Origin of the sequence: Pseudomonas sp. G34, assembly GCF_031119625.1 — a bacterium.
Taxonomy (GTDB): Bacteria; Pseudomonadota; Gammaproteobacteria; order Pseudomonadales; family Pseudomonadaceae; genus Aquipseudomonas.
In genome coordinates this window covers 173015-285554 of record NZ_JAVHZV010000023.1, presented here as the reverse complement: position 1 = coordinate 285554, position 112540 = coordinate 173015, and the positions used below count along the sequence as shown (strand labels likewise).

Below are 112540 nucleotides of genomic sequence, written 5' to 3'. Positions count from 1 at the left end.
GCCTTGCTGACCACGACCATGGCCGGGCGCAGCAGGCGACCGTTGAGCATGTAGCCCTTCTGGAACACCTTGAGCACGCTGTTCGGCTCGACGTTGGTGCTCTCCTGCATGGCCATGGCCTGATGGTGCTCCGGGTTGAACGGCGCGCCATGGGGGTCGATGGCTTCCAGCTGGTGACGCTTGAGGGTGTCGAGCAGCAACTTGAGCGTCAGCTCCATGCCCTCACGCACCGCCTTGATCGCGTCGTCATCGGCGCTCGACAGCTCGAGCCCACGCTCCAGGCTGTCGACCACCGGCAGCAGGTCGTTGGCAAACTTCTCGAGAGCGAACTTGTGCGCCTTCTCGACATCCTGCTCAGCGCGACGGCGCACGTTCTGCAGATCGGCAGCCATGCGCAGCGACTGATCCTGCGCGGCCGCCAGTTGCTCTTCCAGCGTTTGCACGCGAGCAGCCATGTCCTCGCTCGGCGCTGCGTCGTGCTCTTGCGCGTCGGAAGTCTGCGGGTCCAGGTTCTGTTCGTCAGCCATGCATTTCTCCTCTGAATGATTCGACGAGCCTCAACTCGCACGTCTGCCGGCTATATAAGGACGATTTGTAAGGTTTCAAGGGCCATGACCACTTTCCAGCAACCAGTCGTCAGCGTATTGCCACCCCACGGCAAACCACTGTATAAATAACCAGACAAATCCTGAGAGGCCTCGCCATGCTGGTGCACCTGTCCGTTCATAATTACGCCATCGTCGAACACCTGGATCTGGAACTGGATCGAGGCATGAGCGTCATCAGCGGCGAAACGGGCGCCGGCAAGTCGATCATGCTCGACGCCCTCGGCCTGACCCTGGGTGATCGCGCCGACAGCGGCGTGGTACGCCCGGGCGCCGACAAGGCGGACATCCTCGCCAGCTTCGACCTGGGCGACATTCCCGAAGCCCACGCCTGGCTCGCCGAACGCGACCTTGGCCATAACCAGGATCAGGACGCCCCGTGCATCCTGCGCCGGGTGATTACCGCCGAAGGCCGCTCGCGCGGTTATATCAACGGCACACCCTGCCCGCTTGGCGACCTCAAGGCCCTCGGCGAACTGCTGATCGACATTCACAGCCAGCACGAACATCAGTCGCTGCTCAAGACCGACACCCACCGCCGCCTGCTCGACGAATACGCCGGCGTCCAGGAACTGGCCCGCCAGGTGCAGTTGGCCGCGCAGCGCTGGAAGCAGACCCGCAGCGAACTGGAACGCGTCACCTCCCAGGGCGACGAACAACGCGCCCGCCACCAGTTGCTCAGCTATCAGCTCGAAGAACTCGAGAACCTGGGCCTGGGCGATAACGAGCTGGAGCAGCTGGAGCAGGACCACAAGGCCCTGACCAATGCCGAAAGCCTGCTGAGCGCCTGCCGTCAGGTGATCGACCAATGCAGCGAGAGCGACGCCGGCAACGTGCTGTCGGTGCTCACTGCCAGCCTCAACCGCCTCAGCGGCCTGCAGGGTCAGCCCGGCGCACTCAACGAAGCCACCAACCTGCTGGCCAGCGCGCAGATCCAGATCGAGGAAGCGGTCGGCGAGCTCAACCGTTTTCTCGACCACTTCGATGCCGACCCGGAGCGCCAGCAGCAACTCGAAGAGCGCCTGGACACCATCTACACCCTGGCGCGCAAGCACCGTATCCACCCCAGCGAACTGCCGGCCATGCAGCAGCAGCTGTTCGACGAACTGGAAAGCCTCAATGCCGATGACCAGGCCGCCGAGCGCCTGGGCGAGGAGCTTGCCGCCTACGGCCGCCACTTCCAGGAAAAGGCCGCCGAGCTCAGCAGCAAGCGACAGAAGGCCGCCAGCAAACTGGGCAAGGCGGTCGAGAAGGAAATGCAGACCCTGGGCATGCCGGGCGGGCGCTTCAGCATTCAGCTGCAGCCCATCGAAGGGGGCGAGCCGAACGCCAATGGCCTGGAGCAGGTCGAGTTCCTGGTCAGCGCCAACCCCGGGCAGCCGATCAAGGCACTGGCCAAGGTCGCCTCGGGTGGCGAACTGTCGCGCATCAGCCTGGCCATTCAGGTCATCACCGCACAGACTTCACGCGTACCGACCCTGGTATTCGACGAAGTGGATGTGGGCATCGGTGGCCCCACCGCCGAAGTGGTCGGGCAACTGCTGCGCCGCCTTGGCGAGCGCGGCCAGGTGCTGACCGTGACCCACCTGCCCCAGGTCGCCGCACAAGGTCACCAGCACCTGTTCGTGCACAAGGTGCGTGGCAACAACGCCACCCGCACGGCAGTCAGCAAGCTGGACGACACCCGGCGCATCGAGGAAGTCGCCCGCATGCTGGGCGGCATCGACCTCACTGACGAATCCCTGGCCCACGCCCGCAAACTGGTCAGCAACGCCCAGAGCTGATCACCGGCAGAGGCCTGCGCAAAGCCTTTTCCAGCAGGCATGAAAAAGGCGACCTGAGTCGCCTTTTTCGTCAACCGATACGCTTACTTGGCGGTACGGCGGACGTAGAGCACCAGATTGTGATCCACCAGCTCGAAGCCGTGCTCACGGACGATCTCTTTCTGGCGCTTCTCGATCTCGGCATCGAAGAATTCGATCACATCGCCGGTATCCACGCACACCATATGGTCGTGGTGGCCGCCATCGGCCAATTCGAATACGGCGTGACCGCCATCGAAGTTATGGCGCACCACCAGCCCCGCTGCCTCGAATTGGGTCAGAACGCGGTAAACGGTTGCCAGGCCGACATCCTCGCCCGCATCCATCAGCGACTTGTAGACATCCTCTGCACTCATGTGACGCTGCTCGGCAGAGTCCAGCATCTGCAGGATTTTGACCCGTGGCAGGGTCACTTTCAGGCCAGCTTTGCGCAGTTCGCTATTTTCAACCATGGTCTGCTTTCTCGCGGAAGCGCTTCGCAGCTTCCCTTATTGCGGGTATGATCGGGGTTTACGTTGCCCAGCCAAGATAGTGGAAGACGCCCACCGATGCAAAAAACCAGACTCCTGCTGACCAGCCTCACCTTCATGGGGCTCATCGCACTCGCCGGCTGCTCATTCCCCGGGGTTTATAAAATCGACATCCAACAGGGCAATGTCGTCACGCAGGACATGATAGACCAGTTGCGCCCTGGAATGACCCGACGCCAAGTGCGGTTTATCATGGGCAACCCGCTGATCACGGACACCTTCCACGCCAATCGCTGGGACTACCTGTACAGCATGCAGGCCGGCGGGAGTCAGCGTCAGCAGGAGCGTGTCACGCTCAATTTCGATGGCAATGATCAACTGGTAGGCCTGTCCGGCGACTTCATGCCCGGTACCAGCCGCGATGAACAGATCCTCGGCCGCGACGGCTCCCCAGAGCAGGCGCCCACCCAGCAGCAGGACGAGCCTGCGGCCCCGGGCTCGCTGCTAGAGCAGATCCAGCGCGACGTCGACAACGTCGAAACCGTACCGGTGCCGACACCGGAGCCGCTGGAAACCTCGCCCCAGTAAGCACCTCGAAAAAAGCCCCGGCCAATGCCGGGGCTTTTTCATTACAGCCTGTAAAAACCTCTGCCTCAACGCCGACCGGCGTCTGCCCCCTGCTTCGCCCGCTGCGCGGCCTGAGCGGCGCGGCGCTTGCGTACCTCTTTGGGGTCGGCGAGCAGCGGTCGATAGATTTCCACCCGATCGCCGTCTTCGAGGGGCTGCGTAGCGGGCGACGCCACCAGCTTGCCGAACAGGCCAAGCGGCGCCTCGGCCAGATCGAGCTCCGGGAAATGGGCCTGCAGGCCAGATTGCATGGCGGCCTCGCGCACCGTGGCATTCGCAGGCAACTGCAGGGTGATCAGCATCTGTCGGTCAGGCGCGGCGAAGACCACTTCAACCGACAGCCGATCACTGGCCATGGAGTTCCTTGGCTCGTTGGCAGAAGGCATCCACCATGGTATTGGCAGCCTGATTGAACAGCGGCCCGAGGGTAGCGCGCATGATCGGGCCGGCATAATCGAAGGTCAGATCGAGGCTGATCTTGCAGGCCTTGTCGCCCAGCGCTTTGAACGTCCACTGACCATGCAGGTGCTCGAAAGGGCCATCTTCCAGGCTCAACTCGATCGACTGCCCCGGCACCAGCACATTGCGGGTGGTGAAACGCTGGCTCAACCCGGCCTTGGCCACCTCGAGGCTGGCAACCATGTGCGTATCGCTGGCCTCGATGACCGCGCTCGACGCACACCAGGGCAGGAACTCGGGGTAGCGCTCGACATCGTTGACCAGGTCATAAAGAGCCTGGGCCGGATACGGAAGCAAGGCCGAGCGCTGGATGTGAGTACTCATAACAATTGAATTTCCACGGTTGGCGACATCGCAGCAGCGCGATGTCACGGGTCGATGCCCAGTACAACTGACAGCAACCCGAAGGCGAGTATTCCAACATTGTCGGGGATTCGCCCTGGCGGCTCAAGCACACGGCTGCCAACCGGCTTTTAGCGCGTACATGCATGGCGCGCCGTCGCCGGACTCCCTATAATGCGCCGCCTATGGCTAAACAAAAGAAACATCCGCAAGGCAGCATCGCCCAGAACAAGAAGGCGATGCACGACTATTTCGTGGAGTCCCGCTTCGAGGCCGGCCTGGCGCTGGCCGGCTGGGAAGTGAAGAGCCTGCGTGCCGGCAAGGCCCAGCTGGTCGACAGCTACGTCCTGCTCAAGGACGACGAAGCCTGGCTGATGGGCTGCCACATCACGCCGCTGAAAACCGCCAGCACCCACGTCATCGCCGACCCGACGCGCACGCGCAAGCTGCTGCTCAACAAACGCGAGCTGGAAAAGCTGTTTGGTTCGGTGCAGCAGAAGGGCTATACCTGCGTGGCGCTTTCTCTGTACTGGAAGCAGCACCTGGTGAAGTGCGAGATCGCCCTGGCCAAGGGCAAGAAGGATTTCGACAAGCGCCACACCGAGAAAGAGCGCGACGCCGATCGCGAAGTGCAGCGCGCCATGCGCAGCAAGGGCAAGGACGAGTAAGCCTCGCCGGCCTGCCCCGCTGCAGGCCTTTACTTGCCATGACTCGCTGACAGCCAACCTCAGGCTTTGCCACCCGCCGTCTTGCCTCGACGCTGCGCACGCAGCTCGCGGACTTCCTGCTGCATGGCGCCGGCCAAGACCTCCTGCACATAGTCGATGTGCTGGTTGGACAGCCCTCGAGCCTCTTCGGCCCGCCCTTCGATGATGGCTTCGTAAAGCGCGCGGTGCTGCGCGTTCAGCATGCTGCGGGTTTCGCCGCGCAGGGCATACATGCCGCCGATGTTGGTCACCACATTGCGCTTGAGCAGGTCGAACAGGCCGCGAATGGTGTGCAGCAGCACCGCATTGTGGCTGGCCTCGGCAATCGCCAGGTGGAAATTGGCGTCGGCCGCGCCCTCCTCCGCGCGTGTCACTTCACCGGCGCGCCCGTAACAGTCCTGCAGTCGGTCGAAGGCTTCGCTCAAGCGCTGGCGATCTCGATCCGTCGCCCGCAGCGCAGCGTAGTACGCACAGGACCCTTCCAGGGTATGGCGGAATTCGAGGAGGTCGCGCTGCACATCGCTGTTGCTCTCCAGCAGTTGCAACAGCGGGTCACTGAACGTGGAGCCTACGCTGTCGCAAACGTAGGTGCCGCCACCCTGACGGCTGAGCAGCAGCCCCTTGGCCACCAGTTTCTGGATCGCTTCGCGCAACGAGGGGCGAGACACGCCGAACTGCTCGGCCAGAACGCGCTCGGCGGGCAGACGCTCACCGGCCTTGAGCGTGCCTTCGACAATCATGGTTTCGACCTGCCCGGCGATGTCGTCCGACAAGCGCCGCTGACGCACCTGACCCACTTCCATTGCCACAACCCCATTCGGATGAGCCCAGCCCCTGGGCGGCGCAGCGCCGCCTGGACAACAAGCGCGACATTCTACGACCAAAGTCTGGATGAAGCGATTTGACAGCCATTTAGCCAACCTTTTAACCTGTCGATCGCCACCTGTAAATTGGTCTTACCAATTTACACTACAAAAACAATAACCCATTGAGGTCACACCATGACGCCTCGCCAGGCAACGCCGCAGCTACCCGCTCTTTTCTCCACGCGCCTCGCGCGCCGCTGCGGGGAGTGAGCGCCACCATGTCTACCGGAATTCTCGCCCTACTGGCTTTTTCGCCAATCTTTCTGGCTGCACTGCTGCTCGTCGGCCTGCGCTGGCCGGCCAAGCGCGCCATGCCGCTGGTCTATCTGGTCACCGCCGCGATCGGTCTGTTTGCCTGGGACATGAGCTTCAACCGGGTGCTGGCCTCCACACTGCAGGGTTTGCTGATTACCGTGGGTGTGCTGTGGATCATCTTCGGCGCCATCCTGCTGCTCAATACGCTCAAGCATTCGGGCGGCATCCTCGCCATTCGCTCGGGATTCGCCACCATCAGCCCGGACCGCCGCATCCAGACGATCATCATCGCCTGGCTGTTCGGCTGCTTCATCGAAGGTGCCTCCGGTTTCGGCACGCCGGCAGCGGTTGCCGCACCGTTGCTGGTCGCCATCGGCTTCCCCGCCATGGCGGCGGTGCTGATGGGCATGCTGGTACAGAGCACCCCGGTTTCCTTCGGAGCGGTCGGCACACCGATCATCGTGGGTGTGAACACCGGGCTGGACACCGCCACCATCGGTGCACAGCTGCTCGAAAACGGCTCGTCCTGGGCGCAGTTCCTGCAGCTGATCACCAGCCAGGTAGCGATCATTCACGCCGTGGTGGGCCTGGCTATCCCGGTGTTCATGGTGATGATGCTGACCCGCTTCTTCGGTCAGGAAAAAAGCTGGAAGGCAGGCCTGGAAGCGCTGCCCTTCGCACTCTTCGCCGGCCTCGCTTTCGTGCTGCCCTACGCGGCTACCGGCGTGCTGCTGGGCCCGGAATTTCCTTCGTTGATCGGTGGCCTGGTCGGTTTGGCCATCGTTACCAGCGCCGCGCGCTACGGCTTTCTGGTGCCGAAAAAGACCTGGGATTTCGCCCCGGCAGACAAGTGGCCGAGCGAATGGCTGGGCAGCGTGGAAATCAAACTGGACAACCTGACGGCCAAACCCATGAGCGCGGTGCGCGCCTGGCTGCCTTACGCCCTGGTCGGCGTGCTGCTGGTCATCAGCCGGGTTTTCCCATCAGTTGGCAACGCGCTCAAGGCGGTGGTGGTGAATTTCCCCGACCTGCTCGGTGAGGCCGGCGTGAGCGCCAACTTCCAGCCGCTGTACCTGCCCGGCGGCATCCTGGTGGCGGTGGTACTGGCCACCTTCTTCCTGCACGGCATGAAAGTGCGCGAGCTGAGCGCGGCGATCAAGGAATCGTCCAGCGTCCTGCTCAGCGCCGGCTTCGTTCTGCTGTTCACCGTGCCGATGGTGCGCATCCTGATCAACTCCGGCGTCAATGGCGCCGAGCTGGCCAGCATGCCGATCCTCATGGCTCGCTGGGTAGCCGACAGCGTCGGCGGCGTATACCCGCTGCTGGCACCGAGCATCGGCGCGCTGGGTGCCTTCATCGCCGGCTCGAACACCGTCAGCAACATGATGTTCAGCCAATTCCAGTTTGGCGTAGCCAGCAGCCTGGGTATTTCCAGTGCGCTGATCGTCGCAGTGCAGGCGATAGGTGCAGCAGCCGGCAATATGGTGGCCATTCACAACGTGGTCGCCGCTTCGGCCACGGTCGGGCTGCTTGGCCGCGAAGGCAGTATCCTGCGCAAGACCATCTGGCCAACGCTGTATTACGTGATCTTTACTGGAGTGATCGCACTGATCGCCATTTACCTGCTGGGTGTCAGCGATCCATTGGTTGGCGTGTAAAGACAATCCGCTAACGCGCCTCGGCACTGCCGGGGCGCTGCCATACAAAGTCCCCTACTCCTTTCTGCAACGGGATGAGCCCATGATCATTTCTGCCTCCACCGATTACCGCGCCGCCGCCCAGCGCCGTTTGCCGCCATTTCTGTTCCACTACATCGATGGCGGCGCCTATGCCGAGTACACCCTCAAGCGCAACGTCGATGACCTGGCCAGCATCGCCCTGCGCCAGCGCGTGCTGAAGAACATGGCCGAGCTGAACCTGGAAACCCAGCTGTTCGGCGAAACCCTGTCGATGCCGGTGGCCCTGGCCCCGGTCGGCCTGACCGGCATGTTCGCGCGGCGCGGTGAGGTGCAGGCAGCCAAGGCAGCGGCGGACAAGGGCATTCCCTTCACGCTGTCGACCGTTTCGGTGTGCCCCATCGAGGAAGTCGCACCGGCGATCAGCCGTCCCATGTGGTTCCAGCTGTACGTACTCAAGGATCGCGGCTTCATGAAGAACGCCCTGGAGCGTGCCAAGGCCGCAGGCGTGACCACCCTGGTGTTCACCGTGGACATGCCCACGCCAGGCGCCCGCTACCGCGACGCCCACTCCGGCATGAGTGGCCCGAACGCCGCCATGCGCCGCATGCTGCAGGCCTTCACGCACCCGGCCTGGGCCTGGGACGTGGGCCTGATGGGCAAGCCCCATGACCTGGGCAACATCTCCACCTACCGCGGCAACCCGACCGGGTTGGCCGACTATATCGGCTGGCTGGGGGCCAACTTCGACCCGTCGATTTCCTGGCAGGACCTGGAATGGATCCGCGAATACTGGGACGGCCCGATGGTCATCAAGGGCATCCTCGATCCCGAGGACGCGCGCGACGCGGTCAGCTTCGGCGCCGACGGTATCGTGGTCTCCAACCACGGCGGCCGTCAGCTCGACGGCGTGCTGTCCAGCGCCCGCGCCCTGCCGGCCATCGCCGATGCGGTGAAAGGCGACCTGAAGATCCTCGCCGACTCCGGCGTCCGCAGTGGCCTCGACGTGGTGCGCATGATCGCCCTGGGCGCCGACACAGTGCTGCTCGGCCGCGCCTTCATCTACGCCCTGGCCGCCGCGGGCGGCGCCGGGGTGAGCAACCTGCTGAGCCTGATCGACAAGGAAATGCGCGTGGCCATGGTGCTCACCGGTGCCAAGTCGGTCGCCGAAATCAGCGCCGACTCACTGGTTCGGGAGCCCTGAGATGATCAGCCGCGACACCCTGCTCAAGCAGCTGCGCGACGCGGTCGGCCGCGACCATGTGCTCACCGACGCGCCGAGCACGCGACGGTTTCGCAAGGGCCACCGCACTGGCGAAGGCAAGGTGCTGGCCGTGGTACGCCCCGCCACCCTGCTGGAACAGTGGCGCGTGCTGGAAGCCGCCGTGGCCGCCGACCGCATCGTCATCATGCAGGCGGCCAACACCGGGCTCACCGGCGGCTCGACGCCGGACGGCAACGACTACGACCGCGAGATCGTGTTGATCAACACCCTGCGCATCACCGGCGTGCAGCTGATCAATGAGGGCGAACAGGTGGTCTGCCTGCCCGGCGCCACCCTCGATCGCCTGGAGCAGGCCCTGGCGCCCCTGGGCCGCGAACCCCATTCGGTGATCGGCTCGTCGTGCATCGGCGCCTCGGTGCTTGGCGGCGTGTGCAACAACTCCGGCGGCTCGCTGGTACGCCGCGGGCCGGCCTACACCGAGCTGGCCCTCTATGCGCAAGTGAAGGAAGACGGCTCCCTGGAGCTGGTCAATCACCTGGGTATCGACCTGGGCAACAGCCCCGAGGAAATCCTCACCCGCCTGCAACGCGGCGACTACCGCCCCCACCAGGTCAGCAACGAGGCGGCCGCCAAGGCCTCGGACCAGCGCTACGGCGAGCACGTGCGCGATGTCGACGCCGACACCCCGGCACGTTTCAATGCCGACCCGTCACGGCTGTTCGAGGCTTCCGGCTCGGCCGGCAAGCTGTGCCTGTTCGCCGTGCGCCTGGACACCTTTCCCAAGGAGCCGAGCACGGTCTTCTATATCGGCACCAATGCGGCGGACGACCTCACCGAGGTGCGCCGCCACCTGCTCAACAAGCTGCCGAGCCTGCCGATTGCCGGCGAATACATCCACCGTACCGCCTTCGACATCGGCGAGAAGTACGGCAAGGACACCTTTCTGCTGATCGACCGCTTCGGCACCGCCAGGGTGCCTGCCGCCTTTGCCCTGAAGAGTCGGGTCGACGGCTTCTTCGAACGCTTCGGGCTGCGCGGCGTCAGTGACCGCGTCATTCAACTGGCCATGAACCTGCTGCCCAGCCACCTGCCGCCGCGCATGCGCGAGTATCGCGACCGCTTCGAACATCACCTGATGATCCGCGTGGCCAATGACAGCCTGGAGGAAACCCGGCGCTTTCTGGCCGAGTACTTCGCCGTCGGCAGCCCGGGGGCCTTTTTCGAGTGCGATGCCGACGAGGGTCGCAAGGCCTTCCTGCACCGTTTCGCCATCGCCGGTGCGGCGATTCGCTACCGCGAGGCACACCCCGGCAGCGTAGAGGACATTCTCGCCCTGGATATCGCCCTGCGCCGCAACGACCGTGACTGGGTGGAAACCCTGCCGGCGGCGATGCAGGCGCAGATCATCCACAAGCTTTACTACGGGCACTTCTTCTGCCACGTGTTCCATCAGGACTACATCGTCAAGAAGGGCGTCGACCCGATCGCCATGGAACACGCCATGTGGCGGCTGCTCGACGAGCGCCGCGCCGAATACCCGGCCGAGCACAACGTGGGCCACCTGTATGTCGCCAAGCCGGCGCTGGCGGGCTTCTACCGTGAGCTGGACCCGACCAATGCCTTCAACCCGGGCATCGGCCAGACCTCGAAGAAGAAGCATTGGCAGACGTGCTGCGACGAGCATTGAGGCCCATGACGAAGAAAGGGGAGACCTCTCGGCCTCCCCTTTCGTAGATGTCCTGTGCTGGCAATTCTGTCGCCGCTTTCCTCGCCTGCCTGGTTGGGCAGTGCGGACCCGGGTGCCGTGACGACCCGGTAGGGTCGGCGGCGCCAGCTCTCCTGATTGGGCGAGCCGGGTGGACGTGTCGTCCGGGCCGTGAAACTGAGGTAAAGATTACCCCCACGGCCGCGACGAAAGATTGCTAACATTGCTAACCTGTCGATCAATTTCGCAATAATTCATCGATATCCACATACAAGCAGCAATCAAAGAGCAAAACCACCCAGACATGAACAAACTTGATCGCTACGACCTGAACATTCTCGCCGAACTGCAGCGTGATGCAACGCTGTCCAATCAGGAACTGGCCGAGCGCATTGGCCTGTCGCCCTCACCCTGCTCGCGGCGCGTCAAGCAACTGGAGGACGACGGCTACATCACCGGCCAGGTCGCGCTGCTCGACCGCCGCCAACTGGGCCTCACCCTGACCGCCTACGTGCTGATCGGCATGGACCGGCACACCCCGGAGCGCTTCGAGCATTTCCAGGAAGAGATCCGCAAATGCCCGGAGGTGCTGGAATGCTGCCTGGTCACCGGGATGGACGCCGACTACCAGCTCAAGGTGGTGGTACCCGACATGGATCATTACCAGAAGCTGCTGCTCGGCACCCTGACCCGCATCGATGGTGTGTCCAGCGTGCGCTCGAGCTTCGTGTTGCAGCAGATCCTCTCCAGCACCCAGCTTCCGCTGCAGCACCTGCGCGGCTAGGAGCCTGCTCATAATCCTCCAGCCCAGGTTCATCGATTTTGGCAGCTAAATGGCGGGAGCGGCCTTTCGTAGGGTGGACGACGCTTCATCCGTCCACCGCTCTGCGAGCGCAATGGTGGACAAAAAGAGCGTTGTCCACCCTACGCTGGGAACGTTCGCTTCTGCCTTGTAGTTGCCGCTTCAGGCGCGTAAAGATCGTGAGCAGGCTCCAAGACCATCGAGCGGCTACGCATGCAGGCCGACAAAGCGGTAATATCCACACCTTTGTTGTGCCTTGCCGCGTGCATCCTGCCTGCACCCTATGGATCGCCGCCGAGATCAGGATGGAAGCCGAGTCTTTCGAAGCGTTGATGATGCCCCTGCTGGTCGGTGGCCTGGAAGGCGCCTGAAGCCCACAACAACTATTGCGGCGCCCGCCGTATTGCCCTGTCTGCTGCCCCATGGAGAAACACATGAACGCCACCGATCGCGTCATGCAGAGTTACGGACGCTGCTGTGCCAACCCAGCCTTCTTCGATGATTTCTACCGGCACTTCCTTGCCAGCTCGCCAGCCGTGCGCGAGAAGTTCGTCAATACCGACATGGCCGCGCAAAAGCTGCTGCTGCGCCAGGGCATTCTCAACCTGGTGATGCACGCCCGCGGCATGCCGGACACCAAGCTGCGCGCCCTGGGCTGCACCCATGCGCGCAATGCCATGGACATTCGCCCCGAGCTGTATGACCTGTGGCTGGAAGCGCTGCTCAAGACCATCGTCGAGCACGACAAGCAGGCCGACGCCACCACCCTGCAAGGCTGGCGCGAAGTGCTGGTCAAAGGCATCAGCGTGATCAAGGCGGGCTACGACGCCTGAAACCCAGGGTGCGACTTGCCTAGCTGAGACTCGGCGGCAGGTCGCGCCACTCGCCCGGTAGCAGGCCATCCAGCGACCAGGGGCCGATGCGTACCCGCACCAGGCGCAGGGTCGGCAAGCCGACGGCCGCCGTCATGCGCCGCACCTGGCGGTTACGCCCTTCACGAATCACCAGCTCCAGCCAACTGGTGGGCACGCTCTTGCGAAAGCGCACCGGCGGGTTGCGCGGCCACAGCTCTGGCTCGCCCAGCAACCGCGCCTCGGCAGGCAGCGTCGGCCCATCGTTGAGCTGCACGCCGTCGCGCAATTGCTGCAACTGCTCGGCGCTGGGTTCACCCTCCACCTGCACCCAATAGGTCTTGGCCAGCTTGTGCCTGGGATCGGCGATCTTCGCCTGCAGCTGCCCATCATTGGTGAGCAACAGCAAGCCTTCACTGTCGCGATCGAGGCGCCCGGCCGGGTACACGCCGGGCACGGCGACGAAATCCTTGAGCGTGGCGCGGCCCTGGTCGTCGTTGAACTGGGTGAGCACGTCGAACGGCTTGTTGAGCACGATCAGGCGCGGCTCGGCAGGCGCAGCCTTGGCCACACGATAGGGGCGCGGGGCGGGGCGATTGGGTCGGGACATGCAGCGAACAGCCATTGCAGAACGGCTGCGCAGTTTAGCGCAAAGCCGCCGGCTCAGCGGCCGCTACGGTCGATCACCGGCGCATGCAGCGCCATCAGCTCGACGATCCACTCGATAAACACCCGCAGCTTGGTGCTGACGTGGCGGTTCGGTGGATAGGCGATGTACATGGGCATCGGCTCGAACTGCCAGTCCTCGAAGACCCTCACCAGCTCGCCGCGCTGCTGATGTTCATCGGCCATGTAGGTGGGCAGCCAGAGCACGCCGAGGCCGGCCAGCCCGGCGGCCAGGTAGGCATTGCCGTCGTCCACCGCCAGGACATAGCGGCCCTCGATGTCGAGGCTGTCGCTGCCGCGGCGCATGCGATAGGAAAACAGCTTGCCGGCCCGCGCACGCTTGAAGCCGACGATGCGGTGGTGGCTGTCGACCAGTTCCTGCGGGTGCAGCGGCGTGCCGCAACGCCGCAGATAGCCTGGCGCGGCATAGACCCCGGAGCGCAGGTCGCCGATACGCCGTGCCATCAGCGACTGATCGGTGATCTCGCCGCCGCGGATCACGCAATCGACGTTCTCGCCGAGCAGGTCGACGAGACGGTCACTGGCGCCCAGGTCGAGCTGGATATCCGGGTAGCGGGCATGAAAGGCCGGCAGCGCCGGCACCAGGATCGTCCGCGCGAACGGGCTCGGCACGTCCACACGCAGGCGCCCGCGCGGCTGACTGCTGGCATCGGAAAGGCTGGTCTCGGCGTCGTCCATGTCGGCGAGCAGGCGCACCACGCGCTCGTAATACGCCGCGCCATCGGCGGTCAGCGCGACCCTGCGGGTGGTGCGGTTGAGCAAACGCACGCGCAGGCGCGCCTCGAGCTGCTGCACCAGCTGGGTCACGCTGGTCTTGCTCATGTGCAGGGTGTCGGCGGCCTTGGTGAAGCTGCCCGTCTCCACCACCCGGGCGAAGGCGCGCATCGCATCGAATCGGTCCATCTGCTCAACCGGTGATTGTTTGGGATTCGCAAACAGTGTTGATCGAAGTGGCCGGTTTATCCAGCCCGTCAGCATTTCTAAAGTGCCTCCATCACTTGAACGGGTCCAGCGACCCAGAGGAGACAGCATGACAACGCGCGATGTGGTTTTTCCCGCTGGCCGCCAGGCCCTTTACGAGCGCAATCGCTATTCACCGGCAGTGCGCTGCAACGGCTTGCTGTTCGTATCCGGGCAGGTGGGCAGCCGGCCCGACGGCTCGCCCGAGCCGGACCTGAAAGCGCAGGTTCGCCTGGCCTTCGAGAATCTCAATACGGTGCTCAAGGCTGCCGACTGCACCTTCGATGACGTGGTCGACGTGACGGTGTTCATCGTCAACCCCGAAGAGCGCTTCGAGACCATCTGGGAAGTGGTGCCCGAGTACTGGGGCGAGGCGCCATTCCCGAACATCACTTGCGTGGGCGTGACCTGGCTGTACGGTTTCCAGTTCGAGATCAAGGTGATCGCCAAGCTGCCCACAGCCTGAGCTCGGCCAGGGGCGGACGGTCAGGTGCCGCCGCGGCGCGGTGTGATACACTTTGCGGCGGCCAAAAGCTGCCCACCCGCCACTGCAGCCCCTACCGGAGCCGAGATTTTCGATGTCCGATACTGCCCCGCCCAAACCCGTTGCCAGCGGTGAAAAATTCCGCACCGCACAGGGTATTACCGCCATCAAGGACGGCCAGAAACGCCGTGCCTCGACCGAAGCCAAGGTGTACGAGCCCAAGCCGAGCTGGTTGCGGGTCAAGGCGCCGGGCGGCAGTCGTTTCGAAGCGGTCAAGCGTAACGTCGGTGAGCACCGCCTGAGCACCGTCTGCCAGGAATCGCACTGCCCGAACATGGGTGAATGCTGGTCCAACGGCACGGCCACCATCATGCTGATGGGCTCGGTGTGCACCCGCGCCTGCCGCTTCTGCGCGGTGGACACCGGCAACCCGAACGGCTGGCTGGACAAGGACGAGCCGCAGAACACCGCCAAGTCGGTGGAGCTGATGGCGCTGCGCTATATCGTGCTGACCTCGGTGGACCGCGACGACCTGCCAGACGGCGGCGCCGCCCATTACGCCGCCTGCGTCCAGGCGATCAAGGCCAACACCCCGCAGGTGGTGGTCGAAGCGCTGACCCCGGATTTCGACGGCGACCTGGCGTGCATCGAGCGCGTGGTGGATTCCGGCCTCGAGGTGTTCGCCCAGAACGTCGAGACGGTCGATCGCCTGACCCGTGAAGTACGCGACCCGCGCGCCGGCTACCGCAAGACCCTCGATGTGCTGGCCCACGCCAAGCGCCATCGCCCCGACGTGCTCACCAAGACCAGCCTGATGCTCGGCCTGGGCGAGACCGACGACGAAGTGTTCGAGGCCATGCAGGACATGCGCGCCGTGGGCGTGGATATCCTCACCCTTGGCCAGTACCTGCAGCCGACCCGCAACCACCTGCCGGTCAAGCGCTGGGTCAGCCCGGACGAGTTCAACCGTTTCCGTGACATCGGCCTGCAGATGGGCTTCATGGAAGTGGCGGCCGGCCCGTTGGTGCGCTCCAGCTACCGCGCCGACAAGGTGTTCGAGAAGAACAACCTGGGCCTCGCTGCACCGGTGCCGGTGCCGGGCCAGCAGGTCGACAACAGCCTGATCCCCGCGCTGAACGTCAACTGATCACCTGGGTATCGCTACGCGCTCAACGCCAGGCTACAAAAGCGAGCCTGGCCCACCGTAGCCTGTGGTTGAACGCAGCGATACCCGGGAAATTGCTCTACGACAACTGCGCTAGCGCAAAGCCCGCCTGCTACTGCCCATACCCCAACCGCTGGCGTAGCGCCTGCTCGAGGCGTTTGGCGACCTCGTCGAAGCGCACCGGCGTAGCCACCTGGTCCTTCAACTGGGTCATCTGCAAACCGGCATAGCCGCACGGGTTGATGCGCCCGAAGGGCGTCATGTCCATGTCGACGTTGAGCGCCAGGCCATGGAACGAGCAACCGCGGCGCACCCGCAGGCCCAGCGAAGCGATCTTCTCGCCCTTGACGTAGACGCCTGGCGCATCGGCCTTGGGCGCAGCTTCGACGCCATAACCGGCGAGTACCTCGACCAGCGCCTGCTCCATCACGGTGACCAGCTCGCGCACGCCCAGATCGAGGCGGCGCAGATCCAGCATCAGGTAGCCGACCAACTGACCAGGGCCGTGGTAGGTCACCTGGCCGCCGCGCTCCACCTGCACCACCGGGATGTCACCCGGCGCCAGCAGGTGCTCGGGTTTGCCCGCCTGCCCCTGGGTGAACACCTGCGGATGCTGCAGCAGCCAGATCTCGTCGGGCGTGGCGTCATCGCGCTCGGCAGTCAGCGTGCGCATGGCCTCGAGGGTCGGCAGATAGTCGACCAGCCCAAGGTGGCGCACGATCAGTTCGGCTGTGGCCACTACAGCACCATGTGCACGCGGCCGGTGGCACGCAGGTCGACATGAATGGCTTCCAGCTGCTCGACGCCGGTAGCGGTGATCAGCACCTGCACGGAGAGAAAGCGGCCCTTGCTGCTGTCACGGGTTACCAGGGTACCGGCATCGAAGTCGGGCGCGTGGCGCTGCATCACCTCGATCACCATGTCAGCGAAGCCGTCGCCGGCCTCACCGATCACCTTGATCGGGTAGTTCTTGCAGGGAAATTCGATTTTCGGAGCTTGTACGTCGGTATCGGTCATGGTGTTCCTGATCCAAAATGAAACGCCCTCGGATCCAGGCCGTGTGAAAACTACTGCGCTCGGCCATGCTGCGTTAAAAACCGGCTCAAAATGCTCATTTACACCACGTAAACTGCGCTTTTTCGCCGGTTTTTGCCTTGCCTGACCTTCGCTCGCTACGTTTTCACACTGCCTGGTTCGAGGGCGTTCATCGCAACATGGGGGCAGGCTGTCAGTTAAACAACCCGTAGAAGAACAGCCGAATGCTATCCCACAGCTGGCGGAAGAAACCACCCTCCTCGACCGCCTCGAGCGCGACCAGATCGGCGCTGTGCACCACCTGATCGCCCATCTTCACTTCCACCTTGCCGATCACGTCACCCTGGGCGATCGGTGCGGTGATCTGCGGGTTGAGGGTCATGCTCGCCTGCAGCTTCTCCAGCTGGCCTTTGGGCAGCGTGAGGGTCAGGTCCTGGGCCAGGCCGGCCTTGACCTGGTTGGTCTGACCTTTCCAGACCGGCGCCTGAGCCAGCTCGGCGCCCTTCTGATAGAAGGTGCGGGTTTCGAAGAAACGGAAGCCATAGGTCAACAGCTTCTGGGTTTCTGCAGCACGGGCGCTTTCGCTATCGGTACCGAATACCGAGGTGATCATCCGCGCGCCGTCACGTACCGCCGAAGCCACCAGGCAGAAGCCGGCCTCGTTGGTGTGGCCGGTTTTCAGGCCGTCGACGGTACGGTCGCGCCACAGCAGCAGGTTGCGGTTAGGCTGCTTGATGTTGTTCCACAGGAACTCTTTCTGCGAATAGATGGCGTAGTGCTCGGCATCCTCGTTGATGATCGCACGTGCCAGGATCGCCATGTCGTGGGCGCTGGAGTAGTGATCAGGATGCGGCAGGCCGGTGGCGTTCATGAAGTGGCTGTTCTTCATGCCCAGGCGCTCGGCGGTGGCGTTCATCATGTCGGCGAAGGCATCTTCACTGCCGGCGATGTGCTCGGCGATGGCGATGCTGGCATCGTTGCCGGACTGGATGATGATGCCGTGCAGCAGTTCGTCGACGGTCGCCTGGCTGTTCACCGGCAGGAACATGGTGGAGCCGCCCGAGGCTGCGCCACCGGTACGCCAGGCGTGTTCGCTGATGGTGACCTTGTCCTGCTCGCCGATCTTGCCGTTACGGATCTCCAGGGTGGCGATGTAGGCGGTCATCAGCTTGGTCAGGCTGGCTGGCGGCAGGCGCTGGTCGGCATTGTTCTCGACCAGGACATTGCCACTGGCGCCGTCCATCAGCACATAGGACTTGGCGGCCAGTTGCGGCGGAGCCGGCAGCGGCGCCTGGTTGGCCCAGGCACTGGAGGTGCCGAGCAGCATAAGTGACAGGAAGATGCGTTGCGCGAAGCTGGTGATTTTCATCCGTCTCTCTAGATCGCTGGAGGGTGGAACAGGCCCTTGCGGGCAAATGTGAAAGGTGGGCGCCGCACCGCGGCGATCCACTGCTTAGTCAGGCGGCGAACCGTTTAGTTGCTCGCCAGAGGGCTCTGCCCTCACTCCGCCTTGACCAGGGTCGCCTGCCCGAGGTTGGCGACGCGAATGCTGTCACGCACCCGGTCAGCCTCGCCCTGGCTGTTGATCGGTCCCAGCCGTACGCGGTGCAGTATCTGCTGGTTGCGCACCACTGAGTTGATGAATACCGGAGCACTCACCGACTCGCTCAACTTGGACTTGAGAAGCTCCGCAGCGTCGGGATTGGCGAAGGCTCCCACTTGGAGATACAGGCCAGACGCTGCGGCTGAAGCGTTTTTTTTTGAGTCGATCTGCACCGGCACGGTGGCGGCGGCGTGCTGCTGTAGTGGCGGCGAATACTGTTCCACCGGTGCATTGGCCAGCTTCAGCTGCTCCAACTGCGCGGACTGCACCTTGGCCATCTGCGGCTGCTTGATCATCATCGGCACCGGGCGCCCCTGCTGGGCCCACCACTCGGTGGGATCGATGCCTTCGACGCGCACCTGGGCGGTGCCCTTCTCGGCGTAACCGAGCTTCTTGGCGGCCGCGAAGGACAGGTCGATGATGCGATCGGAATAGAACGGCCCACGGTCGTTGACGCGCAGGATCGCGCTCTTGCCGTTTTCCAGGTTGGTCACCCGCACGTAGCTGGGCAGCGGCAGGGTCTTGTGGGCGGCGGTCATGCCGTACAGGTCATAGGCCTCACCATTGGCGGTAGCCTGCCCGTGGAACTTGGTGCCGTACCAGGAAGCCGGGCCGGTGGCCACGTAGCGACGGGCATCGGCGATCGGGTAGTACTGCTTGCCGAAGACCACGTAGGGGCTGGCCTTGACCGGGCCGTAGTGCGGCATCGGAATGGCGTCCTGGATCTTCGAGACATCCACATCCCACCAGGGCGCGCCGTCCTTGTGCGGACGGTTGAAATCACTCGGGCCGGACATCGCACTGCCCGCCTGGGTTGGCGCCGAGGCGGTCGGCGCGCGGCTGGAAGAACAACTGGCCAGCAGCAGCACTGCAACGCCGCAGGCGGCCAGCTTGAACGGCAAGCGTGTCATTGATTGGCACCTCGGGCCTGAACCAGCAACTCGGACAACTGATTGACCGCCATGGCGTACATCACGCTGCGGTTATAGCGGGTAATCACGAAGAAATTCGGCTGCCCCATCCAGTACTCGGGGCCTTCGGCACCGTCCAGACGAAAGGCGGTAACCGGCAGGTCGTCGGCCAGCACGTCGTTGCTCGACCAACCCAGGGCGCGCAGTTCGCCTACGGTCTTCTCGGGATCCAGGCCGGAGCTCAGGCCCTGGTCGGCCTGCTCGCCCTTGACCGTCGCCAGGCTGGCCACCGGCTGCCCCGGCTGCCAGTTGTGGCGCTTGAAGTAGCTGGCCACGCTGCCGATGGCATCGGTCGGGTTGCTCCAGATATTGATGTGGCCGTCGCCGTCGAAATCCACGGCGTAGGCGCGGAAGCTGCTCGGCATGAACTGCGGCAAGCCCATGGCGCCGGCGTAGGAGCCCTTCAGGCTGGCCGGATCGACCTGTTCTTCGCGGGCCAGCATGAGGAACTCGCGCAGCTCCTTGCGAAAGAACGGCGCGCGCGGCGGGTAATCGAAAGCCAGGGTGGACAGTGCATCGATCACCCGGTAGTTGCCGGTATTGCCGCCGTAGGAGGTTTCCACGCCGATGATGGCAACGATGATCTCGGCCGGTACGCCGTATTCCTGCTCGGCACGCGCCAGGGCTTCGGCGTGCTCGTTCCAGAACGCCACACCCTTGCTGATGCGCGCGTCGGTGATGAAGATCGGCCGGTATTCCTTCCACGGTTTGACCCGTTCGGCGGGACGCGAAATGGCGTCGAGGATCGCCTGCTTGCGCTCCACGTCGGCGAACAAGGTGGTCAGCTGCTCGCTGGCGAAACCGTAGTCACGGGTCATTTCGGTGATGAACTCGCCGACCAGCGGCGAGTTCGCGTATTCGTTGGCAGCCATCGCCTGTGGAGCCCCGAGCAGGCCGGCAACCGCCAGCCATTGAGCATGTCGTGCGGCCCAGCCACGCAAAATCTGCATTGAATTCATAACCCCAATCAAGCCTGAGCGATCCACTTGCGGTGCGTGTGGATGGACATCAGGATTCCGAAACTCGACAACAACGTAATCAATGACGTGCCGCCATAACTGATGAACGGCAGCGGCACTCCCACTACCGGCAACAAACCGCTGACCATGCCGATATTGATGAACACATAGACGAAGAAGGTCATGGTCAAACCGCCGGCAAGCAGCTTACCGAACAGCGTCTGCGCTTGCACGGTAATCACCAGACCGCGTGCAATCAACAGAATGTACAAGAGCAGCAACAGACAGACACCAATCAGGCCGAATTCTTCGGCCAGAACGGCAATGATAAAGTCCGTGTGGCTTTCCGGCAAAAAGTCCAGGTGCGACTGGGTGCCGAGCAGCCAGCCCTTGCCGAACACCCCACCGGAGCCGATCGCCGCCTTGGACTGGATGATGTTCCAGCCGGCACCCAGCGGGTCGCTTTCCGGATTGATGAAGGTCAGCACCCGGCGCTTCTGGTAGTCGTGCAGCACGAAGAACCACATCGCCACCGCGATTGGCACGATCGCCGCCACCGCACCGGCGATCCAGCGCCACTGCAGGCCGGCCATGAACAGCACGAAGGCGCCGGAGGCGAGGATCAGCAGCGAGGTGCCCAGATCCGGCTGCAGCAGGATCAGCACGAACGGCGTGACGATCAGCCCCAGGCTCACCGACACGTGCTTGAGACTCGGCGGCAGCGTGCGCTTGGACAGGTACCAGGCTATGGTCGCCGGCATCAGGATCTTCATGAACTCCGAGGGCTGGAAGCGGATCACCCCGGGGATGTTGATCCAGCGCGTGGCGCCCATGGCGTTGTGGCCCATGACGTCCACCACCACCAGCAGGCCGACCCCGCACAGGTAGCCCAGCGGCACCCAGCGGGCCATGAAGCGCGGCTCGAACTGGGCGATGACCACCATCGCCACCAGGCCGATACCGAAGGAGCTGGCCTGCTTCATCAACAGGTCGACGTTCTTGCCGCTGGCCGAATACAGGACGAACAGGCTGCCGGTGGCGAGCAGCAGCAACAGCAGCAGCAGAATGCCGTCGATGTGCAGGCGCTGCAGCAGGCTGGAGCGCCGACGCAGGACGTCGTCGCTGGACAGCGTGCGGTCGAAGCTGCCAATCAGGCTCATGGTTGCTTCACCTCTGCATTGAGCGGCGCCGTGGCACCTGGCGTGGCGTACTCGGCCTTGAGCTGGCCATTTTCGTCGAGCAGCCAGGCATCCATCACCTGTTTGACCACCGGCGCGCCGACCCCGGAGCCGGACTCACCATTCTCGACCATCACCGAGACCACGATCTGCGGGTTGTCGGCGGGGGCAAAGCCGACGAACAGGGCATGGTCACGGTGGCGCTCCTGTACCTTGCTGCGGTCATACTTCTCGCCCTGCTTGATCGCCACCACCTGGGCCGTACCGCTCTTGCCGGCGATACGGTAGGCGGCGGCATCGCCGACCTTGCGCGCGGTGCCCCGGGCACCGTGCATCACCGCCTCCATACCCTGGCGCGCGTAATCCCAGTACTTGGGGTCGCGCAGCACGATATCCGGAATCGGGTCGGGGTCGTGGGGTTGGCTGCCGTCGATGGTTCGTGCCAGGTGCGGGCGAATCCACTTGCCCTTGGTGGCCACCAGCGCAGTGGCCTGGGCCAGTTGCAACGGGGTGGCCTGCATGTAGCCCTGGCCGATGCCGAGGATCAGCGTTTCGCCCGGGTACCAGGGCTGCCGGTAGCGGGCGCGTTTCCATTCGCGGGACGGCATCAGGCCGGCGGTTTCCTCGAACATGTCCAGGGACACCCGCTGGCCGATGCCGAAGCGGCTCATGTAGTCGTGCAGGCGATCGATGCCCATCTTGTGGGCCAGATCGTAAAAGTAGGTGTCGTTGGAGCGCATGATCGCCATGTTCAGGTCCACCCAGCCATCGCCGGTGCGGTTCCAGTTGCGGTACTTGTGGCTGTTGTTCGGCAACTGGTAGAAGCCGGGGTCGAACACCCGGGAGCTCGGCGTCACCACCCCGGCATCGAGCCCGGCGACCGCGACCATCGGCTTGATGGTCGAGCCCGGCGGGTACAGGCCGCGCAGCACGCGGTTGTAGAGCGGCCGGTCGATGGAGTCGCGCAGTTCGGCGTAAGCCTTGAAGCTGATGCCGGTGACGAAGGGGTTGGGGTCGAAGCTCGGCTGGCTGACCATCGCCAGTACCTCGCCGGTCTGCGGCTGGATCGCCACCACCGCACCACGTCGCCCACCAAGCGCCTTCTCGGCGACCTCCTGCAGGTGCACGTCGAGGGTCAGCATCACGTCACGACCGGGCAGTGGGTCGGTACGGTTGAGCACGCGCAGCACGCGGCCGCGGGCGTTGGTTTCGACTTCTTCGTAGCCGACCTTGCCGTGCAGCTCGTCCTCGTAGAAACGCTCGATACCGGTCTTGCCGATATGGTGGGTGCCGCTGTACTCGACCGGGTCGAGCTGCTTGAGCTCGCGTTCGTTGATGCGCCCCACGTAGCCGACCGAATGGGCGAAGTGCTCGCGCTGTGGGTAGTGGCGCACCAGCTGGGCGACCACCTCGACGCCGGGCAGGCGAAACTGGTTCACCGCCAGCCGGGCGATCTGCTCTTCGCTGAGTTCGAACAGCACCGGCACCGGCTCGAATGGCCGCCGCCCCTGCTTTACCCGGCGCTCGAACAGCTCGCGATCATCGGGCGTGAGCTCCAGCACCTCGACGATCACGTCGAGCACCTGTTCCCAGTCGCCGGCACGTTCGCGGGTCAGGGTCAGGCTGAAGCTGGGCCGGTTGTCGGCGATGATCACCCCGTTGCGGTCGTAGATCAGCCCGCGGTTGGGCGGAATCGGCTGCACGTGGATGCGGTTGTTTTCCGCCAGGGTGGAGTGGTACTCGTACTGGATCACCTGCAGGTAGTACATGCGGGCCATCAGCACCAGGGTCAGCACCAGGAATACCACGCCACCGACCAGCGCACGCTTGCGAATCAGGCGCGCGTCCTTCTCGTGATCTTTTAGACGGATCGGCTGGGGCATCGGGACCGCTGACTACTTGTGATAAGGGTGACCGGACAACACCGTCCAGGCACGATAAATCTGTTCTCCGACCAGTATCCGTACCAGCGGGTGGGGCAGGGTCAGCGGCGACAGCGACCAGCGCTGCTCGCTGCGTGCCTGGACTTCCGGCGCCAGCCCCTCGGGGCCGCCGACCATCAGGTTGACCGTACGCGAGTCGAGCCGCCACTTGTCCAGCTCGACCGCCAACTGCTCGGTGCTCCAGGGTCGCCCTTCGACTTCCAGGGTGACGATGCGTTCCCCAGGCTGGACTTTGCCCAGCATGGCTTCGCCCTCCTGGCGGATCATCCGCGCCACGTCGGCATTCTTGCCGCGCGTGGTCAGGGGAATTTCCACCAGTTCCAGTGCCAGCTCGGAGGGCATGCGCTTGGCATACTCCTGCCAGCCGTCCTCGACCCAGCGCGGCATGCGCGAGCCGACCGCGATCAGTTTGATGCGCACGGAACGCCCTTACTCGCCTTCGCCACCGTGCTGCGCTCGGCTCTGCTCGGCGCCCTGCCACAGACGCTCCAGGTCATAGAACTGGCGGGTGGTCGGCAGCATCACGTGAACGACGATGTCGCCCAGGTCGAGCAGGGCCCACTCGCCACTGTCCAGGCCTTCGCTACCGATCGGGCGCACGCCCTGTTCCTTGGTCTTTTCCAGCACGTTGTCGACCAGCGACTTGACGTGACGGCTGGAGGTACCACTGGCGATTACCATGTAGTCGGTGATGCTGGTCTTTTCACGCACATCGATGGTGGTGATGTCCTGGGCCTTGATTTCTTCCAGTGCTGCGATGGCCACTTTGACCAGGTCTTCACTGTGCATGGGTTTGTTCGTCATAACGTGCTCGTTTGCCTCGTGTTCGATTCACCCACGGTACAGTCCATGGGCGTTGATGTAAGCCAGAACCGCATCGGGCACCAGAAAGCGCACCGAGCGACCGTTCGCCAATAGCCAACGGATCTGGGTGGCAGACACCGCCAGGGGCGTCTGCCAGATGAAGGAAATCTGTCCTGCCGGGCCTTTCAGCGCCAGCGGGTCTGCCACGTTGCGCGCGGCCATCAGGTCGCGCAGCGGCTCGCTGGCCTCACTGCCGGCATCCGGGCGTTGCAGCACCAGAATGTGGCAGTGCTGCAGCAACTCGTCCCAGCGGTGCCAGGCCGGCAAGCCACAAAAGGCATCCCAGCCCAGAATCAAGAACAGCTGATCCTCGGCAGCCAACTCGCCGCGCAACGACTCCAGGGTGTCGATGCTGTAGGACGGCTTGTCGCGCTTGAGCTCACGGTCATCCACCGTCAGCGGCGCCAACCCCACCACGGCTTGCCTGACCATCGCCAGGCGATCCTGCGCCCCAACCTGCGGGGTCTCACGGTGTGGCGGGCGCGCACTGGGGATCAGTCGCAGCTCGTCCAGGCCCATGAACTCGGCCACCTCCAGCGCACCGCGCAGATGGCCAATGTGCACCGGGTCGAACGTACCGCCCAAGAGCCCGATGCGTTTGCGGTTTGCCATCAGCTGCGCACGTGCCCGTCGCCAAATACCACGTATTTCTCGCTGGTCAGCCCCAGCAGGCCCACCGGGCCGCGGGCGTGCAGTTTGTCGGTGGAAATGCCGATCTCCGCGCCCAGGCCATACTCGAAACCATCGGCGAAGCGCGTCGAGGCGTTGACCATCACCGAGCTGGAATCCACTTCGGTGAGAAACCGCCGCGCGTCACTGAAGTTCTCGGTGATGATCGCGTCGGTGTGTTGCGAGCCGTATGTGTTGATGTGCTCGATGGCCGCATCCAGTGAGTCGACCACGCGAATCGCCAGGATCGGCGCGTTGTACTCGGCGTACCAGTCGTCTTCGCTGGCTTCGAGCACGTCGCTACCCAGCAGCGCACGCGTCTGCCCATCGCCACGCAGCTCGACCCCCTTGTCGCGATAGATGGCGGCCAGCGGCGGCAGCACCCGTGCGGCGATATCGGCGTGCACCAGCAGGGTTTCCATGGTGTTGCACGGCGAGTAGCGCTGGGTTTTCGAGTTGTCGCAAACGCGGATGGCCTTGTCGAGATCGGCGGCGCTGTCCACATAAACGTGGCATACGCCATCCAGATGCTTGATCACCGGCACCTTGGCATCGCGGCTGATACGTTCGATCAGGCCCTTGCCGCCGCGCGGCACGATCACGTCGACGAACTCCGGCATGCTGATCAGCGCGCCGACGGCCGCGCGGTCGGTGGTTTCCACCACCTGCACGGCACTGGCCGGCAAACCGGCTTCTGCCAGGCCGGCCTGGATGCAGCGGGCGATCGCCTGGTTGGAGTGAATCGCTTCGGAGCCGCCGCGCAGGATGGTGGCGTTGCCGGACTTCAGGCACAGGCTGGCCGCATCGATGGTCACGTTGGGACGCGACTCGTAGATGATGCCGATCACGCCCAGCGGTACGCGCATCTTGCCGACCTGGATACCGGACGGCAGGTAGCGCATGCCCTGGATCTCGCCAATCGGGTCCGGCAGCGTGGCAACCTGACGCAGGCCCTCGATCATGCTGTCGATGACCTTCGGGGTCAGCGCCAGGCGGTCGAGCATGGCCGGCTCCAGGCCATTGGCGCGAGCGGCAGCCAGATCGCGCTCGTTGGCGGCGCCCAGCTCGCCACGGGCGGCATCCAGCGCAGCGGCGGCGGCGTGCAGGGCCGCATTCTTCTGGGCGGTGCTGGCCCGCGCGAGCAGGCGCGACGCCTGGCGGGCAGTGCGGCCCAGGCGGGTCATGTAGTCAAGCACGGACTCGGTCATGGCAACTCAGGTCGGCAGTTGGAAAAAGTTGCTGATTATAGCGGTCATGCCGCCCCGCGCACAGCAGCGCCTGGCAGATGGTCATCAACGGCTTGTAACCGGGGGTTTGCACGCCCTTTCAATCAGCCGGCGCGTTGCTATGATCGGCCGCTGTCGCCGTCCGACAGGGCATGCCGGACAAAGGAACCGCTTTTCAGGCCGGCAGGTCGAAGGCTCGATTTCTTCTCTATAAGGTATCCATCCATGGGCCAATGGCTCGATAGTCTGACTACCTGGCTGGCAGCCAACCCGCAATGGCTGGGAATGGCGATCTTTCTGATCGCCTGTATCGAATGCCTGGCCATCGCCGGCATCATCGTTCCCGGCACCGTGCTGCTGTTCGCCGTCGGCGTGATGGCCGGCAATGGTGCCCTGAGCCTGTGGGAAACCCTGCTGCTGGCCTACTTCGGCGGCCTGCTGGGCGATGCCATCTCTTACGCCCTGGGGCGTTATTTCCACCAGGACATCCGCCGCCTGCCGGGCCTGCGCAGCCATCCGCAGTGGCTGAGCGGTGCAGAGAGCTATTTCGAACGCTATGGCGTGGCCAGCCTGCTGCTGGGCCGCTACATCGGCCCGCTGCGCCCCATGCTGCCGATGGTCGCCGGTATGCTGAGCATGCCCCTTGGCCGCTTCATCGCCGTCAGCATGCTCGCCGCCGCCGGTTGGGCAGTCGCCTACCTGCTGCCCGGCTGGGCTGCCGGCGCCGCCTTTCGCCTGCCGTTGCCCGACGGGTTCTGGCCACAGGCGGCCGTGGTGGCCGGCGGCCTGGCGTTGCTGCTGGTGCTCACCGTTCAGAGCAGCCTGCGCGAACAGCACCAGGCCAGCCTGATCGCCGCCGGCCTGGGCACGATCCTGCTGATCGCCCTGTTCATCGGCTGGCCACATCTGATCCAGCTCGACCAGGGCCTGATGACGCTCATCCAGGAAGGCCGTAACCCACGTTTCGATCATATCGCGGTGATGATCACCCACTTTGGCGACTTCGACGTGCAACTGGCAGTTGCCGCGCTGCTATGCATCCTGCTGCTGCTCGCCCGCAAATGGCAGGCGTTGCTGTTCGCCGGCGGTGCCATGCTCAGCACCGCGGTGGCCAACGGGCTGCTCAAGAACCTGTTCGAGCGGGCGCGCCCGGATGTGCTGCTCGAGCCGCTGCATACCTACAGCTTCCCTAGCGGGCACAGCTCGGCGGCCTTTGCCTTGTTTCTCACCGTGGCCATTCTGGCCGGCCGTGGCCAACCGGCCCGCCTGCGCCTGACCTGGATCTTGCTGGCCTGCCTGCCGGCGCTGCTCATCGCCTTGTCACGCGTTTACCTGGGTGTGCACTGGCCGAGCGACATCATCGCCGGCGCGCTGCTGGCCAGCAGCCTGTGCGCGCTGAGCCTGGCGCTGATGCAGCGCTTCGCCTCGCTGCCACCCTTGCCGGCCAGGGTCTGGTGGCTGATCGTGCCAAGTTGCGCGCTGCTCCTGACGGGCATGGCGCTGCTGCGCATGTCGGAGGGTGTGGAGATCTACCGCTACTAGGTTCCGTCGCCCTGCAGTTCCTCCACCCACGCCTGCAGCATGCCCAGGCGCTGGGCGGCATCGGGCTCGGCCAGCAAGGCGACCTTCTGCTCGGCGCTGAACGGCAGCAGGTAGGCGAGCTTGTCGGCCAGCTCGCCCTGGCTGTCGGCGCCACCGGCCATGTCCAGGCTGGCGACCATCGGGTGCTCGGCCAGGGCGCCGAGCAGCGCCAGCAGATCGGCATGCTCCTCGCCCAGCGGCAGCTCGGGCTGCGCTTCCAGCCACTCGATCTGGGCCAGGGTCAGCTTGTCCGGCAGCACCTGGGCCTGTTTGACCCGAAAGCGCCGCCCGCCCTGCACGCGAATACCCAACAGCCCATTGGGGCGCTGCTGGAAGTCGGTGATCCGCGCTTCACAGCCGATCTGCACGACGCGCTCGGCGGCCTCGCCAACCTCGGCGCCTACGACGATGCACACCACGCCGAAACCTTCGCCCTGCTTCATGCAGCGGCTGATCATGTCCAGGTAGCGCGCTTCGAAAATCTGCAGATCCAGCTGGCAGCCGGGAAACAGGACGGTGTGCAGCGGAAATAGCGGTAGGGTCATAGGGCTCTCAACTCAGGAAGACGACGGCCAGGGGCAGCAGGATCGCCGTGAACACGCCCATCAGGCTCATCGCCAGGGCCGCGAAGGCGCCGCACTCCTCGCTCTCCTGCATGGCCCGGGCGGTACCGACCGCGTGGGCGGTCATGCCCAGTGCCATGCCCATGGCGGCATGATTGCGCACCCCGCACAGGCGCAGCAACGACGGCCCGACGATCGCCCCCAGCACGCCGGTGATCATCACGAACACTGCCGCCAGTGCCGCCAGCCCACCGATCTGGCTGGCCACCAGCATGGCGATTGGCGAGGTAACGGACTTGGGCGCCATGCTCATCAGCATGTTGTGCTCGGCACCGAGCAGCCAGGCCAGCGCCACCCCCAGCACGGTGGCGACCACGCCGGCGACCAGCAGCGTAAGCAGCGTAGGCCAGAAGACCTGGCGAATACGCCGCAGGTTCAGGTACAGCGGCACGGCCAGGGCGACGGTGGCCGGGCCGAGGAAAATGGTCAGCGCCTCGGCACTGGCCTGGTATTCGCCGAAGGTCAGGCCGCACAGCAGCAGAATGGCGATCACCAGCGTGGTGGATACCAGCACCGGCTGCAGGAATACCAGGCGGCTTCTTTCGTAAGCGGCCATCGCCAGCTGATAGGCGCCCAGGGTGACGCCCGCCCCGAACAGCGGATGATGGGTGACGGCCAGCCAGGCGCCGTGCCAGTCGAGCATCATGGCTGCTCCCGACGGCGTGCCTGACGCTCGATCAGCTTTTGCATCATCCAGCCGGCGAACGCCAGCGAAAGGATCAACGACAACACCAGGGCACCGATCACCGCCCAGAAGTCGGCGACGATCGCCTCGGCATACGCCATCACCCCGACTGCCGGCGGCACCAGCAGCAGTGGCAGGTATTTGAGCAGGCCACTGGCGGCCTGCTGGATCGGCTCATCGACCTGGCCCCGGCAGAGCAGAAACACCACCAGCAGCAGCATGCCGAGAATCGGCCCCGGCAGCATCGGCAGCAACAGCGCATTGATCGCAGTACCGAGCAATTGGCACAGCACCAGCCAGAACAGGCCACGAAGCAGCATGATTATCCCCCGCAAACTCGACAGGCCGACCGGCTTGCCCACCCTCAAAGACGGCCATTATAGGCCGCTAAGCCTGGCCACTTAACAGGGCCAGATCGCCTGCCATCGAGCAGTTCAGTGCAACAGCGCGCAGCCAGATGCTTTGCGGCATACTGCCAGCCTCGCTCATCCGACAGGGACGTCCTGCATGCTCCGCCTCGCGCCTCTGGCCCTGACCATCGCCCTCGCTGCCTGCGGCCAAAGTGCTTCACTGCTCCCTGCCGATGCCATCCTGCCGGACGGTTCGCGCTACCACGGCACCGTGGTCGAAGGCCTGCTGCAGGGCGAAGGCCGCCTCGAGTATCCCGATGGCAGCCGCTACGTCGGCCACTTCGTCGATGGCCAACGCCACGGCGCCGGGGAGTGGCGAGGCGCCAATGGCGAGCATTACGTCGGCGAGTTCGCCGCCGGCCGTTACGACGGCCAAGGCACCCTGAACAAGGCCGACGGCAGCCACTACAGCGGCGGCTTCCGTCAGGGCCAGTTCAGCGGCGAAGGCGTGCTGCAGGAAACCGGGCAGACCTACCGCGGGCAGTTCCGCGCGGGCCGCTTTCACGGCTTCGGCATTCTCGAGCAGGCCGACGGCAGCCGCTTCCAGGGCGTTTTCGCCAACGGCCTGCCAGACGGCCAGGGCATGCGCGAAGACGAACTGGGCAACCAGCTTTCCGGGCACTTCGTCGGCGGCCAGCTCAAGGGCGCCGGCAGCTACCGCGGCAGCGAGGGTGACAGCTACGACGGCGAACTCAGGGACAGCCTGTTCCATGGCAAGGGCCGCTACCAGAGCGCCAGCGGCGAGGCCTGGAGCGGCACCTTCGTCGAGGGCGCCCTCACCGGCAAGGGCGAATACCGTGGCACCGATGGCAGCCGCTATAGGGGGCAATTCCGCGACTGGCGCTACCAGGGCGAAGGCCATCTGCAACGAGCCGACGGCAGCCGCTATGACGGCCAGTTCGCCAATGGCCAGTTCCACGGCCAGGGCACCCTGGTCAATGCCGATGGCACGAAACAGCAGGGCACCTGGCGGCGCGGCCTGCGGGTGCGCGACGAAAACGGCCAGGCGTTGCCCGACCCGCTGGAAATCGGCCTGCTGAAACAGGGTGATCTGCTCGACCGGGCCATCGCCGCGCTACCGGCCTCCACCCCACGCAGCGAACTCTACGCCCTGACCCTGGCCGGTGACGGCAAGCAGAGCGTGTTCCTGCGCGAGGCCGACTACGTGGCCGATCTGCTCGCCGAGCGTTTTTCCGCGTACGGCCGCATCACGTTGGCCAACCACCGCGATCACCTCGCCGATCGCCCCCTGGCGACCCGCGAGAACCTGCGCCGCGCGGTGCAGGCCATCGCCGAACGCAGCGGGCCGGAAGACCTGGTGTTCATCTACCTGACCAGCCACGGCTCGCGCACCCACGAGCTGAACCTGGACCAGCCGCGCCTGCAACTCGCCGACCTGCCCGCCGACGAATTGGCCAGCCTGCTCGAGCCCCTCGCTGAGCGCCACAAGGTGGTGGTGATTTCCGCCTGCTATTCCGGCGGCTTCATACCTGCCCTCAAAGACGACAAGACCCTGCTGATGACCGCCGCCCGCGCCGACCGGGTGTCATTCGGCTGCTCCGAGGAGGCCGACTTCACCTACTTCGGCCGCGCCCTGTTCGCCGAAGCGCTGCAGCAAACCGGTGATCTGCAAAAGGCCTTCGAGCTGGCCCGCGCGGCGGTGGCCGAACGCGAGCAGGCCGATGGCTTCGAGCCGTCCGAACCGCAGATCTGGGCGCCTGCCGCGGTACTCGAGCACTGGAATGCGCTGCGCCAGGCAGACAGCGAAGCGCCTTGAACGATAAATCGGCGATTGCCCTCTAAACTTCATAACAGGCTGTTGAAAAGCGTAGGCGAGGCAGCCAGTGCAAGGCAAAAACAGCCGAAACGTAGCGCAGCGTAGTAACAGCCGAAGGCTGGCCCGCAGGTCGAACGAAGTGAGTCAAAAGCGCAGTTTACATGCTGTAAATGAGCATTTTGACTGGGCTCGCAGGCGAGGCTGTTTTTAACGCAGCAACGGCAACGCAGGTAGTTTTTCAACGGCCTGATAGTGAATAGCAGTCGAGGATCGACCATGTATCTGACTCCCCAGCACATTCTTCTGGCAGGCGCTTCGGGCATGACCGGTGAACACCTGCTCGATCGCCTGCTCAACGAACCCACCGTCGAGCGCGTGCTGGCCCCGAGTCGCAAGCCGTTGGCCGAACACCCACACCTGGAAAATCCGGTCGGCGAACTGCTCGAGCTGCTGCCCGCCCTCAACGGCCCGGTGCACACCGCATTCTGCTGCCTGGGCAGCACCATCAAGCAGGCGGGCTCGCAAGACGCCTTTCGCGCCGTCGATCACGATCTGGTGGTGGCCTTCGCTGCCCGTGTCCGGGAGCTGGGCGCGCGACACCTGCTGGTGGTCAGCGCCATCGGCGCCGACCCGGGCGCCTCGGTGTTCTACAACCGCATCAAGGGACAAACCGAAGAGGCGCTCAAGGCCCAGGGCTGGCCGCAACTGACCATTGCCCGCCCTTCCCTGCTGCTCGGCCCGCGCAACGAGTTTCGCCTCGGCGAGCGCCTGGCCGCACCCTTGCTGCGCTGGCTGCCGGGCAAGCACCGCGCCATCGACGTGACGGCCCTGGCTCGCGCCCTGTGGCGCCTGGCCCTGGAAGAAGGTGAAGGGTTGCGCATCGTCGAGTCCGACGAGCTGCGGCGCCTGGGGCGCTAGCAACAAAAAAGGCGCCGTTTTTCACGGCGCCTTTTTGGTTCAGCACAGGCGTTGTTCAGAACAGGCCGAGGGCCCAGGCAGTGGCGAACAGCGCCAGCGAGAAGCCCCACATCCACCAGAACGAATAGCGAATGTGCTTGCCCATCTCCAGCCGCGCCAGGCCGAGCGCCAGCCACAGCGCCGGCGAGAACGGGCTGATGAAGGTACCGATGATATTGCCGATCATCAGCGCGTAAACCACGCTCGGCGCGGCCACGCCATGGCCTTCGACCACTTCCATCACCACCGGCAGGAGCCCGAAGTAATAGGCGTCGGTGTTGAGCAGGAACTCCATGGGGAAGCCGAACACGCCAAGGATGATGTGCAACTGACCGACCATCCCGGCGGGCAGCACCTTGACCAGATCCTGGGCGATCGAGGTGAGCATGCCGGTGCCGGAGAGAATGCCCAGCATCGAACCGGCCGCCAGGATGATCATGCCCATTCCCAGCGCGGCGGAAGAATGCGCCGCGATGCGCTGCATCTGCAGCTTGCCGTTGGGGTAGTTGATCAGCAGTGCCAGGCTCAGGCCGATCATGAACACGTAACCGGCCGGCAGCACGCCGGTGAATAGCGCCACCAGCACCAGCACGAACAGGCCGAAGTTGATCCACATGCGCCCCGGGCGCTCGAGTGCGCGCTCTTCGTCACTGATCTCGCCAGGCGCGCCGACATGATCCACCGCACCATCGTCCACCAGGGTGCCGCCGGTTGCGGCGATGCGCCGCTGTTCGCGCCAGCCGAGAAATGCCGCCAGCAGCACCAGCAGAACGACACCGGTGCCCTGGATGACCAGCAGTGGTCGCCACAGTTCGGTGACGTCCAGGCCGGTAACGGCTGCCGAACGGCCCAACGGCCCCGCCCAAGGCACCATGTTGAGAATGCCGGCACCGGTGGCCAGCAACATCAGCATCAGGTAGGGGCTCATGCGCAGCTGCTTGTACAGCGGCAACAGGGCGGGAATGGTCAGCAGGAAGGTGGTGGCACCGGCGCCATCGAGGTGGGCCAGCATGCCGATGACCGCCGTGGCGACCGCTACGGCGATGACGTTGCCTCGGGTCAGCTTGACCAGGAAGCCGATGATCGGGCGGAACAGCCCGGTGTCCTGCAGCACGCCGAAGAAGGTGATGGCAAAGATGAACATGGTGGCGATGGCCATCACCTTACCGACGCCATCGGTGAAGAATCCGGAAATCTCCTCGGTGCCGAAGCCCGCACACAGCGCACCCAGCAGGGGCACCACGATCAGTGGCAATACAGGTGACATGCGCCCGCTGAGCAACAGCACCACCAGACAGAAAATGGTCAACAAGCCAATCAGGGTCAACAAACCGGGTTCTCCTCTTTTTCTTGTTCAAGTCGGTGCGGACACGGACACGAAGCGCGGACTCTAGACCAGAAACCTTTCACGAACCTTTATTACATGGCGTGCTAAGCCCATGATTTGTCAGTGAATATGTAGTAATGCGAGGTAACAGTTGCACCGCCTTGCTAAGCTGATGGCCTTGCCACTAGCGGAGTTTCGCCATGCCTTCGAACAAAACTGCCCTGATCATCGGTGCCTCGCGCGGTATCGGCCTGGGCCTGGTACGTCAGCTGCACAGTGACGGCTGGCAGGTCACCGCCACCGTGCGTACCCCGACCCGCGCCAGCGAGCTGCAGGCCTTGAAAGGCGTGCAGATCGAATCGCTGGATATCGACGATGCGGCTGCGCTGAATGCCCTGGTGCAGCGTCTGCAGGGCCAGGTGTTCGACCTGCTGTTCGTCAATGCCGGCATCCTGGGCCCCAGCCATCAGTCGGCCGCCAAGGCCACCATCGAGGAACTCGGTCAGCTGTTCATGACCAACGTGACGGCGCCGATTCGCCTGGCCGAACGCCTGGTCGGCCAGCTGCGTCCACAGACCGGCGTGCTGGCATTCATGAGTTCGGGGCTGGGCAGCGTGGCCAACCCGGAAGGCAACAACCTGGCGCTGTACAAGGCCAGCAAGGCGGCGCTCAACTCGCTGACCAACAGCTTCGTCTGCGAACTGCCAGAGCCGCGCCCGACGGTGCTGTCGTTGCACCCGGGCTGGGTGAAGACCGACATGGGCGGCGAGAACGCCATGGTCGAAGTGGCCGACAGCTGCCGCGGCCTGATCGCCCAGGTCGAACGCTTCGCCGGCCAGGGCGGCCACCACTTCGTCGACTACCTGGGCCAGAAGATCGATTGGTAAGAGGGATTCTGGCTGCAGCTTGATGGGCTAGCGCCTACGCAGCCCGGCCCATCCTACAGTTCTGAGAGCAAGCCGATATCCAGTGGGAGCGGGCCATGCCCGCGAATCTATTGTGCGCATGACGCGCTCCCACGGATCGGCGTGAGACCCTAGGATGGGTCGAGCCGCGCAGGCGCAGCCCATCAAGACCGCGGCAAAGACGCCAAGCCTATAACCCCAGCATCGCCAACATGATGAATGTGGCGAACAGCACGAAGTGGGTCATGCCCTCGATGGCGTTGGTCTCACCGTCGTTGAGGTTGATGGCGCAGACGATCAGGGTGATGAACACCATCACCGTCTGCACCGGGGTCATGGCCATCTGGAACGGCTGACCGCTGTACAGCGCCATGGCCTCCATCACCGGTACGGTAAGAATCACCGTCGACAGCGACGCGCCCAGGGCGATGTTGACCACCGACTGCATGCGATTGGCCAGCGCCGCCCTGAGCGCGGTCAGGATCTCCGGCGCCGCGGAAATGCCGGCGACCACGATGGCGGTGAGCACCGGTGGCGCGCCGGTCCCTTCCAGGCCGACATCCAGCGCCAGGGACATCACCTCGGCCAGCACGCCGATGACGATCACCCCGAACACCAGCACGCCAATCGACCAACCGACGTTGACCTGTTCCTCGCCACCCCCGTGCCCCTCACCGCCGCGGTTCTTCTTCTCCGGATAGGCATAACTGAAGAAGTAGCTGTGCGGGCCGACCTGCATGCGCAGGAACACCGCGTAGAGCACCAGCATGGCGCCGATGGTGAACATCGAATACGCCTTCCAGTCCGCCTCGGGAATGAACTCGGGCACCACCATGGAAATGCCCATGGCGGTCAGGATCATCACGCTGTAGCTGCGCGCCGAGTCGTCGTTGTAGGACTGCTCGCCGTGCTTGAGCCCGCCCATCAGCGCGGCCAGGCCGAGGATGCCGTTGATGTCGAGCATCACCGCCGAATAGATGGTGTCGCGCACCAGGGTCGGCGACGCCTGGTTGCTCATCATGATCGCCAGGATCACCACCTCGACGAGCACCGCCGAGAGGGTGAGGATCATGGTGCCGTAGGGGTCGCCGACCCGCTCGGCCAGTTGCTCGGCATGGTGGGCGACGCGCAACGAGGCACAGACGATGGCGGCGATCAGCGCCACGGCACCGATCAGCGCGACGCCCTGGCCATGGCCGAGCAGCGCGTGTTCCATGGGCAGGGCGATCAGGGCGGCGAGCACGGCCAGCAGCAGCCAGTATTCCTGCTTGATGGCATTCAACATGGGTGATTCCTTTCCAAGAAGAGCAGAACGATCCTGCTCCGACTGCAACATCCTGTAAATAATTCCAGTCACTTACCGTTGGTGCCGTTCAATGCCGCAGGCTTGAGCGCATGCAGGTAAACTTGCCGACCGTGTTTTAGCTGACCGAGATTGTTCCCATGTACGACTGGCTCAACGCCCTGCCCAAGGCCGAACTGCACCTGCACCTCGAAGGCTCCCTCGAGCCCGAACTGCTGTTCGCCCTGGCCGAGCGCAACCGCATCGCCCTGCCCTGGAACGATGTCGAGGCGCTACGCGCGGCTTACGCCTTCAACAACCTGCAGGAATTCCTCGACCTGTATTACCGCGGCGCCGACGTGCTGCGCACCGAGCAGGACTTCTACGACCTGACCTGGGCCTACCTGCTCAAGTGCAAGGCGCAGAACGTGGTGCACGTCGAGCCGTTCTTCGACCCGCAGACCCACACCGACCGCGGCATTCCCTTCGAAGTGGTGATGCGCGGCATCAAGGCGGCATTGGTCGATGGCGAAAAGCGGCTGGGCATCAGCCATGGCCTGATCCTCGCGTTCCTGCGTCACCTGCCGGAAGAGCAGGCCTTCCAGACCCTGGAGCAGGCCATGCCGTTTCGCGATGCCTTTATCGGCGTCGGCCTGGACAGCTCGGAGCAAGGCTTTCCGCCGCGGCTGTTCGAGCGGGTGTTTGCCAAGGCCCGCAGCGAAGGCCTGCATGCGGTGGCGCATGCCGGTGAGGAAGGCCCACCCGAATACATCTGGGAGGCGCTGGATCTGCTGAAGATCGTGCGCATCGACCATGGCGTACGCGCCAGCGAAGACAAGCGCCTGATGCAACGGATCATCGACGAGCAGATTCCGCTGACCGTCTGCCCGCTGTCCAACACCAAGCTCTGCGTGTTCGAGCACATGGGCCAGCACAACATTCTCGACATGCTCGAGCGCGGCGTGAAGGTCACGGTCAACTCCGACGACCCGGCCTATTTCGGCGGCTACGTCACCGAGAACTTCATGGCCCTGCACGAAGGCCTGGGCATGAGCGAAGAGCAGGCCAAGCGCCTGGCCCAGAACAGCCTGGATGCCCGACTGGCGTGAGTAGCCCGGTGTTGAGCGCAGCGATACCCGGGGCAGGTAATTCCTGGGTATCGCTGCGCTCAACCCAGGCTACGGGCTAGAACCTTTAGGCAAGTTGCCAAGCACTGGCAATCAATGCCCCTTATGCTCATGCCCACCCTCAGCCGCCGGCTCGTCCTTCTGCACCGCCACCTCGACCGTCACCGGCCCGGCCTTTTCGAAGGTCAGGGTCATGGGGAAGCGGTCGCCGGCCTGGGCCTGCTGCTTCAGGTTGAAGAGCATCACGTGGTAGCCCATGGGCGCGAACTTCACCTCGCCGCCGGCGGGAATCACCACGTTGTGCACCTGCTGCATCTTCATTAGGCCGTTCACATGGGCGTGCTCGTGAATCTCTGCCTTGCCGGCCACCGGCGTGTCGACGCCGAGCAGGCGGTCATCGGCATCGCCCTTGTTGTGCACCACGAAGTAGGCGGCGGCAGTCGGCGCCACCGGCGGCATTTCCCGCGACCAGGGGTGGTCGATATGCAGTTGGCCAACCTCGTATTCGTGCGCGTTGGCCAGCAGGCTGGTGGCGAGCAGTGCGGCGGTCAGAACCAGTTTCTTCAGTGTCATGGTGCATCTCCTTCAATCGAATTCGGTTGTGTCGGCCGCCATGGGGGCGACCGGTTACGTCAGGCCAGGCGCCGGGTGGCGAGGCGCGACAGGAGCAGGAAATCCAGCGCCCAGATCGCCAGCAGCGAGGCGCCGACCAGGGGGAACAGCACGCCCAGGCCGATCATGATCGCCACGCCGACCTTCCAGCGCGGCAGGTCATGGCGCAGCGGCGGCACGCCGAGGCTGCCACTGGGCCGGCGCTTCCACCACATGACCAGGCCGCTGACCGAGCTGAGCAGAATCATCAGGCACACGGCGAGGATGAACAGCTGGTGCGGCAGGCCGTAGAGCTTGCCCTGGTGCAGCATCACGCCGCTCTCCACCGCCCGCGCCGCCAGGCCATAGTCGGCCCAGCGCACGTCCGCAAGCACCGCACCGCTGTACTGGTCGACATGCAGGGTGGCGTCGTTGCGCGGATCGTCGGCGAACACCGAAATGGTATAGACGCCGCTCGGGGTGGCCGGGAAGCTGATGCTGTAACCCGGGTGCACGCCACGCTCGCTGGCGATATCCACCACCTGCTGCAGGCCCACGGTCGGGTTGGCGGTAGACGCTGGCGCCGCACCGCCATTGTGCGCCGCATGCGGATCGGATTCGGGCAGCGGGCTGTTCTCCAGCGCCCAGGGCACGGTCTGCTTGTGGCTCAGGTTGAGCTCGCCAGCCTGGCGATCAGAGGTCGGTACCTGATCCCACATGGCCGCCGGAAACTGATTCCAGGCGCCGGCGAACTGCTTGCCCCAGAAGCCCGTCCAGGTCATGCCGGTGAGCAGCATGAACAGCAGCAGCAAGGCGCCCCAGAAGCCGGTGACGGCATGCAGGTCGCGCCAGAGCAACCGGCCACGGGCTGACAGGCGCGGCCACAGGACGCCAGCACCCGCGCCGCGCCCGCGCGGCCACCACAGGTACAGCCCGGAAACCACCAGCACCACGCCCCAACCGGCGGCCAGCTCGATCAACCGATCGCCCGGGGTGCCGATCAACAGATCGGCGTGCAGCGCACGGGCCAGGGCCTGCAGGTTGTTGCGCGTGTCCTGAGTACCGAGGATGGCGCCCTGGTAGGGGTCGACGAATACCGTGCGGGTGCGCTCGCCGACCTTCACCACGAACTGGGCGCTATGGCTGGCATCTACCGGCGGCAGGTACTTGCCGATGCTGCCCTGGGGATAAACCGCCTGGACCCGGCCGAGCAGCTCGTCGGCGCTCAGTGGCTGCCCCGAAGTCTCGACCTGCAGCAGGTCGGCGTACATCAGCTGGTCGAGCTGCGGCTTGAACAGGTAGATGATGCCGGTCAGCGACAGCATGATCATGAAGGGAATGACGAACAGGCCGGCATAGAAGTGCCAGCGCCAGGCCAGGTTATAGAACGAGGGTGTCGAGTTTTTCATGTGAAGCCTGATCTTGTGCAGAAGCGAATTGCCGGCAGCGCCCAACGCGCGGCAGACAACGACAAGGAAGCGAATCAGGCGATAAAGGGTGAGGCGCGGGGGTTGGCAGATGGCCACAGATAGCGAACGGCGCCACCGGGTTCGGCGTTAGGCCGCGCACGTGCCGGGCGTAGCCGTGGCAACAGCCCGAGCAGGCCGAAGAAGGCCGCCAGCGCAAGGGCGACGAAGGTGGAGCACAGCGGGCAGCCGGATCCCATGAAGGGCATCGGCATGCTTGAGCCCGTGCCGCCCATGTCCATCGCGGCACTGCCGCTGGCGCTGGCATCCAGGCCGCAATAGCCGCCATCCATGCCGCTGAGCTGCAGGCCGGTCATCTGCCCATGGCTGAACGCACAGGCGAGCGCGCTGAACAGGACGCTGAAATACAGCACCCAGGCGAGCAACGAGCGATCAGAGCGGGACAGGTTCATGGCTGGCGATTTTAGGGGCAGTGGCGGCAAACGGGCTGTGGTGGATTGCCGCAGCAGCTTAACGGTGCCACGGCGCCTGCGCCAGCAACTCGGCACAGCGTGCCTGCACGAACTCGCGCAGCAGGTGCACCGGCTTGCTCAATTGCTCGCGGTGGGTGCAGAGCAGGTTGAGCGGTGTCGGCTCGCCGAGTACTTCCGGCAACAGGATGCGCAGGCGCCCGGCGTGCACATCGCCGGCCACATCGAGCCAGGATTTGTACACCACGCCCGCGCCTGCCACCGCCCAGCGGCGCACCACGTCGGCATCGTCACTGAGCCGGTCACCGGCGACCTGCAGGCTCTGCTCACCCTCGGCCTCATGAAAGCGCCAACGCTCGTAGGCGCGGCCACCGAGCATGTAGATCAGGCAGTTGTGCTGGCGCAGGTCACTGACCTGCCGCGGCTCGCCATGGCGCTGCAGATAGGCCGGCGCAGCGCACAATACCCGGCGATTGCCGGGCGCCACCGGCAGCGCCACCAGGCTCGAATCCTCCGGCTCGCCATAGCGCAGGGCGATATCCACGCGCTCGCGAAACAGATCGGTAACCCGGTCGCCGAGCAGCAGGCGCAACTGCACCTGCGGGTGCGTTTGCATAAAGGTGTCGAGCCAGGGCAGCAAGGTGTTGCGGCCAAAATCCGACGGCACCGAGAGCTGCAGCGGCCCGCTGATCGCGGACTTGCTGCCGGCCAATTGCTGACGGCCGATGTCCAGGCTCTGCAGCGCCTGCCGGGCATGCACCAGGAAGGCTTCCCCCTCACCCGTCAACCGCAAGCTGCGGGTCGAGCGTACGAACAGGCGCGCCTGCAGCTGCTGCTCCAGGCGTTTGAGGCCGGCACTGGCCACCGCAGGCGAGATGCCCAGCAACCGCGCGGCGGCTGACAGGCTGCCTTCACTGGCGATGCGCACGAACAGTTGCAGGTCATCGAAACGCAGCATGGGCATCGATCTTCAAAAAAATATTGAAAGAGACTCTACCTTTATCCGGTTTTTCCTAGCAATGGATTGGCGCAAGCTGCGTCCATCCTTTACTTACCCACCAGGATTTCGCCATGAAAGCTGTCGCCTACCATCAGTCGTTGCCCATCGATAATCCGCAAGCGCTGCAGGATCTGCAGCTCGAAGCGCCAACACCCGGCCCACGGGATCTGCTGGTCGAAGTGAAGGCCATTTCGGTAAACCCGGTGGACACCAAGATTCGCCGCAACGTGGCGCCAGAAGGCGGCCAGCCCAAGGTGCTGGGCTGGGATGCGGCAGGCGTGGTCAAGGCGGTCGGCAGTGCGGTGACGCTGTTCAAGGTCGGCGACGAGGTGTCCTACGCCGGTGCCATCAACCGCGCTGGCGCCAACAGCGAGCTGCATATGGTCGACGAGCGCATCGTCGGTCGCAAACCGGCCAGTCTGCCGTTCGCCGAAGCCGCCGCCATGCCGCTGACCGCCATCACCGCCTGGGAGCTGTTGTTCGACCGTTTGCAGGTCGCCGACGGCAGCGCGGATCAGGGCCAGAGCCTGCTGGTGATTGGCGCGGCCGGTGGTGTGGGTTCGATCCTCGTGCAACTGGCCCGCCAGCTCACCGGGCTGACCGTGATCGGCAGCGCCTCCCGCCCGGAAACCGAGGCCTGGGTACGCGAGCTGGGCGCTCACCACGTGATCGACCACAGCAAACCACTGAACGAAGAACTGACGCGCATCGGCATCCCCCACGTCACCCACGTGGCCAGCCTGACCCAGACCGACCAGCATTACGACGCCATCGTCGAAGCCCTGGCGCCGCAAGGCCGCCTGGCCCTGATCGATGACCCGCTGCAGCCGCTGGACGTGATGAAACTCAAGCGCAAGAGCATCTCGCTGCACTGGGAGCTGATGTTCACCCGCTCGCTGTTCGAAACCGCCGACATGATCGAGCAGCATCGCCTGCTTAACCGGGTGGCCGACCTGGTCGACGCTGGCACCCTGAAAACCACCCTGGGCGAGCATTTCGGCGTCATCAATGCCGACAATCTGCGCCGCGCCCATGCCCTGCTGGAAAGCGGCAAGGCCAAGGGCAAGATCGTGCTGGAAGGGTTTTGAGCGGGGCACGATCGTAGGATGGGTGAAATGACGCGTGGAAGATTTCTGTAGGCCTCCGCTACTGGCGCGTCATGTAACCCATCAGCCGATAGCAGCCATGACGCTCATGGTGGGTTACGGCGCATCGCCTTACGCACGATCCTGAACATCTCCAACAGGCGCCTCACCCACCCTACGAAATCGAGGCAAACCCGCAGACGTAGGGTGGGTGGAGCGCCGCGTGGCACGATTTCCAAAATCCCACCTAACCAAGACGCGTCGCGTAACCCACCAATCGGTATCGACCGCCGGAAGCGTCGCCCTAGCGAAACTGCGCGCAATGATCCTCGGGCGGCAGCGCGGCGGTGTACCACACATAGTCCGCCTGCGCGGCGGTCACCGGCTTGCCGACCTCGGACAGGATCAGCACCTGAGCACTGCCCGGCGCGCCCAGATCAGCCAGGTGCGGCGGCACGCCCAGGTCACGGCGCACATGGTAGGCGCCAGCCAGCAGCAGCGCCGGCACCGGCGCTTTCAACAGTTGCTCGGCCATGCGCCGATCACGCTGTTGTTGCACTGCCAGCATCGCTGGCAACTGGCTGATCGGCAGCGTGTCGCAGTGCGACTCACGAATCTGCGCCAGCAGCGCTTTTTGCACCGCCTCGGCAGTCGAGGCCTGGCCCTGCAGAACAGGCCGCTCGCGGTAGATGGTCAGGATCTCGGCGCGGTCGAGATTGGCCGCTCGCAACCCGTAATCCTGCGCCAGGCCGTGGCGCACGATGGGCCCGTACAGCGCCCACGGCCAGCCGTTGCTCCACTCCAGCGCCTTGGGCAGATCGCTGATCTGCCGCCCTTCTCTCATCTGCTGCGCCACCTCATCGGCCAAGTGCTGCTGGCCTGAAGCGAGCATTTCCAGCAGCAGGCTGCCCTGCTCGCGGCGCTGCTCGAGGGCACGCAACAGCCATAGCTCAAGCGCGTGGTGATCCGGGTTGTCGTGTTGCTCGCCAACCAGCACCCGCGGCGCCTTTGCCAGCCGTGTGACAAGCTGCTCGGCCGTCAGGTGCGCGCCGCTACGCAGGTCGATGATCTGCCCCAGCTCGGTCTGCTCACGCCCAAGCGGGCTTTGCCACTCGGGCAGTGGCGCCAGGGCCGGCTGGCTCTGGCAGGCGGCGAGCAACAGCAGTACAGACAACAACAGGATACGCATCGGCTCTCCTTTAGAACCTATTCACGATCTCGCGAGCTAGAGCCATACAAGGCAAAAACAGGCGAGGAAGCGGAGTTTACGAGTTGTAAATGAGCATTCCGAGCCTGTTTTTAACGCAGTAGGGCCGACGCGCAGCAGATCGTGAACAGGTTCTTAGCGGGCAACGATCAACGGATGCCCCCGCTCGGGATGCTGCTGCACCAGCACCTCGAGGCCGAACACCGCCTGTAGCGGTTCGGCACGCAACACCTCGGCGGGCAGGCCGACGGCGTGCATACGGCCATCGTTGAGTAACAGCAGGCGATCGCAGTAGCGCGCCGCCAGATTCAGGTCATGGAGAATGACCAGCACCGCGGCGCCCTGTTCGGCGAAACGGTGCACCGCCTGCAAGGTGGTGTGCTGGTGCAGCGGGTCGAGCATGGAGGTGGGTTCGTCGAGCAACAGCGTCTGTTCAGCGCCGCCCGGCCATAACTGCGCCAGCACCCGCGCCAGGTGCACGCGCTGACGCTCGCCACCGGACAGCTCCAGGTAGCTGCGCTCAGCCAGGTGCTTGGCATCGGCGGCCTGCAGCGCCTCGCCGACGATCTGCGCATCACGCTCGCGGCCGGTGCCATGGGGCATGCGGCCCATCATCACCACATCGCCGACCGCGAAACCGAAGCTCAGCGACGAACTCTGCGGCAGCACCGCCAGGCGACGTGCGCGCTCCGTGCCCTGCCAATCCTGCAGCGGCCGGCCGCCCAGGGTAACCTCGCCGGCGGCCGGGCTCAGCTCGCCGCACAGCGCGCCGAGCAAGGTGCTCTTGCCGGCGCCATTGGGCCCAAGCACACCGAGCACCTGGCCGGGCTGCAGACCGAGGTCGATATCGACCAGCACCCTATTGTCGCCACGCAGGATCGACAGCTTGTGTGCGCAGAGCATCAGGTGCGCCCCCGCAGCAGCAGATACAGAAAGAACGGCGCGCCGATCAAGGCGGTGACGATGCCGATGGGCAGCTCGGCCGGCGCCAGAATCAGCCGAGCGAACAGGTCGGCCAACAGCAACAGGCTGGCGCCGGCCAGCGCCGAAGCGGGCAGCAGCACGCGATGATCGGGCCCCACCAGCAGGCGCACCAGGTGGGGAACCACCAGGCCGATAAAGCCGATCATCCCGGCGGCCGCCACCGCCGCGCCGACACCCAGGGCGGTGCAGAACACCAGCTCGCGCTTGAGCCGCTCCACCGCCACGCCCAGGTGGCGCGCCTCGGACTCGCCGAGCAGCAGTGCATTCAGCGCCTGGGCGCGGCGCGGCAGCCACAGCGCCACTGCCAGGGTCACCAGCAGCAGTGGCCACAGCCGCGCATAGCTGGCGCCATTGAGGCTGCCGAGGTTCCAGAAGGTCAGGGTGCGCAGGGTCGCGTCGTCGGCCAGGTAGGTGAACAGGCCGATGCAGGCGAACGCCAGCGCGTTGAGGGCGATACCGGCGAGCAGCATGGTGGTCACGCTGGTCTGCCCGTTGTGGCGGCCGAGGCGATAGACCAGTGCCGTCACCACCAGCCCACCGAGAAAGGCGCACAGCGACAATAGATAAGGCGCAAACACCTCCGGCATTCCGCCCATGGCCGCGCCACCGACGATGGCGACTGCCGCGCCAAGCGCCGCGCCACTGGACACGCCGATCAGCCCGGGGTCGGCCAGCGGGTTGCGAAACAGGCCCTGCATCGCCACACCGCACAAGGCCAGCACCGCGCCGACCGCCAGGCCCAGCAGGGTGCGCGGCATACGAATCTGGCCGACGATCAGCTCCGCTTGCTGCAGGCCATCGGCCGCCAACGGCACCCCCGCCAAGCGCAATACGGCCTGCAGGGTATCGCCCAGGGGCAGGCTGACGGGGCCAAGCGCCAGCGACAGCCACAAGGCGAACGCCAGCAGCAGGCCCAGTGCGACAAACAGTGAGCGCGGGCTGATGGCTGCCTTCATGGTGTGGCAGGGTTGAGCGGCGTGCGGCCGGGGTAGAAGGCGGCGGACAGCTCGGCAAGCCCAGCGGGAATACGCGGGCCAAGGCCGCCGACCAACAGGGTCGGGTCGATGGCCACCAGGCGCCCTGCCTTGCCGGCCCTGGTCGAGGCCAGCGCCGGGTTCTGCTCCAGCAGCGCCTGCCTGGCTTCATCACCGCCGAGGCGGCGGTCGGCAAAAATCACCACCTCGGGATCCAGCGCCAAAAGCGCCTCGCTGGACAGCGCCTTGTAGCCATCATGAGTGGTCAGGTTGTTGCCACCCGCCCGCTCGATCACCCAGGCAGCGGCAGTGTCCTTGCCGCCCGCCATGGGGCTGCTGCCGGCATGGCCGAGCAACAGCAGAACGGTCGGCGCCCGCGTTTCAGCCTGGGCCTTTGCCACCCAGGCGGCCTGTTCATTCAGGCGGGCCTGATAGGCCGCGAACAGACTCTCGGCACGCGCCTCGTCGCCGAGCAGCGCACCGATACGCTTGAGGTTGCCATGCAGCACCTGCAGGTCGGCATCGGCGGGCAAGGTTTCGACCTTCACGCCCGCTGCCGCCAGTTGTGCCAGCACCGGTGGCGGGCCCATTTCCTCGGTTCCCAGCAGCACCTGCGGGCGCAAGGCGAGGATGCCCTCGGCAGCCAGCTGGCGCTGGTAACCCACGCTCGGCAATTTCTGCAGCGAGGCGGGGTGCTGGCTGGTGCTGTCAACGCCCACCAGCTTGTCTTCACCACCGAGTTCGACCACCCATTCGCTCAACGAGCCACCGGTGCTGACCCAGCGCTGTGGCAGGTTGTCGGCGTTCACCGCCAACGGCGACAACAGGCTGGCGAACAGGGCGAATACGGCAAGTGGGCGGATCATGGAGCAACTCCGGAATCAGGATTCGTATCTGGCCTCCTGGACACGGAAGCGGCCAGGGCAGGCAGTGTAGCGTCAGGCCGGCAAGGCTGGGGTCTGCTCGGCCAGGCGCCGCCAGTCGTCGCGTTCCGGCACGCCCGGCTTGCGCGCGCCGAACAGCTGGACGATCAACTCGCCCTTGGCGTCGAACGCTTCCCAGCTGGTGATCACCCCGTCGCTGCTCGGCTTGCGCACGCGCCACAGCGCATGAACGTCATTGGCCTTGAGGTGCAGGTTGAACTGCGGATCCAGCACGTTGAACCAGGTATCCATCCACTTCAGGTTGCTGACCGGCCCGGTGTGGATCTGGATGCAATGGCGGTTGCCGACGAACACCATGATCGGCACCTCGGCCGCCGCCGCGCGCTCGAACAGGCCAGGCAAGGCGTCGGGCGCCAGCGGCTCGGCCCATTCGCGACCGGCCAGGCGCAGCGCCTGGGTGCGCGCCGCACCGTGAGTTTTCAGCAGGGCGAAGAAATGATGGGTGTCCTGCAGCGCGGCCCAGCCGGCGCGCAGCGCTTCGCCGTCGATGGCGTCGTCAGGCCGCACGGCTGCGGGCTCCGGCATGGGCTTGAGCGCCAGCTCGGCGCTTTGCTGCTCATCGCGAAAACGCGCGACCAGCGGCTCCCAGGCGGCCAGCTCACTGTGTTCGGTGAGGTAGACCTTGTGCACGGCGGCGCCCTGCTGGTCGAACACCTGGACGCTGCGCAGCACGCCGCGTGGCGTCTGTTCGGCCACGGCGAACGCGCTGGCCCAGCCGCCGAGGAACAGCCGCAGGTCGATATCCGCTGACACCACCAGGCCCATCTGGCCATTACCGGCAATCGTCACCTCGCGGTAGACGCCCTTGCGCTCATGCACGCAGGACTCGTTGCGGGTCAGCGCCATCACCTGGCCAAGCTCGCCGAGTGCCGGCAGTAGCGCCGCCCAGTCAGGGCGCAGGCGCACTGCATCCACAGCCAGGCGACTGGCCGTCAGCTCGCCCTCGCTGACCCCCAGCTGCGCTGCCGCATCCCGAGCCCGCAGGTGCGGCTGCTCGGCGCGCAGGTTCTGCCAGGCGGCATACAGGCCGTCACCGGCGACGGATAGATCACTCATCACACCAACTCCTTGTGGGCCCATCGACAGGCGGGGCGCCGTGAATTGAAAAGGGTAAACGCCTTGCACGGGGAGCGATACCGCTAACAGTCGGCGAATCCTAATCGACAAATAATCTCTTTTACAAATAAGAATCATTAATATTTAATCCGCAGCCACGTCCCCCCCCTTCGACATGACAAGGAGAATCGCATGTCGCCCCTCCCGCTTCGCTCCTGCCTGAGCCTGTTGCTGCTTGGCCCAGCATTCGCCAGCGCACAAACGCTGCAGCTGGAAAGAACCACGATCAGCGCGACCCGCACGGAACAGCCTGTGGATGCCGTCCCCAGTACCGTGACGGTGCTCACCGAGCAGGACATCGACCGCAAGACTGTGAAGAACATCAGGGATCTGGTGCGCTACGAGCCTGGCGTATCGGTCAGTGGCACGGGCAGCCGCTTCGGGCTGGCGGGTTTCACCATTCGCGGCATCGGCGGCAATCGCATCCTCACCCAGGTGGATGGCGTGCCGATGCCGGACGCCTTCGCCTTCGGGCCCTTCCTCGACGCGCGGCGCAACTATGTCGACCCGGATACCCTCAAGCGCGTGGAGATCATCCGCGGCCCGGCCAGCTCGCTATACGGCAGTGATGCGATCGGTGGCGCAGTCAGCTTCATGACCAAGGATGCCGCCGACTACCTGGACGCCGGTGATGACGCCTATGCCCGCCTGAAAACCGGTTACGACGGCGCCGATGACAGCTGGTCACGCAGCGCCACGCTTGCCGCCCGCCAGGGCCAGGTCGACGGCCTGCTGCACCTGGGGCGCCGCGATGGCCAGGCGCTGGATACCTTTGGCGGCCGCAGCGGAATCGGCGCGGCGCGCGAGGAGGCCAACCATCAGGACTACAACGCCAACAACCTGCTCGCCAAGCTCGGCTGGGATTACCGCGACGACGATCGCCTGCAACTGACCTACGAGCGCTACGAGGACGATGCCGATACCCGTGTGCTCAGCGAGTACAGCAACACGGCCACCGTACGCACCTCCGACGCCACCGATAACACCGATCGCCAGCGGCTCAGCCTGCAACACAGCTTCGCCCTGGATACCGCGCTCGCCGACAGGGCCGACTGGCAACTGAGTTATCAGCAAAGTCAGATCCGCCAGCGCACCTACCAGCAGCGCTTCAGCGCTGGCCGCCTGCGCGAACGCAGCCGTGACTCGACCTATCAGGAAGACCTGTGGGCGTTCAATACCAAGCTCGACAAGGCCTTCGATACAGGGCCGGCCAGCCACCAGCTGATCTACGGCGTCGACCTCAAGCGCCTGGAAAGCAGCGACCTGCGCAAGGGCCGCGAAGTATTCGCCAGTAGCGGTCTGCCGGTTCCGGCAATTCCCGGCGATGAAACCTTCCCGCTCAGCGACTTCCCGGACCCGACGTCGACCGAATATGCGCTCTTCGTGCAGGACAGCATCGATATCGGCCGCTGGACCCTGCTGCCCGGCTTGCGCTACGACCACTACGAGATGAAACCCGAGGTCACCCAGCACTATCTGAACAGCCAGCCGATCAACCGCAACCCGGCCGATTACCGCGACGAGGCCATTTCACCGAAGCTCGCCATCACCTACCGGATCGACGACGCCCATAGCATCTATGGCCAATATGCCGCGGGCTTCCGCGCGCCGAACCCGGTGGATATCTTTGGCGAGTTCATCAACTTCGCGCGCAATTACCAGACCATCGCCAACCCGAGCCTCAAGCCGGAAACCAGTGACAGTTACGAAATCGGTTTGCGTGGGCAGTACCAAACCGGGGCCTTTGGCGTGGCGCTGTTCTACAACCGCTACGACGACTTCATCGAGCAGGTGACCCTGGCCAACGACCCGACCGGTGCCGGGCGCATGACCTTCCAGTACCAGAACCTCGATCGGGTCACCATTCGCGGCGCGGAAGCCCGCGGCGAACTGCTGCTGGACAGCCTTGGCATGCCGGCTGGCAGCCATTTGCGCAGCGCCATCGCCTATGCCCGCGGCAAGGACGAAGCGAGCGGGCAGCCAATCAACAGCATCGACCCGCTCAAAGCCGTACTGGGCCTTGGCTACGACGCGCCAAGCGGAAGCTTTGGCGGCGAACTGACCTGGACGCTGGCAGCCGCCAAGAAACGCGTCGATCAAACCCAGGTCGCCAACCAGTTCGAACCCTCGGGCTACGGCACGCTGGACCTCAGCGCCTACTGGAATATCGGCTCTGGCGTCTCGGTCAATGCCGGCCTGTTCAACCTGACGGACAAGCAATACTGGCAATGGGGCGATGTCCGCAGCCTCAGCGAAAACAGCCAGAGCCTTGGCCGTTACTCCCAGCCTGGTCGCCATGCGGCGTTCAACGTGGCCTGGGAAATCTGAGCAGCAGCTACTGGCGCAAGGACGCGCGCCCTCTTCCATCGCCAGGCCGATGGGCGATAATCCCCGCTCAGGCCTGGAGACACCGATGATTCGTCTATGCGCCCCCCATGAGCTGCCAGAAGCTCAAAGCCGGGGCTTTTGCGTTGAAGACATGCAACTGTTCGCCGTGCGCAAGGCCGGTGCGGTGTTCGTGTACCGCAACCGCTGCCCGCACCGGGGCGTGCCGCTGGAGTGGCAGGCCGACCAGTTTCTCGACCCCAGCGCCAGCCTGATCCAGTGCGCCCGACATGGCGCATTGTTTCTGATCGAGTCCGGTGAGTGCGTAGCGGGGCCTTGCGAAGGCGAAGCACTGCGTGCAATCGAGAGCCGAGAGGATAGCGAGGGGATCTGGATCGATCTGTAGAGCAAAACCTGGGTATCGCTTCGCTCAACGCCAGGCTACAGAAGCATGTGGGCGGAGACGCGGCCCCGTCGCCCAGGTCGAGCGCTGCGATATCCGGGAACCCGCTCAGCCAAGCAGCACCTCCAGACGCCTTACTACCTCGATCCCCTGCGGCGAGATATCCACGCCGTAGGCCAGCACCTCGACGCCCGCGCTCAGCGCGTCAACCAGAGCCGCCGCGTAGGCCGGGTCGATCTCATGGGCTGGGCGCACCGCCTCGATACCCGACAGGTTCACGCAGTACAGCTGCACGGCACGAATACCGCTGCGCGCCAGGGCTGCCAGCTCGCGCAGGTGCTTGGCGCCGCGCTCGGTGCGGGCGTCGGGAAAGGCCGCTACGGTGCTGTCGGCAAAACCCAGGGTCACGCTCTTCACCTCGACGAAGGCCACCGCGCTGGCGTATTCGAGGCAAAAATCCACCCGGCTGCGCTCCACCCCATAAGGCACTTCGCGGCGCAAGGCGTTGAAGCCGGCGAGTTCGGGAATCAGCCCGGCCCGCAGGGCTTCTTCCACCAGGCCGTTGGCCCGCGCTGTGTTGATGCAGGCCAGGCGGCCGTGAGGCGTCTCGCCGACTTCCCAGGTGCCGGGCAGCTTGCGCTTGGGGTCATTGGAGCGGCTGAACCAGACCCGGCAGCCCTCGCTCAGGCAGTTGAGCATCGAACCGGTGTTCGGGCAGTGAATGGTCAGCAACTCACCGCTCGCCGTTTCGATATCGGCGAGAAAACGCTTGTAACGGCGCAGCAGACGGGCTTCTTCGAGGGGCGGATCAAACTGCATGGGGCTGCCAGCTCTTCAGACCACGGGCGATCCGCGCGACCGCTTCTTCGAGGCGCGGCAGGCTTTGGGTATAGGCGAAGCGCACATGGTGGCCGGCCTGGTGACGACCGAAGTCCAGGCCTGGGGTGAACGCAACGTGCTGGGTTTCCAGAAAGTGCTGGCAGAAGGCATAGGCATCGCCGCCAAAGGCACCCACATCGGCATACAGATAGAACGCCCCTTCAGGCTCGACGGCGATGCCGAAACCGAGCTCACGCAGGGCGGGCAACAGAAAGTCGCGGCGCTCGGCGAAGGCGCCGCGGCGCTCTTCGAGAATCGCGATGGTCGCCGGTTCGAAACAGGCCAGCGCCGCATGCTGGGCCATGCTCGGCGCACTGATGTAGAGGTTCTGCGCCAGCTTTTCCAGGTCGCCCACTGCCTCTTCGGGGGCCACCAGCCAGCCCAGGCGCCAGCCGGTCATGCCGAAATACTTGGAGAAGCTGTTGAGCACGAAGGCGTCGTTATCCACCTCGAGCACACTGCTGGCGTCCACGCCATAGGTCAGGCCGTGGTAGATCTCGTCGACCACCATATGCCCACCACGGTCTTTCAGCGCGGCGGACAGTGCAGCCAGCTCGGCGGCGCTCAATAGCGTGCCGGTCGGGTTGGCCGGCGAGGCGAGCAAGGCGCCGACGCTGTCGGCATTCCAGTGCTCGGCCACGCTCTCGGGAGTGAGCTGATAACGCTGCGCGGGGCCGACCGGCACCAGCTGCGCCGCGCCCTCGACCAAACGCAGAAAATGCCGGTTGCAGGGGTAGCCCGGGTCGGCCAGCAGCCAGTGCTTGCCAGGGTCGACCAAGAGGCTGGCCGCCAGCAGCAGCGCACCGGAGCCGCCGGGGGTGATGAGAATGCGTTGGGGGTCTATGCTCAGCCGGTAGCGCTGGGCATAGAACGCAGCAATCGCCTCACGCAAGGCGGGCAGCCCACGGGCCGCGGTATAGCGTGTGTGGCCGGCAGCCAAAGCGGCCTGGCCGGCCGCGACGATGGGCGCGGCGGTGGTGAAATCCGGCTCGCCGATCTCCAGATGGATGACGTCATGGCCCTCGGCCTGCAACTGGTTGGCCCGCGCCAGTAGCGCCATCACGTGGAACGGTTCGATCGCGCGGCTGCGGGCGCTGTAAGGCTGTGCCATGGGTCTGCCCCGGGAAACGATAAAAGGTGGAATTGTATCAGTGGTGCCCTGTCATACCGTGCCAACGCACCACTGAAATACGTGTTTACATTGCGATTGCAGGCACCCGGCGCCAGTTATGGGGTGGCTCATCAGGCCCACCAGGAAGCCCTGGCGCGGCCGGCTCGAAACCAGACGCACAACCGCGACATCCGGGAGTGGCGCGGCTTGAGTCGATCTGGTAAGTTCGCCGGCTTGCAGTCGCAGGGCCGTTATTGTAAACGGCAACGGACACATTCCCTGCGCAGTGGATTAGAGAGAGTGAGAGGCGGTCATCCATGCCCACCAAAGCAAAAGCAACAAACGGCCAATTGATTCGTGGCTTCGAACCCTACAAGGAAACCAAGGGCGAGGAGTACATGAGCGAGGCGATGCGCGCCCACTTCACCAGTATCCTGAACAAATGGAAGCTGGAGCTGATGCAGGAAGTCGATCGTACCGTGCACCACATGCAGGACGAAGCGGCCAACTTCCCGGATCCAGCCGACCGCGCCAGTCAGGAAGAAGAGTTCAGCCTGGAACTGCGTGCCCGTGATCGCGAGCGCAAGCTGATCAAGAAGATCGACGAAACCCTGCAACTTATCGAAGACGAGGAATACGGCTGGTGCGATTCCTGTGGTGTCGAGATCGGCATCCGTCGCCTGGAAGCACGCCCCACCGCCACCCTGTGCATCGATTGCAAGACCCTGGCGGAGATCAAGGAAAAACAGGTCGGCTCCTGAGTCGATCGACAGACGGGGCGCTTAGGCGCCCCGTTTCGTTTCCCCTCGCACAAACGCCGGCCATGCAGAACTCCAGCTATATCGGTCGCTTTGCCCCCACGCCCAGTGGCTATCTGCACTTCGGCTCACTGGTCGCGGCCCTCGCCTCCTACCTCGATGCCCGTTCCGTCGGCGGCCGCTGGCTGCTGCGCATGGAAGATCTCGACCCGCCCCGAGAAGCCCCCGGCGCCCAGAGCGCCATCCTGCAGACCCTGGAACGCTACGGCCTGCACTGGGACGGCGAACTGGTGCGCCAGAGCGACCGTCATGGCGAATACGAAGCGCTGCTGCAGCGCCTGTTCGACCAGGGCCTGGCCTACGCCTGCACCTGCTCGCGCAAGCAGCTCGAAGGCAGCGGCGGTATCTACCCCGGCCATTGCCGCAATGCCGGGCACGCGCGCCACGACGCCGCCATCCGCCTGCGTGTGCCCGAACTGATCTACCGCTTCAGCGACCGCGTGCAGGGTGAGTACAGCCAGCACCTGGGCCGCGAGGTCGGCGACTTCGTCATCCGCCGCCGCGATGGCCTGTACGCCTACCAGCTCGCCGTGGTGCTGGACGATGCCTGGCAGGGCATCAACAACGTGGTACGCGGCGCCGACCTGCTCGACTCCACACCGCGCCAGCTCTACCTGCAGGAGCTGCTCGGGTTTTCGCAGCCACGCTACCTGCACGTGCCGCTGATCATCCAGCCCGACGGCCACAAGCTGGGCAAGTCCTATCGCTCGCCGCCACTGCCCGGTGACCAGGCCACGGCGCTGCTGATCCGCGCTCTGCGCGCCCTCGGCCAGAGCGCGCCGGATGAACTGGCCGACGCCAGCGCCGAAGAGTTGCTGGCATGGAGCGCCAGGCAGTGGAACGCCGCGCTCATTCCGCGCACGCGCAACCTGGCGGAAAGTCAGTTGCGCTGAGCGCTGCTAACGTGCAGCCTTGCGCACCCACCGTCACCATCAGGAATCCGCCATGCGCGCCCAGCTCGAAGAACTCATCGGCAAAATCAGCTCGGGCTGCCTGCCGCAGGACGAAATCAGCCGCATCGCCAACGAAGCGGCCCAGGCCTATGCCGACCCCGCCGCCTTTCTGGCCGCCAACCCGGACATCAATTACGACGACAGCTTTCCCATTCCCCTGGGCGAGTGGATGGTGGTCGGCAACCTGCCGGATACCGTGCTGTTCCAGGCCGATAGCCATGAGGAGTTGTTCGCCCAGATCACCGCGTCGTTCGGCGCCGAAGTGAGCTTCGTGCTCACCGCCAAGCAGCTGAAGAAGGTCGAGCCGCTCAAGGCCCTGAACCGTATCCAGGTACAGCTCGGCAGCCTCTCCAAGGACACCCAGGGCTATACGCTGGTCGACTTCAGCGAACCGCTGGATGACGAGCTGCAGGCCGTGCTGGTGTACACCACCGACCTGCCGCGGGTGCTGGAGCTGGCGGTCGAGATCGGCATCTACGCGGCACCGGCGTATGAAGCCCTCAAGGCGGCCCAAGGCGAGTAACGCCTTGCCAACCTGGGTATCGCTTCGCTCAACCCAGGCTACGGGCTTGCAGCGCGATTACAGGCCGGCTTCGTGCAGGCGGCGCAGGTGCTCGATATACAGGCTGACCGGATCGACACCCGCGCCGACCCGGCCGAAGTGCTGGTTGACGATGTCCAGGTGGTCGAGTGGATAGTCGTCGCGGATCACCTTGCCCAGGTGCGAACTGACCCGCCCGACCATGCCGTCGCACTGCCCGGCCTCGCGCACGAAGGTGCGCGCAAAGCGCCGGCAGAACCAGTTCGACGGATCACGACGGTTACCACCCTGATCGGTGATGCCCGGCTGCAGGGTGCCGGACCAGGAGTAATAGCGTACGCCGTTGACCTCCTCCGGCCCGTCTTCGCCCCGGGTCGAGGGCAGGCCCTGGGGGTACTGATGGTTGAAGATGCCCACGCCCTCGGTGGTCAGGGAGCGGTGGGCCGCGACGGCATCGATCGGCAGGGAGGCGCCGCGTAATCCACCATCGAGCAGGGTGAACAACCGCGCCAGCATATGGGTGCCCATGCGCATCAGCAGGCTGCGCAGGCTTTTCGAGGCGTATTTGCGCTCCAGGTGATCGGCCAGTTCCGAGCCCAGGTTGGGCCCGGCCACGGAGGTGACCGAGGCGACCCATTCCGGGCGATGGGCAGCGGCGTAGCGGCATACCAGCGCGCCCTGGCTGTGACCGATCAGGTGCACCTTTTGCGCACCATTACGCCGCCGCACATCAGCAATCTGCAGCAGCAGTTGCTCACCGCGCAGCTCGGTGGCGTGAACCGGCGACAGACGCGCCGGGTACACGTCCACACCCTGATTACGCAACGCGCTGGTAATGCCGTACCAATACTCGAAGCCGAGCAGGCTGACGAAGCCCAGCATGCCGGGAACCAACACCAGTGGATACTGGGGAACTGCACGATGACCCATTTCAGTCTCCATTGGGGCGCTACCTTGCCCTGCCAGTGTTCAAGCGCAACGCGCATCATGATCGTCGATGGCCACTATCGAGCCATTCGACTTCATCCCTGACTGCCTCGCCCCTAGCATGGTTCCGTGAAACACCGAATGCCCCGGGTCTGTTGACGTTTCAACGCGAGCCGTGCGTGAAAGGTCAACAGACCCTAAAGACGAGGTACACCATGAAAGCCCTGACCCTTGCCCTGCTCCTGAGCCTGCTCAGCGCACCGGTACTGGCCCTGCCCAGCCGCCACCCCGCGCCCATTCTCGGCGAAGCCGTCGACAGCAGCCAGCTGCAGCCCAGCACTGCGCAGTGATCCCATCGGCCAGCAAGCCTCTGGCGCAATGCGCACATGCCCAGTTGATTTAAGCCGAACTTAATTCCCTGGCCCAGGCTCAGAAAAATGGTCTGGTTCATCACAAGGGAAATTAACCATGTTCAAGCAAAGCCTGGGTGCCGCCTGTGTACTAGCCGTTCTGACCGGTTGTGCCGGCAAGCCCGAAAATCCGGTCGACCACATCACTTTCCGTAACGAGCCGCTGGTCAAGCAGGTGGAAAAGGACATGACCAAGTCCACCGTGCTGGAACTGGGCGGCCCACCCTCCTCGGAAATCAACCGTACCGTGGTACCGGGCACCTGCAACAACTACGTCCTCAACAAGGATGGCAAGGAGCAGCCCTACTACGTCGCGTTCAACTCCGCTGACCGGGTGGAAAGCAAAGGCTTCCTGACCTGCGAGCAGATGGAAATCAACCAGCGCGAACGCGCCCGGGGCAACGGCATCTGATTGCCGACCGCCTGAAATGAAAAATGCCCGCCTCCGAGGAGAGCGGGCATTTTTATGGCTGGCCGTTGCCGGCCGCCAAGCAGCGCTTAAATGGCGCCGCGAGTGCGCAGGACGGCCAGCACCTGCTTGACGCCTTCCTCTACCGACACGCTCTGGGTATCGATGACCAGGTCGGCATTGAGCGGCACGTCGTACGGGAAGGACTCGCCCGGGATGTTGTCACCAGCGGCCGCGTACAGCCCTTGCGGGTCACGCTCGGCGCATACCTGCGGCGAGGCCTGCACGTACACGGTGATCAAGCGCTCGGCACCGATCAGCGCCTTGGCCTGCTCACGACCTTCAGCGTCGGGTGCCACGAAGGCGGCCAGGGTCAGCAGACCCGCCTCGTTGAACTGACGCGCCACGTGGGCAGCACGGCGCCAGTTCTCGGTACGCCCGGCACGATCCTGCGGCAAGCCCTTGTTCAGGTCATGACGCAGGTTCTGGCCATCGAGCACGTAGACCGCCCGGCCCATGTCGAACAGCTTGCGCTCCACGGCGTAAGCCAGGGTGCTCTTGCCGGCGCCGGACAGGCCGCTGAACAGCACGGTGGCCGGCTGCTGGCCGAAGCGCGCCGCACGCTCTTCGGTCGACACGTGGCCGCTTTCACGGTGATGACCGCCACCGGCGCCCAGCGCGTCGGCGATGATCATGCCGGCGCCGACGGTGCCATTGGTCAGGCGGTCGATGATGATGAACGCGCCGGTGGTGCGATTGTGCTCGTAGCCGTCGAGTGCGATCGGCGCATCGAGGGCCACCTTGACCTTGCCGATCTCGTTGAGCTGCAGGCTGCTGGCCGCCCCCTGCTCCAGGGTGTTCACATCGACCCGGTGAGTGATGCTGGCAATCGAGCCCGGCACGTAACTGGTGGCGCGTTTGATGTCGTATTTCTTGCCCGGCAGCATCGGCTCTTCGGCCATCCACACCAGCATGGCGTCGAAGCTGTCGACCACCTGAGGGCGGTTGTCGGCGTGCACCAGCATGTCGCCGCGCGACACGTCGATCTCGTCTTCCAGGGTCAGGGTGATCGCCTGGCCCGGGCCGGCCTGCTCCAGTTCACCTTCATAGGTGACGATGGACTTGACCCGGCTGCCCTTGCCCGACGGCAACGCGATGACTTCATCACCCTTGCGCACGATGCCGCTGGCCAGGGTGCCGGCGAAACCGCGGAAGTTGAGGTTCGGGCGGTTGACGTACTGCACCGGGAAGCGCAGGTCGTCGAAGTTGCGGTCGCCCGCCACTTCCACGCTCTCGAGAATTTCCATCAGCGACTGGCCGCTGTACCACGGCGAACGCTCGGACTTGTTGACCACGTTGTCGCCCTTGAGGGCGGACATGGGCACGAACTCCAGGGTGGTCGGGCGCAGGTCGATCTTCTCGGCGAACGCCAGGTAATCGGCCTTGATCTGCTCGAACACGCCCTGGTCGAAGTCCTTGAGGTCCATCTTGTTGATGGCCACGACGATATGCTTGATGCCCAGCAACGAGGCGATGAAGCTGTGCCGGCGGGTCTGGGTCTGCACACCGTAACGGGCGTCGATGAGGATGATCGCCAGGTCGCAGGTCGAGGCGCCGGTGGCCATGTTGCGCGTGTACTGCTCATGGCCGGGGGTATCGGCGATGATGAACTTGCGCTTGGCGGTGGAGAAATAACGGTAGGCGACATCGATGGTGATGCCCTGCTCGCGCTCGGCCTGCAAGCCGTCGACCAGCAGCGCCAGGTCGACTTCCTCGCCGGTGGTGCCGCTCTTCTTCGAGTCGCGGGTGATGGCTTCCAGATGGTCTTCGTAGATCATCTTGGAGTCGTGCAGCAGGCGCCCGATCAGGGTGCTCTTGCCGTCATCGACGTTGCCACAGGTGAGGAAACGCAGCAGTTCCTTGCGCTCGTGTTGCGCCAGGTAGGCGTGGATGTCTTCGCTGATCAGTTCGGATTGGTGCGACATATCAAAAGTACCCCTGACGTTTTTTCTCTTCCATAGAGCCTGCACCATCGTGATCGATCACGCGGCCCTGGCGCTCGGAAGTTCGGGTCAGGAGCATTTCCTGGATGATATCGGTCAGGCTGGTCGCCTCGGACTCCACCGCGCCGGTCAGCGGGTAGCAGCCGAGGGTACGGAAGCGCACCATCTTCTTGGTGATGCGCGCTTTCTCTTCATCGGAGAGGTGCTCGAGGATGCGCTCGTCGTCGATCATGATCAGCGTGCCGTTCTTCTCGATCACTTCACGCTCGGCGGCGAAGTACAGCGGCACGATGGGGATCTGCTCCAGATAGATGTACTGCCAGATGTCCAGCTCGGTCCAGTTGGAGAGCGGGAACACGCGGATCGATTCGCCCTTCTTGACGTTGCCGTTATAGACGTTCCACAGCTCGGGGCGCTGGTTCTTCGGATCCCAGCGGTGCTTGCTGTCACGGAACGAGTACACGCGCTCTTTGGCCCGGGACTTCTCTTCGTCACGGCGCGCACCACCGAAAGCGGCGTCGAAGCCGTACTTGTCCAGTGCCTGCTTGAGGCCCTCGGTCTTCATCACGTCGGTGTGCTTGGCACTGCCGTAGGTGAAGGGATTCATGTCCTGCGCCACACCATCGGGATTGATGTGGGTGATCAGGTCCAGGCCCATCTCGCTGACCATCTTGTCGCGAAAGCGGTACATCTCCTGGAATTTCCAGCGCGTGTCGACGTGCATCACCGGGAACGGCAGCTTGCCCGGAAAGAATGCCTTGCGCGCCAGATGCAGCATCACGGCGGAATCCTTGCCGATGGAATAGAGCATCACCGGGTTATCGAATTCGGCGGCCACTTCACGAATGATGTGGATGCTTTCCGCCTCGAGCTGTTTCAAGTGCGTCAGTTTGTCGAGCATGGCTACTCACGGGGGTCACGGTGTTTTATTCAGGCCAGAACGGGCCTTGGACGAGAACGCACTCTAGCACAGCACCTGCTTCTAATCAGGGCGCCGCTTAGATCGAAACGATCTAGCTTTATACCTACCGGAATTAGTCGCAAATTCGCTTAAAACTACCCTCCCGGAGCTTGCCACCTTCATCAAGGTTTTTGCCAAAGAGGTCACAGCACGCTTCGCGAGGCCTTGATCAGATGAAGGCCAAATGCCAGCATTCAACTGCATTACTTCCGTCCTGGTCAGAACGAATTGCTATCTACGCGATTTCAGGGTGCTTCACGCTGCAGTGCTCAAGGAGAGCCATATGTCTTCCAAAGTGTTACCCCTTTCTCTACTTGCCCTCGCTATCAACGCTGCCAGCCTTTCGGCCAGAGCAGAAACCTACCAAATCGATAACGGCCCCAAGACTTGGGAGAATGTCGTCATTGCAGGTGGTCTGACCATCGGCGGTGAGCTGACCACGCCAGCCAATGCGCTGACCCTGAAGCCGGGAACCCATGTGCAGGGTGACCTGGTCATCGACGCCTCGATCAATACCACTGGATCAGAAAGCTCAGAGGAGCGTTACAGTCGTCCGTTGACGCTAGGGGAAGGGTTGATCGCTTTCTCCGATGAAGTGCGTATTGATGGCGGCCTCATCAATAAGGGTAACTTGATCGCCAACGGTCTCAGCGCCGTCGGCATTCAGGGACGTAACCTCTCCATCGATGGCCCCCTCAGCAACACTGGCCTGATCAGTGTCCGGGACACCTACATACTGAACGCCCAGGGCCACCTCCTGGGCGACGCGATGCCTGCAGGCATAAGCCTGAGCGAAACCCGCCTGGGTAGCCTGAGCAACAGCGGACGCATCGAAGTGATCAGTGCGGATATCGGCAGGGGTATCGGGCTGGAGCGCGCCCCATTGGCCGGCGCCCTTGAAAACACCAGCAGCGGCAGTGTCGAGGTGACCGGCGATGAAGTGCACGCCATCGCCGTCAACTTCAAAAGTAATCTGGCCGAACTGATCAACGCAGGAACGGTACGCGCAACAGGAATCAAGTCGCGTGGTGACTCCCGTAATCTGAGCGAAGCCAACGGCATCACGGTCGGCGACAGCACCGTTCGCGGCCGGCTGCTCAACAGCGGCAGCATTACCGTCAGCGGCTACGAGGCCAGCGGTATTCACCTTATCGCCTACGGCAACGACGACGATCAGGCGCGCATCGACGGGGATCTCATCAACAGCGGCAGCATCGATGTGACCGCCGTGGCCGAGAACGGTGCCACTGCCCGAGCCATCGAGATTTCCAATGCGACCATCGGCGGTAGGCTGAATAACAGCGGTGGCATTACGGCGAGCGGTGCAGACTCGATAGGTATCTATGTCGAGGGAAGTCGCATTGCGGGTGACATCGTCAACAGCGGCACGATCAAAGGTGATCGCGCAGGTATCTACCTGTCGAGTATCGAGTCCAACAGCAACCTGCCCGGCTATGCTCCGTTCAGCATCATTTATCAGAATGGTGGGCTAATCGAGGGCGGTGAGTACGCTATCTATTCCGATACGCAAAACAACGGCTCAAGACTGATCTGGGGAGGCGGAACGATCAAGGGCGACATTCACGGTATGTCTTATATAGATATTGTCGGGGATGCCACTTTTGACGGTGAGCGCCTTAGTGGCTTTGTTTACGAAGGTGGTGATTTCGGCGGTGTGGATGTTTTCAATGCCGATGACAGCCCCTTGGGCCGACCGGGAAAACTGACACTGCTTAAACCTCATGTGACGCTGGATGGTCACCTTGAGATGAACCGCGGCACGGTGTTGCAACTTAACCTCAGTGATGCAACCGACCCTGACAAAGCCATTCTCAAAGTAAGAGACGAGGCCTACTTTTCGGAAGAAAGCAGCATCGCCCTTCGTCCTACCTCGGAAGCCTTCCGTGCGGCGGGCAAAGAGTACAAGCTGGTACAGGCTGATGGAGGTGTTGAGTACGACGGTGACCGGAGCCTGGTCGTCAGTAGCTCACCTCTGCTAGCCGTCAATTCGTCTCGAATCACCAGTAACGAGGTATTGGCCACCGTCAGCAGCGTTTCGGGTCAGCAGGCCGGCGAAATAATCGACCAGGCCGGCAGCAGCCCCAACGCCCGCCGTGCCTTCCAACCCTTCTACGCAAGCGTGTTGGGCCAACTGGACAGCAACGACCCGGTATTCCAGGCGTTCGCCAATGCCGATGAGGCACAGCTTGCCGCCCTGAGCGAACAGCTCACGCCCCAGGTTGATGGCGCCGTGCAAGCTGCTGCCAATGCAGTGCAAAACTTGGTCGGCGGGGCGGTGAGCTCGCGTACATCGTCGCTGCGTGGTGCCTCGTCCGGCTCGGCATTCAGCGAGACCGGCTTCTGGGTCCAAGGGCACGACAGCGATCTGCGCCAGGGCCGTCGCAGCGGCATCGCGGGCTATGACGCCGACAGCCGCGGCCTGAGCCTCGGCATTGATGGCAAGCTCGACGAGCAGTGGACGCTGGGTGTGGCCTACAGCAACCTGGACACCAAGGTCAGTGGCCGCACCGGCAACAAGAGCGAGATCGATAGCCAGGTGCTGACCCTGTATTCGGGTTTCGAGCAGGGCCCGGTATTCGTCGATACCAGCCTCAGCTATGGCTTCAACGACAACGCCAGCAAACGCAATATCGCCGGCACCCGTGCCAAGGGCGACTTCGACAGCCAGTCCCTGGCCCTGAACCTGGAAGCGGGCTATGGCCTGCATACCGGCAGCGTCACCCTGGAGCCTCGCGTCGCCACACGCTACAGCCGCCTGGACATCGACAGTTATCGTGAAAAGGGCTCTTCGGCCGCACTGGCAGTCAGCAGCCAGCGCTACGAAGCCATCGAACTCGGCGCGGGCGCACGTCTGGCCAGCCAGTTCTCCGTCGGCCAGGGCACCCTGGAGCCGGAACTGAAGCTGATGGCCTACCACGACTTCGCCGCTGACCGTGCCAGCAGCACATCAAGCTTCGTGCTCGGCGGCTCGTCGTTCGTGACCCATGGCGCCAGCCCGGCACGCGACAGCTACGAGGCCAGCCTGGGCGTCAACTACCGGCTCGGCGCGTTGAGCCTCGGCGCAGGCTACGAGCATGTCGGCCGCTCGGGCTTCGATGCCGATACCCTGCGCGCCAAGGTTCGTTACGACTTCTGACCGTGACTGCGTGGCGCTCGGGGTCAAACCTGGGCGCCACGGTCTCTACTCCTCCCTCTCTCTCAAATCGGATTCGGGCAGTCGATGAACAGGTGCTCGATGGCGAAGCGTCGGCTCAGGTATTCACCCAGTGCCTGCACGCCGTAACGCTCGGTGGCGTGGTGGCCGGCGGCGATAAAGCTGACGCCGTTTTCCCGGGCGCTGTGATAGGTCTGCTCGGACGCCTCACCGGTCAGGTACAGATCGACGCCGGCCGCGATGGCCTGGTCGATATAGCCCTGCCCACCGCCCGTACACCAGCCGATGCGGCTGACCAGTCTGTCTTCCTCCACCAGCAACGGCTCACGGCCCAGCACTTCATGCACGCGGCGGGCGAAGTCGCGGGCGCTCAGCGGTTGTGCGAGCGAGCCGACCAGGCCGACGGTGCGCGGGTTGTCCGGCTCGAGCGGGCCTTCGACGGTGATATCCAGCTGGCGCGCCAGCTGCACGTTATTGCCCACCTCCGGGTGCAGGTCCAGCGGCAGGTGGTAGGCCAGCAAGCTGATGTCGTTGGCCAGCAGGGCTTTCAGGCGGCGCTGCTTCATGCCGGTGAGGCAAGGGTTCTCGCCCTTCCAGAAATAGCCGTGGTGCACCAGCAAGACGTCGGCGCGGGCCTCGACGGCGGCCTCGATCATCGCCAGGCTGGCGGTCACGCCACTGACGATGCGCTGCACCTGCGGCCGCCCCTCGACCTGCAGGCCATTGGGGCAGTAATCGCTGATACGCGAGGCGCCAAGATAGCGCTCGGCGTCCTCCACCAGGGTGGTCAGGGCAATGGCCATACAGAATTCCTCACGAAGGGTTGCGAACCGCTGCTTTCTTGGCACGGTTCTCTATAATGGCGCACCTTAAGGGCCCGCTAGGGGCCTCGCAACCCTCAGGATTGGATCGATGCTCAAGGCCCTGCGTTTCTTCGGCTGGCCACTACTGGTTGGCATTCTGGTGTCGCTGCTGATCATGCAGCAGTACCCGCAGCTGGTCGGTCTGCCCATGCATGACGTGCAGCTGCGTCAGGCGCCGATCTACGCGCGCTCCCAGGAGGGCCCTGCCTCCTACGCCACGGCCGTCAGCGTCGCCTCGCCGGCGGTGGCCAACCTGTACACCACCAAGTACGTGGGCAAATCCAACCACCCGCTGCTCGACGACCCGCAGTTCCGCAAGTTCTATGGCGAGAACCTGCCCGGCCAGCGGCGCATGGAATCGAGCCTCGGCTCGGCGGTGATCATGAGCCCGGAAGGCTACCTGCTGACCAACAACCACGTGACCGCCAATGCCGACCAGATCGTGGTGGCCCTCAAGGATGGCCGCGAGACCCTGGCGCGGGTGATCGGCAGCGACCCGGAGACCGACCTGGCCGTGCTGAAGATCGACCTCAAGGATCTGCCGGCGATGACCCTCGGGCGCTCCGACAACATCCGCATCGGCGACGTGACCCTGGCCATCGGCAACCCGTTCGGCGTCGGCCAGACCGTGACCATGGGCATCATCAGCGCCACCGGCCGTAACCAGCTGGGCCTCAACACCTACGAAGACTTCATCCAGACCGATGCGGCGATCAACCCCGGCAACTCCGGTGGTGCGCTGGTCGATGCCTACGGCAACCTGGTCGGCATCAACACGGCGATCTTCTCCAAATCCGGCGGTTCCCAGGGCATCGGCTTCGCCATTCCGGTGAAGCTGGCGATGGAAGTGATGCAGGCGATCATCGAGCACGGCAAGGTGATCCGCGGCTGGCTGGGCCTCGAAGTGCAGCCGTTGACCCCGGAACTGGCCGAATCCTTCGGCCTGGAGGGCCGCCAAGGCATCATCGTCGCCGGCATCTACCGTAACGGCCCGGCGCAGAAAGCCGGCCTGCAACCCAACGACCTGATCCTCAAGATCGATGGCGAACCGGCCGGTGATGCGCGCCGCTCGATGAACCAGGTCGCCCGTGCCAAGCCGGGCGAGACCATTCGCATCGAAGTGATGCGCAACGGCAAACCGATGGAATTGAAAGCCGAGATCGGCATCCGCCCGCCGGTGGCCACCAGCAACTAACAGCCTCAGCGGTAGCCAATACGAAAAAGCCAGGGCACATGCCCTGGCTTTCTTTTAACCGCCGGCGGTCAGAGCGCGGCGAGTGCGTCGAGCAACGCCTGGTTCTGCTCCGGCGAGCCGATGCTGATGCGCAGGAACTGGGCGATGCGTTCCTGCTTGAAGTGGCGCACGATCACCCCCTGCTCACGCAGCGCGGCGGCGATGCCAGCCGCGTCACGCTGCGGATGGCGAGCGAAGATGAAGTTGGCGGCCGACGGCAGCACCTCGAAGCCCAGCGCCTGCAGCCCGGCAACCACCGTTTCGCGGCTGTCGATCACCGCGGCGCAGGTCTGCTCGAAGTAGGCGCGATCCTCGAACGCAGCTGCAGCGCCGGCGATGGCGATACGATCCAGCGGGTAGGAGTTGAAGCTGTTCTTGATCCGCTCCAGCGCTTCGATCAAGTCCTCGTGGCCCACCGCCAGGCCCACGCGCAGACCGGCCAGCGAGCGCGACTTGGACAGCGTCTGGGTCACCAGCAGGTTCGGGTATTTGCCCACCAGGCTGATCGCCGACTCGCCGCCAAAATCGATATAGGCCTCGTCCACCAGCACCACGCTGTCCGGGTTGGCCTGCAGCAGACGCTCTATCGCGTCCAGCGCCAGCAGGCAGCCGGTTGGCGCGTTCGGGTTGGGGAAAATGATCCCGCCATTGGGCCGCGCATAATCCTCGACACGAATCTGGAACTGCTCGTCGAGGGCGATCGGCTCGGCCTGGATGCCGTACAGCCCGCAGTAGACCGGATAGAAGCTGTAGCTGATATCGGGAAACAGCAGCGGCTTGCCGTGCTGGAACAGGCCGTGAAAAGCGTGGGCCAGGACTTCGTCCGAGCCGTTGCCGACGAATACCTGGCTGGTTGGTACACCGTAATAAGCGGCCACGGCCTGCTTGAGGCGATCACCATTGGGATCGGGGTACAGGCGCAGGTCGTCGTTGAGCTCCGCCTGCATGGCAGCGATGGCCTTCGGTGAGGGGCCGTAGGGGTTTTCGTTGGTATTGAGTTTTACCAGCTTGCTCAGCTTCGGCTGTTCACCCGGCACATAGGGCACCAGGCTCTTGACGAAGGGGCTCCAGAATTTGCTCATCTGCCCTTCTCTCCTAGAAATTGTTCAGAACAAACGGTGGACGAGAAAAGCGTCGTCCACCCTACGATCGGCTATCACTTTTTGATGCGGTACTCGGCGCTGCGCGCGTGGGCGGTCAGCGACTCGCCGCGGGCCAGCACCGAGGCGACCTTGCCGAGCTCGGAAGCACCGGCGGCCGAGCAATGGATGATCGACGAACGCTTCTGGAAGTCGTACACACCCAGCGGAGAAGAGAAGCGTGCGGTGCCCGAGGTCGGCAACACGTGGTTCGGCCCCGCGCAATAGTCGCCCAGCGCCTCGGCGGTGTAGCGGCCCATGAAGATCGCGCCGGCATGGCGAATCTCGGGCAGGTACTGCTCGGGGTTCTCGACCGACAGCTCCAGGTGCTCGGGGGCGATGCGGTTGGCCACGTCGATGGCCTGGGCCATGTCCGCAACCTGAATCAGTGCACCACGGCCCTCGATGGACGTACGGGCGATGGCCTCGCGCTCCAGGCTCGGCAGCAGCCTGGCAATGCTCTCGGCGACCTTGTCGAGGAAGGCTGCATCCGGGCTGACCAGGATCGACTGAGCATCTTCGTCGTGCTCGGCCTGGGAGAACAGGTCCATGGCGATCCAGTCCGGGTCGGTCTGGCCATCACAGACCACGAGGATTTCCGACGGCCCGGCGATCATGTCGATACCGACCTTGCCGAATACGTGGCGCTTGGCGGTGGCCACATAGATGTTGCCCGGCCCGACGATCTTGTCCACCGGCGGCACGCTTTCGGTGCCGTAGGCCAGTGCCGCCACGGCCTGGGCACCGCCGATGGTGAACACCCGGTCGACACCGGCGATAGCCGCTGCAGCCAGCACGATTTCATTGATCTCACCGCGCGGCGTCGGTACCACCATGACCACTTCGGCCACGCCAGCGACCTTGGCCGGGATGGCGTTCATCAGCACCGAAGAGGGGTACGAGGCCTTGCCGCCGGGCACGTACAGGCCGGCGCGATCGAGCGGCGTGACCTTCTGCCCCAGCACGGTGCCGTCGGCCTCGGTGTAGCTCCAGGAATCCTGCTTCTGTTTTTCGTGGTAGCTGCGCACCCGCTCGGCGGCAATTTCCAATGCCTGACGCTGCTCGGCGGTAATCCGGGTCAGCGCCAGCTGCAGACGCTCACGCGGCAAGATCAGATCGGCCATGGAGGCGACTTCCAGTGCATCGAAACGCTGGGTGAACTCGACCACCGCGGCGTCACCGCGCTCGCGCACGGCCTTGATGATGTCCAGCACGCGCTGATTGACGCCGTCGTCGGAGACGCTTTCCCAGCTCAGCAGATGATCCAGATGCTGGGCGAAATCCGCGTCGGCAGCGTTGAGTCGGCGAATGGCAACTGGAGCGGTCATGGCTGAAGCCTCATCTGGAGTTTTTCAGGCGCCACATTAGCAGGCCTCTCCGTGCGGGCACCTGAAAAATTGGCTATGACACGGATAGGCAGTACGTGGCGGCGACGCCACGCGGGAGAGGATCAATGCGGATGGTGGCTCTCGACCGCTTCACGCAGGGTGTCGATCAGCGCCTGAAGGCGGCCATGCTGCATCTTCATGGAGGCCTTGTTGACGATCAGCCGCGAGCTGATGTGAGCGATCAGCTCCTGGGCTTCCAGGCCGTTGGCCTTGAGCGTGTTGCCGGTGTCGACCACATCGATGATCTTGTCGGCCAGGCCCACCAGCGGCGCCAGCTCCATGGAGCCGTACAGCTTGATGATATCGACCTGACGGCCCTGCTCGGCATAGTAGCGCTTGGCGACATTGACGAACTTGGTGGCCACCCGCAGGCGGCCCTTCGGCTCGGGCGCGCCAACGGCACCGGCGGTCATCAGTTTGCAGCGGGCGATTCGCAGGTCCAGCGGCTCGTAGAGCCCCTGGCCGCCGTATTCGAGCAGCACGTCCTTGCCGGCCACGCCGAGGTCGGCGGCGCCGTGCTCGACATAGGTCGGCACATCGGTGGCGCGCACGATCAGCAGGCGCACATCGTCCTGGGTGGTGGGGATGATCAGCTTGCGGCTCTTGTCCGGATTCTCGGTCGGCACGATACCTGCCGCCGCCAGCAGCGGCAGGGTGTCGTCGAGAATACGGCCTTTGGACAGGGCAATGGTCAGCATGTGGTCAGCCCGGCACGCGGCGAATCTTCGCCCCCAGCAGTTGCAGTTTTTCCTCGATGCATTCGTAGCCACGGTCGATGTGGTAGATGCGATCGATCAGCGTATCGCCCTCGGCTACCAGTGCGGCGATCACCAGGCTCGCCGAAGCGCGCAGGTCGGTGGCCATCACGGGCGCGCCTTTGAGCTGCGCGGTACCCGTAACGATGGCAGTGTTGCCCTCGACCTGGATCTGCGCGCCCATGCGGCTCATTTCGTAGACGTGCATGAAGCGGTTTTCGAAGATCGTTTCGATGACCGTGCCAGTGCCTTCGGCAATGGCGTTGAGGGCGATGAACTGCGCCTGCATGTCGGTCGGGAATGCCGGGTACGGCGCGGTACGCAGGCTCACTGCCTTCGGGCGCTTACCCTTCATGTCCAGCTCGATCCAGTCGGGGCCGGTGGTGATTTCGGCGCCCGCTTCCTGCAGCTTGGCCAGTACCGCTTCAAGGGTGCTCGGGTCGGCGTCCTTGACCTTGACGCGGCCCCCGGTCGCGGCAGCGGCAACCAGGTAGGTACCGGTTTCGATACGATCGGGCATCACGTTGAAACGCGCACCGTGCAGGCGCTCGACGCCGTCGATGGTGATGGTGTCGGTACCGGCGCCCTGAATCTTCGCGCCCATGGCGATCAGGCAGTTGGCCAGGTCCACCACTTCGGGTTCGCGTGCGGCGTTTTCCAGAACCGTACGGCCCTTGGCCAGGGTAGCGGCCATCAGGATGTTTTCGGTGCCGGTCACGCTGACCATATCGAAGAAGAAGTGCGCGCCGCGCAAGCCGCCTTCCGGCGCCTTGGCCTTGATGTAGCCGCCTTCGACATCGATGATCGCGCCCATGGCTTCGAGGCCACGGATATGCAGGTCGACCGGACGCGAACCGATGGCGCAACCGCCGGGCAGCGCCACTTCGGCCTCACCGAAACGGGCGACCATGGGGCCGAGCACCAGGATCGAGGCGCGCATGGTCTTCACCAGCTCGTAGGGTGCGACCAGGGTCTTCATGGTGCGCGCGTCGACTTCGACGCTGAGCTTCTCGTCGATGATCGGCTCGATGCCCATACGGCCGAACAGCTCGATCATCGTGGTGATGTCGTGCAGGTGCGGCAGGTTGCAGATGGTCACTGGCGCGTCACCCAGCAGGGTGGCGGCGAGGATCGGCAGCGCGGAGTTTTTCGCACCGGAAATGCGGATTTCGCCGTCGAGACGCACGCCGCCGGTAATGCTCAATTTATCCATAGCTAATTCGTCGTCTCAGGAACGCGCGGCCCAATCGGCACGGCTGAAGAATTTCATGCTCACGGCGTGGATGCTGCCATCGGCGATCCAGGGGTTGAGGTGAGCGTAGATTTGTTGCTGACGTTTGACCGGGCTGAGGCCGGCCAACTCGTCGCTGATCAGGTTGAGCTGGAAGTTGCAGCCTTCACCGTCGACCTCTACCTGGACATCCGGCAGTTTGGTCTCCAAGAAACTTTTTACCTCAAGGGCCTGCATGCTCAACCTCGATCAACGTATTCAATATGCGTGAACGTCGCCTGGCGACGCCTATGTAAAGCCGACCATGCCCGGGCAGCGATAATGCTGCGCAACGCCCATCGGCAACGGCCGGCAGACATGGGGCCGGCATCATACCAAAAAATCGCCTACGGCGATTTTCCGCTTCAGCCAGGGGCACGGCAGACCGTAAGCGCTCAAGCCGGTAACGGCAACACATGCTGCAGCTCGCACACCTTGGCGATGCCAGCCATGTCGCGAGGCAGCCCACGTACGCTCAGCTGCTTGCCGGCGGCACGCGCATCACGCATGTAGCACAGCAGCAGCGACAGGCCGACGCTGCTGGACTTCTCGACGGCCGAGCAGTCGATCACGCACGCAGCGGCCTGGGTGCCGCGAATCAGCCGCCCGCCCTGCTCGCGCAAGGCCGGGCCGCTCTGGTAGTCGAGCACGCCGGTGAGTGCGAGCACACCCGGCGCCTGCTCGACGATGGCCGCCGGACTCACGACGTCCCCCGCGCCTGACGCGCCCTGGCCACGGTGTCGGCCCAGCTGTCGATGACCTTGTCGAGGTCGTTGCGGTTGTTCTGCATCGACTGGGCGAACTGGTCACGGAACAGCTTGCCGACGTTGATGCCGTTGATCACCACGTTGCGCAGCTTCCAGGTTCCGTCCATGGCCACCATGGTGTACGACAGCGGGTACACCACACCCTTGCCGTCGCGGATTTCCATGTTCACCGAGGTGCGCTCGGCGTTCTGCTTGCCGGAGGCGGGAATCACCCGGATGTCCTGGTTGTTGTATTCCAGCAATGCGTTGCCATAGAACTGCATCAGGCTACGCTTGAAGTTCTCCTGGAAGCGCGTCATCTGCTCGGGCGTGGCCTGGCGCGAATAACGCACGGTCATCACACTGCGCGCAACGCCGTCGACATCCACCACCGGGCCGAGAATCTCGTTGAGCGAGTTATAGAAGGCGTCCGGATTGTTGCGGTACTCATCCTTGTTGGCCTTGAGGTCGGCCAGCAGGGTATCGGTGGTTTTCTGCACCACTTCGTGGGCGGCGGGCGCCGCCACGGCCAGCAGGGGCAGAGCGGCCAGCAGAGCGACGAGGCTGTTGCGCAGGGTCTTGATCATCATCGGGTACCTCATTGGCTTTCCTGGTCTCTGTTCACCGAATTGAGCAAGAACTTGCCAATCAGGTCTTCGAGCACCAGAGAAGATTGGGTGTCGTGGATGGTTCCGCCATCGGCCAGCAACTCTTCGTCGCCGCCCACGCTGATACCCACATACTTTTCACCGAGCAGACCAGCGGTCAGGATCGATGCGGTGGAGTCCACCGGAAGATTGTCGACAGCGCTGTCGAGTTCCATCGTTACCCGTCCGGTGTAGCTGTCGCGATCCAGATCGATGGCCGTGACGCGGCCGATATTGACCCCGGCCATGGTTACCTTGGCGCGTACGGTGAGGCCGGCAATATTGTCGAAATGGGCGTACACCTTGTAGGTATCGACGCTGTTAGCCGGCGCCAGGCCACTGACGCGCAGAGCCAGCAGCAACAGGGCCAGCAAGCCGGCCAGCAGGAACAGGCCGACACCGATTTCCATCGTGCGGTTTTGCATCAGAAATCTCCAAACATCAAAGCGGTCAGAATGAAGTCCAGCCCGAGTACGGCCAGCGAGGCATACACCACCGTGCGGGTGGTCGCCCGGCTGATGCCTTCGGAAGTGGGTTCGCAGTCATAGCCCTGGAACACGGCGATCCAGGTCACCACGAAGGCGAAGACCAGGCTCTTGATCACGCCGTTGAGCACGTCTTCGCGGAACGAAACACTGTTTTGCATGTTGGCCCAGAACGAGCCCTCGTAGACGCCCAGCCAATCGACGGCGACCATCGCGCCGCCCCAGATGCCGACCACGCTGAAGATCATCGCCAGCAGCGGCATGGAAATGAAGCCGGCCCACAGGCGCGGCGCGACAATGTGCTTGAGCGGGTCGACACCGATCATCGCCAGGCTGGACAGCTGCTCGGTGGATTTCATGTTGCCGATCTCGGCGGTCAGCGCCGACCCGGCACGCCCGGCAAACAGCAGCGCGGTGACCACCGGCCCCAGCTCACGCAGCAGGGTCAGGGCGACCATCTGCCCCACCGCCTGCTCGGAGCCGTACTTGGCCAGGATGCTGAAGCCCTGCAACGACAGCACCATGCCGATGAACACCCCCGACACCACGATGATCGCCAGGGACAGCACACCCACCGAATACAGCTGTTTGATCAGCAACTGCAGGCCATTGCCCGAGGTGCCGCGGCCGAACAGCGCGCGCAGCAGAAAGATCGTCGAACGCCCCAGCGCGGCGACCACATCGATACCCGCCCGCCCGAACAGGCGAACGCGTTCGAGTGAAGATGTCCTGCGCATCAGCGCCCTCCCAGTAGATCGTCGTGGTAATTCGGCGCTTGGAAATGGAAGGGAACCGGGCCGTCTGGCGTTCCCTGCATGAATTGACGCACCCGCGGATTATCCGAGTCACGCAGCTCGGCCGGCGTTCCCTGGCCCAGCACCTGGCTGTCACCCACTACATAAATGTAGTCGGCGATGCTGGCGGTCTCGGCCAGGTCATGGGAAACCACGATACTGGTGATGCCCAGCGCATCGTTGAGCAGCCGGATCAGGCGCACCAGCACGCCCATGGCGATCGGGTCCTGACCGACGAACGGCTCGTCATACATGAGAATCTGCGGATCCAGCGCGATCGCCCGCGCCAAGGCCACGCGGCGCTTCATGCCACCGGAGAGCTCATCAGGCATCAGCTCGATGGCCCCGCGCAAGCCGACGGCCTGCAGCTTCATCAGCACAATGTCACGAATCATTTCTTCAGGCAGTTGGGTGTGCACACGCAGCGGAAAGGCCACGTTCTCGAACACGTCGAGATCGGTGAACAGCGCGCCACTCTGAAACAGCACGCCCATCTGCTTGCGCATGTCGAACAGTTCGCTGCGCGACAGGTCGGGCAGGTTGAGGCCGTTGACCCGGATCTCGCCGCCGCTCGGGCGCAGTTCGGCAGCGATCAGCCGCAGCAGCGTGGTCTTGCCACAGCCGGAAGGCCCCATGATCCCGGTAACCTTGCCACGCGGGATGCAGATGTCGACGTTCTTGAAGATAGCTCGCTCGCCGCGCTTAAAACTTACGTTCTTAAGCTCGACCGCGTACTGATTTTCCGCGTTCATTGGAACTCCATTGCGTACTGCCTTCCTAATCAGACGCCCGGGATCGGGACAAGGGCACTCCGTTTGCCCCTCGAAAAGGCTGCGGACTATAGCATTTGCCCATTTGCTCGCCAAAACCCGGCAGCACCGGTGTTCAGGGTTGTGACAGCTTTGCCATTTATGGAGTACCGCATGGATGATGAGTCCAGAGGGCTTTCCCGCTATAATCCCGTCTTTTTCGTCGAGCAGTCCAAGCCGAGCATGAACCAGACCCGTGACCTGATTGATTCCGCACAGCGCACCATTCGCCTCGAGATCGAGGCGGTGCAGGAGCTGCTGCCTCGTATCGACGCCAATTTCGTCAAGGCCTGCGAGCTGATTCTGGCCAGCAAGGGCCGCGTGGTGGTGGTGGGCATGGGCAAGTCCGGGCATATCGGCAACAAGATCGCCGCGACCCTGGCCAGCACCGGCACCACCGCTTTTTTCGTGCATCCGGCCGAGGCCAGCCACGGCGACATGGGCATGATCACCCGCGATGACGTGGTACTGGCGCTGTCCAACTCGGGCTCCACCGCGGAAATCGTCACCCTGCTGCCGCTGATCAAGCGCCTCGGCATTACCCTGATCAGCATGACCGGCAACCCCGAGTCGCCGCTGTCCAAGGCCGCCGAAGTCAACCTCGACACCCGCGTGGCCAAGGAAGCCTGCCCGCTGAACCTGGCCCCCACCTCCTCGACCACCGCCTCGCTGGTGCTGGGTGATGCGCTGGCCATCGCCCTGCTCGAAGCCCGCGGCTTCACCGCCGAAGATTTTGCCTTCTCGCACCCCGGCGGCGCCCTGGGTCGCCGCTTGCTGCTCAAGGTCGAGAACGTCATGCACGCCGGTGACAGCCTGCCCCAGGTCAAGCGCGGCACCGGGCTGCGCGATGCGCTGCTGGAAATGACCCAGAAAGGCCTGGGCATGACCGCCGTGCTCGAAGACGACGGCCGCCTCGCCGGGGTATTCACCGATGGCGACCTGCGCCGCGCCCTGGACAAGGGCATCGACGTGCGGGACGCGCGCATCGACGAGGTCATGACCCCGCGCGGCAAGACCGCCCGGGCCGACATGCTTGCCGCCGAGGCCCTGAAGATCATGGAAGACAACAAGATCAGCGCCCTGGTAGTGGTCGACGCGAATGGCTTTCCGGTGGGCGCCTTCAACCTTGGCGACCTGCTGCGCGCGGGGGTCATGTGATGGACGACCTGCTGCAGCGTACCCAGGCGATCAAACTGGCGATCTTCGATGTCGATGGCGTGCTCACCGACGGCAAGCTTTACTTTCTGGTCGACGGCAGCGAATTCAAGACCTTCAACACGCTCGACGGCCAGGGCATCAAGATGCTGATCAATTCAGGCGTGCGCACCGCGATCATCAGCGGGCGCAAGACTCCGGTGGTCGAGCGCCGTGCGCAGAACCTCGGCATCCAGCACCTGTACCAGGGCCGCGAAGACAAACTCGACGTGCTCGACGAGCTGCTCGCCGAACTGGGCCTGAGCTACGAACAGGTCGCCTACCTGGGTGATGACCTGCCGGATCTGCCGGTAATCCGCCGGGTCGGCCTGGGCATGGCGGTGGCCAGCGCCAACCAGTTCGTCCGCGAGCATGCCCATGGCGTGACCCAGGCGCGCGGCGGCGAAGGCGCCGCCCGTGAATTCTGTGAACTGATCATGCGCGGACAGGGCACGCTCGATGCCGCCCAATCCGCCTACCTCTAGGGCCTGCCGATGCTGCGCAAATACCTCACTCCCGCCCTGCTGACCTTCGGCGCACTGCTGATAGTGGCGGCCGGCTACTGGAACATCAATCCGGACAGCTTCTCCAGCACGCCGCAACACAGCGGGCCGGAAAACCCGATCGACTTCTACGCGATCAATGCGCGCAGCGTTCAGTACCTGCCTGACGGCAGGGTGCAGAACGACATGACCAGCGAACGACTCGAGCATGTGCAGAGCACCGACACCACGCTTTTGACCGAACCACGCATGAACCTGTTCCGCGGCACCGAGCTGCCCTGGAAGGTCCGCAGCGCCCGTGGCGAAGTCGGCCCCGACGGCAACGAGGTCGAACTGATCGACCAAGTGCGCGTCGAGCGCACCGACGAAAAGGGCCGCCCCACTATACTCACCACCAGCCGTCTGACCGTATTCCCGCAGAAGGATTATGCGCAGACCCAGCAAGCCGTTAGAATCGACGCGGCCAATGGGGTGACCACGGCACAAGGAATGAAAGCGTACTTGAATGACGGCAGGATGATCCTGCAGTCCAATGTAAGAGGCCAGCATGAGGTTCGTTAAAACCCTCCCCCTACTTCTCAGCCTCGGCGCCACGCTCGGAAGCGTAAGCGCCTGGGCTCTGCCGAGTGACCGCGATCAACCGATCCGCGTGCAGGCCGACAGTGCTGAACTGGACGACAAGCAAGGCGTAGCCGTGTACCGCGGCGACGTCGTCATCACCCAGGGCACCATGAAGATCACCGGCGACACCGTCACCATCACCCAGAACGCCCAGGGCGAAGTCGACGTGTTCACCTCGGTGGGCAAGCCGGCCTACTACGAGCAGAAGCCGGCAGCCGACAAGCAGATCGTCAAGGCGTACGGCCTGACCATCCAGTACTTTGCCGCCAACGAGCGCATCGTGCTGATCGACCAGGCCAAGGTCGTGCAGGAAGGCAACACCTTCGAAGGCGAGAAGATCGTCTACGACACGCGCCGCCAGATCGTCAACGCCGGCCGCGCCACTGGCACCAACGTGTCGACCCCGCGCCCGCGGATCGACATGGTGATCCAGCCGCAGAAGAAGGCAGCCCCGGCTGCCGAGCAGGGCCAATAACCATGGCGACTTTGAAAGCCCAGCACCTGGCCAAGAGCTACAAGGGACGCCAGGTCGTGCGCGACGTCAGCCTGAGCATCGAGAGCGGGCAGATCGTCGGCCTGCTCGGCCCCAACGGCGCCGGCAAGACCACCTGCTTCTACATGATCGTCGGCCTGGTGCAGGCCGACCAGGGCCGCGTGCTGATCGATGACCTGGACGTCAGCCACCAGCCGATGCACGGCCGTGCCCGTGCCGGGATTGGCTACCTGCCCCAGGAAGCCTCGATCTTTCGCAAGCTCAGTGTCGCCGACAACATCATGGCGATCCTGGAAACCCGCAAGGATCTCAGCCGCGAACAGCGACTGCAGGAGCTCGAGAGCCTGCTGCAGGAATTCCACATCACCCACATCCGCGACAACCTGGGCATGAGCCTGTCCGGCGGCGAACGTCGTCGTGTGGAAATCGCTCGCGCCCTGGCCACCTCGCCGAAATTCATCCTGCTCGATGAACCCTTCGCCGGCGTCGACCCCATCTCGGTGGGCGACATCAAGCAGATCATTCATCACCTCAAGGCCAAGGGCATTGGCGTGCTGATCACCGATCACAACGTCCGTGAAACCCTGGACATCTGCGAAACCGCCTACATCGTCAGCGATGGCCAGCTGATTGCCGAAGGTGATTCGGCGGCGATCCTGGCCAACCAGATGGTCAAGGAAGTCTATCTGGGCCACGAATTCCGCCTGTAGCGGATTCCTCTCCCCATGAATCTTTGCAAGCGCCTGTTACCGTTCCAGCCCTATCGCAACGAAATGGTAACAGGCCCTAGGCAAAGGGCTCGAATTCAGGCATATAATTTGCTTCCTAGTGGCGCTTCGTCGCCCTGTCGTGGATTACGCACAGACGCCGGATAAGGTCTGCAATGAAACCATCGCTAGTCCTGAAAATGGGCCAGCAGCTGACGATGACACCGCAGCTGCAACAAGCCATTCGCCTGCTCCAACTGTCGACCCTGGACCTGCAACAGGAAATCCAGGAGGCATTGGAATCCAACCCGATGCTGGAGCGCCAGGAAGAAGGCGAAGACTTCGACAATTCCGACCCGATGGCCGATGGCGCGGAAAGCGCGACCGCGACCGTGGCGCAGGAAGAAACCTTTCAGGAATCGAGCTTCCAGGAAAATACCCAGACCGTCGACAACCTGGAAGAAGGCGAATGGGGCGAGCGTATTCCCAACGAGTTGCCGGTCGATACCGCCTGGGAAGACATCTACCAGACCAGCGCCAGCAGCCTGCCCAGCAACGACGATGACGAGTGGGATTTCACCACCCGCACCTCCTCGGGCGAAAGCCTGCAGAGCCACATGCTCTGGCAACTCAACCTGGCGCCTATGTCCGACAAGGACCGGCTGATCGCGGTCACGCTGATCGACTGCATCAACGACCAGGGTTACCTGGAAGAGACCCTCGATGAAATCGTCGCCTCCTTCGACCCCGAACTGGACGTCGAACTCGATGAAGTCGAAGCGGTTCTGCACCGTATCCAGCAGTTCGAGCCATCCGGCATTGGCGCGCGTGACCTGCGTGAGTGCCTGCTCCTGCAACTGCGCCAGCTGCCCGCCTCCACGCCGTGGCTCAAGGAAGCCCAGCGCCTGACGGGCGACTATCTGGACCTGCTCGGCAACCGTGACTACAGCCAGCTGATGCGCCGCATGAAGCTCAAGGAAGACGAGCTGCGCCCGATCATCGAGCTGATCCAGAGCCTCAACCCGCGCCCTGGCTCGCAGATCGAATCCAGCGAGCCGGAATACGTGGTGCCGGACGTGATCGTGCGCAAGCACAATGAGCGCTGGCTGGTCGAGCTCAACCAGGAAGCCATGCCGCGCCTGCGCGTCAACGCGCAATATGCCGGCTTCGTGAAGCGCGCCGACTCCAGTGCCGACAATACCTTCATGCGCAATCAGCTGCAGGAAGCGCGCTGGTTCATCAAGAGCCTGCAGAGCCGTAACGAAACCCTGATGAAGGTCGCCACCCAGATCGTCGAACACCAGCGCGGCTTCCTCGACTACGGCGACGAAGCGATGAAACCGCTGGTATTGCACGACATCGCCGAGGCGGTGGGCATGCACGAGTCGACCATTTCCCGGGTTACCACCCAGAAATACATGCATACCCCACGGGGTATTTACGAGCTGAAATACTTCTTCTCCAGCCACGTCAGCACCTCCGAAGGCGGCGAATGTTCGTCGACCGCGATCCGCGCGATCATCAAGAAACTGGTCGCGGCGGAAAATGCAAAAAAGCCATTGAGCGACAGCAAGATCGCTGGTTTACTGGAAGCACAGGGCATTCAAGTGGCGCGCCGCACAGTCGCCAAGTACCGTGAATCGCTCGGTATAGCGCCTTCGAGCGAACGCAAGCGACTGATGTAAGGGAGCCCTTGTAGTAAAGCCTCAGTGTTCCTGCGGTAGGTGTGAAAACCTGCCACTCACACACGGCAACAAGGAGAAGCGGTATGCAAGTCAACATCAGTGGGCACCAGCTGGATGTGACAGACGCACTACGCAGCTACATCGAAGAGAAGCTCGAGCGCCTCGAGCGGCACTTCGACAAGATCACCAATGTGCAGGTTATCCTGGAGGTCGAGAAGCTCAAGCAGAAAGTCGAAGCCACCCTGCACATCGCCGGAGGCGAAGTGGTGGCCAATGCCGAACACGACGACATGTACGCAGCCATCGATCTACTCACCGACAAACTCGATCGCCAACTTATCAAGCACAAGGAAAAACAGCTCGATCGCCAGCAGGGCGCAATGGCCCGCTGAGTTCGTCCTTCTCCTATGATCCGACTTGAAACCATCCTGACCCCCGGCCGTTCCCTGGTGAACGTGCCGGGCGGCAGCAAGAAGCGTGTCCTCGAACAGATAGCCAGCGTGATCGCGCGTGACCTGCCCGATCTCGATGGCCAGACCATCTATGAAAGCCTGATCGCCCGCGAGAAGCTCGGCTCGACCGGCTTCGGCAACGGCATCGCCATTCCCCATTGTCGGCTGCCCGGCTGCAGCACGCCGATCAGCGCCCTGCTCAAGCTGAGCAATGCCGTCGACTTCGACGCCATCGACGGTGCCCCGGTCGACCTGCTCTTCGTGCTGCTGGTGCCCGAAGCGGCGACCGACGAGCACCTCGAGCTACTGCGCCAGATCGCCAGCATGTTCGACCGTGAGGAAGTCCGCGAACGGCTTCGCCAGGCCCAGGACAGTGATGCCCTGTATCAGACCGTCGTGAACGTCCAGAACGGCCAATAGCCTACGGGGTTGACCCATGCGCCTGATCATCGTCAGCGGTCGTTCTGGTTCGGGCAAGAGCACGGCGCTCGACGTGCTCGAAGATAACGGGTTCTATTGCATCGACAACCTGCCGGCGGGGCTGCTGCCCGAGCTGGCGGAGCGCGCACTGCCCAATACCGAACTGCTGCATCCGCAGGTGGCGGTATCCATCGATGCGCGCAACCTGCCCAGCCAGCTCAAGCGCTTCTCCGAACTGCTCGACGAAGTACGCTCGCGCAACATTCGTTGCGACGTGCTGTACCTGGATGCCAGTGAAGAAACCCTGCTCAAACGCTTTTCGGAGACCCGCCGGCGTCACCCGCTGACCAATGACCAGCGCTCCCTGGCCGAGGCCATGGTCGCCGAGGTCAAGCTGCTGAGCCCGATCATCGATCGCGCCGACCTGAAGATCGACACCACCCACCTCAATCTCTACCAGCTGCGCGACACCCTCAAGTTGCGCCTGCTCAACCAGTCGGAGCCGGGTACCGCGTACCTGATCGAGTCATTCGGTTTCAAGCGCGGCATGCCGGTGGATGCCGACCTGGTATTCGACGTGCGCTGCCTGCCCAACCCCTACTGGAAACCCGAGCTGCGTGATTTCACCGGCCTCGAACAACCGGTGGAGGAGTACCTGGCGGCGCAGGCGGATGTCGAGGAGATGTATCAGGACATCCATACCTACCTGCACAAATGGCTGCCGCGCTTCGCGGCCAGCAACCGCTCCTACGTGACCGTGGCCATCGGCTGCACAGGCGGTCACCACCGCTCCGTCTACCTGGCCAATCGCCTGGGCCAGGCGCTCAAGCCACTGCTGAAGAACGTCCAGATTCGCCACCGCGACCTCAGTTAAGGAATTGCCGCGATGCCCGCCCGTGAAATCACCATCATCAACAAGCTCGGCCTGCATGCCCGGGCGGCTGCCAAGTTCGTTGGCGTCGCGGGGCGCTTTCCGTGTCAGGTGAGGATTGGTCGGAGCGCCGAAGCACTGGTCGATGGCAAGAGCATCATGGCGGTGATGATGCTGGCAGCCGGCAAAGGCACCAACGTCCACCTGCTGACCGAGGGTGAGCGCGAGGACGAGGCGCTGCAGGCCCTGGTCGATCTGATCAACGACTACTTCGACGAAGGCGAGTAGCCCGTTCGGCTAGGGCAGCGGCGCGCAGGACGCGCCGCCCAACCGGGTTGCTCAAAACCAGCCCGGGGCGCCATTCAGGAGCTTGCCGACGAGAATCAACCCGCCGGCAAAAACCACCATGAAACCCAGTGCATGACGCAGTGAGCGGCGGTTGGCCACGATCAGCTCATGCAGTGGGTTCATGGCGGCTCCTGAAACCGTCGATCACGCCATCGCGGCTTGGTAGCGACGGGCAACCTCCGCCCAGTCCACGACGTTGTAGAACGCGCCGATGTATTCCGGACGACGGTTCTGGTAACGCAGGTAGTAGGCATGTTCCCAGACGTCCAGACCGAGGATCGGCGTGTTGCCATTCATCAACGGGCTGTCCTGGTTACCGGTGCTCTCGACCACCAATTTCTTCTCCGGCGTCACGCTGAGCCACGCCCAGCCGCTGCCGAAACGGGTCAGCGCCGCCTTGGTGAAGGCTTCCTTGAAGGCTTCGAAGCCACCCAACTGGCTGTCGATAGCGGCTTTCAAGTCGCCCTGGGGCTCGCCACCGCCATTGGTGCTCATCACCGTCCAGAACAGCGAGTGGTTGGCGTGGCCGCCACCGTTATTGATCACGGCGCCGCGCTTGTCTTCCGGCACCTCCTTGAGGCGGGTCAGCAGCTCCTCGACCGGCAGCTCGCCCAGCGGGTTGCCTTCCAGGGCGGCATTGAGGTTGTTGACATAGGTCTGGTGGTGCTTGCTGTGGTGGATCTCCATGGTCTGCGCATCGATGTGCGGTTCCAGGGCATCGTAGGCATAAGGCAGAGCAGGCAGGCTATACGGCATGGTTTCACTCCTCTAATGGTACTGACGGGGGGCAGGCACAAGGCGTGCTGCCGTTGATGCATCGCCGGACGCCTGGGCATCCAGCAATCGATCTGTACGGGGGTAGGCCACGTGCTCGGCGACAAAGTTCAATACACTGGCATAGGTGCGCCGGCTGTGGTTCATGGCGGCCTGGCGCAATGCGGGGGCCAGATGCTCGGCCGCCATGCAGCGCAACAGGTGCTCGTGACAGGCACACAGGTGCTCGGCAGCGCCCTCGGGGTGACCGATCGCCAACTGCAGATCGGCCAGGTTGTGCTGCGAAACAACCAGCGCCGCCACGGCTGCATCGGCATCGCGCCAGCGCTCGAACAGCACCTGCGCCAGGGCAAGTGCCTGCAGATACTGTTCGCGTGCCTCGACCCAGCGGCCTGCGGCGAAGTAGCGATTAGCGGCGGCGATGAGTCGTTGCCACTGTTCCATGATCGGCCTCCTCGCCTGGGCTCGGCACACCGCTGCGCGAACGCTGCAGCGCTTAGAGACCGCCCTTGGTAAGGCGCTCGGGGTTGAGCAATTGCTCCAGTTCGGCACGCCCCAGCTCGGTCATTTCCTCGGCCACGTCGATGATCGGCCGGCCTTCGCGGTAGGCCTGCTTGGCGATTTCCGCAGCCTTCTGGTAACCGATCAGGGGATTGAGCGCGGTAACCAGGATCGGGTTGCGCCCCAGCGCTTCCTTGAGCTTGGGCTCGTTGACCTTGAAGCTGGCGATGGCGCGGTCGGCCAGCAGACGGCTGGCGTTGCTCAGCAGCTCGATGCTGCCGAGCAGGTTGTGGGCGATCACCGGCAGCATCACGTTCAGCTCGAAGTTGCCGGACTGCCCGGCAATGGCGATGGCGGCGTCATTGCCGATCACCTGCGCGGCGACCATGGCGGTGGCCTCCGGGATCACCGGATTGACCTTGCCGGGCATGATCGAGGAGCCGGGCTGCAGGGCCTCGAGTTCGATCTCGCTCAACCCGGCCAGGGGCCCGGAGTTCATCCAGCGCAGATCGTTGGCGATCTTCATCAGCGAGACGGCGGTCGTCTTCAGCTGCCCGGACAGTGCGACTGCGGTGTCCTGGGAGCCGATCAAGGCGAAGAAGTTGCTGCCCGGGGTGAACTGCCGAGCGGTCAAGGCGTTGAGCTCCTGGCAGAACAGTTCGGCAAAGCGTGGATGGGCGTTGATGCCGGTACCGACCGCCGTGCCGCCCTGGGCCAGGGCCTGCAGCGCCGGCAGTAGCCCGGTGAGCAACTGGATGTTGGCCTGTATCTGATGGGCCCAGCCATCCAGCACCTGGCTCATGCGCACCGGCATGGCATCCATCAGGTGGGTGCGACCGGTTTTCACGTAGGGCTGCACCTCCAGGGACTTGTTGCACAGCACTTCGAGCAGATGCCCCAGCGCCGGCAGCAGCCTTTCGCTGACCTCGATGGCGGCGCTGACATGAATGGTGGTGGGAATGATGTCGTTGCTGCTCTGCCCGCAGTTGACGTGATCGTTGGGGTTGATCGGCTCGCCCAGGATGCGTGTGGCCAGGGTGGCGATCACCTCGTTGGCGTTCATGTTTGAGCTGGTGCCGGAGCCGGTCTGGAAAACGTCCACCGGGAAATGTTGCATGAAGTCCTCGGCCAGCAATTGCTGGCACGCCGCAACGATGGCATCGCCCTGGGCGGGCAGAATCTGCTCCAGATCGACGTTGGCGCGAGCGGCGGCTGCCTTGGCCAGCACCAGGGCGCGAATGAACGCCTCGGGCATGGCCAGCCCGGACACCGGGAAGTTGTCTACCGCACGCTGGGTCTGGGCGCCATACAGCGCCTCGGCGGGCACAGCCAGCTCACCCATGCTGTCGCGTTCGATACGGGTGTCGCCGTGGTGGTTACTCATAGGGGTTTCCTTCTGCCAGTTCGGAGATCGAAAGCGAGGGCTGCATGCGCAACGTCGCCAGGCGATTGCGCACGCGGATCAGGCTGCACTGCTGCTCGCGGTCGACCGCCAGGTGCTGCAGGGCATAGAGCGAGCGATAGGCATGATCCAGGCAGACACTGCGCCAGTGCCAGGGCAGTGCCGTGTCGCAGGCGGTGTCCATGAGCAGGGTCAGGGTGGTCAGCGACATCCGCCAGGGGCACAGGCGCCCGTGTTCGACCAACTGCCGCCCCTGGGCCCAGTGCAGCTCCAGCAGCCGCGGCTCGTCCGGCAGCAGCGCGCAGCGGATCCTCAATCCCAGCCAGTGCCAGCAGTCCAGGCAAGGTGTGGTGCGGGTGCGAAATCTCATGGCAATCCCTCAAAAGATAATGATATTAATTCCTAAATAGGAAAAATAATCAATCCCTTGCGGCGAATGCAACCGCAGGTGGCGATTCAGGGTGATGGCCGATTTACGCTCAGACAGGCCCCGCGGGCCGTTTGGAAAAAGCAGGTGGATGAGCGAAACCGTCGCCTTGCGCGACGGCTTGCGAGACAGCGGGCGCCAAAGGCGCCCCTGGGGATTCAGCTACCGGCGACGGTCATCTTCTCGATCAGCACCGAGCCCGTGCGGATATTGCTGCGCAGCTCCAGATCGCTGCCCACGGCAACGATCTGCCGGAACATGTCGCGCATGTTGCCGGCAATGGTCACTTCCTGCACGGCGAACTTGATCTCGCCATTCTCCACCCAGTAGCCACCGGCACCGCGGGAATAATCACCGGTCACCATGTTCAGGCCGTGGCCCATCAGCTCGGTGACCAGCAGGCCACGGCCCATGCGCTTGATCAGCGCCTGCTGATCCTCCTCGCCATGACTGACGAACAGGTTGTGCACGCCCCCGGCGTTGGCGGTACTGGGCATGCCCAGCTTGCGGCCGGAATAGGTGCTCAGGATGTAGGAGACCAGCCGACCACCTTCGACGAACGGCTTGGCATAGGTGGCCAGGCCGTCGCCGTCGAACGCGGCGCTGCCCATGGCGCGCGGAATGTGCGGGCGCTCGTCGAGGTTCAGCCAGGACGGGAACAACTGCTCGCCCAGGGTACCTTCGAGGAACGACGACTTGCGGTACAGCGCACCGCCGGAAATCGCCCCGAGAAAGCTGCCGAACAGGCCGGTGGCCAACTCGGCGGAAAACAGCACGGGTACCTCGCAGGTCGGCACCGGGCGAGCGCCCAGGCGGCTGACCGCCCGCTGCGCGGCGCGCCGGCCGATGCTGGCAGCGTCGGCGAGCAGATGGCCCTGGCGGTTCACGTCGTACCAGTAATCGCGCTGCATCTGCCCTTCGCTCTCGGCGATCATCACGCAGCTGAGGCTGTGGCGGGTGCTGGCATACCCCCCGACGAAGCCGTGGCTGTTGCCATACACGCGACAGCTCTGATGGCTACCCAGGCTGGTGCCATCGGCATTGCGGATGCGCGGGTCGGCATCGAAGGCCGCCGCCTCGCAGAGCAGCGCACGCTCGATCGCCTGCTCCGGGGTGATGTCCCAGGCGTGGTAGAGGTCCAGCTCCGGCAGCTCGCGCGCCATCAACGCGGCATCGGCCAGGCCGGCGCTCTCATCCTCCGAGGCGTGCTTGGCAATGGCCAGGGCAGCGGCCACGGTTTCGCGAATGGCCGCCTCGCCGGTGGCCGAGGTGCTGGCCGAGCCCTTGCGCTGGCCGACGTAGAGGGTGATGCCAAAGCCCTGATCGCGATTGAATTCGACGGTTTCCACCTCGCGCTGACGCACCGTGGTGGACAACCCCTGCTCCACCGACACGGCGACCTCGCAGGCCGTGGCCCCCTGCTTGCTGGCCTCGGCGAGAATCTGCTCGACCTGCGCCTGCAAACCTGGCAACGCGGCGGGTCCGACTACTTCCACTTCACTCATAACGACTCCTGAACGGGGGCCACAGCGGCAACGACGCGGGTCGCGCATGCGGCAAGAAACTTGCTGCTATCATGGCGGCGTTTCCCATTGGATCACCGCACAATGTCTGATTACTCCGATGACTTCTCCGGCGAGAAGAGCAAAACCCAGGTCAAGCGCGAGCTGCATGCCCTGCAGGACCTTGGCCAGCGCCTGGTCGGCCTCAAGCCCGACCTGCAGCGCAAGCTACCGCTGACCGACGCCCTGCGCCGGGCACTGGAAGAGGCACCGAAGCACACCGCCAATTCGGCCAAGAAACGCCATGTCCAGTTCATCGGCAAGCTGATGCGCGAACAGGACATCGAGGCCATTCTCACCCTGCTCGACCAGGTCGACGCCTCCACGCGCCAGTACAACGAACGCTTCCACAATCTCGAACGCTGGCGCGACCGGCTGATCGAGGGCAACGACGAAGTGCTGGAAAAATTCCTCACCGACTACCCCGCTGCCGACCGCCAGCACCTGCGTGGGCTGATTCGCCACGCCCAGCACGAAGCCGCGCAGAACAAGGCACCGGCGTCGTCACGCAAGATCTTCAAGTACATCCGCGAGCTCGACGAAGCCCAGCGCGGCCTGCGCTAGGTTTCGCCGGGCCGCGTGGCTGGCAGCGGCGCGGCTCAAGCGCCGGTACCGCCGACCGTGATCGCATCGATCTTCAGGGTCGGCTGGCCAACGCCGACCGGCACCGACTGGCCGTCCTTGCCACAGGTGCCGACACCGCTATCCAGCGCCAGGTCGTTGCCAACCATCGAGACCTTGCTCATCGCCTCCGGCCCGTTGCCGATCAGGGTCGCGCCCTTGACCGGCGCGGTGATCCTGCCGTCTTCGATCAGGTAGGCCTCGCTGGTGGAGAACACGAACTTGCCGCTGGTGATGTCGACCTGGCCACCGCCGAGGTTGGCGCAGTAGATGCCCTTCTTCACCGAACGGATGATTTCCTCGGGGTCGCTTTCACCGGCCAGCATGTAGGTGTTGGTCATGCGCGGCATGGGCAGGTGCGAGTAGGACTCGCGGCGGCCGTTGCCGGTGCGTGCCACGCCCATCAGGCGGGCATTGAGCTTGTCCTGCATGTAGCCCTTGAGCACGCCGTTCTCGATCAGCGTGGTGCACTGGGTAGGCGTACCCTCGTCGTCCATGCTCAGCGAGCCGCGGCGCTCGGCCAGGGTGCCGTCGTCGACGATGGTGCACAGCTTGGACGCTACCTGCTGGCCGATCTTGCCGCTGTAGTTGGAGCTGCCCTTGCGGTTGAAGTCGCCTTCCAGGCCATGGCCGACCGCCTCGTGCAGCAGCACACCGGACCAACCGGCGCCCATCACCACCGGCAGGGTGCCGGCCGGCGCAGCGATCGCTTCGAGGTTGACCAGCGCCTGGCGCAGCGCCTCGCGGGCGTAGCCCATGGCGCGATCCTCGTTGAGGAAGTAGCGGTAGTCGGTACGCCCGCCGCCGCCGTGGCCGCCACGCTCGCGGCGCCCGTTCTGCTCGACGATCACGCTGACGTTGAAGCGCACCAGGGGGCGGATATCGGCGCCCAGGCTGCCGTCGGTGGCGGCGACCAGCACGCGATCCCAGACCCCGGCCAGGCTCACCGTCACCTGTTTGATGCGTGGGTCCAGGCCGCGGGTCGCGACATCGATACGCTTGAGCAGCTCGACCTTCTGGGCGCGGTCGATCACGTCCAGCGGGTTGTCGGCGGCGTACAGCGGCATCACCTGGGTGGCCTTGAAGGCCTGCACACGGCCCTGCTGGCCGGCGCGGGCAATCGAACGCGCGGCGCGAGCCGCCTGGCTCAGCGCCTCGGCGGTGATCGCATTGCTGTAGGCGAAGCCGGTTTTCTCACCGGACTGGGCGCGCACGCCCACGCCCTGATCGAGGTTGAAGCTGCCTTCCTTGACGATGCCGTCCTCGAGCACCCAGGTCTCCGAGACCTGGGTCTGGAAGTACAGGTCGGCGGCATCGATTCCCGGGCCGGCCAGCTCGCCGAGCACGCCCGGCAGGTGCTCCAGGGTCAGGCCGCCGGGGCTCAGCAGTTGCTCGCTGACGGTCGATAACAGGTCGCTCATAAGGTCTCCACATCAGGCTGCCGCGGTTCGGCCGCAGCGAAAAATCGTTTGTGCCGCAGCACCGGCATACGCTCGCGGATCGCGGCCTGTGCGCCGGCATCGCGAGCGGCCAGCAAAGCCGCCTCGCCCTCGGGCTGTTCGGCCAGCTTACACCCCCAGGGGTCGACGATCAGACTGTGGCCGTAGGTTTCCCGGCCGCCAGGGTGAATGCCGCCCTGGGCGGCCGCCAGCAGATAGCACTGGGTCTCGATGGCACGGGCACGGATCAGCACCTCCCAGTGCGCCGCGCCGGTAACCCGGGTAAAGGCCGAGGGCGCGCTGATCAGCTCGGCGCCTGCCTCCCGCAAGGCGCCATACAACTCAGGAAAGCGCAGGTCGTAGCAGACGGTCAAACCCAGACGCCCGACTGGCGTATCGGCCACCACCACCTGCTCGCCATGAGCGTAGTCATCCGACTCGCGATAACGGCCACGGCTGTCGCTGACATCCACATCGAACAGGTGCAGCTTGTCGTAGCGGGCGACGCACTCGCCGTGGGCGTCGACCAACAGCGAACAGGCCCGAGGCTTGCCAGCGGGCTGGCCTTGCGGCGGCAGCGGCAGGGTTCCGGCCACTATCCACAAACCGAGATCACGGGCAGTACACCGCAACCACGGCAACACCGGCCCCTGGCCACTGGCCTCCAGATGCCCCAGCGCGGCGGCATCGCGGCGCCCTAGGGCCGAGAAATTCTCCGGCAACACCGCCAACCGCGCGCCACCCGCTGCGGCCTGCTCGAGCAGGCGCCGAGCCTGGACCAGGTTGGCGGCGATATCGTCCTGGCTGGCCATCTGGATCACGGCGAATGACATCAAGGCCTCCAGGCTCAGTTGGGTTTCTCGAACGGCTTGTCGAAGGTCAGTTGCGGATCGTGCAAGGTACCCTTGACGTCGTACTGCACGCTGGCGAAGCGCGCCACGCGGTCGCCGAGCAGCTTGTCGGCAATGAACAGCGCACCGCCGATGGCCGGCGCACCGACGATCAAGGCGGCGATCGGCAGGTTGTTGGTGACCGGCAGGGTCACCAGCAGCTTGGCATCGATGCCCTCGTTGACCATGTTCAGGGTGCCGTCGAGCTCCAGGTTACTCGACGGCCCGGTCATGGTGATCGGCCCCTGGGTGACGAACACGCCGTCGGTGGCCAGCATGTTGCCCTTCACCCGGTCGTAGCTCAGGCCCTTGTCGAGCAGGTCGGAGAAGTCCAGGCGCAGGCGGCGGCCGATGGAATTGAAGTTCAGCAGCCCGAATACCCGCAGCGCCGAGGCCGAGCCCTGCACCTCGACGAACTGGCCCTTGCGCAGCGCCGCATCGAGGCTGCCGGAATAGCGCTTGAGGTTGAACCAGGCAGGTGAGCCCGGCCAATGCCCGTCGGCATCCAGGCGGAAGCTCTCGCTGGTCGCCGACGGCGCGTAGCCCCAGGCCTTGAGCACTTCGGAGAGTTTTTCACCCTGCATACGCCCCTTGTACCAGCTGCGCGTCTGCCCCGGCACGCCCTGCCAGCCAATCGCGCCGCCCAAATGCAGGCCCTTGAGGTTGATATCCAGGTCGCTGAACTGCACGCCCTGGCCATCCGGGCGCGCCTTGAGCGACCAGGTGCCCATGTCGTCATTGCCTTGGAACACGTGGGCGATACGCAGGTTCAGCGCCGGAATCTGCCGCGGGTCGAAGTTGGCCAACGGGTCGGGGCCTTCCGGCTCCGGCGCGCCCTCGGTCTTTGCCTTGGCGGCCGGCAGGCGCACGTATTCCATGTCGGCGACGATGGGCCGATCCGCTGCCTCGAACAGATCGATACGCCCCTTGGCCAGGGCGCTGTCCAGATTCAACGACCAACCGCCCTCGAGTGGGCGCAGGCCGACATCGAGCTCATCGAGCTGCTGGCCAAGCCCCTCGAAACGCCCGATGCGCAGCTCGGCATCGCTGAACAGCTGCTGGGCGTCCTGACGCGACGACTGCTGATAGGGCTCGATTGCCTTCTGCCACTCGGCCAGGTTGACCCGGGCGACACGCCCGCGTACGCGCACACCGCGGTTGGGCGGCAGAATCGCCGGGCCATCGCCGAGGCGCAGCTCGCCGCGGCTCTGCTCGAACTGGCCAGGCGGTGCGGCCAGGGTGAAGCTGGCGACGTCCGCGTAGTCGAGCCAGTAGCGCTGCTCGGCGCCGCCGAAATTCATCCGCCAGTCGGCATAGCGCTCCTCGTTGGCCGCCTTGCCGAAGGGTGCCGGCAGGGCAATGCTCAGGCCCTTGAGGTTGGAATCGACGCGCAGCTGGCTTTGCGTGCCTTCGAGGCTCAAACGCAGGCGATACGGCAGGCTGCCTTCGGCGGGCAGCTTCTGCTTGACGCCCAGCCATTGCGTCAGCTGGTTCAGGGCCACCACGCCATTGGCTTCGATATGGCTACGCGCCTGCCCGGGCCGGCCATCGGCCACTGCCTTGCCGCGAATGGCGTGGCCGAGCGCTCGCGCGCTGATCGACGGTGCGCTCAGGCCCTTACCCGTGTCATAGCGGAAATCGCCGGTCACGTCAGTCAGTTGCAGCTCGGGCTTGCTGATGGTCAGCGCAGCCTTGTCGGCGCTGAAGTCGACGATCACCTTGGCCTGCTCGCCCTTTTGCAACGGGATATCCAGATCCAGCGCGCCATCCAGGGCGCCCTCGCCCTTCCAGCCGGCGAAGGTATCGGCGACGCCCAGCGGGGTTTCCTGGAGGATCTTCAAGCCATCGCCGACGCTGCTGTGCAGCTTGCCCTTGAGTTTCAGGTGCGGGGGCTGGCCTGGGTCGACATGGGGGATATCGGCGAACACCTCACGCACGCGACTATCCAGAATGCGGCCTTCGGACACCCGTACACGCACGCCACTGTCTTCGATCAGCACCTGCCCGCTGGCATCGCGCAGCACAGGCCAGCCGGGCTGGAAGGCCAGCTCGGCATCCTGTACATCGAAGAACAGGCTGATGCTGCGAACCGCCGGATCGGGGTTGCGATTGATCGAACCCTGGTACTGGAAATAGCCCTCGTTGACCTTGCCGCCGTGAATCGCGGTTTTCAGCCACTCATCCAGCGCCGGGCTGAGTGCCCGGCTGGGCAGGTATTTCTCGGTGAAGCGCGCGTCGCCATCGCGGATGCCGACGCGCAGGTCCATGTAGTCCTCGCGCTCGGGATCCTTGAGCATGCGGATCAGGAAATCGCCAGCCACCTTGCCCTCCTCGCCCACCACCTGCAGGTAGGGCGCGCGCAGGGTGAAACCTTCATCATCGAGGGTCCAGGTCAAGCGGCCCTTGGCCTGCTGATAGACCCAGGCCTTGGGAAACAGGGTGGTGAGGTGCAGGGAGAAATCTTCGCTGTCGACCTTCAGTTCACCCTCGCCGAGATTGCCGCTGATGCTGCCGCTGCCATTTTCCACGGCGGGCGACGCGTGCCAGGCGGAAAAGCCCACACGCTCCAGATTGGCCGAGAACTGCAGCCGCTCGGGGCCTTCGAGCTCCGGTTGGAAGCTGGCGTTGAGGTTGCGCAGGCCGCCATGGGGCTTGAGGGTCTGCAGCAGCTCCAGGGCGGTGTCCGGCAGCGGTGCCAGGCTTTCGACCAGCGGCACCAGGGGGCCGACATCGAGGCGATCGGCGCTCAGTTTCCAGCGCTGCGATTGGTCATTACCGGCCGCCTGGTGGCCCAGGGTGATGCGCGCCTCGCCCCAGCGGTTGTCGCCACGGCTGAAGGCGAAATCGTCGAGCAGCAGGTCGAAATCATCGCCCTTGCGCTCGAAGTAGGCATTCAGGGTCAGGTCCTTGAGCGCGACGGCCTTGCGCTCGCCAAGTTGGCCTTCCATGGCGGGGGCATGCAGGCGGGTCACCGCACGCTGCAGCTGACGCCTGTCCCATACGCCCCACAGCTCACCGCCCAGTTGCAGCTGCTCCAGGTGCCAGTCGCGGGTCAGTTTGGCCGGCAACCAGGCGGCCCAGTCGCTCTGCGGCGCGCTGAGGTACAGCTCGGCGCGGGCGTCCTGCCAGTGCTCGGGCTGGATACGCGTGCGCAGCTGCAGGGCCAGGGGCTGGCCATCCGGCAGGTGCAGGCGCGCATTCAGGCGCTGCCGGCTGCTGCCGTTATCGACGCTGAGATTGATATCGGTGAGCTGCAGCGGCTTTTGTTCGTGGGGCTGGATGCTCACTCGGCTGCCCAGCAAGGAAAGATGACCGAGCACCTGGGACTGGCGCAGCGCCTTGGCGATATCCAGCGGCGGCTGGTCCTCGCGCTGCGGCAAGCCCTCCACGTGCCAGGCGCCCTGCTCGTCCTCGCGCAGGGTCAGGCTCAGGCCGTCGAGCTGCAGGTCGGCGAGGCGTGGCTGCCAGGCCAGCAGGCTGCCGAGCAGGTCAGGGACGACCTTCACCTGGTCAAGGGCCAGCGCCTGCTCGCCGTCGCCAACGCGCAGATCACGCACCGTGAGCAGCGGCGCGAAACCGCTCCAGTGGCCTTCCAACGCGCCGATACTGACCGGCATGCCCAGGGCCTCGCTGGCGCGGGCTTCAGCTTCCTGGCGATACTCGGCCACCAGCGGCACCAACTGGCGGCCCAGGCTCACGTAGAAGGCGGCCAGTACCAGGCCCAGCGCGCACAGCCCCAGGCTCCAGCGCAACAGCGTGGCGAACGCCAGCCCCAAACGCGCCATTCAGTTCATGCCCCGGCCCGGCCGGGCTCCGTCAAAGCAGCACCACATCGTATTGTTCCTGGGAGTACATGGTTTCGACCTGGAACTTGATGGTTCGGCCAATGAATGCCTCGAGGTCGGCGACGTTGCCCGACTCTTCGTCGAGCAGGCGATCAACCACCTTCTGGTTGGCCAGCACGCGATAACCCTCGGGTTGATAGGCACGCGCTTCGCGGAGAATCTCCCTGAAAATCTCGTAACAGGTGGTTTCCGCAGTCTTCAACTTGCCGCGGCCCTGGCAGTGGCTGCACGGCTCGCACAGCACCTGCTCGAGGCTTTCGCGGGTGCGCTTGCGGGTCATCTGCACCAGGCCGAGCTCGGTGATGCCGATGATGTTGGTCTTGGCGTGGTCGCGCTCCAGCTGTTTTTCCAGGGTGCGCAGCACCTGGCGCTGGTGCTCCTCGTCTTCCATGTCGATGAAATCGATGATGATGATGCCGCCCAGGTTGCGCAGGCGCAGCTGCCGGGCAATCGCGGTGGCCGCCTCGAGGTTGGTCTTGAAGATGGTTTCCTCGAGCGTGCGATGACCGACGAAGGCGCCGGTATTGACGTCGATGGTGCTCATCGCCTCGGCCGGATCGATGATCAGGTAGCCGCCGGATTTCAGCGGCACCTTGCGCTCCAGGGCCTTCTGGATCTCGTCCTCGATGCCGTGCAGGTCGAAAATCGGCCGCTCGCCCGGGTAGTGCTCCAGGCGGTCGGAAATTTCCGGCATCAGTTCGGCGACGAAGCTGGTGATCTTGCCGAAGGTCTCCCGCGAGTCGACGCGGATCTTCTCGGAACGTGGGCTGACCAGGTCGCGCAGGGTGCGCAGGGCCAGGCTCAAATCTTCGTAGATCACCGAGGGCGTCGGCGCGCTTTTCATCTGTTCGGCGATCTGCGTCCACAACCGGCGCAGGTAGCGGATATCGACGAGGATCTCCTCGGCCCGGGCGCCATCGGCGGCGGTACGCAGGATGAAACCGCCGGCCTCGGCAATACCCTCGGCGGCCACGCAGTCGGCGACCACCTGCTTGAGGCGCTCGCGCTCGGCTTCGTCCTCGATCTTCAGGGAAATGCCGACATGACTGGCGCGCGGCATGTACACCAGGTAGCGCGACGGGATCGACAGCTGGGTGGTCAGCCGGGCGCCCTTGCTGCCGATGGGGTCCTTGGTGACCTGCACGGTCAGGCTCTGGCCTTCGTGCACCAGGGCACTGATGCTCTCCACGGCACTGCCTTCACGGCTGGAGATTTCCGAGGCATGGATGAACGCCGCACGCTCCAGGCCGATATCGACGAACGCCGCCTGCATGCCAGGCAGCACGCGCACCACCTTGCCCTTGTAGATGTTGCCGACGATGCCGCGGCGCTGGGTGCGCTCGACGTGCACTTCCTGCAGGACACCGTTTTCCACCACCGCCACGCGCGACTCCATCGGCGTGATGTTGATCAGAATCTCTTCACTCATGCGCCCATCTCTTGGCTGAGATGAAGCTGAAAGCTGCGCCGGGCTCATCATGCTCGGGTCTTCGCGGCCTGCAACCTCTGGGTTATGCGCTGGCGGTCGTTTGCCAGCACGGAATCGCGAATTGCGCGAGCAGTTCGGCAGTCTCGCACAACGGCAGGCCGACCACCGCTGAATAACTGCCCTGCATCTGGCTGACGAATACCGCAGCCAGGCCCTGAATACCATAACTGCCGGCCTTGTCGCATGGCTCGCCCGTGGCCCAGTACGCTTCGAGCTGGGCCTGGGTCAGTGGCTTGAAGCGCACCGTGCTGCTCACCACGCGCGCCTCGGCGCGGGTAGCGCTGACCAGCGCGACGGCAGTCAGCACCTGGTGCTCGCGGCCGGCCAGCGCGGCCAGGGTGGCCAAGCCATCCTCACGGTCGACGGGTTTGCCAAGAATGCGCCCATCGAGCACCACGGCGGTATCGGAGCCGAGCACCACGGCGGCGTGGCGATCATCCAGCGTGGCGAGCACCGCCTGTGCCTTGGCCAGCGCCAGGCGCTCGACATAGGCGGCAGGCGCCTCGGCGGGCTGCGGAGTTTCGTCGATGGGCTGCACGCGGGTGACGAAGGCAACGCCGATTTGCGTGAGCAGTTCGCGCCGGCGCGGCGAGGCGGAGGCCAGGTACAGCGTGGTCATGCGCAGGTCTCGTAATCAGGCGCCGCAGCGCGGTTCAGTTGACTCGCATGCGCCGGTGCACCGCGCGCAGCAGGGTGCACACCCAGGGCCAGAGCAGTGCACTGACCAGTGCCGGCAGCACGAAGGTCAGGGTCGGCGGGCGGTTGCCGGTCAGGGCGTTGAGCCACAACTGCACCAGCTGCGCGACGCCGAATACCACCAGCAGCACCATGCTCTGCTGCCACATGGGAAACATGCGCAGGCGCTGGTGCAGGCTCAGCACCAGAAAGGTGATCAGGGTGAGGATCAGCGCGTTCTGCCCCAGCAGCGTGCCGTTGAGCACGTCGGCCAGCAGGCCGATGCAGAAGGCACTGGTCATGCCGATGCGGTGCGGCACGGCCAACACCCAGTAGGTGAGAAACAGCGCCAGCCACAATGGCCGGCCGATCTCCATGAAGCGCGGCAGCGTGGACACACTGAGCAGCAGCGCCAGCACCAGGCTGGCCCAGATTACCCAGAGATTGCTCGAACGGGTGGCGATCATTGGCGCGGCTCCTCGGCACTGGCAGGTGCTGCCGGCGGGACTTCTTGCGGCGCCTCGCCCGGCGGCGCGTCCTCGATCGGCGCCTCGGCATCGGGATGCTCGAGGGCGCGACGGTCGACCTCCTCCTGGGCCTCGGCCGACTCGGCGGCGCGCTGCTCCGGCGTCCGCGGGTCGGTGAACACCAGCAGCATGTAGCGGGTACGGTTGAGATTGGCGGTCGGCACGGCGCGCACGATGGCGAACGGCTGGCCGGAGTCGTGCACCACCTCGGTTACCGTGGCCACCGGATAACCGGCCGGGAAACGCTGGCCAAGGCCGGAGCTGACCAGCAGATCGCCTTCCTTGATATCGGCGGTGTCGGCCACGTGGCGCAGCTCGAGGCGCTCCGGGTTGCCGGTGCCGGTGGCGATGGCGCGCAGGCCGTTGCGATTGACCTGCACCGGAATGCTGTGGGTGGTATCGGTAAGCAACAGCACCCGCGAGGTGTAGGGCATCACCTCGACCACCTGGCCCATCAGGCCGCGGGCATCGAGCACCGGCTGGCCGAGCACCACGCCGTCCTTCTCGCCCTTGTCGATGAGAATGCGGTGGGTGAAGGGGTTGGGGTCGATGCCGATCAGCTCGGTGGCCAATACCTCGTCGTCGACCAGAGCCGAGGAGTTGAGCAGCTCGCGCAGGCGCACGTTCTGCTCGGTCAGCGCGGCCAGCTTCTGCAGGCGGCGCTGCATCATCAGCTGTTCGGCCTTGAGCTTCTCGTTCTCGGCGGTCAGCTCGTTACGCGAGCTGAGCTCCTGGGTGGCGCTTTCCCACAGGGTGACCGGCAGGCGGCCGAGCCAGTAGACGGGCTCGACGATCAGGCCGAGCTGGCTACGAACCGAATGCAGGACGGTAAGGCGGGCGTCGACGACCATCAGGGCAGCCGACAGCACGGCGAACACCAGCAGGCGTACACCGAGCGAAGGACCTTTGGCGAATAGCGGCTTTATGGCGATTACCTCGTAGCCAGCCCGGAAGCTGCATGCGGCGCGATGGTAGCTTCCGAGCTGCTGCAGCGTGAGGCGTGCGGCTTATTCGGTGGACAGCAGATCCATGGTGTGGCGATCCATCATTTCCAGCGCCTTGCCGCCACCGCGAGCCACGCAGGTCAGCGGGTCTTCGGCGACGATCACCGGCAGGCCGGTTTCCTGGCTCAGCAGCTTGTCCAGGTCACGCAGCAGTGCGCCGCCACCGGTCAGCACCAGGCCGCGCTCGGCGATGTCCGAGGCCAGCTCGGGCGGCGATTGCTCCAGGGCGCTCTTCACCGCCTGGACGATGGTCGCCAGGGACTCCTGCAGCGCTTCGAGCACTTCGTTGGAGTTGAGGGTGAAGCTGCGCGGAACGCCTTCGGCCAGGTTGCGGCCACGTACGTCGACTTCACGGATTTCGCCGCCTGGGTAGGCAGTACCGATTTCCTGCTTGATGCGCTCGGCGGTGGACTCGCCGATCAGCGAACCGTAGTTACGGCGCACGTAGGTGATGATCGCTTCGTCGAAACGGTCGCCACCAACCCGTACGGATTCGGCGTAGACCACGCCGTTCAGGGAGATCAGCGCGATCTCGGTGGTACCACCACCGATGTCGACGACCATCGAGCCACGGGCCTCTTCGACCGGCAGGCCGGCACCGATGGCCGCGGCCATCGGTTCTTCGATCAGGAACACTTCGCGGGCACCGGCGCCCAGGGCGGATTCACGAATGGCGCGGCGCTCGACCTGGGTCGATTTGCACGGCACGCAGATCAGTACCCGCGGCGACGGCTGCAGGAAGCTGTTCTCGTGAACCTTGTTGATGAAGTATTGCAGCATCTTTTCGCAGACGCTGAAGTCGGCGATCACGCCATCCTTCATCGGGCGAATGGCCGCGATGTTGCCTGGGGTACGACCGAGCATGCGCTTGGCGTCGGTGCCGACGGCGACGACGCTCTTCTGATTGCCATGGGTACGGATGGCGACGACCGACGGCTCGTTCAGGACGATGCCGCGCTCGCGTACATAAATAAGGGTATTGGCAGTGCCCAGGTCAATCGACAGATCGCTGGAAAACATGCCACGCAGTTTTTTGAACATGGGATAGGGACCCTAGGCAACGCGTGGTAAAGATCGGCGCAAGAAAACACGCAGGTAAAAAAGTGCGGCAAACTCTAACAACGGCAGGGATTTTGAGCAAGGCACCAATATGTTAGATTGCCTGTTTTTCCGCGGCATTTGAGGCATCTTCGCCGTTGCTGCCGACATGGCAAAAGCCGGCGACCGACGATCAAGCTGTGCCTGAACCGCTTAACGCCGCCTTTGACGCCGGGCAAACGCATCCGTTCCCTGCCCCCTGTGCATGGCACCTGCTCATATTTTCACTGGCAGCCCAAAAGGCTGCCTTTATAGGAGAACCCGATGGCGCTTGAACGCACCGAGGTGGAAAAGATCGCACACCTGGCTCGACTGGGCCTGAGTGAGGGCGAACTGCCACACACCACCGCTACCCTGAACAGCATCCTCGGCCTGATCGACAGCATGCAAGCCGTCGATACCGATGGCATCGAGCCGTTGGCACATCCGCTGGAAACCACCCAGCGCCTGCGCGCCGACGCCGTTACCGAAGCGAACCAGCGCGAGGCCTATCAGGCCATCGCCCCGGCCGTGGAAAGCGGCCTGTACCTGGTTCCCAAAGTCATCGAGTAAGGAAAGCGCACTGCCATGCATCAATTGACTCTGGCCGAGATCGCCCGCGCCCTCGCCGACAAGCAATTCTCCTCTGCCGAACTGACCCAGAGCCTGCTGAGCCGCATCGAGCAGCTCGATCCGCAGCTCAACAGCTTCATCACCGTGACCGCCGAGCAGGCCCTCGAGCAGGCCAAGGCCGCCGACGCGCGCCGCGCCGCTGGCGAAACCGGCGCGCTGCTCGGCGCACCGATCGCCCACAAGGACCTGTTCTGCACCCAGGGCGTGCTGACCAGCTGTGGCTCGAAGATCCTCACCGGCTTCAAGGCGCCCTATGACGCCACCGTGGTCGAGAAACTGAATGCCGCCGGCACCGTGACCCTCGGCAAGCTGAACATGGACGAATTCGCCATGGGCTCGGCCAACGAATCCAGCCACTACGGTCCGGTCAAGAACCCCTGGGACACCAGCCGCGTACCTGGCGGCTCGTCGGGCGGTTCGGCTGCTGCCGTGGCCGCGCGCCTGCTGCCGGCCGCTACCGGCACCGACACCGGCGGCTCGATCCGCCAGCCGGCGGCGCTGACCAACCTCACCGGCATCAAGCCGACCTATGGCCGCGTGTCGCGCTGGGGCATGATCGCCTACGCCTCGAGCCTCGATCAGGGTGGCCCGCTGGCCCGTACCGCCGAAGACTGCGCGCTGCTGCTGCAAGCCATGGCCGGCTTCGACAGCAAGGACAGCACCAGTGTCGATCAGCCGGTGGATGACTACCTGGCTGCCCTCACCCAACCGCTGGCCGGCCTGCGCATCGGCCTGCCGCAGGAATACTTCGGCGCCGGCCTCGATGCACGCATCGGCGAGAAGGTCATGGCCGTGGTCGAGGCGCTGAAAAAGCTCGGTGCCACGGTCAAGGACATCAGCCTGCCGAACATGCAGCACGCCATCCCGGCCTACTACGTGATCGCCCCGGCGGAAGCCAGCTCCAACCTGTCGCGCTTCGACGGCGTGCGTTTCGGCTATCGCTGCGAGAACCCGAAGGACCTGCAGGATCTCTACAAGCGCTCCCGTGAGGAAGGCTTCGGCGCCGAAGTGAAGCGCCGCATCATGGTCGGCACCTACGCGCTGTCCGCCGGTTACTACGACGCCTACTACCTCAAGGCGCAGAAGATTCGCCGGCTGATCAAGAACGACTTCGTCGCCGCCTTCAAGGACGTCGACGTGATCCTCGGCCCGACCACGCCGAACCTGGCCTGGAAGCTCGGCGAGAAGAACGCCGATCCGGTTTCCGCCTACCTGGAAGACATCTACACCATCACCGCCAACCTGGCCGGCATTCCCGGCCTGTCGATGCCAGCCGGCTTCGTCGATGGCCTGCCGGTGGGCGTGCAGTTGCTCGGCAACTACTTCCAGGAAGGTCGTCTGCTCAACGTCGCGCACCAGTACCAACAGGTCAGCGACTGGCACAAACAAGCACCGAGCGGCTTCTGAGGAAGGATTAAGACATGCAGTGGGAAACCGTCATCGGGCTCGAGATTCACGCTCAGCTCAGCACCCAATCGAAGATTTTCTCGGCCAGCGCCACCACCTTCGGCGCCGAGCCGAACACCCAGGCCAGCCTGGTCGACCTCGGCATGCCCGGCACCCTGCCGGTGCTCAACGCCGAAGCGGTGCGCATGGCCTGCCAATTCGGCCTGGCCATCGACGCCGAGATCGCCGAGCGCAATATCTTCGCGCGCAAGAACTACTTCTACCCGGACCTGCCGAAGGGCTACCAGACCAGCCAGATGGATCACCCCATCGTCGGCAAGGGCTTCCTCGACATCACCCTGGAAGACGGCACCGTCAAGCGCATCGGCATCACCCGTGCGCACCTCGAAGAAGACGCCGGCAAGAGCCTGCACGAAGACTTCCAGGGCATGAGCGGCATCGACCTGAACCGCGCTGGCACGCCGCTGCTGGAAATCGTTTCCGAGCCGGACATCCGTTCGGCCAAGGAAGCGGTGGCCTACGTGAAAGCCATCCATGCACTCGTCCGTTACCTGGGCATCTGCGACGGCAACATGGCCGAAGGCTCGCTGCGTTGCGACTGCAACGTATCGGTGCGCCCCAAGGGCCAGGCCGAGTTCGGCACCCGCGCCGAGATCAAGAACGTCAACTCGTTCCGCTTCATCGAGAAAGCCATCAACCATGAAGTGCAGCGCCAGATCGAGCTGATCGAAGACGGCGGCAAGGTGGTGCAGGAAACCCGCCTGTACGATCCCAACAAGGATCAGACCCGCTCCATGCGCAGCAAGGAAGAAGCCAACGACTACCGTTACTTCCCCTGCCCGGACCTGTTGCCGGTGGTGATCGAGCAAAGCTTCCTCGATGACCTGCGCGCCAAGCTGCCCGAACTGCCGCCGCAGAAACGCGAGCGTTTCGAGAGCCAGTACGCGCTGTCGACCTACGACGCCAGCGTGCTCAGCGCCAGCCGCGAGCTGGCCGACTACTTCGAAGTGGTCGCCAAGACCTGTGGCGACGCCAAGCTGGCCGCCAACTGGGTGATGGGCGAGCTGTCCAGCCTGCTCAACAAGGACAACCTGGAGATCGACCAGTCGCCGGTATCCGCCGAGCAACTGGGCGGCATGATCCTGCGCATCAAGGACAACACCATCAGCGGCAAGATCGCCAAGATGGTCTTCGAAGCCCTGGCGGCCGGTGAAGGCGCAACGGCCGATGAAGTGATCGACAAGAAGGGCCTCAAGCAGGTCACCGACTCCGGCGCCATCGAAGCGATGCTCGACGAGGTGCTGGCGGCCAACGCCGAGCAGGTCGAACAGTACCGCGCCAGCGACGAAGCCAAGCGCGGCAAGATGTTCGGTTTCTTCGTCGGCCAGGCCATGAAAGCCTCCAAGGGCAAGGCCAACCCGGGGCAAGTGAACGAACTGCTGAAGAAAAAGCTCGAAGGCTGAGCGATTTGAAGACGCCGGGGTTACCCGGCGTTTTCACATCTGAAGTTCGGGATGGAGAAAAACAATGCGTCGATTATCGATTCTGCTGGGTCTGCTCAGCCTGCTGCTCGCCGGCTGTAGCAGCGTTGGCGGTGGTGTACCCGGCGATTACCGCGCCGACGGCAAGGCCTCCTATTACGGCAAGGCCCACCACGGCAACAGGACCGCCAGCGGTGAGCGCTTCAACCAGAATGCCCTGACCGCCGCCCACCGCACCCTGCCCTTCGGCACCATGGTCAGGGTCACCAACCTCAACAACGACCGCAGCGTGGTGGTGCGCATCAACGACCGCGGCCCCTTCGCCCGCGGGCGGATCATCGACGTGTCACGCAAGGCGGCGGAGTCGCTGGACATGATCCGTTCCGGCGTGGTGCCGGTGCGCGTGGAAAGCCTGAAGTAAGACGGAGGGCTGTTCACGATCTCTAGGCGACATGACTGCTAAAAGGCAGAGGCGGACGGTGAGCAGAGCTTATTTTGTAGGAGGGGCTTTAGCCCCGAGCTTTTTGGGGGTGCAAAGAGCTCGGGGCTAAAGCCCCTCCCACGAGATTGCGAACGGCTGCTCTCCCCTTTTGCAGGCAAAGAGCCGAAAGATCGTGAACAGATGCTTACAGCGCCGGATCCCAGCGCTGTGACCAGTCGGTGTCCTGGGCGGTGATCTCGCGCAGCAGCGCGAAGCTCTGCTGCAGGGCTGCCGAATCCCGTTCGCGGGAATACACCAGATAGGTCGGGTAGCTGAATTCCGGCGCCCGCGGCACCCGCTCCAGCACTCTTTTGTCCAGATAGCTCTGTACCACCCGGGTGCGGAAATAACCGGAGCCGCCGTGCTCCAGGATGTACTGCAGGGCCAGCGGCCCAAGGTTGAAGGACACCGGCGCCCGCGCCTTGTCCGGCAGGGCGCGGTCGTGCTGGGCGCGGAAGCTGTCGCTCCAGTCGATGTACACGTAGGGCTCCGGGTTCGCCGCGCGGACCAGAATCAGCTTCTCCTCGAGCACCTGCTCGACTTGCATGCCGGCCCAGTAAGTGGGCTGGTAGACCAGTGCCGCATCCATCACGCCCATTTCCACCTGGCGCAGCAAACTGGCGCACTCGGCGACCTGGGCGCGCACCGCATAACCTTCGATGCCCTGGCGGATCGCGCTGACCCAGCGCAGCATCAGCGGGTTGCACAGGCTCACCTCGCCGCCGATATGCAGCACGTTGTGATAACCATCCGGCAACGGCAGGTCGCGCTGCGCGGCCTCCCAGGTCTGCTGGATCTGGTTGGCGTAGGTGACGAACGCCTCGCCATCGGGCGTCAGCCGCGCGCCGGCACGATTGCGCACGAACAGCGTGCTGCCCAGGTGGCTTTCCAGCTTCTGGATGCGCGCGGTGATCGCCGTCTGGGTCACGTGCATGCGCTCGGCGGCGGCGATAAAGCTGCCACTGCGGACGATTTCCAGAAAGGTGCGGGTAAGGTCGATATCCATGGTCACTCTGCCGGCGCGCGGTGCCAGCCATTCCTCAAGCCTGATCCGGCGCCCAGTGTACGGGCGTGCGACGGATCATTCGATGCTTCAGTCGAGATGCCTGAGCAGGTCGCGGTGCAGCGCGGCGACCAGGTCGGTCTGGGTGATCACCCCGACCAGCACGCCGTCGTCGAGCACCGGCAGGCAGTGCAGGCCTTCGTCGCAGAGCAGTGCGATCAGGTCGACGACATGGGTGTCGGCACTCACGGTGCGCACCGGCGTGGTCATCACCTCGCCCAACACCTGCTGCTTCTGCAGGCCGAGGATGGCGCGCAGGTTGAAGCTATTGGCCCGCGTGACACTGACCAGATCGACCAGGCTGACGATACCGACCAGCCTTCCGCCATCGAGGATCGGCAGCGCCTTCAGGCCGTGCTGGGTGAGCAGGTACAGGCCCTTGGCAACCGCGGTTTGCGGCGTGGCGTGGATCAGATCGCGAGACATCATCTGCCCGGCACGGATCTCGCCCATGCTGCGGCGCAGTGCGTGCTTCTCGGTACTGCGCACGATCAGTTCGAGGTCTTCGCGGGTGATGTCGACGAAGGAGCCCAGCTCATCGAGGGCATGGTCCAGGTCGTCGGCGTTGATGCCGACGCGCTCGCTGGGCAGCGGGTCCTGGGTGTGATGAACCACCTGGGTAGCGGGATGCGGGCGCGGATAGGGCACGCGGGTCAGGTTGTTATAGAGCAGCGCGCAGGCCAGCAGGCCGACACCGGCGGTCATCGCCACCAGCGCCGGCTGCCAGAACGGCTCGCCCGCCAAGGGCGTGGCGAACACCATGCAGAAGGCGATGGCACCGCCCGGCGGATGCAGGCAGCGCAGCGGGCACATCAACAGCAGGCTAAGGCCCAATGCCAGCGCCGCACCCAGCAGGCTGTGGTCGACGAAACGGCTGATCGTCAGCGCAACGACGCTGGCGCACAGATAACTGCCAAGAATCGACCAGGGCTGGGCCAGGGCGCCCGATGACACGGCGAACAGCAGCACGGCTGACGCCGCCAGCGGGCCGGAGAAATGCACCGCCATAGGCAGGCCGAACAATTGGCTGCACACCCAGGTGCTGAACAGAAAACCGGCGGCGGCACCAAAGGCGGCACGGCTCCACTCTCGCGGGCGGGTATGCAGGGCATCAGGCAGGAAGGCAGCGAGCCATTGAGGGAAATGCGCGTGGGGCTTCATCGCTATCGTCGAAAAGATCGAGCCTCTCAAATGAGAGGCTCGCTGGGTACCGCTGGAAGCGGCTGACAGGAGCATCCGTCCCTGGATGATGTACTCGTCTGTTTGCAACCTTGCCCGCCCTGGCAGAGAAACCGTGGCAGGCAATGGAGCAGAGTGTGACGAAGGGCGATAGCGCGATCAAACGAATAATAATGAAGGATTGATAAGCTTTTTTTGATACTAAACAGCATGCATCACGCCCGTAGCCTGGGTATCGCTGCGCTCAACCGCAGGCTACGTATGATCGGCTGTGCCTTTACGGATAGCTGAAGCTCTTTACCAGGGTCAGCTCGCCCGGTGTACGCATCGGCACCAGAAAGCTCTCCTGCTTCTCGTTGACCGTGCCCTCTTCGCTGATCAGGGTGATCTGCCCGGTGGTGAGAATCTGCCCGGCGTTGCTCTCGCCTTCATCGTCATAGCTGTAACCGCCGCCGTAGTAGTTCACGTAGATCAGGTACTGGCCCTTCATCGGGGTAGGCGAGGCGATCATTTCCGGGCCGTAGCCGGTGGTCACGTCGACATCCAGGGCTGCGCCGTTGGCCAGCGAACGATTGCCGTACCAGACATGCTCGCCATCGGGGGTGACCAGGTGCAGGTCGAGGTCGGTGTTGTCGCTGTCCCACGACAGCACCACGCGCAGACGCGCCGGGGTTTCACCGCTGCCGTTGTTGTAGAACTGTACGCGGCGGCGCTGGCTGCCATCCGGGCTGCGCACCTCGACGTTGTTGCTGCCGGCCGGGAACACGAACGGGCGGTCGAAGCCGCCGTCCTCGCCGATCTTCAGCGGCATGCTGGTGCCGTTGACCACCAGGCGGCCCGGCGCCCTGCTTGCATCCTTGTCGAGCTTGCTGATCGCGCCCTTGATCCGCGCGGTATCGGCCTGGTTGGCCGCGCTGTTGACCGAGGACGCCGGGTAGTTGACCTGTTGCATGAACTGCGCGCCGTCGCCACCGCCAACGCGCCAGCCGCTGCGGGGGGTGTCGAGCTTTACCTCGGCCAGCGCGCAAAGCGGCAGCAGGGTCAGGCAGAGGGCGATACGAGGGGTGATCAGAGCCATGATGTCATTCCAGTAACAGGGTGCGGGCAAGGCCTTCGACGTAGGCCTCGTCCTGTCCGTTGGGGTGGGCGACGAACGCCAGATGTAAATACTCATGCGTCAGGTCGAGGCGGTCCTGCAGGGAGAAGAAGCCGCGCACGAAGATGCGTTGCCGCTGGCGATCCACATAGGGCCGGCCAGACGCCAACTGGCAAACGGTGAACTGTTGGATTTCTTCGTAGCCCGGCTCCATGTCCAGGCGCTGACGCCAATCGCGGCGCTGCTTGCGCAGCCACTGCTCGGCGGCGGCGATTGGCTGGCAGGCAGCCACCGGCTTGTCCCAGCGGCTCAGCGTGGCGCGTGGGAAGGCGCGGGCCAGAATGGCGTCATAACGCAGGCCGCTGCCCGCCTGCTCGACCGCCTGGGCCCAGGCCAGGCGATCGGTGCCGGGCTGGGTGCTGTGATAGGTGACCGGCGTGCCGGCCAGCACCAGGTCGGCGGTCCACGCGGCGATAGCGCGGGCGCCCTGGCTGGCCGGGCGCGGTGCCACGCGCTGGTTGCTGCTGCTGTCATCGATACGCAGGCACTCGCCGCGGCGCCCGGCGCTCTGCAGCAGGTAAGTGCGCGCGGTGATGGCCAATGCCTTGGCGGCCTCGGCAGGCTGCGCCGAGGCTTCGCGGTCCAGCACGCGGGCCACGTAATCCTCACGATCCAGATGGGCAGTGAGCTGCAACCCTTCGCTGCTTCGCTCGAGAAACAGCTCACCGTGGCTTTCGATGGGCAGGCGGTTGCCGTTGGTGAACTCGACTTCGTAACGACCATTGAGCGCACCCGGCTCCACGACCGCGTTACTGCCCTCACGCCTGAGCTGGCGCAGCGGGTAGCGGGCGAACAGGCGCACCTCGACGCAACTGCCGGCCTCGCGCGGCCAGGGGGTTGGCAGCTCCCGGCCGAGCGACTCGGCATAGCGCTTGAGCACCATCACGCTGGTGCCCGAGCCACCGGCCCAGATTGGCGTGCCGTCAGCCAACCAGCCGGCGAAGCCACCCTGGCGCGCCTGGGGATCGTTATCGGCCAGCCAGCTCCAGGTCTTCACCCGCAGGCGACTGCCCAGAGCGCTGACGGTCGAACCGTCGCCGTTCAACACCACCTCCAGCAGCACCTTGCGCGCATCGGCCTGGGCCGGCAGTCGCGCGAGTTGGCCGAGCAACTGCCGAACCGAGACCCGAGTGCCTGGCGCCAGGCGTTGCCGCTCGCTGATCCAGGCCGGCGCCTGGCGGGCCTGCCAGTAGCGCGACCAGTCGCCTTCGTTCAGCTGCAGATTCTCCTGCTCGAAATACAAGCCACAGGATTTGACCAGCGCCTGCTCGCGGTCGATACGCTCGCCCGGGTTGCAGCAATACACCTCTTCCTTGTTGCCGCCACGGCACTGGTAGCCGTTGTCCGGCTGGCCGGTGTCGACCAGGTAGGCATACACGAACAACTTCCACAGGCTGCCCAACGGCGCCTGCAGGTTCGCGGGCAAGGGTTCGCGGCTGATCAGCCGCTGCTCGTCGAGGCGCAGCAGTTCGCTGCCGCCAGCCGTTTGCCAGGCCAGCGACAGCGACAGCGGCGCCTCGCTGGCCATTGCCGAACCGCCTAGGGCGGTCAGCAGGGTCAGCGAAGCGAGCAGGCAGTGCTTAGCAGGCCGTTGAAAAACGTGATCGAGGCAGCCAGCGCAAGGCAAAAGCAGGCGAAAAAGCGGAGTGTACGAGTAGTACATGAGCATTTTGAGCCTGTTTTTAACGCCGCGATGGCAACGTAGATAGTTTTTCAACTGCCTGCTACTCAATGGTGACCTTCTGCAGCGCTGGCTCGGCCTCCAGCGCCTGCTGGCCCGGTGCGTAGAGGCGCACGTAACGGGCCGGCGGCAGCACGAACTCGCCCTTCTGCGAGAAGCGCACCAGGTGACGCAGCACCAGTTCGCCCTGCAGGCTGTCCACCGGCACCGCGTAGCTGAGCTCGCCCGGCTCGTTGCGGGCCTTCTCCAGCGCCGAGGCTTCATCGCCACCCAGGCCGCTGACCTGGATGCCCCAGGTGGTGCGTTCCACATCGGCGCCCGGCGGCAGCGGCACTTCCAGCATGCCGTAGCGCAGGGGCTGTTCGGTTTCGCTGCTCAGGGTCACTTCGTCCAGGTACAGGTCGGCGCTGGAGATCTCGTCCTTGCCGACTTCCTCGGCGCGGAACTCGAACGCCTTGTCGCCCGGCACCAGCCGCAGCAGACGGCGCTTCAACGTTACCGGCACATTGCTCGGCGCGGCCTGGGCACTCTGGTAGTCGAGGCGTACATCGCTCGGCTGATCCAGATCACCAGCCACCAGCAGTGCCTGGGGCGGTTGCGCCCCGTTCCACTGCCAATAGTTCTCGCCGCTGGTGCCCTCCACCGCCTGCCAGTCACCTTCCAATGCCAGTGCCGGCTGGGCACTGCGCAGATCCAGCGACGGCTGCAGCCAGGTCAGCGCCAGGGCGCGCTCCAGGCCGGCCTGGGCCGGTGCCAGTTCGCCGAGCAGGCGCTGGGCACGCTGGCGATCCGGGCCATTGAGGTACAGGGAAACAGCCGCCACGAACGGCGACTGGCTCTCGGCCAGGCGGCGACGGGCACCATCGAGCTGCCCCTGCAGCGCCTCGGCCACCGGCACATTGTTCTGCTGCGCCAGGCGCACGCCCAGCTCGCGGGCAATCGCCAGGCCCAGGGCCGAATCCGGCGCCGCCATCACCAGGCTGTCGCCCTCACCGAGCACCACTTCCTCGCCTTCGCCCGCGGCGGCCAGGTCATACACCAGGCCGTCGAGCAAGGTTTTCACCGGCAGGCCCATGTCGCGGGCGAAAGCCAGGATCAGCGCACGCTGCAGCAGCGGCGTGTCCGGGGCGCGCTTGGCATAGAGTTCCAGCACACGCTGCCAGTGCTCCGGCGGCAACTGAATGGCCAGGGCGCGGCTGGCGTGCCAGTCGGCGTAATAGGCGTAGGTGGTCAGGAAGGCGTCGCCATCGGCATCACCACCCCACCAGGTGAAGGTCGCTTCGGGGCCGGCCATCTGCACCAGGCGCAGGCGGCTGTTCTGCATGATCAGGCGCAGGCGATCCTTGATCCGCGGCTCGCCGGCGGCCAGCGCCGGGTAGGCCAGGCTCAGCGGCAGCAGGCGGCTGGCGGTCTGCTCGACGCCGCCGTAGGGGTAGTCGAGCAGGTCATCCAGCGCAGCGTTGAACAGGCCGGCGCCGCTGTCGGCGACGTGCAACTGCACCTGGCTGGCATCAGCCGGCAATTGCAATGGCGTGCTGCCCGGGAATACCGACAGCTGCTCGCTGCGCACCTGCTGCCAGCCAGGCGCCACAGTGCTCAGCTTGACGGCCAAGGCGTCGGCGACCTTGTCCGCCTGACGCAGCTCGGCGCTGAAGTCGCCGGCGGCGATCACCGCCTCCTCGACCGGCAGGTAGTTGATGCCCTTGGCCAGCGTCACTTCACGGCGTTGCTCCTGCTCGCCATGACGGATCAGCAGTTCGGCCTTGGCGCCCTCCTCGCCCTGGTTGAAGGCGAACAGGCCCAGCGCCGGCTTGTCGCCGACCCGGAAGCGGCTCGGGCCACTCCATTTCAGGTACAGCGGCTTTTCCGAACGCACGAACTGGCGCTTCTGGCCCACTTCGCCGTCGGCGCTCACCGCCCGGGCGGTGATGCGCCAGCGGGTCAGCGAATCGGGCATGCGGAAGCTGAAGCTGGCCTTGCCGTTGGCATCGGTGACCAGGTCCGGCTGCCAGGAAGCGGTGTCGACTTCCTCGCGGCGCGGCCGCTCCAGCACCTTGACGCCGCGTTCGCTGCGGTTGGCGCGGCCCGGTGCACTGGGCATGCCGGGCAGCGCCAGGTCATAGCTGATGAACGACAGGCTGGCACTGGTGCGCACGTTGTTGCGCCGCGGGTGGTAGAAGAACTGGTCGATACCGGGGGCGATTTCCGGCTGCAGGGCGTAGATCATCTCGTCCACCACGCTGACCGTCAGGCGCGTCGGCACCGGCTTGCCTGCGAACAGGGTGCTCAGCTCGACGGTGACCAGCTCGCCCGGTTGCACCACCTCCTTGTCGGCCTTGATGGCGATGTCGATCTGCGGCGTGGCGACCTTGATGCCGGCGTTCTGGAAGCTGTAATCACCGCCGCGGGTGTACAGCGCCGAGAAGGTGATGTTCGGCGAGAAGGTCTTGCCGACCGGAATGCGCGCACGGTACTGGGTGTCGGACAGGCGCTCGAGCTTGAGCCAGTCGCCGCCCTTGGAGAGCAGCGCGGTGGCTTCGACCTTGTCGCGTTCCAGGGTCAGCAGCGCATCGCTGACCGGCTCGGGAAAAGTGATCAGCGCCAGGGCTTCGTCGCCGGCCTGGTACTCGGCCTTGTCGAGCACGATCTCGATGGTGCCGGCGACCGACTTGACGCCCTCGCCGCTGACCGAATGGCCGGTGGCGCCGAGAATCAGGCCGCTGCTGTCCTTGAGGGTGATGCTGTAGGTACCGGGGCGTTCGAAATTCAACTCGAAGCCCTTGGCATCCGCCGCCAGCTCGCCGTTGCCGGTGCTCTGGTCTTCCAGGCGCACCCACTCGTAGCGGGCCGGTTTGCGTTCACTGGCGCCTTCGCTCTGATAGGCGAAGGTCACTGCCTGGCCGGCGGCACTGAAGCGCTGCGGCGCGCTCAGGCGATAGCGGGCGGCGCCACGCTCGATGAGGATTTCCTTGCTGGTCTTGACCCGGTAGGCGGCGCCATCGCTGGCGAACACGCTGAGCAGGTAGCGGCTCGGTTTGTCGGCGGCCGGCAGGTCGACCACCGCGCGGCCCTGGCTGTCGGTGCTGACTTCGCTGCTGGCCAGTTCGACCGGGAACTGGCCGAGGTACTGCAGTTCGTTGTCGACCATCGAAAGTTGCTGGGCGCGCAGGCTCAGCTGCACCTTGGCATTGACCACCGGTTTGCCGTCCGGATAGAGCAACACCAGGGCGCCCTTGACCGGCTCGCCGGTACGGAAGTCCGGCTTGTCGAGATCCAGCGACACTTCGAAGTGCGGCTTGATGTACTCGGCCACGCGGAAGGCGCTGCTATACAGCCCGTCGCGGTAGGCGAAGCGCAGCTCATAGCCGCCGGCCACGGCGTTGTCCGGCAGCTGGAAGCGGCCCTGGCCGCCACGGGCGCTGTCGAAGTCGAGCTTCTGGGTCTGCAGCACGGTGCCGTTGGCATCCAGCACGCTGAGGCTGATCGGCGCGGTGCCGGCCGCCACCGAGTCACGGGCGTTCTTGAATTCGCGACCGACGATCTTCACCTCCACCCAGTCGCCGGGGCGATACAGCGGGCGGTCGGTGAAGGCATACAGCTTGGTGTCGTAGATTTCGCTGTCGTAATAGAAGTTCTCGGAGACGAACACGCCGCCGTCGGCGTCCTCGCCGATCACGTAGGAGCGCTCAGGGCTGGCATGACCGAGGCGCAGCAGGCCCTGGGCATCGGTGGTGCCGCTGGTCATCACGCCCAGGCCATCGCTCCACAGCAGCTTGGCGTCAGCCACCGGCGTGCCCTGGTGTTTGTCGGCCGTCCACACCAAGAGCTCGCCACCGGCAATCTTGCTGACCGCCACGGTGTTGGAAACGAACACCACGGTGGTGGCGCGGTACTTGCCGATTATCGCCTCGGCCAGGTACAGGCCGGGCTCGAGCTTGCCGAGCGGCACGTAGACGTTGCCGGAGGCGACGCTGACGAAGTTGCTCGACGAGCCGGACAGGTCGACGCCTTGCGGCGGCTCGATGGGTTTGGCTTGCCACAGCGGGTAGCGGAACTCGGCCACCAGCGGCAGGCCTTTCATGGGCGCGAACTGCACCTGCGGGGTGTACTCGGTAGGCGCGGCGATGGCGCTGCCCATCTTCAGCTCCGGCGCCTCTTCGGTAACCTGCTTGCGCGACTCGTAGGAGAAGGCGCGCTGCATCACCCGGCGGGATTTGCGGTACCAGTTGTCCCACAGGTACGCCAGGGTATTGGACAGCCCCTCGCCCTTGAACTGGCCCTCGGCGACCACCCGGTGCAGGTTCTTCTGGCGCTTGAGGAACTCCAGCGGCTGGTCGATGCGGTACAGGCGCATGTCCACGCCGCCGTAGCCTTCCATGCGATAGCGGCGGTAATCGCGGCCTGGCGCCTCGAGGCGCACGGTGGCCACTTCATCGGCGGCGAAGCTCGAGTCGGCAAGCAGGAAGAACGACTCGCCGGACAGCGGCGTGTAGCCACTGGCCGGCACTTCATCTTCAGCGTGAGCGGCCAGGGGCATGAGCGCCAGCAGCGTGACGGCAAGCAGACGGTTCATCGCGCGAGGAAATTCAGCCGATAGATGCCGATAAAGTTGGGGTTGGCGTCGTCGGGTATCCATCGGGTGTCCTTCCATGTCATGAGTTGTTGCAGGCTGACGGCACGCATGCCGTTATCCGTGGGAGTGGTGGTGCCGGTGTGGTAAACGATGTCGCGGCCCATCCAGATCATCAGGTGCTGGTCATCGCCCTGGTCGAAGAACATCAGGTCGCCGGGGCGCGCCTGGTTCAGGTCGCGGCCGACCAGCTGGCTGTTGAACTGGATCATCTTGATCGCATTGACGTAGGGGCCCTGCTTGCCGCCGCCCTGCTCCCAGCTCTGCGCCAGCGCGCGCTGGGCGTCGCTCAGTTGCAGCTCCGGCGGCAGGTAGCGATTGGACAGGCCATTGGCGTGCAGCCACTTGGCGTCATGCACCTTGAGCGCTTCGTTGGCGGCGAAACGCACCAGGCCCACGCAATCCTGCTGATACCAGCGCGGGCTCGGCCCCTGGCGCAGCTGCTCCTGGGCGATACGCACGAACCAGGCGCGGAATATCTGCGACTGCTCGGGGTTCAGGCCGGGCGCCTGCTCGGCGCGCGCGGCCAGGGTCAACGCGAGCAGCGCCGCAGCTAGCAGCACGCGCCAAGCGGGCATGGCGGTGATCAAAGCGAACGCCATTCCAAGGGAACCCACTTCCAGTCATCGTCGGCCTCGGTGCCTTTCGGCAGTGTCAGCGCGAATTGGCCGTAACCGCCCATGGCGCGCAGCTTGGGCAGCAGGTGGGTGTCGGCGGCGTTGCGGAACACCGGCTCGTAGTTGGCTGGCAGGCTGTCCAGGGTTTCCTGCTCGAGCAGCCGCGACAAGCCCTCGGGCGCCAGGTAGCCAGGCACCAGGCCGTCGGCGGGCAACACTTCGGCCAGCGGCGGGTAGCGCTTGTTGAGGGTGTCGAGGGCCTTGATCACCAGGGTGTCATCCAGCGAAAACAGCAGGGTCTGGCCCTGGCGCGCCAGGCTGACGTTGAAGAATGCGCGGGACGCCAGGGCGTCGGGAGTATTGCTGGCTTCGGCCGGGTACTGACCGAAGTTGGAGCCCACCTGGCGGTGCCAGATATGGCCGTCGGCGATGCTCTGGCTTTCTACCGGGAAGCGGCCATTTTCCACATTGGGCTCGAAGGCGCCGATCATGCCGTCGAACAATCCGCCGATGGCCTGATCCAGCTCCGGCGTGGCGGCCTCGTCGAGGTGCGTGACCAGCAGCGGCGAGTGCAGCCGCGAGTCGGCGTACCAGCAGAGGCCGGCGGTGCTGCCCAGGCGTTTCTGCAGATCCTCGCTGACCGCCTTGCTGGCGCCGACACGCTCGAGCAGCTTCTCGGCACTACCTGGCGCAACGGGCACGGCGACGCAGGCGCTGGCGCCCATCGGCATGGCTTTCCAGATCGGGGTGAAATCCATAGCCGGTTGGTCGTCGACTTCGTTGAGCGCCAGGAAGCTGCTCCAGGCGCCCTCGCCCTTCTCGAAACGCACGCCGGCAAACGCCGGGAAGAAGCGCTGGTAACCCAGCGCGACGTATTCGCCACTCAGGGAAATGCGCTGTTGCTCTGTCTCGCGCGCCTTGAGGCCAAAGCGTTTGGCGAACGGGTTGTCACCGTCGAGCAGCGCTTCGACGGACTCGGTGGCCGCACGGCCGGGCTTGTCGTCCTCGCCGAACAGCATGCCCGGCGACGACAGCACCAAGAGCTTGTCACCATGGCTGGCCAGCAGCAGGGCGCGATCGCCCAGGTAGTTGAGGCGGTACAACGGCACGCTGCTGCCATCGACGTGGAGCTCGCCGGCCTTGCTGAGCTGGGTGTCGTCCAGGGCGACATGGGCCAGCGGCTCCAGGACCTTGGCCAGGCCACCACGCTGCATGACCATCACGAAGTGCTTGAGCTTGCCATCGGCGCCCTTCCACAGCGCCACGTCGGCGGGCTGGTCGAGCAATTCGTCGAGCAGCTCGTCGCGCAGTTGCAGGTCGCGCTCGTAGATGATCCGCCGCAGGCTGCCGACCAAACCGAGGCGGTCGGCGTTGTGCTCGTAATAGAACACGAAGTCTTCGGTGAGGGTGTCGCGCAACAGCGGCACCGCCAGCAGATCCCTGGGCAGGCGGCTGAGCGAGGCACTCTCGATCAGCGCATCGGGGCGCTGCAGATCCAGGCCCAGGGTGCTGCGCTCACCCAGGTCGCGCGAGTCCTGGCCACAGGCGGCAAGCAGGCCGGCTGTCAGCAAAACGGCGACGTGGCGCAGGTGGGCAGTGGTATTCCGGTTCATCCGAGCCTCGGGATATCAGTAATTGAAGGATTTCACGAACAGCAGCTCGCCAATGGCGCGCAAGGGCACCAGAAAGGTCTCGCGCTTCTCGTTGACGGTGTTCTCGTTGAAGATCAGGTTGATCTGCGCGGTGATGATCTCGTTCTGGTTGCTGCCGGCCTCGAAGTTGTAGCCCTCGCTGCCCAGGTTGCCCCAGTAGTTCACGTAGATCAGGTAAGTGCCTTGCAGCGGCGCGGTCATGGTGAACATTTCCGGGCCGGGGCCGTCGACGCTGTCCACATCCAGGCCGCCGCCGTTGGTCAGCACCGGGCGGCTCCAGAACGCGTGCTGGCCATCCGGGGTGACCACATGCAGGTCGAGCTCGGCCTTGGGGTCATCCCAGCCGAGCACCATGCGAATGCGCGCCGGCGTGCGCAGGTTGTTGGCCTCGTAGAACTGAATGCGCTTGAGCGATTTGCCTTCGCCGGCCACCAGCTCGACGCTGTTGGAGCCGGCGCCAAAGGCGTAGGGCCGGGCGAAGCGGCCCTGCTCGTCGGTGTACAGCGGCAGCGGGTTGCCGTTGACCACCAGGCGGTGCGGCGGGCGCACCTCACCGATGTTCTGCAACGTGCCCTCGATCAGGCTGCGCCCGCGCTGGGCGCCACGGTCGATGGGTGGCGTCGGGTAGGCCACGCGGGCGTCGTTATCGCCGTCATTGAGGCCGTGATAGCGCCAGCCGCCGGTGGGGCCTTGCAGGGACACGGAAGGTTCGGCCCGGCCAGGTTCGGCCCAGCTCATCGGAGCGACCATGGCAGCGCAGATCAGCAGCACGCTACGCACCCGCCAGGCAACGGCGAGAGCGAACCGAATCGCTCGGCGCTGCGAAAGAAAGCGAACCACCGCACTGCACTCCTTGTGCTGGTCGGGCATGAAAGCCTGACACCCGCACTCACACTGGGCTCTGGGAAGGAAGTTGCGCCTTGAGTGCGGCGTCATCGAGACGGCGGCGTCACATCAAGTTACACGCTGGGCGAGGATGCTAGCGAGTTGCCTTGACGCTGACAATCGTGGCACTTGCGAATCGCTACTGGATCACAACGATCACGCGCCGAATCACAACAGGCCGGCGCGCTGGCAGCGAGCGTTGCCACGCTTCGGCTCAGGAAAGGCGCTGACGCAGCCTGGCCGAGGCCCATTCGGAAAAGATCACGGTGGCGAAGATCAGCAGGAAGATCACGCTGACCCGATCCCAGGCGAGGTTGTTGATCGCCGCATCGAGCTGCAGGCCGATGCCACCGGCGCCGACCAGCCCCAGCACGGTCGCCTCGCGGATATTGATATCCCAGCGATACAGCGAGGTGCCGACGAACGCCGGCATGATCTGCGGCACCACGCCGAACTGCAGCACCTGCAGGCGCC

110 protein-coding genes and 1 pseudogene (2 of these 111 cut by a window edge) are annotated in these 112540 nt (G+C 64.5%); 40 read left to right on the top strand and 71 right to left on the bottom strand.

Annotated features, from left to right (window positions below; genetic code table 11):
- Positions 1–530: pseudogene (gene grpE / locus QYS36_RS15815) on the bottom strand (nucleotide exchange factor GrpE); its annotated part reaches 40 nt to the left of the window's first position; the annotation flags it as partial.
- Between the two features lie 173 nt (positions 531–703).
- On the opposite strand from grpE, the gene recN reads away from it, so the two are divergent.
- The gene (recN, locus tag QYS36_RS15810; protein ID WP_308840380.1) at positions 704–2389 is read left to right on the top strand and encodes a DNA repair protein RecN; all 1686 of its coding nucleotides are present in this window, start codon (positions 704–706) and stop codon (positions 2387–2389) included.
- Positions 2390–2472: 83 nt separating this feature from the next.
- Here the strand turns inward: recN and fur are convergent, their stop codons facing one another.
- Complete coding sequence (gene fur / locus QYS36_RS15805; protein ID WP_013792689.1) at positions 2473–2880, bottom strand: ferric iron uptake transcriptional regulator; 408 nt, start codon at positions 2878–2880, stop codon at positions 2473–2475.
- A 96-nt stretch (positions 2881–2976) separates the two neighbouring features.
- On the opposite strand from fur, the gene QYS36_RS15800 reads away from it, so the two are divergent.
- On the top strand, positions 2977–3486 hold the full coding sequence (locus QYS36_RS15800) for an outer membrane protein assembly factor BamE (protein WP_308840379.1): 510 nt from the start codon (positions 2977–2979) through the stop codon (positions 3484–3486).
- A gap of 65 nt (positions 3487–3551) precedes the next feature.
- Here QYS36_RS15800 and QYS36_RS15795 read toward each other — a convergent pair whose 3' ends face one another.
- Together QYS36_RS15795 and QYS36_RS15790 are read right to left on the bottom strand one after the other, a co-directional pair.
- On the bottom strand, positions 3552–3881 hold the full coding sequence (locus tag QYS36_RS15795) for an RnfH family protein (RefSeq protein WP_308840378.1): 330 nt from the start codon (positions 3879–3881) through the stop codon (positions 3552–3554).
- Entirely contained in the window at positions 3871–4308 is a 438-nt protein-coding gene (locus tag QYS36_RS15790; protein WP_308840377.1) for a type II toxin-antitoxin system RatA family toxin, read from the bottom strand. The genes QYS36_RS15795 and QYS36_RS15790 overlap by 11 nt, the downstream gene beginning before the upstream one ends.
- A 203-nt stretch (positions 4309–4511) precedes the next feature.
- Here QYS36_RS15790 and smpB point away from each other — a divergent pair, with 203 nt between their 5' ends.
- Positions 4512–4994 (top strand): SsrA-binding protein SmpB, encoded by a 483-nt coding sequence (gene smpB / locus QYS36_RS15785; RefSeq protein WP_192422942.1) that lies wholly within the window; start codon positions 4512–4514, stop codon positions 4992–4994.
- Between the two features lie 59 nt (positions 4995–5053).
- Here the strand turns inward: smpB and QYS36_RS15780 are convergent, their stop codons facing one another.
- Positions 5054–5836 (bottom strand): FCD domain-containing protein, encoded by a 783-nt coding sequence (locus QYS36_RS15780; RefSeq protein WP_308840376.1) that lies wholly within the window; start codon positions 5834–5836, stop codon positions 5054–5056.
- Positions 5837–6117: 281 nt separating this feature from the next.
- On the opposite strand from QYS36_RS15780, the gene QYS36_RS15775 reads away from it, so the two are divergent.
- From QYS36_RS15775 to QYS36_RS15755, 5 genes are all read left to right on the top strand, one after another.
- On the top strand, positions 6118–7812 hold the full coding sequence (locus QYS36_RS15775; RefSeq protein ID WP_308840375.1) for an L-lactate permease: 1695 nt from the start codon (positions 6118–6120) through the stop codon (positions 7810–7812).
- A gap of 82 nt (positions 7813–7894) precedes the next feature.
- A complete protein-coding gene (gene lldD, locus QYS36_RS15770; protein WP_308840374.1) occupies positions 7895–9034 on the top strand; it encodes an FMN-dependent L-lactate dehydrogenase LldD in 1140 nt (379 codons plus the stop codon).
- A gap of 1 nt (position 9035) precedes the next feature.
- A complete protein-coding gene (dld, locus tag QYS36_RS15765; RefSeq protein WP_308840373.1) occupies positions 9036–10742 on the top strand; it encodes a D-lactate dehydrogenase in 1707 nt (568 codons plus the stop codon).
- Positions 10743–11064: 322 nt separating this feature from the next.
- Positions 11065–11544 carry an Lrp/AsnC family transcriptional regulator gene (locus tag QYS36_RS15760; protein ID WP_073262028.1) on the top strand — a complete coding sequence of 160 codons (480 nt, stop codon included), beginning with the start codon at positions 11065–11067 and terminating at the stop codon, positions 11542–11544.
- A gap of 452 nt (positions 11545–11996) precedes the next feature.
- Positions 11997–12395 (top strand): globin, encoded by a 399-nt coding sequence (locus tag QYS36_RS15755; protein WP_308840372.1) that lies wholly within the window; start codon positions 11997–11999, stop codon positions 12393–12395.
- A gap of 19 nt (positions 12396–12414) precedes the next feature.
- On the opposite strand, the gene QYS36_RS15750 is transcribed toward QYS36_RS15755, so the two are convergent.
- Positions 12415–12984 carry a pseudouridine synthase gene (locus QYS36_RS15750; protein ID WP_308840436.1) on the bottom strand — a complete coding sequence of 190 codons (570 nt, stop codon included), beginning with the start codon at positions 12982–12984 and terminating at the stop codon, positions 12415–12417.
- A 92-nt stretch (positions 12985–13076) separates the two neighbouring features.
- A complete protein-coding gene (locus QYS36_RS15745) occupies positions 13077–14003 on the bottom strand; it encodes a LysR substrate-binding domain-containing protein (RefSeq protein WP_308840371.1) in 927 nt (308 codons plus the stop codon).
- Positions 14004–14130: 127 nt separating this feature from the next.
- Between QYS36_RS15745 and QYS36_RS15740 the strand changes: the two genes are divergently transcribed.
- Entirely contained in the window at positions 14131–14526 is a 396-nt protein-coding gene (locus QYS36_RS15740; RefSeq protein ID WP_308840370.1) for a RidA family protein, read from the top strand.
- 112 nt (positions 14527–14638) lie between these two features.
- The gene (gene lipA / locus QYS36_RS15735) at positions 14639–15691 is read left to right on the top strand and encodes a lipoyl synthase (protein WP_308840369.1); all 1053 of its coding nucleotides are present in this window, start codon (positions 14639–14641) and stop codon (positions 15689–15691) included.
- 130 nt (positions 15692–15821) lie between these two features.
- On the opposite strand, the gene lipB is transcribed toward lipA, so the two are convergent.
- The 11 genes from lipB to QYS36_RS15680 all read right to left on the bottom strand — a co-directional run bounded on the left by lipB (position 15822) and on the right by QYS36_RS15680 (position 26139).
- Entirely contained in the window at positions 15822–16448 is a 627-nt protein-coding gene (lipB, locus tag QYS36_RS15730) for a lipoyl(octanoyl) transferase LipB (RefSeq protein WP_308840368.1), read from the bottom strand.
- Positions 16448–16726, bottom strand: a complete 279-nt coding sequence (locus tag QYS36_RS15725; RefSeq protein ID WP_308840367.1) for a DUF493 domain-containing protein — start codon at positions 16724–16726, stop codon at positions 16448–16450. Before QYS36_RS15725 ends, lipB begins: the two co-directional genes overlap by 1 nt.
- Before the next feature lie 211 nt (positions 16727–16937).
- Positions 16938–18113 carry a D-alanyl-D-alanine carboxypeptidase family protein gene (locus QYS36_RS15720; protein ID WP_308840366.1) on the bottom strand — a complete coding sequence of 392 codons (1176 nt, stop codon included), beginning with the start codon at positions 18111–18113 and terminating at the stop codon, positions 16938–16940.
- Between the two features lie 131 nt (positions 18114–18244).
- Positions 18245–19258 (bottom strand): septal ring lytic transglycosylase RlpA family protein, encoded by a 1014-nt coding sequence (locus QYS36_RS15715; protein ID WP_308840365.1) that lies wholly within the window; start codon positions 19256–19258, stop codon positions 18245–18247.
- Positions 19255–20268 (bottom strand): lytic murein transglycosylase B, encoded by a 1014-nt coding sequence (mltB, locus tag QYS36_RS15710; RefSeq protein WP_308840364.1) that lies wholly within the window; start codon positions 20266–20268, stop codon positions 19255–19257. Before mltB ends, QYS36_RS15715 begins: the two co-directional genes overlap by 4 nt.
- A gap of 17 nt (positions 20269–20285) precedes the next feature.
- A complete protein-coding gene (gene rodA / locus QYS36_RS15705; RefSeq protein ID WP_308840435.1) occupies positions 20286–21389 on the bottom strand; it encodes a rod shape-determining protein RodA in 1104 nt (367 codons plus the stop codon).
- 44 nt (positions 21390–21433) lie between these two features.
- Complete coding sequence (gene mrdA / locus QYS36_RS15700) at positions 21434–23338, bottom strand: penicillin-binding protein 2 (protein WP_308840363.1); 1905 nt, start codon at positions 23336–23338, stop codon at positions 21434–21436.
- 12 nt (positions 23339–23350) lie between these two features.
- A complete protein-coding gene (gene rlmH / locus QYS36_RS15695; protein WP_308840362.1) occupies positions 23351–23818 on the bottom strand; it encodes a 23S rRNA (pseudouridine(1915)-N(3))-methyltransferase RlmH in 468 nt (155 codons plus the stop codon).
- 9 nt (positions 23819–23827) lie between these two features.
- A complete protein-coding gene (gene rsfS / locus QYS36_RS15690; RefSeq protein ID WP_308840434.1) occupies positions 23828–24187 on the bottom strand; it encodes a ribosome silencing factor in 360 nt (119 codons plus the stop codon).
- A 42-nt stretch (positions 24188–24229) separates the two neighbouring features.
- Positions 24230–24874 carry a nicotinate-nucleotide adenylyltransferase gene (gene nadD, locus QYS36_RS15685; RefSeq protein WP_308840361.1) on the bottom strand — a complete coding sequence of 215 codons (645 nt, stop codon included), beginning with the start codon at positions 24872–24874 and terminating at the stop codon, positions 24230–24232.
- Positions 24874–26139: a glutamate-5-semialdehyde dehydrogenase gene (locus QYS36_RS15680; protein ID WP_308840360.1), complete on the bottom strand. Its 1266-nt coding sequence runs from the start codon at positions 26137–26139 to the stop codon at positions 24874–24876. The genes nadD and QYS36_RS15680 overlap by 1 nt, the downstream gene beginning before the upstream one ends.
- Before the next feature lie 243 nt (positions 26140–26382).
- On the opposite strand from QYS36_RS15680, the gene QYS36_RS15675 reads away from it, so the two are divergent.
- Complete coding sequence (locus QYS36_RS15675) at positions 26383–27699, top strand: bifunctional DedA family/phosphatase PAP2 family protein (protein WP_308840359.1); 1317 nt, start codon at positions 26383–26385, stop codon at positions 27697–27699.
- Here QYS36_RS15675 and QYS36_RS15670 read toward each other — a convergent pair.
- From QYS36_RS15670 to QYS36_RS15660, 3 genes are read right to left on the bottom strand one after another with little or no spacing between them, the layout of a single operon-like run.
- Positions 27696–28283 (bottom strand): LON peptidase substrate-binding domain-containing protein, encoded by a 588-nt coding sequence (locus QYS36_RS15670; protein WP_308840358.1) that lies wholly within the window; start codon positions 28281–28283, stop codon positions 27696–27698. The genes QYS36_RS15675 and QYS36_RS15670 overlap by 4 nt on opposite strands.
- 7 nt (positions 28284–28290) lie before the next feature.
- On the bottom strand, positions 28291–29007 hold the full coding sequence (locus QYS36_RS15665) for an LrgB family protein (RefSeq protein ID WP_308840357.1): 717 nt from the start codon (positions 29005–29007) through the stop codon (positions 28291–28293).
- A complete protein-coding gene (locus QYS36_RS15660) occupies positions 29004–29366 on the bottom strand; it encodes a CidA/LrgA family protein (RefSeq protein ID WP_308840356.1) in 363 nt (120 codons plus the stop codon). The genes QYS36_RS15665 and QYS36_RS15660 overlap by 4 nt, the downstream gene beginning before the upstream one ends.
- A gap of 187 nt (positions 29367–29553) precedes the next feature.
- On the opposite strand from QYS36_RS15660, the gene QYS36_RS15655 reads away from it, so the two are divergent.
- Together QYS36_RS15655 and QYS36_RS15650 are read left to right on the top strand one after the other, a co-directional pair.
- A complete protein-coding gene (locus QYS36_RS15655) occupies positions 29554–31233 on the top strand; it encodes a C13 family peptidase (RefSeq protein WP_308840355.1) in 1680 nt (559 codons plus the stop codon).
- 276 nt (positions 31234–31509) lie between these two features.
- Positions 31510–32151: an NAD(P)H-binding protein gene (locus QYS36_RS15650; protein ID WP_308840354.1), complete on the top strand. Its 642-nt coding sequence runs from the start codon at positions 31510–31512 to the stop codon at positions 32149–32151.
- Positions 32152–32206: 55 nt separating this feature from the next.
- On the opposite strand, the gene QYS36_RS15645 is transcribed toward QYS36_RS15650, so the two are convergent.
- On the bottom strand, positions 32207–33520 hold the full coding sequence (locus tag QYS36_RS15645; protein ID WP_308840353.1) for a citrate:proton symporter: 1314 nt from the start codon (positions 33518–33520) through the stop codon (positions 32207–32209).
- A 197-nt stretch (positions 33521–33717) separates the two neighbouring features.
- Between QYS36_RS15645 and QYS36_RS15640 the strand changes: the two genes are divergently transcribed.
- Positions 33718–34404 carry an SDR family oxidoreductase gene (locus tag QYS36_RS15640; protein WP_308840352.1) on the top strand — a complete coding sequence of 229 codons (687 nt, stop codon included), beginning with the start codon at positions 33718–33720 and terminating at the stop codon, positions 34402–34404.
- A 208-nt stretch (positions 34405–34612) separates the two neighbouring features.
- On the opposite strand, the gene QYS36_RS15635 is transcribed toward QYS36_RS15640, so the two are convergent.
- A complete protein-coding gene (locus QYS36_RS15635; protein ID WP_308840351.1) occupies positions 34613–35707 on the bottom strand; it encodes a calcium:proton antiporter in 1095 nt (364 codons plus the stop codon).
- 158 nt (positions 35708–35865) lie between these two features.
- Between QYS36_RS15635 and QYS36_RS15630 the strand changes: the two genes are divergently transcribed.
- Positions 35866–36813 (top strand): adenosine deaminase, encoded by a 948-nt coding sequence (locus tag QYS36_RS15630; RefSeq protein WP_308840350.1) that lies wholly within the window; start codon positions 35866–35868, stop codon positions 36811–36813.
- A 111-nt stretch (positions 36814–36924) separates the two neighbouring features.
- Here QYS36_RS15630 and QYS36_RS15625 read toward each other — a convergent pair whose 3' ends face one another.
- The 4 genes from QYS36_RS15625 to QYS36_RS15610 all read right to left on the bottom strand — a co-directional run bounded on the left by QYS36_RS15625 (position 36925) and on the right by QYS36_RS15610 (position 40277).
- On the bottom strand, positions 36925–37404 hold the full coding sequence (locus QYS36_RS15625) for a copper chaperone PCu(A)C (protein WP_308840349.1): 480 nt from the start codon (positions 37402–37404) through the stop codon (positions 36925–36927).
- Between the two features lie 59 nt (positions 37405–37463).
- A complete protein-coding gene (locus QYS36_RS15620; RefSeq protein WP_308840348.1) occupies positions 37464–38831 on the bottom strand; it encodes a PepSY domain-containing protein in 1368 nt (455 codons plus the stop codon).
- 74 nt (positions 38832–38905) lie between these two features.
- Positions 38906–39301: a DUF2946 domain-containing protein gene (locus QYS36_RS15615; RefSeq protein ID WP_308840347.1), complete on the bottom strand. Its 396-nt coding sequence runs from the start codon at positions 39299–39301 to the stop codon at positions 38906–38908.
- 58 nt (positions 39302–39359) lie between these two features.
- Positions 39360–40277: a LysR family transcriptional regulator gene (locus QYS36_RS15610; protein WP_308840346.1), complete on the bottom strand. Its 918-nt coding sequence runs from the start codon at positions 40275–40277 to the stop codon at positions 39360–39362.
- Positions 40278–40390: 113 nt separating this feature from the next.
- Between QYS36_RS15610 and QYS36_RS15605 the strand changes: the two genes are divergently transcribed.
- A complete protein-coding gene (locus tag QYS36_RS15605) occupies positions 40391–41407 on the top strand; it encodes a zinc-binding alcohol dehydrogenase family protein (protein ID WP_308840345.1) in 1017 nt (338 codons plus the stop codon).
- 301 nt (positions 41408–41708) lie between these two features.
- Here the strand turns inward: QYS36_RS15605 and QYS36_RS15600 are convergent, their stop codons facing one another.
- The 5 genes from QYS36_RS15600 to QYS36_RS15580 form a co-directional block, all read right to left on the bottom strand.
- Positions 41709–42593 carry a ChaN family lipoprotein gene (locus QYS36_RS15600; RefSeq protein WP_308840344.1) on the bottom strand — a complete coding sequence of 295 codons (885 nt, stop codon included), beginning with the start codon at positions 42591–42593 and terminating at the stop codon, positions 41709–41711.
- A gap of 153 nt (positions 42594–42746) precedes the next feature.
- Positions 42747–43514, bottom strand: a complete 768-nt coding sequence (locus QYS36_RS15595; RefSeq protein WP_308840343.1) for a heme ABC transporter ATP-binding protein — start codon at positions 43512–43514, stop codon at positions 42747–42749.
- Complete coding sequence (locus QYS36_RS15590) at positions 43514–44551, bottom strand: iron ABC transporter permease (RefSeq protein ID WP_308840342.1); 1038 nt, start codon at positions 44549–44551, stop codon at positions 43514–43516. The genes QYS36_RS15595 and QYS36_RS15590 overlap by 1 nt, the downstream gene beginning before the upstream one ends.
- On the bottom strand, positions 44548–45435 hold the full coding sequence (locus QYS36_RS15585) for an ABC transporter substrate-binding protein (protein ID WP_308840341.1): 888 nt from the start codon (positions 45433–45435) through the stop codon (positions 44548–44550). Before QYS36_RS15585 ends, QYS36_RS15590 begins: the two co-directional genes overlap by 4 nt.
- 72 nt (positions 45436–45507) lie before the next feature.
- Complete coding sequence (locus tag QYS36_RS15580; protein ID WP_308840340.1) at positions 45508–46569, bottom strand: ChuX/HutX family heme-like substrate-binding protein; 1062 nt, start codon at positions 46567–46569, stop codon at positions 45508–45510.
- A 192-nt stretch (positions 46570–46761) separates the two neighbouring features.
- Between QYS36_RS15580 and QYS36_RS15575 the strand changes: the two genes are divergently transcribed.
- Together QYS36_RS15575 and QYS36_RS15570 are read left to right on the top strand one after the other, a co-directional pair.
- Positions 46762–48957, top strand: a complete 2196-nt coding sequence (locus QYS36_RS15575) for a TonB-dependent hemoglobin/transferrin/lactoferrin family receptor (protein WP_308840339.1) — start codon at positions 46762–46764, stop codon at positions 48955–48957.
- 85 nt (positions 48958–49042) lie between these two features.
- Entirely contained in the window at positions 49043–49360 is a 318-nt protein-coding gene (locus tag QYS36_RS15570; protein WP_308840338.1) for a Rieske (2Fe-2S) protein, read from the top strand.
- A gap of 105 nt (positions 49361–49465) precedes the next feature.
- On the opposite strand, the gene sfsA is transcribed toward QYS36_RS15570, so the two are convergent.
- The gene (sfsA, locus tag QYS36_RS15565; protein ID WP_308840337.1) at positions 49466–50176 is read right to left on the bottom strand and encodes a DNA/RNA nuclease SfsA; all 711 of its coding nucleotides are present in this window, start codon (positions 50174–50176) and stop codon (positions 49466–49468) included.
- The gene (locus QYS36_RS15560) at positions 50166–51347 is read right to left on the bottom strand and encodes a pyridoxal phosphate-dependent aminotransferase (RefSeq protein WP_308840336.1); all 1182 of its coding nucleotides are present in this window, start codon (positions 51345–51347) and stop codon (positions 50166–50168) included. The genes sfsA and QYS36_RS15560 overlap by 11 nt, the downstream gene beginning before the upstream one ends.
- Positions 51348–51664: 317 nt before the next feature.
- Between QYS36_RS15560 and dksA the strand changes: the two genes are divergently transcribed.
- The 3 genes from dksA to QYS36_RS15545 all read left to right on the top strand — a co-directional run bounded on the left by dksA (position 51665) and on the right by QYS36_RS15545 (position 53641).
- A complete protein-coding gene (gene dksA / locus QYS36_RS15555; protein WP_070884315.1) occupies positions 51665–52108 on the top strand; it encodes an RNA polymerase-binding protein DksA in 444 nt (147 codons plus the stop codon).
- Positions 52109–52170: 62 nt separating this feature from the next.
- Positions 52171–53058 (top strand): tRNA glutamyl-Q(34) synthetase GluQRS, encoded by an 888-nt coding sequence (gluQRS, locus tag QYS36_RS15550; RefSeq protein ID WP_308840335.1) that lies wholly within the window; start codon positions 52171–52173, stop codon positions 53056–53058.
- A 52-nt stretch (positions 53059–53110) separates the two neighbouring features.
- The gene (locus tag QYS36_RS15545) at positions 53111–53641 is read left to right on the top strand and encodes a hypothetical protein (RefSeq protein WP_308840334.1); all 531 of its coding nucleotides are present in this window, start codon (positions 53111–53113) and stop codon (positions 53639–53641) included.
- A 57-nt stretch (positions 53642–53698) separates the two neighbouring features.
- On the opposite strand, the gene QYS36_RS15540 is transcribed toward QYS36_RS15545, so the two are convergent.
- Positions 53699–54589: a triacylglycerol lipase gene (locus QYS36_RS15540; RefSeq protein ID WP_308840333.1), complete on the bottom strand. Its 891-nt coding sequence runs from the start codon at positions 54587–54589 to the stop codon at positions 53699–53701.
- Between the two features lie 212 nt (positions 54590–54801).
- Between QYS36_RS15540 and QYS36_RS15535 the strand changes: the two genes are divergently transcribed.
- Positions 54802–54936 (top strand): hypothetical protein, encoded by a 135-nt coding sequence (locus tag QYS36_RS15535; RefSeq protein WP_308840332.1) that lies wholly within the window; start codon positions 54802–54804, stop codon positions 54934–54936.
- 118 nt (positions 54937–55054) lie between these two features.
- Positions 55055–55408: an osmotically-inducible lipoprotein OsmE gene (gene osmE, locus QYS36_RS15530; protein ID WP_308840331.1), complete on the top strand. Its 354-nt coding sequence runs from the start codon at positions 55055–55057 to the stop codon at positions 55406–55408.
- Between the two features lie 86 nt (positions 55409–55494).
- Here the strand turns inward: osmE and cysN are convergent, their stop codons facing one another.
- Positions 55495–57390, bottom strand: a complete 1896-nt coding sequence (gene cysN, locus QYS36_RS15525) for a sulfate adenylyltransferase subunit CysN (protein WP_308840330.1) — start codon at positions 57388–57390, stop codon at positions 55495–55497.
- Position 57391: 1 nt separating this feature from the next.
- On the bottom strand, positions 57392–58309 hold the full coding sequence (gene cysD, locus QYS36_RS15520; protein ID WP_308840329.1) for a sulfate adenylyltransferase subunit CysD: 918 nt from the start codon (positions 58307–58309) through the stop codon (positions 57392–57394).
- Positions 58310–58652: 343 nt separating this feature from the next.
- On the opposite strand from cysD, the gene QYS36_RS15515 reads away from it, so the two are divergent.
- Positions 58653–61526 (top strand): autotransporter outer membrane beta-barrel domain-containing protein, encoded by a 2874-nt coding sequence (locus QYS36_RS15515; protein WP_308840328.1) that lies wholly within the window; start codon positions 58653–58655, stop codon positions 61524–61526.
- A gap of 62 nt (positions 61527–61588) precedes the next feature.
- Here QYS36_RS15515 and QYS36_RS15510 read toward each other — a convergent pair whose 3' ends face one another.
- On the bottom strand, positions 61589–62347 hold the full coding sequence (locus QYS36_RS15510; RefSeq protein ID WP_308840327.1) for a Nif3-like dinuclear metal center hexameric protein: 759 nt from the start codon (positions 62345–62347) through the stop codon (positions 61589–61591).
- 109 nt (positions 62348–62456) lie between these two features.
- On the opposite strand from QYS36_RS15510, the gene algW reads away from it, so the two are divergent.
- Positions 62457–63602, top strand: coding sequence for a Do family serine endopeptidase AlgW (gene algW / locus QYS36_RS15505; RefSeq protein ID WP_308840326.1), 1146 nt, complete (start codon positions 62457–62459; stop codon positions 63600–63602).
- A gap of 68 nt (positions 63603–63670) precedes the next feature.
- Here the strand turns inward: algW and hisC are convergent, their stop codons facing one another.
- From hisC to QYS36_RS15455, 10 genes are all read right to left on the bottom strand, one after another.
- Positions 63671–64723, bottom strand: coding sequence for a histidinol-phosphate transaminase (hisC, locus tag QYS36_RS15500; protein ID WP_308840325.1), 1053 nt, complete (start codon positions 64721–64723; stop codon positions 63671–63673).
- 74 nt (positions 64724–64797) lie between these two features.
- Positions 64798–66108: a histidinol dehydrogenase gene (gene hisD, locus QYS36_RS15495; protein WP_308840324.1), complete on the bottom strand. Its 1311-nt coding sequence runs from the start codon at positions 66106–66108 to the stop codon at positions 64798–64800.
- A 122-nt stretch (positions 66109–66230) separates the two neighbouring features.
- Positions 66231–66866, bottom strand: coding sequence for an ATP phosphoribosyltransferase (gene hisG / locus QYS36_RS15490; RefSeq protein ID WP_013792746.1), 636 nt, complete (start codon positions 66864–66866; stop codon positions 66231–66233).
- Positions 66867–66870: 4 nt separating this feature from the next.
- Positions 66871–68136, bottom strand: coding sequence for a UDP-N-acetylglucosamine 1-carboxyvinyltransferase (murA, locus tag QYS36_RS15485; RefSeq protein ID WP_308840323.1), 1266 nt, complete (start codon positions 68134–68136; stop codon positions 66871–66873).
- A 15-nt stretch (positions 68137–68151) separates the two neighbouring features.
- Positions 68152–68391, bottom strand: a complete 240-nt coding sequence (locus QYS36_RS15480) for a BolA family protein (protein ID WP_027909990.1) — start codon at positions 68389–68391, stop codon at positions 68152–68154.
- Between the two features lie 197 nt (positions 68392–68588).
- Positions 68589–68897, bottom strand: a complete 309-nt coding sequence (locus tag QYS36_RS15475; RefSeq protein WP_308840322.1) for an STAS domain-containing protein — start codon at positions 68895–68897, stop codon at positions 68589–68591.
- Positions 68894–69526, bottom strand: coding sequence for an ABC transporter substrate-binding protein (locus QYS36_RS15470; protein WP_308840433.1), 633 nt, complete (start codon positions 69524–69526; stop codon positions 68894–68896). Before QYS36_RS15470 ends, QYS36_RS15475 begins: the two co-directional genes overlap by 4 nt.
- 11 nt (positions 69527–69537) lie before the next feature.
- Positions 69538–70011, bottom strand: coding sequence for an outer membrane lipid asymmetry maintenance protein MlaD (mlaD, locus tag QYS36_RS15465; protein WP_308840321.1), 474 nt, complete (start codon positions 70009–70011; stop codon positions 69538–69540).
- Positions 70011–70808, bottom strand: a complete 798-nt coding sequence (gene mlaE, locus QYS36_RS15460; RefSeq protein ID WP_074881392.1) for a lipid asymmetry maintenance ABC transporter permease subunit MlaE — start codon at positions 70806–70808, stop codon at positions 70011–70013. The genes mlaD and mlaE overlap by 1 nt, the downstream gene beginning before the upstream one ends.
- Positions 70808–71617, bottom strand: a complete 810-nt coding sequence (locus QYS36_RS15455; RefSeq protein ID WP_308840320.1) for an ATP-binding cassette domain-containing protein — start codon at positions 71615–71617, stop codon at positions 70808–70810. Before QYS36_RS15455 ends, mlaE begins: the two co-directional genes overlap by 1 nt.
- A 240-nt stretch (positions 71618–71857) precedes the next feature.
- Between QYS36_RS15455 and QYS36_RS15450 the strand changes: the two genes are divergently transcribed.
- From QYS36_RS15450 to QYS36_RS15405, 10 genes are all read left to right on the top strand, one after another.
- Complete coding sequence (locus QYS36_RS15450) at positions 71858–72832, top strand: KpsF/GutQ family sugar-phosphate isomerase (RefSeq protein ID WP_308840432.1); 975 nt, start codon at positions 71858–71860, stop codon at positions 72830–72832.
- A complete protein-coding gene (locus QYS36_RS15445; protein ID WP_308840319.1) occupies positions 72832–73353 on the top strand; it encodes an HAD family hydrolase in 522 nt (173 codons plus the stop codon). The genes QYS36_RS15450 and QYS36_RS15445 overlap by 1 nt, the downstream gene beginning before the upstream one ends.
- A gap of 9 nt (positions 73354–73362) precedes the next feature.
- Entirely contained in the window at positions 73363–73932 is a 570-nt protein-coding gene (gene lptC, locus QYS36_RS15440) for an LPS export ABC transporter periplasmic protein LptC (RefSeq protein WP_308840318.1), read from the top strand.
- Complete coding sequence (gene lptA, locus QYS36_RS15435) at positions 73919–74467, top strand: lipopolysaccharide transport periplasmic protein LptA (RefSeq protein WP_308840317.1); 549 nt, start codon at positions 73919–73921, stop codon at positions 74465–74467. The genes lptC and lptA overlap by 14 nt, the downstream gene beginning before the upstream one ends.
- Positions 74468–74469: 2 nt before the next feature.
- Complete coding sequence (gene lptB, locus QYS36_RS15430; RefSeq protein ID WP_308840316.1) at positions 74470–75195, top strand: LPS export ABC transporter ATP-binding protein; 726 nt, start codon at positions 74470–74472, stop codon at positions 75193–75195.
- Between the two features lie 173 nt (positions 75196–75368).
- Positions 75369–76877: an RNA polymerase factor sigma-54 gene (locus tag QYS36_RS15425; protein ID WP_308840315.1), complete on the top strand. Its 1509-nt coding sequence runs from the start codon at positions 75369–75371 to the stop codon at positions 76875–76877.
- Between the two features lie 83 nt (positions 76878–76960).
- Positions 76961–77269, top strand: a complete 309-nt coding sequence (hpf, locus tag QYS36_RS15420) for a ribosome hibernation-promoting factor, HPF/YfiA family (RefSeq protein WP_013792760.1) — start codon at positions 76961–76963, stop codon at positions 77267–77269.
- Between the two features lie 15 nt (positions 77270–77284).
- Positions 77285–77749: a PTS IIA-like nitrogen regulatory protein PtsN gene (ptsN, locus tag QYS36_RS15415; protein WP_308840314.1), complete on the top strand. Its 465-nt coding sequence runs from the start codon at positions 77285–77287 to the stop codon at positions 77747–77749.
- A 16-nt stretch (positions 77750–77765) separates the two neighbouring features.
- Entirely contained in the window at positions 77766–78623 is an 858-nt protein-coding gene (gene rapZ / locus QYS36_RS15410; RefSeq protein WP_308840313.1) for an RNase adapter RapZ, read from the top strand.
- Positions 78624–78635: 12 nt separating this feature from the next.
- Positions 78636–78908 carry an HPr family phosphocarrier protein gene (locus tag QYS36_RS15405; protein ID WP_308840312.1) on the top strand — a complete coding sequence of 91 codons (273 nt, stop codon included), beginning with the start codon at positions 78636–78638 and terminating at the stop codon, positions 78906–78908.
- Between the two features lie 51 nt (positions 78909–78959).
- On the opposite strand, the gene QYS36_RS15400 is transcribed toward QYS36_RS15405, so the two are convergent.
- From QYS36_RS15400 to pmbA, 6 genes are all read right to left on the bottom strand, one after another.
- Positions 78960–79091, bottom strand: coding sequence for a hypothetical protein (locus QYS36_RS15400; protein ID WP_308840311.1), 132 nt, complete (start codon positions 79089–79091; stop codon positions 78960–78962).
- Positions 79092–79112: 21 nt separating this feature from the next.
- Complete coding sequence (locus QYS36_RS15395) at positions 79113–79724, bottom strand: superoxide dismutase (RefSeq protein ID WP_308840310.1); 612 nt, start codon at positions 79722–79724, stop codon at positions 79113–79115.
- Between the two features lie 12 nt (positions 79725–79736).
- Positions 79737–80186 (bottom strand): hypothetical protein, encoded by a 450-nt coding sequence (locus QYS36_RS15390; protein WP_308840309.1) that lies wholly within the window; start codon positions 80184–80186, stop codon positions 79737–79739.
- A 52-nt stretch (positions 80187–80238) separates the two neighbouring features.
- Complete coding sequence (locus tag QYS36_RS15385) at positions 80239–81627, bottom strand: class II fumarate hydratase (RefSeq protein ID WP_308840308.1); 1389 nt, start codon at positions 81625–81627, stop codon at positions 80239–80241.
- Positions 81620–82015 (bottom strand): FagA protein, encoded by a 396-nt coding sequence (locus QYS36_RS15380; protein ID WP_308840307.1) that lies wholly within the window; start codon positions 82013–82015, stop codon positions 81620–81622. Before QYS36_RS15380 ends, QYS36_RS15385 begins: the two co-directional genes overlap by 8 nt.
- A 215-nt stretch (positions 82016–82230) precedes the next feature.
- Complete coding sequence (gene pmbA / locus QYS36_RS15375) at positions 82231–83577, bottom strand: metalloprotease PmbA (protein WP_308840306.1); 1347 nt, start codon at positions 83575–83577, stop codon at positions 82231–82233.
- A gap of 102 nt (positions 83578–83679) precedes the next feature.
- Here pmbA and yjgA point away from each other — a divergent pair, with 102 nt between their 5' ends.
- On the top strand, positions 83680–84198 hold the full coding sequence (yjgA, locus tag QYS36_RS15370; RefSeq protein ID WP_308840305.1) for a ribosome biogenesis factor YjgA: 519 nt from the start codon (positions 83680–83682) through the stop codon (positions 84196–84198).
- A gap of 35 nt (positions 84199–84233) precedes the next feature.
- Here the strand turns inward: yjgA and tldD are convergent, their stop codons facing one another.
- The 8 genes from tldD to mreB all read right to left on the bottom strand — a co-directional run bounded on the left by tldD (position 84234) and on the right by mreB (position 95165).
- Complete coding sequence (gene tldD / locus QYS36_RS15365) at positions 84234–85676, bottom strand: metalloprotease TldD (protein WP_308840304.1); 1443 nt, start codon at positions 85674–85676, stop codon at positions 84234–84236.
- Positions 85673–86527, bottom strand: a complete 855-nt coding sequence (locus QYS36_RS15360; RefSeq protein ID WP_308840303.1) for a carbon-nitrogen hydrolase family protein — start codon at positions 86525–86527, stop codon at positions 85673–85675. Before QYS36_RS15360 ends, tldD begins: the two co-directional genes overlap by 4 nt.
- A 14-nt stretch (positions 86528–86541) precedes the next feature.
- Positions 86542–90369 carry a YhdP family protein gene (locus tag QYS36_RS15355; RefSeq protein WP_308840302.1) on the bottom strand — a complete coding sequence of 1276 codons (3828 nt, stop codon included), beginning with the start codon at positions 90367–90369 and terminating at the stop codon, positions 86542–86544.
- Positions 90370–90400: 31 nt separating this feature from the next.
- Entirely contained in the window at positions 90401–91858 is a 1458-nt protein-coding gene (rng, locus tag QYS36_RS15350; protein WP_308840301.1) for a ribonuclease G, read from the bottom strand.
- An 82-nt stretch (positions 91859–91940) separates the two neighbouring features.
- Positions 91941–92537, bottom strand: coding sequence for a Maf family protein (locus tag QYS36_RS15345; RefSeq protein WP_308840300.1), 597 nt, complete (start codon positions 92535–92537; stop codon positions 91941–91943).
- A gap of 34 nt (positions 92538–92571) precedes the next feature.
- On the bottom strand, positions 92572–93060 hold the full coding sequence (gene mreD, locus QYS36_RS15340; RefSeq protein WP_308840299.1) for a rod shape-determining protein MreD: 489 nt from the start codon (positions 93058–93060) through the stop codon (positions 92572–92574).
- Positions 93057–94001, bottom strand: coding sequence for a rod shape-determining protein MreC (mreC, locus tag QYS36_RS15335; protein WP_374990465.1), 945 nt, complete (start codon positions 93999–94001; stop codon positions 93057–93059). The genes mreD and mreC overlap by 4 nt, the downstream gene beginning before the upstream one ends.
- Before the next feature lie 126 nt (positions 94002–94127).
- Positions 94128–95165 (bottom strand): rod shape-determining protein MreB, encoded by a 1038-nt coding sequence (mreB, locus tag QYS36_RS15330; protein ID WP_070884352.1) that lies wholly within the window; start codon positions 95163–95165, stop codon positions 94128–94130.
- Between the two features lie 321 nt (positions 95166–95486).
- On the opposite strand from mreB, the gene gatC reads away from it, so the two are divergent.
- The 4 genes from gatC to QYS36_RS15310 all read left to right on the top strand — a co-directional run bounded on the left by gatC (position 95487) and on the right by QYS36_RS15310 (position 99143).
- Positions 95487–95774: an Asp-tRNA(Asn)/Glu-tRNA(Gln) amidotransferase subunit GatC gene (gene gatC / locus QYS36_RS15325; RefSeq protein ID WP_073262177.1), complete on the top strand. Its 288-nt coding sequence runs from the start codon at positions 95487–95489 to the stop codon at positions 95772–95774.
- 15 nt (positions 95775–95789) lie between these two features.
- Complete coding sequence (gene gatA / locus QYS36_RS15320; RefSeq protein WP_308840298.1) at positions 95790–97241, top strand: Asp-tRNA(Asn)/Glu-tRNA(Gln) amidotransferase subunit GatA; 1452 nt, start codon at positions 95790–95792, stop codon at positions 97239–97241.
- A gap of 14 nt (positions 97242–97255) precedes the next feature.
- Positions 97256–98704, top strand: a complete 1449-nt coding sequence (gene gatB / locus QYS36_RS15315; protein ID WP_308840297.1) for an Asp-tRNA(Asn)/Glu-tRNA(Gln) amidotransferase subunit GatB — start codon at positions 97256–97258, stop codon at positions 98702–98704.
- Positions 98705–98768: 64 nt separating this feature from the next.
- Positions 98769–99143, top strand: coding sequence for a septal ring lytic transglycosylase RlpA family protein (locus tag QYS36_RS15310; RefSeq protein WP_308840296.1), 375 nt, complete (start codon positions 98769–98771; stop codon positions 99141–99143).
- Positions 99144–99348: 205 nt separating this feature from the next.
- Here the strand turns inward: QYS36_RS15310 and QYS36_RS15305 are convergent, their stop codons facing one another.
- The 9 genes from QYS36_RS15305 to phnE form a co-directional block, all read right to left on the bottom strand.
- Positions 99349–100209, bottom strand: a complete 861-nt coding sequence (locus QYS36_RS15305; protein WP_308840295.1) for a LysR family transcriptional regulator — start codon at positions 100207–100209, stop codon at positions 99349–99351.
- A gap of 87 nt (positions 100210–100296) precedes the next feature.
- Positions 100297–101427: an HPP family protein gene (locus tag QYS36_RS15300; RefSeq protein ID WP_308840294.1), complete on the bottom strand. Its 1131-nt coding sequence runs from the start codon at positions 101425–101427 to the stop codon at positions 100297–100299.
- A gap of 295 nt (positions 101428–101722) precedes the next feature.
- On the bottom strand, positions 101723–102523 hold the full coding sequence (locus QYS36_RS15295) for a DUF2135 domain-containing protein (protein WP_308840293.1): 801 nt from the start codon (positions 102521–102523) through the stop codon (positions 101723–101725).
- A gap of 4 nt (positions 102524–102527) precedes the next feature.
- Complete coding sequence (locus tag QYS36_RS15290; protein ID WP_308840292.1) at positions 102528–104129, bottom strand: DUF2300 domain-containing protein; 1602 nt, start codon at positions 104127–104129, stop codon at positions 102528–102530.
- 196 nt (positions 104130–104325) lie between these two features.
- On the bottom strand, positions 104326–108855 hold the full coding sequence (locus QYS36_RS15285) for an alpha-2-macroglobulin (protein WP_308840291.1): 4530 nt from the start codon (positions 108853–108855) through the stop codon (positions 104326–104328).
- Complete coding sequence (locus tag QYS36_RS15280) at positions 108852–109490, bottom strand: DUF1175 family protein (protein WP_308840290.1); 639 nt, start codon at positions 109488–109490, stop codon at positions 108852–108854. Before QYS36_RS15280 ends, QYS36_RS15285 begins: the two co-directional genes overlap by 4 nt.
- An 8-nt stretch (positions 109491–109498) precedes the next feature.
- Positions 109499–111142, bottom strand: a complete 1644-nt coding sequence (locus QYS36_RS15275; protein WP_308840289.1) for a DUF2138 domain-containing protein — start codon at positions 111140–111142, stop codon at positions 109499–109501.
- A gap of 15 nt (positions 111143–111157) precedes the next feature.
- Positions 111158–111961, bottom strand: coding sequence for a YfaP family protein (locus QYS36_RS15270; RefSeq protein ID WP_374990464.1), 804 nt, complete (start codon positions 111959–111961; stop codon positions 111158–111160).
- A 319-nt stretch (positions 111962–112280) separates the two neighbouring features.
- Positions 112281–112540 carry the final stretch of a phosphonate ABC transporter, permease protein PhnE gene (phnE, locus tag QYS36_RS15265; protein ID WP_308840288.1) on the bottom strand. 556 nt of this gene lie beyond the right edge of the window, so 260 of the gene's 816 nt are visible here — the last part of the coding sequence; its start codon lies beyond the right edge, outside the window — the gene reads right to left on this strand; the stop codon is at positions 112281–112283.

Excerpts from the sequence above, each read along its gene's own strand:
- lldD (WP_308840374.1), top strand. The coding sequence starts at position 7,895 with ATGATCATTTCTGCCTCCACCGATTACCGCGCCGCCGCCCAGCGCCGT.
- QYS36_RS15295 (WP_308840293.1), bottom strand. The coding sequence starts at position 102,523 with ATGGCTCTGATCACCCCTCGTATCGCCCTCTGCCTGACCCTGCTGCCG.
- hisD (WP_308840324.1), bottom strand. The coding sequence starts at position 66,108 with ATGACCGCTCCAGTTGCCATTCGCCGACTCAACGCTGCCGACGCGGAT.
- QYS36_RS15285 (WP_308840291.1), bottom strand. The coding sequence starts at position 108,855 with ATGAACCGTCTGCTTGCCGTCACGCTGCTGGCGCTCATGCCCCTGGCC.
- gluQRS (WP_308840335.1), top strand. The coding sequence starts at position 52,171 with ATGCAGAACTCCAGCTATATCGGTCGCTTTGCCCCCACGCCCAGTGGC.
- QYS36_RS15600 (WP_308840344.1), bottom strand. The coding sequence starts at position 42,593 with ATGCGTATCCTGTTGTTGTCTGTACTGCTGTTGCTCGCCGCCTGCCAG.
- pmbA (WP_308840306.1), bottom strand. The coding sequence starts at position 83,577 with ATGAGTGAAGTGGAAGTAGTCGGACCCGCCGCGTTGCCAGGTTTGCAG.
- QYS36_RS15305 (WP_308840295.1), bottom strand. The coding sequence starts at position 100,209 with ATGGATATCGACCTTACCCGCACCTTTCTGGAAATCGTCCGCAGTGGC.
- murA (WP_308840323.1), bottom strand. The coding sequence starts at position 68,136 with ATGGATAAATTGAGCATTACCGGCGGCGTGCGTCTCGACGGCGAAATC.
- cysD (WP_308840329.1), bottom strand. The coding sequence starts at position 58,309 with ATGCTCGACAAACTGACGCACTTGAAACAGCTCGAGGCGGAAAGCATC.
- mlaE (WP_074881392.1), bottom strand. The coding sequence starts at position 70,808 with ATGCGCAGGACATCTTCACTCGAACGCGTTCGCCTGTTCGGGCGGGCG.
- QYS36_RS15515 (WP_308840328.1), top strand. The coding sequence starts at position 58,653 with ATGTCTTCCAAAGTGTTACCCCTTTCTCTACTTGCCCTCGCTATCAAC.
- QYS36_RS15650 (WP_308840354.1), top strand. The coding sequence starts at position 31,510 with ATGTATCTGACTCCCCAGCACATTCTTCTGGCAGGCGCTTCGGGCATG.
- QYS36_RS15540 (WP_308840333.1), bottom strand. The coding sequence starts at position 54,589 with ATGGGTCATCGTGCAGTTCCCCAGTATCCACTGGTGTTGGTTCCCGGC.
- QYS36_RS15655 (WP_308840355.1), top strand. The coding sequence starts at position 29,554 with ATGCTCCGCCTCGCGCCTCTGGCCCTGACCATCGCCCTCGCTGCCTGC.
- QYS36_RS15425 (WP_308840315.1), top strand. The coding sequence starts at position 75,369 with ATGAAACCATCGCTAGTCCTGAAAATGGGCCAGCAGCTGACGATGACA.
- smpB (WP_192422942.1), top strand. The coding sequence starts at position 4,512 with ATGGCTAAACAAAAGAAACATCCGCAAGGCAGCATCGCCCAGAACAAG.
- QYS36_RS15445 (WP_308840319.1), top strand. The coding sequence starts at position 72,832 with ATGGACGACCTGCTGCAGCGTACCCAGGCGATCAAACTGGCGATCTTC.
- QYS36_RS15640 (WP_308840352.1), top strand. The coding sequence starts at position 33,718 with ATGCCTTCGAACAAAACTGCCCTGATCATCGGTGCCTCGCGCGGTATC.
- QYS36_RS15665 (WP_308840357.1), bottom strand. The coding sequence starts at position 29,007 with ATGATGCTCGACTGGCACGGCGCCTGGCTGGCCGTCACCCATCATCCG.
- QYS36_RS15380 (WP_308840307.1), bottom strand. The coding sequence starts at position 82,015 with ATGAGATTTCGCACCCGCACCACACCTTGCCTGGACTGCTGGCACTGG.
- QYS36_RS15355 (WP_308840302.1), bottom strand. The coding sequence starts at position 90,369 with ATGGCGCGTTTGGGGCTGGCGTTCGCCACGCTGTTGCGCTGGAGCCTG.
- QYS36_RS15345 (WP_308840300.1), bottom strand. The coding sequence starts at position 92,537 with ATGACCACGCTGTACCTGGCCTCCGCCTCGCCGCGCCGGCGCGAACTG.
- QYS36_RS15570 (WP_308840338.1), top strand. The coding sequence starts at position 49,043 with ATGATTCGTCTATGCGCCCCCCATGAGCTGCCAGAAGCTCAAAGCCGG.
- QYS36_RS15510 (WP_308840327.1), bottom strand. The coding sequence starts at position 62,347 with ATGGCCATTGCCCTGACCACCCTGGTGGAGGACGCCGAGCGCTATCTT.
- QYS36_RS15715 (WP_308840365.1), bottom strand. The coding sequence starts at position 19,258 with ATGACACGCTTGCCGTTCAAGCTGGCCGCCTGCGGCGTTGCAGTGCTG.
- QYS36_RS15615 (WP_308840347.1), bottom strand. The coding sequence starts at position 39,301 with ATGAACCTGTCCCGCTCTGATCGCTCGTTGCTCGCCTGGGTGCTGTAT.
- QYS36_RS15610 (WP_308840346.1), bottom strand. The coding sequence starts at position 40,277 with ATGCTGCGTTTCGATGACCTGCAACTGTTCGTGCGCATCGCCAGTGAA.
- QYS36_RS15595 (WP_308840343.1), bottom strand. The coding sequence starts at position 43,514 with ATGCTCTGCGCACACAAGCTGTCGATCCTGCGTGGCGACAATAGGGTG.
- QYS36_RS15635 (WP_308840351.1), bottom strand. The coding sequence starts at position 35,707 with ATGTTGAATGCCATCAAGCAGGAATACTGGCTGCTGCTGGCCGTGCTC.
- nadD (WP_308840361.1), bottom strand. The coding sequence starts at position 24,874 with ATGGCAAACCGCAAACGCATCGGGCTCTTGGGCGGTACGTTCGACCCG.
- lptB (WP_308840316.1), top strand. The coding sequence starts at position 74,470 with ATGGCGACTTTGAAAGCCCAGCACCTGGCCAAGAGCTACAAGGGACGC.
- QYS36_RS15740 (WP_308840370.1), top strand. The coding sequence starts at position 14,131 with ATGACAACGCGCGATGTGGTTTTTCCCGCTGGCCGCCAGGCCCTTTAC.
- fur (WP_013792689.1), bottom strand. The coding sequence starts at position 2,880 with ATGGTTGAAAATAGCGAACTGCGCAAAGCTGGCCTGAAAGTGACCCTG.
- QYS36_RS15725 (WP_308840367.1), bottom strand. The coding sequence starts at position 16,726 with ATGACCGATACCGACGTACAAGCTCCGAAAATCGAATTTCCCTGCAAG.
- lptA (WP_308840317.1), top strand. The coding sequence starts at position 73,919 with ATGAGGTTCGTTAAAACCCTCCCCCTACTTCTCAGCCTCGGCGCCACG.
- QYS36_RS15620 (WP_308840348.1), bottom strand. The coding sequence starts at position 38,831 with ATGAAAAACTCGACACCCTCGTTCTATAACCTGGCCTGGCGCTGGCAC.
- QYS36_RS15300 (WP_308840294.1), bottom strand. The coding sequence starts at position 101,427 with ATGAAGCCCCACGCGCATTTCCCTCAATGGCTCGCTGCCTTCCTGCCT.
- mltB (WP_308840364.1), bottom strand. The coding sequence starts at position 20,268 with ATGCAGATTTTGCGTGGCTGGGCCGCACGACATGCTCAATGGCTGGCG.
- rapZ (WP_308840313.1), top strand. The coding sequence starts at position 77,766 with ATGCGCCTGATCATCGTCAGCGGTCGTTCTGGTTCGGGCAAGAGCACG.
- QYS36_RS15580 (WP_308840340.1), bottom strand. The coding sequence starts at position 46,569 with ATGAGTGATCTATCCGTCGCCGGTGACGGCCTGTATGCCGCCTGGCAG.
- QYS36_RS15755 (WP_308840372.1), top strand. The coding sequence starts at position 11,997 with ATGAACGCCACCGATCGCGTCATGCAGAGTTACGGACGCTGCTGTGCC.
- recN (WP_308840380.1), top strand. The coding sequence starts at position 704 with ATGCTGGTGCACCTGTCCGTTCATAATTACGCCATCGTCGAACACCTG.
- mrdA (WP_308840363.1), bottom strand. The coding sequence starts at position 23,338 with ATGCCCCAGCCGATCCGTCTAAAAGATCACGAGAAGGACGCGCGCCTG.
- osmE (WP_308840331.1), top strand. The coding sequence starts at position 55,055 with ATGTTCAAGCAAAGCCTGGGTGCCGCCTGTGTACTAGCCGTTCTGACC.
- QYS36_RS15390 (WP_308840309.1), bottom strand. The coding sequence starts at position 80,186 with ATGGAACAGTGGCAACGACTCATCGCCGCCGCTAATCGCTACTTCGCC.
- QYS36_RS15795 (WP_308840378.1), bottom strand. The coding sequence starts at position 3,881 with ATGGCCAGTGATCGGCTGTCGGTTGAAGTGGTCTTCGCCGCGCCTGAC.
- QYS36_RS15760 (WP_073262028.1), top strand. The coding sequence starts at position 11,065 with ATGAACAAACTTGATCGCTACGACCTGAACATTCTCGCCGAACTGCAG.
- QYS36_RS15720 (WP_308840366.1), bottom strand. The coding sequence starts at position 18,113 with ATGAAAATCACCAGCTTCGCGCAACGCATCTTCCTGTCACTTATGCTG.
- QYS36_RS15800 (WP_308840379.1), top strand. The coding sequence starts at position 2,977 with ATGCAAAAAACCAGACTCCTGCTGACCAGCCTCACCTTCATGGGGCTC.
- QYS36_RS15405 (WP_308840312.1), top strand. The coding sequence starts at position 78,636 with ATGCCCGCCCGTGAAATCACCATCATCAACAAGCTCGGCCTGCATGCC.
- QYS36_RS15280 (WP_308840290.1), bottom strand. The coding sequence starts at position 109,490 with ATGCCCGCTTGGCGCGTGCTGCTAGCTGCGGCGCTGCTCGCGTTGACC.
- dksA (WP_070884315.1), top strand. The coding sequence starts at position 51,665 with ATGCCCACCAAAGCAAAAGCAACAAACGGCCAATTGATTCGTGGCTTC.
- hisC (WP_308840325.1), bottom strand. The coding sequence starts at position 64,723 with ATGAGCAAATTCTGGAGCCCCTTCGTCAAGAGCCTGGTGCCCTATGTG.
- QYS36_RS15630 (WP_308840350.1), top strand. The coding sequence starts at position 35,866 with ATGTACGACTGGCTCAACGCCCTGCCCAAGGCCGAACTGCACCTGCAC.
- sfsA (WP_308840337.1), bottom strand. The coding sequence starts at position 50,176 with ATGCAGTTTGATCCGCCCCTCGAAGAAGCCCGTCTGCTGCGCCGTTAC.
- mlaD (WP_308840321.1), bottom strand. The coding sequence starts at position 70,011 with ATGCAAAACCGCACGATGGAAATCGGTGTCGGCCTGTTCCTGCTGGCC.
- mreB (WP_070884352.1), bottom strand. The coding sequence starts at position 95,165 with ATGTTCAAAAAACTGCGTGGCATGTTTTCCAGCGATCTGTCGATTGAC.
- lptC (WP_308840318.1), top strand. The coding sequence starts at position 73,363 with ATGCTGCGCAAATACCTCACTCCCGCCCTGCTGACCTTCGGCGCACTG.
- ptsN (WP_308840314.1), top strand. The coding sequence starts at position 77,285 with ATGATCCGACTTGAAACCATCCTGACCCCCGGCCGTTCCCTGGTGAAC.
- rng (WP_308840301.1), bottom strand. The coding sequence starts at position 91,858 with ATGAGTGAAGAGATTCTGATCAACATCACGCCGATGGAGTCGCGCGTG.
- QYS36_RS15290 (WP_308840292.1), bottom strand. The coding sequence starts at position 104,129 with ATGGCCAGCGAGGCGCCGCTGTCGCTGTCGCTGGCCTGGCAAACGGCT.
- hpf (WP_013792760.1), top strand. The coding sequence starts at position 76,961 with ATGCAAGTCAACATCAGTGGGCACCAGCTGGATGTGACAGACGCACTA.
- QYS36_RS15575 (WP_308840339.1), top strand. The coding sequence starts at position 46,762 with ATGTCGCCCCTCCCGCTTCGCTCCTGCCTGAGCCTGTTGCTGCTTGGC.
- QYS36_RS15535 (WP_308840332.1), top strand. The coding sequence starts at position 54,802 with ATGAAAGCCCTGACCCTTGCCCTGCTCCTGAGCCTGCTCAGCGCACCG.
- QYS36_RS15470 (WP_308840433.1), bottom strand. The coding sequence starts at position 69,526 with ATGATCAAGACCCTGCGCAACAGCCTCGTCGCTCTGCTGGCCGCTCTG.
- QYS36_RS15310 (WP_308840296.1), top strand. The coding sequence starts at position 98,769 with ATGCGTCGATTATCGATTCTGCTGGGTCTGCTCAGCCTGCTGCTCGCC.
- cysN (WP_308840330.1), bottom strand. The coding sequence starts at position 57,390 with ATGTCGCACCAATCCGAACTGATCAGCGAAGACATCCACGCCTACCTG.
- QYS36_RS15590 (WP_308840342.1), bottom strand. The coding sequence starts at position 44,551 with ATGAAGGCAGCCATCAGCCCGCGCTCACTGTTTGTCGCACTGGGCCTG.
- QYS36_RS15455 (WP_308840320.1), bottom strand. The coding sequence starts at position 71,617 with ATGAACGCGGAAAATCAGTACGCGGTCGAGCTTAAGAACGTAAGTTTT.
- QYS36_RS15780 (WP_308840376.1), bottom strand. The coding sequence starts at position 5,836 with ATGGAAGTGGGTCAGGTGCGTCAGCGGCGCTTGTCGGACGACATCGCC.
- QYS36_RS15790 (WP_308840377.1), bottom strand. The coding sequence starts at position 4,308 with ATGAGTACTCACATCCAGCGCTCGGCCTTGCTTCCGTATCCGGCCCAG.
- hisG (WP_013792746.1), bottom strand. The coding sequence starts at position 66,866 with ATGCTGACCATTGCCCTGTCCAAAGGCCGTATTCTCGACGACACCCTG.
- gatA (WP_308840298.1), top strand. The coding sequence starts at position 95,790 with ATGCATCAATTGACTCTGGCCGAGATCGCCCGCGCCCTCGCCGACAAG.
- dld (WP_308840373.1), top strand. The coding sequence starts at position 9,036 with ATGATCAGCCGCGACACCCTGCTCAAGCAGCTGCGCGACGCGGTCGGC.
- QYS36_RS15385 (WP_308840308.1), bottom strand. The coding sequence starts at position 81,627 with ATGAGTAACCACCACGGCGACACCCGTATCGAACGCGACAGCATGGGT.
- QYS36_RS15450 (WP_308840432.1), top strand. The coding sequence starts at position 71,858 with ATGAACCAGACCCGTGACCTGATTGATTCCGCACAGCGCACCATTCGC.
- QYS36_RS15675 (WP_308840359.1), top strand. The coding sequence starts at position 26,383 with ATGGGCCAATGGCTCGATAGTCTGACTACCTGGCTGGCAGCCAACCCG.
- QYS36_RS15360 (WP_308840303.1), bottom strand. The coding sequence starts at position 86,527 with ATGTCATTCGCCGTGATCCAGATGGCCAGCCAGGACGATATCGCCGCC.
- QYS36_RS15585 (WP_308840341.1), bottom strand. The coding sequence starts at position 45,435 with ATGATCCGCCCACTTGCCGTATTCGCCCTGTTCGCCAGCCTGTTGTCG.
- QYS36_RS15745 (WP_308840371.1), bottom strand. The coding sequence starts at position 14,003 with ATGGACCGATTCGATGCGATGCGCGCCTTCGCCCGGGTGGTGGAGACG.
- algW (WP_308840326.1), top strand. The coding sequence starts at position 62,457 with ATGCTCAAGGCCCTGCGTTTCTTCGGCTGGCCACTACTGGTTGGCATT.
- yjgA (WP_308840305.1), top strand. The coding sequence starts at position 83,680 with ATGTCTGATTACTCCGATGACTTCTCCGGCGAGAAGAGCAAAACCCAG.
- QYS36_RS15395 (WP_308840310.1), bottom strand. The coding sequence starts at position 79,724 with ATGCCGTATAGCCTGCCTGCTCTGCCTTATGCCTACGATGCCCTGGAA.
- QYS36_RS15480 (WP_027909990.1), bottom strand. The coding sequence starts at position 68,391 with ATGCAGGCCCTTGAGGTAAAAAGTTTCTTGGAGACCAAACTGCCGGAT.
- QYS36_RS15400 (WP_308840311.1), bottom strand. The coding sequence starts at position 79,091 with ATGAACCCACTGCATGAGCTGATCGTGGCCAACCGCCGCTCACTGCGT.
- QYS36_RS15605 (WP_308840345.1), top strand. The coding sequence starts at position 40,391 with ATGAAAGCTGTCGCCTACCATCAGTCGTTGCCCATCGATAATCCGCAA.
- QYS36_RS15660 (WP_308840356.1), bottom strand. The coding sequence starts at position 29,366 with ATGCTGCTTCGTGGCCTGTTCTGGCTGGTGCTGTGCCAATTGCTCGGT.
- QYS36_RS15680 (WP_308840360.1), bottom strand. The coding sequence starts at position 26,139 with ATGACCGAGTCCGTGCTTGACTACATGACCCGCCTGGGCCGCACTGCC.
- QYS36_RS15625 (WP_308840349.1), bottom strand. The coding sequence starts at position 37,404 with ATGACACTGAAGAAACTGGTTCTGACCGCCGCACTGCTCGCCACCAGC.
- rsfS (WP_308840434.1), bottom strand. The coding sequence starts at position 24,187 with ATGCACAGTGAAGACCTGGTCAAAGTGGCCATCGCAGCACTGGAAGAA.
- gatC (WP_073262177.1), top strand. The coding sequence starts at position 95,487 with ATGGCGCTTGAACGCACCGAGGTGGAAAAGATCGCACACCTGGCTCGA.
- QYS36_RS15560 (WP_308840336.1), bottom strand. The coding sequence starts at position 51,347 with ATGGCACAGCCTTACAGCGCCCGCAGCCGCGCGATCGAACCGTTCCAC.
- mreD (WP_308840299.1), bottom strand. The coding sequence starts at position 93,060 with ATGATCGCCACCCGTTCGAGCAATCTCTGGGTAATCTGGGCCAGCCTG.
- gatB (WP_308840297.1), top strand. The coding sequence starts at position 97,256 with ATGCAGTGGGAAACCGTCATCGGGCTCGAGATTCACGCTCAGCTCAGC.
- QYS36_RS15670 (WP_308840358.1), bottom strand. The coding sequence starts at position 28,283 with ATGACCCTACCGCTATTTCCGCTGCACACCGTCCTGTTTCCCGGCTGC.
- QYS36_RS15275 (WP_308840289.1), bottom strand. The coding sequence starts at position 111,142 with ATGAACCGGAATACCACTGCCCACCTGCGCCACGTCGCCGTTTTGCTG.
- lipA (WP_308840369.1), top strand. The coding sequence starts at position 14,639 with ATGTCCGATACTGCCCCGCCCAAACCCGTTGCCAGCGGTGAAAAATTC.
- QYS36_RS15775 (WP_308840375.1), top strand. The coding sequence starts at position 6,118 with ATGTCTACCGGAATTCTCGCCCTACTGGCTTTTTCGCCAATCTTTCTG.
- QYS36_RS15545 (WP_308840334.1), top strand. The coding sequence starts at position 53,111 with ATGCGCGCCCAGCTCGAAGAACTCATCGGCAAAATCAGCTCGGGCTGC.
- tldD (WP_308840304.1), bottom strand. The coding sequence starts at position 85,676 with ATGAGCGACCTGTTATCGACCGTCAGCGAGCAACTGCTGAGCCCCGGC.